At 63.4% G+C, this 115,343-nt stretch carries 97 protein-coding genes and 1 pseudogene (1 of these 98 running past the window's edge); 25 read left to right on the top strand and 73 right to left on the bottom strand.

Annotated elements, in window-relative coordinates; all coding sequences use genetic code 11:
- A protein-coding gene (locus AC26AR_RS05430; protein WP_191236746.1) for a DMT family transporter crosses the window boundary here: on the bottom strand, window positions 1–855 show its 5' portion. 108 nt of this gene lie to the left of the window's left edge; only the first 855 of its 963 coding nucleotides appear in the window; it begins with the start codon at window positions 853–855; its stop codon lies off the left edge, out of view.
- A gap of 160 nt (window positions 856–1,015) precedes the next feature.
- Here AC26AR_RS05430 and AC26AR_RS05425 point away from each other — a divergent pair, with 160 nt between their 5' ends.
- Complete coding sequence (locus tag AC26AR_RS05425; protein WP_488107686.1) at window positions 1,016–2,659, top strand: aminotransferase-like domain-containing protein; 1,644 nt, start codon at window positions 1,016–1,018, stop codon at window positions 2,657–2,659.
- On the opposite strand, the gene AC26AR_RS05420 is transcribed toward AC26AR_RS05425, so the two are convergent.
- On the bottom strand, window positions 2,656–3,543 hold the full coding sequence (locus tag AC26AR_RS05420) for a carboxylate/amino acid/amine transporter (protein WP_084209035.1): 888 nt from the start codon (window positions 3,541–3,543) through the stop codon (window positions 2,656–2,658). The two genes, AC26AR_RS05425 and AC26AR_RS05420, sit on opposite strands and share 4 nt — an antisense overlap.
- Before the next feature lie 28 nt (window positions 3,544–3,571).
- On the opposite strand from AC26AR_RS05420, the gene AC26AR_RS05415 reads away from it, so the two are divergent.
- Entirely contained in the window at window positions 3,572–4,096 is a 525-nt protein-coding gene (locus AC26AR_RS05415) for a DUF6314 family protein (RefSeq protein WP_488107685.1), read from the top strand.
- A 78-nt stretch (window positions 4,097–4,174) separates the two neighbouring features.
- On the opposite strand, the gene AC26AR_RS05410 is transcribed toward AC26AR_RS05415, so the two are convergent.
- The 4 genes from AC26AR_RS05410 to AC26AR_RS05395 all read right to left on the bottom strand — a co-directional run bounded on the left by AC26AR_RS05410 (window position 4,175) and on the right by AC26AR_RS05395 (window position 7,442).
- Window positions 4,175–4,858: an alpha/beta hydrolase gene (locus AC26AR_RS05410; protein WP_404624653.1), complete on the bottom strand. Its 684-nt coding sequence runs from the start codon at window positions 4,856–4,858 to the stop codon at window positions 4,175–4,177.
- Window positions 4,859–5,464: 606 nt separating this feature from the next.
- Window positions 5,465–6,226 (bottom strand): haloacid dehalogenase type II, encoded by a 762-nt coding sequence (locus AC26AR_RS05405; protein ID WP_279855012.1) that lies wholly within the window; start codon window positions 6,224–6,226, stop codon window positions 5,465–5,467.
- A gap of 425 nt (window positions 6,227–6,651) precedes the next feature.
- Window positions 6,652–6,984 carry a hypothetical protein gene (locus AC26AR_RS05400; protein WP_488107684.1) on the bottom strand — a complete coding sequence of 111 codons (333 nt, stop codon included), beginning with the start codon at window positions 6,982–6,984 and terminating at the stop codon, window positions 6,652–6,654.
- 116 nt (window positions 6,985–7,100) lie between these two features.
- Window positions 7,101–7,442 (bottom strand): hypothetical protein, encoded by a 342-nt coding sequence (locus AC26AR_RS05395; RefSeq protein ID WP_084209039.1) that lies wholly within the window; start codon window positions 7,440–7,442, stop codon window positions 7,101–7,103.
- A 927-nt stretch (window positions 7,443–8,369) separates the two neighbouring features.
- Between AC26AR_RS05395 and AC26AR_RS05390 the strand changes: the two genes are divergently transcribed.
- Together AC26AR_RS05390 and brnQ are read left to right on the top strand one after the other, a co-directional pair.
- Complete coding sequence (locus AC26AR_RS05390) at window positions 8,370–9,584, top strand: DUF1853 family protein (RefSeq protein ID WP_488107683.1); 1,215 nt, start codon at window positions 8,370–8,372, stop codon at window positions 9,582–9,584.
- A gap of 274 nt (window positions 9,585–9,858) precedes the next feature.
- Window positions 9,859–11,199 carry a branched-chain amino acid transport system II carrier protein gene (gene brnQ, locus AC26AR_RS05385; protein ID WP_219815740.1) on the top strand — a complete coding sequence of 447 codons (1,341 nt, stop codon included), beginning with the start codon at window positions 9,859–9,861 and terminating at the stop codon, window positions 11,197–11,199.
- Window positions 11,200–11,313: 114 nt separating this feature from the next.
- On the opposite strand, the gene AC26AR_RS05380 is transcribed toward brnQ, so the two are convergent.
- Window positions 11,314–11,814: a gamma-glutamylcyclotransferase family protein gene (locus AC26AR_RS05380; protein WP_077372558.1), complete on the bottom strand. Its 501-nt coding sequence runs from the start codon at window positions 11,812–11,814 to the stop codon at window positions 11,314–11,316.
- A gap of 28 nt (window positions 11,815–11,842) precedes the next feature.
- Window positions 11,843–12,208 carry a YqcC family protein gene (locus AC26AR_RS05375; RefSeq protein WP_084209041.1) on the bottom strand — a complete coding sequence of 122 codons (366 nt, stop codon included), beginning with the start codon at window positions 12,206–12,208 and terminating at the stop codon, window positions 11,843–11,845.
- A 76-nt stretch (window positions 12,209–12,284) separates the two neighbouring features.
- Between AC26AR_RS05375 and AC26AR_RS05370 the strand changes: the two genes are divergently transcribed.
- Entirely contained in the window at window positions 12,285–14,273 is a 1,989-nt protein-coding gene (locus AC26AR_RS05370) for a cation:proton antiporter domain-containing protein (RefSeq protein ID WP_084209042.1), read from the top strand.
- 86 nt (window positions 14,274–14,359) lie between these two features.
- Window positions 14,360–14,668, top strand: coding sequence for a late competence development ComFB family protein (locus AC26AR_RS05365; RefSeq protein ID WP_488107682.1), 309 nt, complete (start codon window positions 14,360–14,362; stop codon window positions 14,666–14,668).
- Between the two features lie 155 nt (window positions 14,669–14,823).
- On the opposite strand, the gene AC26AR_RS05360 is transcribed toward AC26AR_RS05365, so the two are convergent.
- The 3 genes from AC26AR_RS05360 to AC26AR_RS05350 all read right to left on the bottom strand — a co-directional run bounded on the left by AC26AR_RS05360 (window position 14,824) and on the right by AC26AR_RS05350 (window position 17,223).
- Complete coding sequence (locus AC26AR_RS05360) at window positions 14,824–15,588, bottom strand: amino acid ABC transporter ATP-binding protein (protein ID WP_077372546.1); 765 nt, start codon at window positions 15,586–15,588, stop codon at window positions 14,824–14,826.
- On the bottom strand, window positions 15,585–16,259 hold the full coding sequence (locus tag AC26AR_RS05355) for an amino acid ABC transporter permease (protein WP_077372544.1): 675 nt from the start codon (window positions 16,257–16,259) through the stop codon (window positions 15,585–15,587). Before AC26AR_RS05355 ends, AC26AR_RS05360 begins: the two co-directional genes overlap by 4 nt.
- A gap of 229 nt (window positions 16,260–16,488) precedes the next feature.
- A complete protein-coding gene (locus AC26AR_RS05350; RefSeq protein WP_103751385.1) occupies window positions 16,489–17,223 on the bottom strand; it encodes an amino acid ABC transporter substrate-binding protein in 735 nt (244 codons plus the stop codon).
- A gap of 764 nt (window positions 17,224–17,987) precedes the next feature.
- Here AC26AR_RS05350 and AC26AR_RS05345 point away from each other — a divergent pair.
- The 4 genes from AC26AR_RS05345 to AC26AR_RS05330 all read left to right on the top strand — a co-directional run bounded on the left by AC26AR_RS05345 (window position 17,988) and on the right by AC26AR_RS05330 (window position 21,870).
- Window positions 17,988–19,106 carry a DUF3549 family protein gene (locus AC26AR_RS05345; protein WP_289863089.1) on the top strand — a complete coding sequence of 373 codons (1,119 nt, stop codon included), beginning with the start codon at window positions 17,988–17,990 and terminating at the stop codon, window positions 19,104–19,106.
- A 524-nt stretch (window positions 19,107–19,630) separates the two neighbouring features.
- Window positions 19,631–20,140: an ATP-dependent zinc protease family protein gene (locus AC26AR_RS05340; protein WP_488107681.1), complete on the top strand. Its 510-nt coding sequence runs from the start codon at window positions 19,631–19,633 to the stop codon at window positions 20,138–20,140.
- A gap of 151 nt (window positions 20,141–20,291) precedes the next feature.
- Window positions 20,292–21,200: a 30S ribosomal protein S6--L-glutamate ligase gene (rimK, locus tag AC26AR_RS05335; RefSeq protein ID WP_077372532.1), complete on the top strand. Its 909-nt coding sequence runs from the start codon at window positions 20,292–20,294 to the stop codon at window positions 21,198–21,200.
- 211 nt (window positions 21,201–21,411) lie between these two features.
- Window positions 21,412–21,870 carry a hypothetical protein gene (locus AC26AR_RS05330; protein WP_488107680.1) on the top strand — a complete coding sequence of 153 codons (459 nt, stop codon included), beginning with the start codon at window positions 21,412–21,414 and terminating at the stop codon, window positions 21,868–21,870.
- 111 nt (window positions 21,871–21,981) lie between these two features.
- On the opposite strand, the gene AC26AR_RS05325 is transcribed toward AC26AR_RS05330, so the two are convergent.
- The 19 genes from AC26AR_RS05325 to AC26AR_RS05235 all read right to left on the bottom strand — a co-directional run bounded on the left by AC26AR_RS05325 (window position 21,982) and on the right by AC26AR_RS05235 (window position 44,768).
- A complete protein-coding gene (locus AC26AR_RS05325; protein WP_084209048.1) occupies window positions 21,982–22,668 on the bottom strand; it encodes a SanA/YdcF family protein in 687 nt (228 codons plus the stop codon).
- A 159-nt stretch (window positions 22,669–22,827) separates the two neighbouring features.
- A complete protein-coding gene (locus AC26AR_RS05320; RefSeq protein ID WP_136938173.1) occupies window positions 22,828–23,433 on the bottom strand; it encodes a YceI family protein in 606 nt (201 codons plus the stop codon).
- A 166-nt stretch (window positions 23,434–23,599) separates the two neighbouring features.
- The gene (sufT, locus tag AC26AR_RS05315) at window positions 23,600–24,175 is read right to left on the bottom strand and encodes a putative Fe-S cluster assembly protein SufT (protein ID WP_077372522.1); all 576 of its coding nucleotides are present in this window, start codon (window positions 24,173–24,175) and stop codon (window positions 23,600–23,602) included.
- A 165-nt stretch (window positions 24,176–24,340) separates the two neighbouring features.
- The gene (locus AC26AR_RS05310) at window positions 24,341–25,585 is read right to left on the bottom strand and encodes a cysteine desulfurase (protein WP_077372519.1); all 1,245 of its coding nucleotides are present in this window, start codon (window positions 25,583–25,585) and stop codon (window positions 24,341–24,343) included.
- Window positions 25,582–26,994: a Fe-S cluster assembly protein SufD gene (gene sufD, locus AC26AR_RS05305; RefSeq protein ID WP_488107679.1), complete on the bottom strand. Its 1,413-nt coding sequence runs from the start codon at window positions 26,992–26,994 to the stop codon at window positions 25,582–25,584. Before sufD ends, AC26AR_RS05310 begins: the two co-directional genes overlap by 4 nt.
- A complete protein-coding gene (gene sufC, locus AC26AR_RS05300) occupies window positions 26,994–27,743 on the bottom strand; it encodes a Fe-S cluster assembly ATPase SufC (RefSeq protein ID WP_077372513.1) in 750 nt (249 codons plus the stop codon). Before sufC ends, sufD begins: the two co-directional genes overlap by 1 nt.
- 75 nt (window positions 27,744–27,818) lie before the next feature.
- Entirely contained in the window at window positions 27,819–29,261 is a 1,443-nt protein-coding gene (sufB, locus tag AC26AR_RS05295; RefSeq protein WP_077372510.1) for a Fe-S cluster assembly protein SufB, read from the bottom strand.
- A gap of 125 nt (window positions 29,262–29,386) precedes the next feature.
- Window positions 29,387–29,917 carry an SUF system Fe-S cluster assembly regulator gene (locus AC26AR_RS05290; RefSeq protein WP_084209053.1) on the bottom strand — a complete coding sequence of 177 codons (531 nt, stop codon included), beginning with the start codon at window positions 29,915–29,917 and terminating at the stop codon, window positions 29,387–29,389.
- Window positions 29,918–30,242: 325 nt separating this feature from the next.
- Window positions 30,243–31,538: an adenylosuccinate synthase gene (locus AC26AR_RS05285; protein WP_077372504.1), complete on the bottom strand. Its 1,296-nt coding sequence runs from the start codon at window positions 31,536–31,538 to the stop codon at window positions 30,243–30,245.
- A 134-nt stretch (window positions 31,539–31,672) separates the two neighbouring features.
- The gene (locus AC26AR_RS05280; protein WP_488107678.1) at window positions 31,673–32,857 is read right to left on the bottom strand and encodes an ATP phosphoribosyltransferase regulatory subunit; all 1,185 of its coding nucleotides are present in this window, start codon (window positions 32,855–32,857) and stop codon (window positions 31,673–31,675) included.
- Window positions 32,858–33,257: 400 nt separating this feature from the next.
- Window positions 33,258–34,139: a protease modulator HflC gene (gene hflC / locus AC26AR_RS05275; protein ID WP_488107677.1), complete on the bottom strand. Its 882-nt coding sequence runs from the start codon at window positions 34,137–34,139 to the stop codon at window positions 33,258–33,260.
- Window positions 34,136–35,368 carry an FtsH protease activity modulator HflK gene (hflK, locus tag AC26AR_RS05270; protein WP_077372495.1) on the bottom strand — a complete coding sequence of 411 codons (1,233 nt, stop codon included), beginning with the start codon at window positions 35,366–35,368 and terminating at the stop codon, window positions 34,136–34,138. Before hflK ends, hflC begins: the two co-directional genes overlap by 4 nt.
- A 287-nt stretch (window positions 35,369–35,655) precedes the next feature.
- Window positions 35,656–37,026: a ribosome rescue GTPase HflX gene (hflX, locus tag AC26AR_RS05265; protein ID WP_065392482.1), complete on the bottom strand. Its 1,371-nt coding sequence runs from the start codon at window positions 37,024–37,026 to the stop codon at window positions 35,656–35,658.
- Window positions 37,027–37,041: 15 nt separating this feature from the next.
- Window positions 37,042–37,290, bottom strand: coding sequence for an RNA chaperone Hfq (hfq, locus tag AC26AR_RS05260; protein ID WP_065392483.1), 249 nt, complete (start codon window positions 37,288–37,290; stop codon window positions 37,042–37,044).
- 115 nt (window positions 37,291–37,405) lie between these two features.
- Window positions 37,406–38,389 carry a tRNA (adenosine(37)-N6)-dimethylallyltransferase MiaA gene (gene miaA / locus AC26AR_RS05255; protein WP_240704163.1) on the bottom strand — a complete coding sequence of 328 codons (984 nt, stop codon included), beginning with the start codon at window positions 38,387–38,389 and terminating at the stop codon, window positions 37,406–37,408.
- Window positions 38,390–38,449: 60 nt separating this feature from the next.
- The gene (gene mutL / locus AC26AR_RS05250; protein ID WP_271301967.1) at window positions 38,450–40,726 is read right to left on the bottom strand and encodes a DNA mismatch repair endonuclease MutL; all 2,277 of its coding nucleotides are present in this window, start codon (window positions 40,724–40,726) and stop codon (window positions 38,450–38,452) included.
- A 195-nt stretch (window positions 40,727–40,921) separates the two neighbouring features.
- On the bottom strand, window positions 40,922–42,406 hold the full coding sequence (locus tag AC26AR_RS05245) for an N-acetylmuramoyl-L-alanine amidase (RefSeq protein WP_371861104.1): 1,485 nt from the start codon (window positions 42,404–42,406) through the stop codon (window positions 40,922–40,924).
- Between the two features lie 93 nt (window positions 42,407–42,499).
- On the bottom strand, window positions 42,500–42,985 hold the full coding sequence (gene tsaE, locus AC26AR_RS05240) for a tRNA (adenosine(37)-N6)-threonylcarbamoyltransferase complex ATPase subunit type 1 TsaE (protein WP_136938177.1): 486 nt from the start codon (window positions 42,983–42,985) through the stop codon (window positions 42,500–42,502).
- Window positions 42,966–44,768, bottom strand: a complete 1,803-nt coding sequence (locus AC26AR_RS05235) for an NAD(P)H-hydrate dehydratase (protein WP_488107676.1) — start codon at window positions 44,766–44,768, stop codon at window positions 42,966–42,968. Before AC26AR_RS05235 ends, tsaE begins: the two co-directional genes overlap by 20 nt.
- A 318-nt stretch (window positions 44,769–45,086) precedes the next feature.
- On the opposite strand from AC26AR_RS05235, the gene queG reads away from it, so the two are divergent.
- Window positions 45,087–46,157 (top strand): tRNA epoxyqueuosine(34) reductase QueG, encoded by a 1,071-nt coding sequence (gene queG, locus AC26AR_RS05230; RefSeq protein WP_127736861.1) that lies wholly within the window; start codon window positions 45,087–45,089, stop codon window positions 46,155–46,157.
- A gap of 19 nt (window positions 46,158–46,176) precedes the next feature.
- Here the strand turns inward: queG and orn are convergent, their stop codons facing one another.
- Window positions 46,177–46,749 carry an oligoribonuclease gene (gene orn, locus AC26AR_RS05225; RefSeq protein ID WP_084209058.1) on the bottom strand — a complete coding sequence of 191 codons (573 nt, stop codon included), beginning with the start codon at window positions 46,747–46,749 and terminating at the stop codon, window positions 46,177–46,179.
- 183 nt (window positions 46,750–46,932) lie between these two features.
- Between orn and rsgA the strand changes: the two genes are divergently transcribed.
- Window positions 46,933–47,943 (top strand): small ribosomal subunit biogenesis GTPase RsgA, encoded by a 1,011-nt coding sequence (gene rsgA, locus AC26AR_RS05220; RefSeq protein ID WP_077372474.1) that lies wholly within the window; start codon window positions 46,933–46,935, stop codon window positions 47,941–47,943.
- Between the two features lie 128 nt (window positions 47,944–48,071).
- Here the strand turns inward: rsgA and pepN are convergent, their stop codons facing one another.
- From pepN to AC26AR_RS05190, 6 genes are all read right to left on the bottom strand, one after another.
- The gene (gene pepN, locus AC26AR_RS05215) at window positions 48,072–50,723 is read right to left on the bottom strand and encodes an aminopeptidase N (RefSeq protein ID WP_488107675.1); all 2,652 of its coding nucleotides are present in this window, start codon (window positions 50,721–50,723) and stop codon (window positions 48,072–48,074) included.
- A gap of 127 nt (window positions 50,724–50,850) precedes the next feature.
- Complete coding sequence (locus tag AC26AR_RS05210; protein ID WP_240704164.1) at window positions 50,851–51,321, bottom strand: YbaN family protein; 471 nt, start codon at window positions 51,319–51,321, stop codon at window positions 50,851–50,853.
- Window positions 51,322–51,494: 173 nt separating this feature from the next.
- On the bottom strand, window positions 51,495–52,646 hold the full coding sequence (locus tag AC26AR_RS05205; RefSeq protein WP_488107887.1) for a glycerate kinase: 1,152 nt from the start codon (window positions 52,644–52,646) through the stop codon (window positions 51,495–51,497).
- Window positions 52,647–52,961: 315 nt separating this feature from the next.
- Window positions 52,962–53,804, bottom strand: coding sequence for a CvfB family protein (locus AC26AR_RS05200; RefSeq protein WP_077372464.1), 843 nt, complete (start codon window positions 53,802–53,804; stop codon window positions 52,962–52,964).
- Window positions 53,805–54,054: 250 nt separating this feature from the next.
- Window positions 54,055–54,543: a YajQ family cyclic di-GMP-binding protein gene (locus tag AC26AR_RS05195; protein WP_077372461.1), complete on the bottom strand. Its 489-nt coding sequence runs from the start codon at window positions 54,541–54,543 to the stop codon at window positions 54,055–54,057.
- Between the two features lie 78 nt (window positions 54,544–54,621).
- Complete coding sequence (locus AC26AR_RS05190; RefSeq protein ID WP_488107674.1) at window positions 54,622–55,248, bottom strand: GNAT family N-acetyltransferase; 627 nt, start codon at window positions 55,246–55,248, stop codon at window positions 54,622–54,624.
- Window positions 55,249–55,468: 220 nt separating this feature from the next.
- Here AC26AR_RS05190 and AC26AR_RS05185 point away from each other — a divergent pair, with 220 nt between their 5' ends.
- Window positions 55,469–57,022 (top strand): RimK family ATP-grasp domain-containing protein, encoded by a 1,554-nt coding sequence (locus tag AC26AR_RS05185; protein ID WP_488107673.1) that lies wholly within the window; start codon window positions 55,469–55,471, stop codon window positions 57,020–57,022.
- Window positions 57,023–57,186: 164 nt separating this feature from the next.
- Here AC26AR_RS05185 and AC26AR_RS05180 read toward each other — a convergent pair whose 3' ends face one another.
- The 5 genes from AC26AR_RS05180 to AC26AR_RS05160 form a co-directional block, all read right to left on the bottom strand.
- Window positions 57,187–58,134 (bottom strand): DUF2797 domain-containing protein, encoded by a 948-nt coding sequence (locus tag AC26AR_RS05180; protein WP_255303038.1) that lies wholly within the window; start codon window positions 58,132–58,134, stop codon window positions 57,187–57,189.
- Window positions 58,122–58,400: a YeaC family protein gene (locus AC26AR_RS05175; protein WP_176493003.1), complete on the bottom strand. Its 279-nt coding sequence runs from the start codon at window positions 58,398–58,400 to the stop codon at window positions 58,122–58,124. The genes AC26AR_RS05180 and AC26AR_RS05175 overlap by 13 nt, the downstream gene beginning before the upstream one ends.
- Window positions 58,401–58,508: 108 nt before the next feature.
- Window positions 58,509–59,399 (bottom strand): rhomboid family intramembrane serine protease, encoded by an 891-nt coding sequence (locus AC26AR_RS05170; RefSeq protein WP_488107672.1) that lies wholly within the window; start codon window positions 59,397–59,399, stop codon window positions 58,509–58,511.
- Between the two features lie 316 nt (window positions 59,400–59,715).
- Window positions 59,716–60,783 (bottom strand): metallophosphoesterase, encoded by a 1,068-nt coding sequence (locus AC26AR_RS05165; RefSeq protein ID WP_303566781.1) that lies wholly within the window; start codon window positions 60,781–60,783, stop codon window positions 59,716–59,718.
- A gap of 16 nt (window positions 60,784–60,799) precedes the next feature.
- Entirely contained in the window at window positions 60,800–61,684 is an 885-nt protein-coding gene (locus AC26AR_RS05160; protein WP_077372443.1) for an NAD(+) kinase, read from the bottom strand.
- A 321-nt stretch (window positions 61,685–62,005) separates the two neighbouring features.
- On the opposite strand from AC26AR_RS05160, the gene AC26AR_RS05155 reads away from it, so the two are divergent.
- On the top strand, window positions 62,006–62,662 hold the full coding sequence (locus tag AC26AR_RS05155; RefSeq protein ID WP_205700458.1) for an RNA polymerase sigma factor: 657 nt from the start codon (window positions 62,006–62,008) through the stop codon (window positions 62,660–62,662).
- Window positions 62,659–63,462, top strand: coding sequence for an anti-sigma factor (locus AC26AR_RS05150; RefSeq protein ID WP_488107671.1), 804 nt, complete (start codon window positions 62,659–62,661; stop codon window positions 63,460–63,462). The genes AC26AR_RS05155 and AC26AR_RS05150 overlap by 4 nt, the downstream gene beginning before the upstream one ends.
- Before the next feature lie 268 nt (window positions 63,463–63,730).
- Here the strand turns inward: AC26AR_RS05150 and AC26AR_RS05145 are convergent, their stop codons facing one another.
- Window positions 63,731–64,117 carry a histone-like nucleoid-structuring protein, MvaT/MvaU family gene (locus tag AC26AR_RS05145; protein WP_077372437.1) on the bottom strand — a complete coding sequence of 129 codons (387 nt, stop codon included), beginning with the start codon at window positions 64,115–64,117 and terminating at the stop codon, window positions 63,731–63,733.
- Between the two features lie 684 nt (window positions 64,118–64,801).
- Here AC26AR_RS05145 and bioA point away from each other — a divergent pair.
- Complete coding sequence (gene bioA, locus AC26AR_RS05140; RefSeq protein WP_488107670.1) at window positions 64,802–66,106, top strand: adenosylmethionine--8-amino-7-oxononanoate transaminase; 1,305 nt, start codon at window positions 64,802–64,804, stop codon at window positions 66,104–66,106.
- 199 nt (window positions 66,107–66,305) lie between these two features.
- On the opposite strand, the gene AC26AR_RS05135 is transcribed toward bioA, so the two are convergent.
- Entirely contained in the window at window positions 66,306–66,926 is a 621-nt protein-coding gene (locus AC26AR_RS05135) for a YrbL family protein (RefSeq protein ID WP_488107669.1), read from the bottom strand.
- 299 nt (window positions 66,927–67,225) lie between these two features.
- Between AC26AR_RS05135 and AC26AR_RS05130 the strand changes: the two genes are divergently transcribed.
- Together AC26AR_RS05130 and dinB are read left to right on the top strand one after the other, a co-directional pair.
- Window positions 67,226–68,572, top strand: a complete 1,347-nt coding sequence (locus AC26AR_RS05130; protein WP_488107668.1) for a Na+/H+ antiporter family protein — start codon at window positions 67,226–67,228, stop codon at window positions 68,570–68,572.
- A gap of 154 nt (window positions 68,573–68,726) precedes the next feature.
- The gene (gene dinB / locus AC26AR_RS05125; RefSeq protein WP_084209067.1) at window positions 68,727–69,785 is read left to right on the top strand and encodes a DNA polymerase IV; all 1,059 of its coding nucleotides are present in this window, start codon (window positions 68,727–68,729) and stop codon (window positions 69,783–69,785) included.
- A 396-nt stretch (window positions 69,786–70,181) separates the two neighbouring features.
- On the opposite strand, the gene AC26AR_RS05120 is transcribed toward dinB, so the two are convergent.
- A complete protein-coding gene (locus tag AC26AR_RS05120) occupies window positions 70,182–71,972 on the bottom strand; it encodes a putative bifunctional diguanylate cyclase/phosphodiesterase (RefSeq protein ID WP_240499566.1) in 1,791 nt (596 codons plus the stop codon).
- 673 nt (window positions 71,973–72,645) lie between these two features.
- Here AC26AR_RS05120 and AC26AR_RS05115 point away from each other — a divergent pair.
- Together AC26AR_RS05115 and AC26AR_RS05110 are read left to right on the top strand one after the other, a co-directional pair.
- On the top strand, window positions 72,646–73,512 hold the full coding sequence (locus tag AC26AR_RS05115; RefSeq protein WP_077372427.1) for a 2OG-Fe dioxygenase family protein: 867 nt from the start codon (window positions 72,646–72,648) through the stop codon (window positions 73,510–73,512).
- A gap of 390 nt (window positions 73,513–73,902) precedes the next feature.
- Window positions 73,903–74,520: a LysE family translocator gene (locus tag AC26AR_RS05110; RefSeq protein WP_488107667.1), complete on the top strand. Its 618-nt coding sequence runs from the start codon at window positions 73,903–73,905 to the stop codon at window positions 74,518–74,520.
- A 120-nt stretch (window positions 74,521–74,640) separates the two neighbouring features.
- Here AC26AR_RS05110 and AC26AR_RS05105 read toward each other — a convergent pair whose 3' ends face one another.
- From AC26AR_RS05105 to leuC, 15 genes are all read right to left on the bottom strand, one after another.
- Window positions 74,641–75,258, bottom strand: coding sequence for a YceI family protein (locus AC26AR_RS05105; protein WP_077372421.1), 618 nt, complete (start codon window positions 75,256–75,258; stop codon window positions 74,641–74,643).
- Between the two features lie 59 nt (window positions 75,259–75,317).
- The gene (locus tag AC26AR_RS05100) at window positions 75,318–75,860 is read right to left on the bottom strand and encodes a cytochrome b (protein ID WP_077372418.1); all 543 of its coding nucleotides are present in this window, start codon (window positions 75,858–75,860) and stop codon (window positions 75,318–75,320) included.
- A gap of 290 nt (window positions 75,861–76,150) precedes the next feature.
- Window positions 76,151–77,368: an O-succinylhomoserine sulfhydrylase gene (locus AC26AR_RS05095; RefSeq protein WP_077372415.1), complete on the bottom strand. Its 1,218-nt coding sequence runs from the start codon at window positions 77,366–77,368 to the stop codon at window positions 76,151–76,153.
- Between the two features lie 232 nt (window positions 77,369–77,600).
- Window positions 77,601–79,115 carry an amidophosphoribosyltransferase gene (gene purF, locus AC26AR_RS05090; RefSeq protein WP_077372413.1) on the bottom strand — a complete coding sequence of 505 codons (1,515 nt, stop codon included), beginning with the start codon at window positions 79,113–79,115 and terminating at the stop codon, window positions 77,601–77,603.
- 245 nt (window positions 79,116–79,360) lie between these two features.
- Window positions 79,361–80,038, bottom strand: coding sequence for a CvpA family protein (locus AC26AR_RS05085; protein ID WP_084209069.1), 678 nt, complete (start codon window positions 80,036–80,038; stop codon window positions 79,361–79,363).
- Window positions 80,035–80,727 (bottom strand): SPOR domain-containing protein, encoded by a 693-nt coding sequence (locus AC26AR_RS05080; protein ID WP_136938197.1) that lies wholly within the window; start codon window positions 80,725–80,727, stop codon window positions 80,035–80,037. The genes AC26AR_RS05085 and AC26AR_RS05080 overlap by 4 nt, the downstream gene beginning before the upstream one ends.
- A gap of 51 nt (window positions 80,728–80,778) precedes the next feature.
- Entirely contained in the window at window positions 80,779–82,224 is a 1,446-nt protein-coding gene (locus tag AC26AR_RS05075; protein ID WP_488107666.1) for a bifunctional folylpolyglutamate synthase/dihydrofolate synthase, read from the bottom strand.
- Window positions 82,217–83,248 carry an acetyl-CoA carboxylase, carboxyltransferase subunit beta gene (gene accD, locus AC26AR_RS05070; protein WP_488107665.1) on the bottom strand — a complete coding sequence of 344 codons (1,032 nt, stop codon included), beginning with the start codon at window positions 83,246–83,248 and terminating at the stop codon, window positions 82,217–82,219. The genes AC26AR_RS05075 and accD overlap by 8 nt, the downstream gene beginning before the upstream one ends.
- Window positions 83,249–83,592: 344 nt before the next feature.
- A complete protein-coding gene (locus AC26AR_RS05065) occupies window positions 83,593–84,225 on the bottom strand; it encodes a phosphoribosylanthranilate isomerase (protein WP_488107886.1) in 633 nt (210 codons plus the stop codon).
- Between the two features lie 22 nt (window positions 84,226–84,247).
- The gene (truA, locus tag AC26AR_RS05060) at window positions 84,248–85,366 is read right to left on the bottom strand and encodes a tRNA pseudouridine(38-40) synthase TruA (RefSeq protein WP_488107664.1); all 1,119 of its coding nucleotides are present in this window, start codon (window positions 85,364–85,366) and stop codon (window positions 84,248–84,250) included.
- Window positions 85,366–88,131, bottom strand: coding sequence for a type IV pilus assembly protein FimV (locus AC26AR_RS05055; protein WP_488107663.1), 2,766 nt, complete (start codon window positions 88,129–88,131; stop codon window positions 85,366–85,368). The genes truA and AC26AR_RS05055 overlap by 1 nt, the downstream gene beginning before the upstream one ends.
- A gap of 591 nt (window positions 88,132–88,722) precedes the next feature.
- Window positions 88,723–89,844, bottom strand: coding sequence for an aspartate-semialdehyde dehydrogenase (gene asd / locus AC26AR_RS05050; RefSeq protein WP_084209075.1), 1,122 nt, complete (start codon window positions 89,842–89,844; stop codon window positions 88,723–88,725).
- Between the two features lie 220 nt (window positions 89,845–90,064).
- Complete coding sequence (gene leuB, locus AC26AR_RS05045) at window positions 90,065–91,147, bottom strand: 3-isopropylmalate dehydrogenase (RefSeq protein WP_084209076.1); 1,083 nt, start codon at window positions 91,145–91,147, stop codon at window positions 90,065–90,067.
- 142 nt (window positions 91,148–91,289) lie between these two features.
- Window positions 91,290–91,943 carry a 3-isopropylmalate dehydratase small subunit gene (gene leuD, locus AC26AR_RS05040; RefSeq protein WP_488107662.1) on the bottom strand — a complete coding sequence of 218 codons (654 nt, stop codon included), beginning with the start codon at window positions 91,941–91,943 and terminating at the stop codon, window positions 91,290–91,292.
- 11 nt (window positions 91,944–91,954) lie between these two features.
- A complete protein-coding gene (leuC, locus tag AC26AR_RS05035) occupies window positions 91,955–93,406 on the bottom strand; it encodes a 3-isopropylmalate dehydratase large subunit (RefSeq protein ID WP_488107661.1) in 1,452 nt (483 codons plus the stop codon).
- 319 nt (window positions 93,407–93,725) lie between these two features.
- Between leuC and AC26AR_RS05030 the strand changes: the two genes are divergently transcribed.
- Entirely contained in the window at window positions 93,726–94,616 is an 891-nt protein-coding gene (locus AC26AR_RS05030) for a LysR family transcriptional regulator (RefSeq protein WP_077372378.1), read from the top strand.
- Window positions 94,617–95,763: 1,147 nt separating this feature from the next.
- Here AC26AR_RS05030 and phaC read toward each other — a convergent pair.
- The 5 genes and pseudogenes from phaC to prmB form a co-directional block, all read right to left on the bottom strand.
- A pseudogene (gene phaC / locus AC26AR_RS05025) lies at window positions 95,764–97,494 on the bottom strand (class I poly(R)-hydroxyalkanoic acid synthase); the annotation flags it as partial.
- Between the two features lie 498 nt (window positions 97,495–97,992).
- Window positions 97,993–98,442 carry a phasin family protein gene (locus tag AC26AR_RS05020; protein WP_167593039.1) on the bottom strand — a complete coding sequence of 150 codons (450 nt, stop codon included), beginning with the start codon at window positions 98,440–98,442 and terminating at the stop codon, window positions 97,993–97,995.
- A gap of 170 nt (window positions 98,443–98,612) precedes the next feature.
- Window positions 98,613–99,122 carry a DUF6489 family protein gene (locus AC26AR_RS05015; RefSeq protein WP_191237983.1) on the bottom strand — a complete coding sequence of 170 codons (510 nt, stop codon included), beginning with the start codon at window positions 99,120–99,122 and terminating at the stop codon, window positions 98,613–98,615.
- A gap of 290 nt (window positions 99,123–99,412) precedes the next feature.
- A complete protein-coding gene (gene aroC, locus AC26AR_RS05010; protein ID WP_054554938.1) occupies window positions 99,413–100,504 on the bottom strand; it encodes a chorismate synthase in 1,092 nt (363 codons plus the stop codon).
- Between the two features lie 111 nt (window positions 100,505–100,615).
- On the bottom strand, window positions 100,616–101,578 hold the full coding sequence (gene prmB / locus AC26AR_RS05005; protein WP_054554939.1) for a 50S ribosomal protein L3 N(5)-glutamine methyltransferase: 963 nt from the start codon (window positions 101,576–101,578) through the stop codon (window positions 100,616–100,618).
- Between the two features lie 251 nt (window positions 101,579–101,829).
- Here prmB and AC26AR_RS05000 point away from each other — a divergent pair, with 251 nt between their 5' ends.
- Both AC26AR_RS05000 and AC26AR_RS04995 read left to right on the top strand, forming a co-directional pair.
- Window positions 101,830–102,435 (top strand): Smr/MutS family protein, encoded by a 606-nt coding sequence (locus AC26AR_RS05000; protein WP_136938208.1) that lies wholly within the window; start codon window positions 101,830–101,832, stop codon window positions 102,433–102,435.
- Between the two features lie 122 nt (window positions 102,436–102,557).
- Window positions 102,558–103,400 carry a transporter substrate-binding domain-containing protein gene (locus AC26AR_RS04995; RefSeq protein WP_488107660.1) on the top strand — a complete coding sequence of 281 codons (843 nt, stop codon included), beginning with the start codon at window positions 102,558–102,560 and terminating at the stop codon, window positions 103,398–103,400.
- A 96-nt stretch (window positions 103,401–103,496) separates the two neighbouring features.
- Here the strand turns inward: AC26AR_RS04995 and AC26AR_RS04990 are convergent, their stop codons facing one another.
- The 6 genes from AC26AR_RS04990 to AC26AR_RS04965 form a co-directional block, all read right to left on the bottom strand.
- Window positions 103,497–104,735 carry a patatin-like phospholipase family protein gene (locus AC26AR_RS04990; protein WP_289863019.1) on the bottom strand — a complete coding sequence of 413 codons (1,239 nt, stop codon included), beginning with the start codon at window positions 104,733–104,735 and terminating at the stop codon, window positions 103,497–103,499.
- Window positions 104,736–104,783: 48 nt separating this feature from the next.
- Entirely contained in the window at window positions 104,784–105,740 is a 957-nt protein-coding gene (locus AC26AR_RS04985) for an alpha/beta fold hydrolase (protein WP_488107659.1), read from the bottom strand.
- On the bottom strand, window positions 105,737–106,675 hold the full coding sequence (locus tag AC26AR_RS04980) for an alpha/beta fold hydrolase (protein ID WP_254696434.1): 939 nt from the start codon (window positions 106,673–106,675) through the stop codon (window positions 105,737–105,739). Before AC26AR_RS04980 ends, AC26AR_RS04985 begins: the two co-directional genes overlap by 4 nt.
- A 97-nt stretch (window positions 106,676–106,772) precedes the next feature.
- The gene (locus tag AC26AR_RS04975) at window positions 106,773–108,020 is read right to left on the bottom strand and encodes a DUF4340 domain-containing protein (protein WP_488107658.1); all 1,248 of its coding nucleotides are present in this window, start codon (window positions 108,018–108,020) and stop codon (window positions 106,773–106,775) included.
- Window positions 108,017–110,734 (bottom strand): Gldg family protein, encoded by a 2,718-nt coding sequence (locus AC26AR_RS04970; protein ID WP_488107657.1) that lies wholly within the window; start codon window positions 110,732–110,734, stop codon window positions 108,017–108,019. Before AC26AR_RS04970 ends, AC26AR_RS04975 begins: the two co-directional genes overlap by 4 nt.
- Complete coding sequence (locus AC26AR_RS04965) at window positions 110,731–111,915, bottom strand: ABC transporter ATP-binding protein (RefSeq protein WP_488107656.1); 1,185 nt, start codon at window positions 111,913–111,915, stop codon at window positions 110,731–110,733. Before AC26AR_RS04965 ends, AC26AR_RS04970 begins: the two co-directional genes overlap by 4 nt.
- A gap of 209 nt (window positions 111,916–112,124) precedes the next feature.
- Here AC26AR_RS04965 and AC26AR_RS04960 point away from each other — a divergent pair, with 209 nt between their 5' ends.
- Both AC26AR_RS04960 and AC26AR_RS04955 read left to right on the top strand, forming a co-directional pair.
- Window positions 112,125–112,313: a hypothetical protein gene (locus tag AC26AR_RS04960; protein ID WP_404624688.1), complete on the top strand. Its 189-nt coding sequence runs from the start codon at window positions 112,125–112,127 to the stop codon at window positions 112,311–112,313.
- A gap of 46 nt (window positions 112,314–112,359) precedes the next feature.
- Window positions 112,360–113,310, top strand: coding sequence for an AEC family transporter (locus AC26AR_RS04955; protein ID WP_077372342.1), 951 nt, complete (start codon window positions 112,360–112,362; stop codon window positions 113,308–113,310).
- Window positions 113,311–113,421: 111 nt separating this feature from the next.
- Here AC26AR_RS04955 and sixA read toward each other — a convergent pair whose 3' ends face one another.
- Window positions 113,422–113,931, bottom strand: coding sequence for a phosphohistidine phosphatase SixA (gene sixA / locus AC26AR_RS04950; RefSeq protein WP_077372339.1), 510 nt, complete (start codon window positions 113,929–113,931; stop codon window positions 113,422–113,424).
- Between the two features lie 141 nt (window positions 113,932–114,072).
- Window positions 114,073–115,200, bottom strand: a complete 1,128-nt coding sequence (locus AC26AR_RS04945) for an NAD(P)H-dependent glycerol-3-phosphate dehydrogenase (RefSeq protein WP_084209087.1) — start codon at window positions 115,198–115,200, stop codon at window positions 114,073–114,075.
- Window positions 115,201–115,343 lie beyond the last annotated feature (143 nt).

Here is a 115,343-nt window from a genome sequence, read left to right as displayed (position 1 = left end):
CACCAGCCCCAGCACGACCAGCGCCGCTCCCACCACCATCAAGGCGGTCCACTGCTCATCGAACAGCCACCAGGCCATCAGCGCGGCACACGGTGGCACCAGGAAGAAGGTACGTGCGACCTGGTGGGCCTCGCCACGTTCGAGCATCAGCATCAGCAACCAGATGGCACCCACCGAGATGGCGATCACCAGCCAGGCGAGGGTCAGCAGCAGACGAGGCGTCGGGTCGAAGGCGAAGCTACCTACGCTGCTGGCTGCGATGAGGAAGACACAGCCCGCTCCCAGATACTGGAATACCAGCCCCTCCACCAGCCCCATCCGACCACCGACACGCTTCTGCCACAGCGTCGAGCTGGACACGCCGATGAGCGCCACCAGACACCACAGCAGGCCGATCATCGGCCACTCGAGCGTAGCGCTTGCGGCGCCTGCCCCCTGAAGCATGCCCGCCCCCAGCACCAGACTGACGCCAATCGCGCCACACCCCAGCCCCAGCCACTGCCTGGCGCCCAGACGGATACCGAACAGCGGCAGTGACAGCGCCGCCGTCACCAGAGGGTGCAGGCTGACCAGCAAGGCCGTCAGCCCCGCAGGCAGCCCGGCCTTGACCGCCGCGAACACGCCACCCAGATAGGCGCCGTGCAACAGCATGCCGATGCCCATCTGAGCCAGCTTGTCATGGCGCTGCCCCCATTGGCGCGGCTTGCGGCGTATCCACAGGATCAGCCCCAGCACCGGCAGTACCAGCAGGCTACGCACCAGCAGCAGCGTGAAAGGCTCAGCATCCAGGGTGCCGAAACGTGCGGCGATGAACCCGGTGGCGAACAGGAAGACGAAGGTCAGCGGCATCCACATCAGATTGACTCCAGAGCACGAGAGACGGGACCTCACTGTCCCGAGGAGCGCTCACACCGAGCGCGTCAGGCATCGCCGGCGTGATGTGACATGAGCTTGCCGCGAAGGCATCAGGGGATACAAGATACAGAGAATGGCTTTTTCAGGGGATACAGTTCGCATGAGTGGCACTCAAGACCTCCCATCAGCGCCGCGCTACCAACAACTGGCGACGCGCTTGAAAGCCGAGATGGCGACGGGGCAACTCGTCCCCGGACAACGGCTGCCCTCATTGCGCCGCCAGGCGGCCCTGTCAGGGCTGGGGCTCAACAGCGTGATCCGCGCCTATGGCGAGCTGGAATCCGCCGGCTTCCTCGTGGCTGTCCCGCGCCGGGGATTTCAGGTCGCGGCCGCAGCGGCGCCTCCCTCTTCCGCCAGCCGCGATCACGACGCCGCCCCGTCACGCTGCACCCCTCTTGCCACTCCGTCACTGGCCATCGATGACCCGGCCTGGCAGGCCATGGCTCATGCCAGCGACCCGGCGCTGGCCCCGCTGGGCGCGGCGCATCCCGAGCTGGATGCGCCCGCCGTGCGGCGCCTCTATCGGCTGGTGCGCCAGAAGCTCAAGCATCACGCCGAATCCCCCAGCGCCTACGCGCTGCCCCCGGGCTCCCCCGCCCTGCGCGAGGCTATCGCCTCTCACCTCAGCCACCATGGCCATCACTGTCACGGTGACACCCTGTTGCTGTGTCAGGGGGCTCAGCAAGGCATGTCGCTGATTCTCCGACAATGGCGCGCAAGCCGGGGACGCTGCCGCATCGGCATCGAGGCCCCCGGCTATTTCGGTGTGCTTGCGGCGGTGGAAGCCAATGGTCACGAAGCCATTGCCCTGCCGACACATGCTGGAAGCGGACTGGATATCGAGGCATTGGCCAGACTGCTGGAGGAAGGAGAGGCAAGGCAGATGGACAGGCGGCAGACGTGTGCAGGCAAGACGCGGCCAGAGATGCCGCCCACGGCCGGGAACCGACACGGCAAGGCCGCCCTCCACGCGCTGATCGTCTCACCGGATTGCCACAACCCGCTGGGTGGCCAGCTGAGCCTGGCGGATCGAGATCGCCTGCTCAAGCTGGCCCAACGCCACGGGGTACAGATCATCGAGAATGCCACCTTCGCGGAACTGAGCTTCGACACCCGTCTGCCCTGGCTGATGGACCTCCATCAGCGCCAGGCACCGTCACCGGCGCAGACAACGCCACTGGGACAGACAATATCACCGGAACAGGCACCCGGCGTGATCACGGTGGGATCGCTGTCCAAGACGCTCGACCCGCGAGCACGCTGTGGCTGGGTGTGGCTCCCACGGCCCGAAAGCGTGACGCCTGACGCCGAGCTGGGCATGCAGGGGCTGATTCGCGCACGCTGGGCCGATGGCATGGGCGACATGCCATGGATGCACGCCGCCCTCGCGGAACTGATCGCCAGCGGCGATTACGGGCGCCATGTCCACCGCATGCGCCGCTGCTACGCGAAGCGCCTGCAACTGCTGCGCGAGACGCTAGCCTCTGCTCTCGGCGATGGGGTCTGGCTGCCCGGTGTCAGTGGTGGCTATCTGCAGTGGTGCGGCCTGCCGGGACTCGATGGCGCGGCCCTTTCCCGCCTGCACCGCGAGCTGCTCGAGGCTGGCATCGCCACTCTGCCCGGCTACCTGTTCAAGGCGGTCAGTCCCGGCCTGCGCCTCAATGCGGCCCAACTGCAGAACGATGAGACCCTCGCACGATTGACCACGACCCTGCGCAACGCGCTGCACGGAGCCGATGCCTAGCGAACGCTCTGCGCCTCACGCGCGCGCTGCTCACGCTGGCGCGCCCAGAACTGATTGATCAACAGCGCCAGCACGATGACCGCCCCGCCCAGCGCGAGACGCGGCAGGTCCGCGTCGCGATTCCAGATCAGCAGATTGACCAGCAGTCCCGCCGGTACCAGCGCATTGTTCATGATCGCCAGGGTACCGGCATCGACGCGCGTCGCTCCCTTGTTCCACAGGAAGTAGCCCATCCCGGACGCCACGATGCCCAACCAGCCCAGCACCACGAAGTGCACCGGCTGCGAAGGCAGCTTGTCGGTATTGCCGAACAGCAGGAACATCACGACCACCAGCGCCAGGGCGCCAAGATAGAACCAGCCGAACACATGACGGTGCGCGACACCTTCAGGCAGCTGGGGCGAGAGATGACGATAGGCGACCTGGCCGATGGCAAAGCACAGATTGGCCCCCTGAACGACGGCAAAGCCGAGCCAGAAGCCCTCGGTGACCCCGTCGTAGCGAATGATCGCCGCACCGATGACCGCCACCATCGCCGTGAGCAGGTAGAATGGCGACAGCCGACGTTTCATCATGTCATCCAGGAGGGTGATGTAGATGGGCGTGAAGATCGTGAACAGCAGCACTTCCGGGACGGGCAACAGCAGGAAGGAGCGGTAGAAGAAGATGTACATCAGCCCCAGCTGTACCGCGCCAATGGCCATCAGCTGCCAGCGGATGCGGCCACTGATCGCCCGTGGGCGCAGAAAGGGAGCAAAGATCAGGCTGGCCAGCACGATGCGTGTCAGCACGGCCAGATAGCTATCGACCTGACCGGACAGGTAGACGCCGATCAGGGAAAACGAGAAGGCCCACAGGGCCGTGACACCGATCAGGTAGGACATGACGAGTAAACCCGTTAGGCAGAGAAAGTTGACAGGCATTGTAACCCTCCACGCGCTGCTTGAGCAGATACGCCACCTGGAATTTTCGTCACGCTCGGGGCCTGCCTCACGCAACGCCTGGTCCGGCCATGGCAGCGGTGAAGTGCGCCTCGAGAAGGAGATGCCTGATGGGGCCGGCAGGACTGGGGCGGAAGACTCGTGGGACATCCTCTTCAATGAACAGGGGCAGTTCCGACTGGAGGGCCAGGCCAGCAGTGTCACGTTCAGCAATCGCTATCGCTGGCGACTGAGCCCCGATGGCACGGCCCTGTCACTGAGCCATGAGCGCCGCGGCCGCGATGCGGCGGTCTTCCTGTTCGACCTGATCGAGGCTTCCACAGGCGATGGTGACCACTTCATCAGCCGCGAGGCACACCTGTGCATCGATGACCTCTATTCCGCCACCCTCGTCATCGTGCGCGACGCGGATGACAAGCCCTGCGGCTTCGACCTTGACTGGCGCATCACCGGCCCGCGCAAGGATGAACATCTCGCCTATCGCTATCGCTGCTGAACTTGACCCGCGCTGCCGGCACATGAAAACGCCGCTGACGAATCACTCCGTCAGCGGCGTTGTGGGACTGGCGGCCGATCAGGCCAGCAGGCGTGCCGTGAACCATTCGCCGATCGCCTCGATCTCCTCGAGACACACGGCGTGCGCCATCGGCCAGGTCTGCCATTCAAGCGGATGCCCGAGGGCGCGAGCACTCTCGGCGCCAGCCTCCCCCAGTGCCAGCGGCACGATGTCATCCTGGGTGCCGTGATGGACACTGATGGCCAGCCCCTGATTGGCGGTTGACGGCGTGATGGTCGCGCTGGTGGCGAAATAGGTGGAGAGCGCCAGCAACCCACCCAACGGCCGCTCACAGCTCAACGCCGCCTCGTAGACCACGGCACCGCCCTGAGAAAAGCCTGCCAGCAGGATGCGCTCACTGGCGATCCCCTGCGCGACCTGCTCCTCGATCAAGGCATGCACGTAAGCCGCGGACTCGCGCAGCTGCACTTCATCGACACGCCGCCCAAGATTCATCTCGAGAATGTCGTACCAGGCCGGCATGCGCATGCCGCCATTGACGGTCACGGCCAGCTCACGCGCGTGCGGGAAGACGAAACGCACGCCGTGATCCGCCGGCAATCCCAGCGCCGGCACCACGGGCACGAAATCACTGCCGTCCGCCCCCAGCCCATGCAACCAGATGACACAGGCATCCGCCTGGCCCTGAGGCTCGATGATCTGCGGACTACGGTGGCCATGCTGGGGTGATGCGTCGTTCATCTCTGCGCTCCTGTCTGGAAAAGGGGAATGCCGCCCAGCCTACCATTGACATTGGTGTCTGCCACCTGCGCTCCCCTCGCTCAGACCCCGACCGCGCGATGCAGCACGCCTGCTCGGCCTGCGCTCCCCCTCTTCTGGCGCGCTCTCACCATGACACTGCCTCTGGACGCGAGACATAAAAAAACCCGCCAATCGGGCGGGCAATGAATGTCGGGACAGCGACACCCAGGACAGGAAAGCGCTTGAGAAACCGTGCCTGCGGGGGGCTTTCTCAAGCACTCTGGGTCTTTCTGAGAAGCATCCTTCTCGAGATCGCCTGAGGACTGTCACGCCACCTCTATGCGACCTGTCAGCGCGCCATTCCATCATCACGCACCATCGATCAACATCAACGAAATACAGCGCATGACAGCGAACCACCATCACGAAATCTCGACAATATCGCCAGAATACTTGCGGATTATTCACGATGAATCTGCCAGGCGATGGGACCGGCAGCCTCCCGATTGACAGGATATGATTTCTGTCAAAGGAGATTCGCCAGCCCCACCGATACCGCGGACTTCAGGGTGACAGGATCTCGATATCCCCCGCCAATCAAGGAAATTACTCCAGAATGTCGGCCAGTTCGTTCACATCCTTCACGACATGATCCGGCGCCTTTGAAAGCGGGAAGAGTGCCTTGCCCGGGCGGGCGATGAAGGTGGTCTGCAAGCCCGCTTCCTTGGCACCCGCGACATCCCAACCATGTGCAGCGACCATCATGGCTTCTTCAGGTTCGACATCGAGCTTGTCCAGCACCCACTCATAGGAACGCAGGTCCGGCTTGTAGATCTGGATATCTTCAATGCTGTAGCGAGCATCGAAATACGGCAGCAGTCCCGCGTTCTCGAACTGGGCCTTGACGCCCTTGTTGGACGAGTTGGTCAGACTGACGATCTTGTAGCCTTCGGCCTTGAGCCTGGCCAGACCTTCCTTGACATCAGGGTGAGGCGGGAGTGTCAGCAACGGTGTGATGATGGCCTCCTTCGCCTGCTCATCCGTCAGTTCGACACCGTTGTTCTGCGCGACCACCAGCAACGAGGCGACACCGATCTGCCCGAAGTCGTGATAGTCCCGGGTCACGGTAGACACCAGGGAGTAATGCAGCATGGTCGAGAACCACAGGGGCAGCAGGTCTTCTCTTCCCCCCAGTGCCTCACCGACCGAACTGCGCATCGAGGTCAGGTCCAACAGCGTTTCATTGACATCGAAGATGAGCACCTTGGGCTTATCGACGACATCATCCGCCATCGCATTCCCCGACATCAGGCCGATACCCAACAACACTGAACCTGCCACCTTCTTGAGTTTTCCGCGCACCATCATGGGTCTCCACTTGATCGATATCATGGCATCCGGCCTCGACATTTCCGGCATGCCGCTCGGCAATCAACAACGTTTAATCACCGTGACCCACCATGACACCCTCACCATGAACTGGCGATGAATCTTCACGAAAAATGCGGGAAACATCTGCAATGATCCAGATGAATCACCCTTCCTTACGAGGACTGACTGGCTTGTCATTCTCGAGCGCCTATCACGCCTTGCGCCCCAGAAATCGTCTCAAGTCTTCTCAATGACACATCGCAGATATCAACATCCAATCGACGTAATATGGGGCATATAATGCCTCACGAAGACTCAAGGAAATCCTCCAGTACCTTGTCGACATCCAGCACATATCATGCGCAGAGACGGCCCACCCGGTGGCGGCAGCCAAGACCATCCACCGCTGCGATCCTCTGACCTCAGACGCTTTCGCTCAGGGCATGCTGGACGCGGGTGGCGGAAACGCTCTTGCCGGCATCATTGACGTACTCGCGGGAATCACGAGTGATCTGCGCCTGCTGACCATTGACGCTCTGGCTGTTCAGCGCCTGCTCGACACGACTGGCCGCAACACTCTTGCCGGCGTCGTTGAGGTGCAGCGGCTGAGACGCTGCCTGCTGGGCCTGACCGTGGATCACGGATTCGCTGATGGTGGCGCGGACCTGCTGGTCGGCAACGCTATCAGCGTTGGCAACGCCTGCGGTGGTGACGGAGAGAACGGCGGCGGCGATGAGGGCATTGAAGGTCTTCATGATGTGACTCCTGGAAATGACACTGACGAAAGAGGTAGGGAAAGACAGAGTGCTTGAGAGCGACGCGCCGAGAGGCCGTGTCTTGCGACCCGTTGACGACTCAGCGTTGCGTCGGCTCAGGCGTTGTCGCTGATGCTCTGCTGGACTCGGCTGGCTGCGACACTCTTGCCCTGCTCGGAAACGGTGTCATTGGCCCGGGATACGGCAGCGGTCTGCTGGCCACGAATGTGCTCGGCATTGAGTGATTGCTCGACACGTCCGGCGGCAACGCTCATTCCAGTCTCCGCGAAGCTCTGCTGGCTGGTGGCTGCCGGCTGGGACTGGCCGATGATCTGCTGGCTGTTCAGCGCATTCTGGACGCGCAGAGCGGCAGGGCTGTCATCAGCGGCAAGGGCGGACGTGCTGGCAGTGGCGATGACGGCGGCGGCGATCAATGTCTTCAGTGTGGTGTTCTTCATGGTCTATCTCCTGGTCCTGGGTAGCGGATGATTCCGCGTGAAGTCGTTGTCAGCGAGTGAAGGATCTGGCGAGTAGCCCCTGTCCGGGCTCCGTCCTCCATTGGCTGTGGGTCGTGCTTCGCTTCGATAATTAACAGACTAATCTTTATTCCGCTTTCTAACTAGCCGTGCCATGGGAAGCTCACTGTTTCGCCTTGAGCAACAAACTCGCGGTGGGCTGTCGATTCCGGGGCCAGCCTCTTCCGCGCGCCCCTCGAGATCGAAAATTCTTGTCAGAGTCACGGACAACTCTTGTATAACCATAATGGCGCAGAAACTTCCTGATTCCGTGCCGAGTCAGCCATCTGACTGACGTCTTGCCCTGGCAGAATCCTTCGGTGTTCGAGAGAAATCCCTGTCTCGAGACTCCCCTCGGGAAAACATGTCGCCAGCGGTGAAGTGTGTCGTCATGTTCTGATGAGACATACGCCAAGGCCTTGAGACTGGATGCAGCAGAAAGAGAAATAATGCGTTTATTTTTCTGTTGGCCAGCGACAGGAAGCCGGATAACTCCCTTGCAGAGCAGAGGATTGTTCACCCCGGTCGCCCGAATTGTTTCTCACCCACCGGGCACGCCGAAGGTCGCTTCCACCATCGCCGGGGGCCCTGGCTCAAGCACGCTGCCTGGCCGCGATCGTCAGATGACGGCTCCGTCCTGGTCAGGTGACAAGGGGGCATTCAGACCTCAAGAGACACGCGCACATTGCCTGCATATTGTCTGCATGTTGCATCTACCCTTCGTTGAACACGCCGAGAGACGTGCAGCGCGTGGAGTACCGGCCTGACCATCACGGGTTGGTTCTCATGAGGAATCAATCCTCAAAGACGATGCCCTCGCCAACGCAGTCAGCAGAGGTCGGGGTCCCTCTGGCACGAATGGCCGCGTGGGTGAGTGAGCGTTACACTGGCGACATGTCCAACCCGCCACCGATTCCTGACAATGATGCGCCTTTTCAGGCCCCTCCCACCCGCTGGCCGAAGACTGCCGGGCAGACCCTGCGTGGCGAATGCGAGCGCTATACGCATCCGCGCGTCAGGGATATCGCCTGGTTGTTGAGTGCCCCGGACCTGCTGACACTGCGCCCTTATCAGCGCCCGGCTCTCGAGGCGTTGGGACTGGGCGACGACATCACTCGCCATCGCTGGCTGAGCGAGCTTGAGCAGGCCCCCGAGGCACTGGAATCCGCGGTGGATGAGCGTCGCCACCATCGGCTCGGTCTCTATCACGAGCTGCTGTGGCGGTTCGTGCTGGCCCACGCCCCGGGCAGCCGACTGTTGGCCCACAATCTCAGGATCATGGAAGGCAAGATCACGCTGGGCGAGCTGGACATGCTGTATCTGGCGGCAGGCGACACGACCCCCACCCACCTGGAAGTCGCGATCAAGTTCTATCTGGGATTGCCACAAGGTCCGGGTCCGGCGGATGGCCTGGAGCGCTGGATCGGCCCGGGTGGTGCCGACAGTCTCGCCATCAAGACGCGACGCAGTCTTGCGCACCAGCTGCCACTGGCGCTCAGCGAGCGGGGGCAACAGACGATTCGTCAGGCGCTTGGTCTACCCGTGAGCGACGCCGCCGAGGCGACGGGAGACTCGGCCCCCAGGTGGCTCGCGGGCCAATGCCTGGCCATGCCCGGCGGTCTGTTTCGCCCCTGGCAGCCGGAGACACCTGCCGATGAGCAGCTGCCGCCACCGCGTCACTGCCATCCTTCAAGCGCGGCGCAGGCTGGCTGGTGGGTCCCCGTGAGCCAGTTTTCCGCCTTCTGCCAGCGCCTCGACAGCACCGCGATGGGTACCGCGCCGCTGCTGGGCTGTCTCAGGGAAAAGCCCGCCTGGCTGGCCCCTCCCCCTGTGCAATCACTGTCCGGGTGGCGCGAGCTGCAACTCTGGCTCGAGGACTATTTCGCGCCCTCTGACGGGGAAGCGAACCCGCCAACGGGCACTCCCCGGCAGGCGCCGCCTCAGCATCCGCGTCAGCTATGGCTGGAGCGCGCGCCGCACCGGCCCTTGGACTCGCGACACGACACCCCCTCTCAATGGCGGGTATTCGTGGTGCCGGATGGATGGCCTCACTTCATCCCGCTGCCCCCGGCTTCCCCCACCTGACGACTCACGTCGCGATCAGACCGGCAAGCGGACTGCTCGGGAGGGAGTACTCACTTTGTCTTGATGCGTGAAATCAACGATAATGCGCCGCGTCAGATTCAGGCGACTCACAGGTTGGCCTGTTTCTCGCCATGAGACGCGGGCTTCGCACTACCCCGCGAGCCCGAGTCTGCTGGTGACCTCACCCCTGTCGCTGGCCAACGGCTTCCCGGCAGCGTGTCGACTCCGACATCCTGCTGCCGCAACGCATCCGCTGAATCCGTAGGACGTCATCTTGAAAACACGACTTTCCAGCCTCGATATCGTGGCGCTGGGCTTCATGACATTTGCGCTCTTCCTTGGCGCTGGCAACATCATCTTCCCGCCTCAGGTAGGTCAGGGCGCAGGGGCCGAGTTCTGGCCAGCCGCACTCGGCTTTCTGACCACCGGTGTCGGCATGCCGCTGGCCGGAATCGTCGCGGTCGCCGTGATCGGCGGCGGGCTCGACAAGATCACCTCCCCGCTGCCCAAGTGGGCGGCAGCGGCCTTCGGCGTCGCCATCTACCTGTCCATCGGGCCGATGTTCGCCATCCCGCGTACCGGTACCGTCGCCTTCGAGATGGGCATGCGTCCGTTCATCGACATGACGCCCGAGTCAGGCCTGGCATTGCACTCGGTGGTGTTCTTCGGCATTGCCACCCTGATCGCCCTGAGCCCCGGCAAGCTGATGGACGTGGTCGGCAAGTGGCTGACCCCGCTGTTGATCGCGCTGCTGGCACTGATCGCGCTGTTCACCATCATCGACCCGCAGGGGCCGCTGGGCCCGGTGAGCCCCGAGTGGGCCGAAGCGCCCTTCATGACCGGCTTCCAGCAGGGCTACCTGACCATGGATGCGCTGGCCTCGATGGTGTTCGGCATCCTGATCGTCTCGGCGATCAAGGCGCGTGGCATCACCGCCACCGCTGACGTGACGCGCTACACCCTGTGGGCCGGCGCGATCGCCGCGATCTGTCTGGCCGCCGTCTATCTGCCGCTGACCTACATGGGCGCCACCAGCCATGCTCTGGTGACGGAAGCCGCCAAGGGCGAACTGATTCCGGTCTACGTCGAGGCCTTGTTCGGCGATGCCGGCAAGCTGATTCTGGCGCTGGTCATCACTCTGGCGTGTCTGACCACCGCGGTGGGCCTGCTGACCTCCTGCGGCGAGTTCTTCCATCGCCTGCTGCCGAGCGTGCCCTACCGTCTGCTGGTGATCGTGATGGCCGTGGCCTCGGCGTTGATCGCCAACCTGGGCCTCTCGACCCTGATCAGCGTCTCGATTCCGGTGCTGGTCACGCTCTACCCACTGGTGCTGGTGCTGACGCTGCTCTCCTACCTGCGCCCGCGCCTGCATGATGCACCGCGCGTGTTCGCCTGGAGCCTGGGCCTGACCCTGCTGGTCAGCCTGCTCGATGGCTTCGAAGCCAGTGGCATCGATTCCCTGATGGCCATCTCGCACCGCATCGAGCCGCTGCTGCCGCTGGCCTCCATGAATCTGGGCTGGCTGGCACCTGCACTGGCGGGCCTGATCATCGGCATGCTGACCAGCCGTCGTGACCAGACGAATCTGGACCCGGTACTGACCGAGCAACGCTGAGCGCCCCTCGGCCCTCCCCTGGTGGCATGATGTTGCCAGGGCGTTGCCATGAAAAAGCCCGCCCCTCGTGATGAGGGGCGGGCTTTTTTCGTCACGGCTGTCGTCTCTGGCGTCTCAGCGCGGCGTGCTGCGTGACAGCCCCAGCCGTGCGAGCGTGTCATCATCCAGCGAGTGCACCGCTTCCACGTCTGCCAATGCCGTGAAATAGTCCGGGGTCAGGAAGTCACGCCCACCCAGCAGGTGCTCGAGATACTCACGGGCCGGCTTGAGTCCCTGACCGGTGCGCTCCGGCAAGGCGATGTACACCCAGGCCTCGATGACACCGTCACGTGTCACGATGGCATGACGAAAGCGCTCATATTCATGTGGGCGCCCCTCGTAGGGGTCCATCAGGGTGATCTGCTCAGGGTCGCGCAGCTCGTAGAGCACCCCTTCGACACGCTCACCCCGCGCCGGTTGCACATTGGCATGTGCGATCCCCGGAACACGCGACGCCTTGTCGAAACTCAGCCGATGCTCCTCCAGCCAGCCATGCAGGGCACGACGCGTGTCACCGATGCGTGCCGCGACACGCGCCGGATTCATGTTGCTTCCGTAGGCGAAGTAGTACGGCATACCCGTCTCCCGTGTGAACCGCGACGACTCAGTTGTCGGTGATCAGCGTATCGATCTCGCGCACGACTTCCGTCATCGCCACGCGGCGCTCCGGACGCGCATCCTTCAACCAGGCCTCGATGGCAGGCGCCACGTCACACTTCACCGGGAAGCTGCCACGTGCGTCACACAGTGCCTCGAGACGCGCGATGAACACAAAACGCAGCCACTGCCCCATGTCCATGCGGTCCACGCAGAAGGGCTCCACGCTCATGAAGGCCTCTGGGGTCGGTGTCTCCATGCGCCACAGATCCGCCGCCTTCATCGTCGCTTCCAGGCGTGCCAGCAGGTCACGCAATTCGTCATGCGCGTTGCCGGCGAGTTCGCCGTCCTGGGGTATTTCGGTCGGGTTCATGACACCTCCGTCAATTCATGCATGATGCGTTCACGGTATTATCCCGTTCATACGCTTGGAAGGCCAGGAGGGCCAGATGGCAGATAGCCTGTTCAATGACGTGATGATCCTGCTGGGGGCCTCGGTGGTCGCGGCGGCGCTGTTCCGACGCCTGCACCTGCCACCGGTACTGGCCTATCTGGCGGTGGGCTTTCTGGTCGGCCCGCATCTGGCAGGCTGGATAGGCCGTCCGGAAGAGCTGGCCTTTCTGTCGGAGTTCGGCCTGGTCTTTCTGTTGTTCTCGCTGGGATTGGAATTCTCGATGCCCCGCATGCGAGCCCTCAAGACCACCGTCTTCGGACTGGGAGCCTCCCAGGTGGTGGTCTGCAGCGGACTCTTCTGGGCGCTGGGCTGCGCACTGGGGCTGACCCCTGCCGCGGCGCTGGTCGCGGCCGGCGCACTGGGACTTTCTTCCACGGCCATCGTGACGCGGGAGCTGGCGCGCTGGAACGAGCTGGACAGCCCCCACGGCCATGCCGCGGTGGGAGTGTTGCTGTTTCAGGACCTTGCCGCCCTGCTGTTCCTGATCCTGATTCCGGCCATGGCGGGAGATGGCAGCCAGCTGCTCAGCGATCTGGGCGTGATGCTGGCCAAGGGTATCGGCCTGGTGGTGGTGATGATGGCCATCGGCAAATGGGTGCTGCCACTGGTCTTTCAGGAAGTCGCGCGCTCACGCTCGGAAGAGCTGTTCGTGCTCACCGTATTGCTGGTGGCCCTGTTCTCGGCCTGGCTGACCCACAGCCTGCACCTTTCGATGGCGCTCGGCGCCTTCCTGGCGGGCATGATGCTCGGTGAAAGCCATTACCGGCATCAGATTGAGGCGGACATTCGCCCGTTCCGGGACATCCTGCTGGGCCTGTTCTTCGTCTCGGTCGGCATGCTGCTCGACCCGCATGTTCTGCTGGCACAGTGGTACTGGGTGGTGATCGGCGTGATCTGCCTGCTGACCACCAAGGCACTGTTGATCACGGGGCTTGCCAGACTCTCCGGACGACCACTGGATTCGGCCATGCGCACCGGCCTGGTGCTGTCACAGGGCGGAGAGTTCGGGTTTGCCCTGCTGGCACTGGCCAGTCAACAGCAGCTGATGGACACCGATACCGTGGGACTGGTGGTGGCGATCATCATCGGCTCGCTGGTCGTCACGCCCTCGCTCATTCGTCACAACCAGCATCTGTCGCAACGTGCCTGCCGCTCACATACCCCCACCCAGGAAAATCCGCACACCACGGCGCAGTTGAGCGAGGCCACGGCCCCGCTGCACGACCACGTCATCGTGTGCGGCTTCGGGCGTGTCGGTCAGACCGTCGGGCGCTTCCTGACCCAGGAGAAGCTCCAGTGGATCGCCATCGATGCCGACCCCATCCGCGTGCATGAAGCCGCCAGCGCGGGTGAACCGGTGGTCTTCGGTGATGCCCAGCGTCAGGACATTCTGCGCGCACTGGGCATCGAGCGCGCCCGCCAGGTGGTGATCACCGTCAACCAGCTGCCGCATGCACTGGCCATCCTGCATGCCATCCAGCCGCTGCAGCTCCCCGAGCTCAAGGTGCTGGTGCGCACCCAGGATGATGCCGACCTGGACACCTACAAGGCCGCCGGCGCGACCGAGGTGATCCCGGAGGTACTGGAAGGCTCATTGATGCTGGTCTCGCATGTGCTGGTCAATCTCGAGGTGCCATTTCGCCGTGTGGCGCGCTCGATCCAGAAGGCCCGCGAGGCCCGCTACAGTCTGCTGCATGGCTACTTCCACGGCCAGCAGTCCCAGCTGACCGACAAGCGTGGCAACCCGCTGCTGAGACGCCATCCCGTGACCCTGACCGAGAGCACCTGGGCCTGTGAGCGCCGACTGGACGAGATCTCCCTGCCGGAGCGCAGCGGTATCCTGATCTCCCGCATCGTGCGCGCCAACGGGGACTGCATCGAGGAGCCCACGGGTGATCTTCGTCTCGCGTGTGGCGATACGCTGGTATTGTCCGGGCTGGCTGATCATATTGAAGAGGCAGAAGCGCGTCTGTTGTCGGGCTGAGGCTCTGTCCGCCGGACGGGCACAGGAGACCGGCCTTTCGACAGCAGGCAATGACCGCCTTCGTCACGTCACAAGGGAGACTCATCATGCACGGACAGCACGCAACGTCTTGCTCGACCCAGGGGAGCCCACAGTCGATGGGCGTCCACAATTACATGGAGCAGCTGGTGTTCGATGGCATACGCCTGCATGCCACGGCCAGCGGCATGGATGGCGACAGCCGCGAGGATGTCGCCTGCATCGCGCTCAATCAGCTGGCACCGCGCTACATCCGCCATGATGTGGACATGGCCTTCTACATGACCCCTGCCGAACAGGAGCTGCTGGAAGAGCGTGTGGCGCTGGCTCTCGATGATGCGGTGGCCAGGGTGCACAGCATGCCGCGACGCAGCTAGTCGCCGCCCTCTTCTGCCCCGGGCGCATCCCCGCGATGCGCCCGGGCAATCACGATGCTCGCCATCAATCACGACGGGCCTCACCAACCACGACGGCCCACCTGCGCAGGCAGGTGGGCCGTCGTGATGAGGGTTGCCCTTGAGATGGCAGCCGCTCAGATACCTGCCGCTCCCTGCGGCGGGACTTCATCGAGCACCTTGCGCAGGAAGGCGCGGGTGCGGTCATCCTTCGGCGCGCTGAACAGCTGACTCGGTGGCCCCTGCTCGACGATACGCCCGCCTTCCATGAAGATGACGCGGTCAGCGACTTCCCGCGCAAACTGCATCTCGTGAGTGACCACGATCATGGTCTGACGCTCCACCGCCAGCTGCTTCATCAGCTCCAGCACTTCGTCGACCCATTCCGGGTCGAGCGCCGAGGTCGGCTCATCGAACAGGATGACCTCGGCCTGGGCCGCCATGGCACGCCCGATGCCGATGCGCTGCTGCTGTCCACCGGAAAGCGCCGCCGGGAAGGCATCCGCCTTCTCACTCATGCCGATGCGCTCGAGAATCTCGCGGGCGCGTTGATGCGCCTTGGCCTTGGGCCAGCCATTGACGACGATCAGGCCCTCGGCAATGTTCTCAAGCGCCGTCTTGTTGGCGAACAGCGCATAGTTCTGGAACACGAAGGCGCTGTTGCGACGCAGGGCAAGAATGTCATGGCGACTGGCCCGTGTGGCCGCGACCTTGTGCTCGCCGATCTGGATTTCCCCGTCATCGGGTTGTTCCAGGAAGTTGATGCAACGCAGCAAGGTGGACTTGCCGGTACCCGACGGGCCGATGACGACGATGATCTCGCCCTGCTTCACTTCCAGCGTGATGCCATCGAGTACGGCCTGCCCGCCGAATTTCTTGATCAGATTTCTGACTGCAATCATCGCTGATAGGCCTTGTTGAGACGTTTCTCCATCCAGCGCTGCACGAAGGACAGCCCTTCCACCATCACCCAGTAGACGATGGCCACCATGATGAAGGATTCAAAGTACAGGAAGCTGCTGGCCGCTTCCTTCTGGGTCGCGCCCATCAGTTCGGTCACCCCCAGCGTGAAGGCCAGCGACGTGGACTTGATCATGTCCACGAAGTAGTTCATCAGCGTGGGAGCCGCCACACGGGCTGCCTGTGGCAGCACGATGCGACGCATCAACTGGACATTGGTCATGCCGATGGACAGCGCCGCCTCGGTCTGGCTGCGATCGACGCCGACGATGGCCGCACGGATCGACTCGGCCATGTAGGCAGAGAAGTGCAGCGTCAGGCCCAGAATCGTCGCGGTCACGCCATCGATCTGGGTGAGGAACGACATCACCTGCGGCAGGCCGTAGTAGAACAGGAACAGCTGCACCAGCAGCGGCGTACCGCGGAAGAAGGAGATGAACACCACGGTCAGCGCATTGAGCACCGGCACCTTCAGCACCCGCACTACCGCCAACAGCGAGGCCAGTACCAGCGCGGCCACCATGCCGATACAGGCCATCTTGAGTGTCAGTGGCAGGTATTTGAGCATGACCGGCAGCAGGCCAAGCATGTAATCGATATTGAGAGTATCCATTCGTTATCCGGACAGGCTGAGGGCTTGGCTGAGAGTCTCACGGAAGACGCCCATCGACGTGATGACGGCAATATCCCGGCGACACGTGGAGCATCATCACGGCAACGGGGTGACGGTTGTGCCGTCACCCCGTTTGCTCACGACATCGATTGACGCGCCTGCACATGACACCGTCATGCGTCAGGCTCGTCCACGGGTGCCCCCTGTATCAGGGCGCGCCCGTCAATGTTCAAGGCGTGGTGATGTCATTGCCGAACCACTTGTTGGAAATCTCGGCCAGACGACCATTTTCCTTGAGCTCGGTCAGCGCGGCATCCACCGCGTCACGCTTGGCTTCGCCTTCGGCATCCTTGCGGAACGGCAGCGCGTTCTCGAGACGTGAGAACGGCGTGCCTGCCAGCTCCAGCGGCAACGGTGTCTTCTGGATCACCTGGCTTGCGCTGACGCGGTCCATCACGAAGGCATCGACACGGCCCAGGGCGGTGTCCTGCTCGATGTTGGATTCATAGGTCTTGATATCGATCTGGTCGGCGTACGGCAGCTCCTTCATCAGCGCTTCGTAGTTGGACCCCAGATTGACCGCCACGCTGTGCCCCTTGAGGGACTCGACGCCGGTGATCTCGTCATTGCCACGACGCTTGACCACTTGCGCCCCGTCATAGACGTACGGCTGGGTGAAGGCAAACTTGGCCTTGCGCGCATCGGTGATGGTGATCTGGTTGGCCACGGTATCGATACGACCCGCTTCCAGTGCACCGATCAGACCGGAGAAGCTCATGGTGACGAATTCGACATCGTCGCCGGTGATCTCGCCCACGGCATTCAGGACATCCACCTCAAAGCCCTGCAGCTTGTCCTGCTTGACGAAGGTGAACGGGAAGTAGCCTCCGGACATGCCGACCTTCAGGGTGTCGGCGTGAGCGGCCAGGCTGCCCATGGCAGCAGCCCCCAATGCCGCCGCCATCACGGTGCCCTTGAGAGCAGTGGCAGAGAAGACGGCAGCAAGTGAACGTGAATGGCGCATCGGAAATCCTCGATGGTGGCAGACTTATGCGGGCAAGGCATGTGTCGAAGTGCAGACGTCATCCACCGTCCCACACGCAGCGAGCACATGACAGCAACGAATCAGGCATAAGCGACAGCATTTATATGTGATTTAGTTTTATAGAATAACGAGCCTGTCGCGCATTCCCAAACATTTCCTCCACTTTGGTAAGAACGAAAAGGAATAACGCTACATGCGCGAGCAATGGTGAGATTCTAGCATGCCTGCCCCTGCTGACCAGCCATGCGCCGAGGCGTCCCGGCGGGCGCAACGACCGCTGACACTCGGATTGAGTGTGCCCTCTCAAGAGCACGTCACCGGGTAGCGGCTAACGATGACAGGCTGAGGTCATCAGGATGACAGTTATTCACGTCTTCCGTGGACGATACTGTGGATAACCTTGTGCTTCCTCGCTGCAAGCCGCGCCAGACCTGGGCAGGAGAAAATTGATCAAATTTTCATCAGCGAGTCACCAGGACGTCTCCCAAAAGCCCCATAGCCGGCAATCCTTCTGCAATCAAGGTGTTGCGACAATGCGCGATAGCCTTCGCGGGTGGCATGCAAAGAGGCGAATCGCTAAAGTCTCAGCCATTCTTGGCGTATCCTTGCCGATATCACGCCCAATCTCAGGTCGTCCCGGACGCGTACTGCGTCCGGGGAGCCCAACCGCAGCGGTGAGCCTCATGACTCCACTCTCCTCCCTGAGCAACTTCTTCCAGCGCACCGGTGCTGACGTGCACCTTTATCATCTGGGGCGCATCCTGTCCCCCTTGAGCCTTGAAGAGCTGGAAGCCTTCGAGACCCAGCAACAGCCGTGGTCGCAACCTTTCAAGGGACAGGCCCGACTGGCGTGCGTCTTCCGACCCGCTGGCATCGACGATCCGCTGGTATGGTTTCTGGCCCTGCCGCTGGATGAAGAAGGCCGGCTTTCTCCGCCACAACGAGATGCATTCCTCGAACGCCTGCTGACCACACTCGGCCAGACGGCACTGAGCGTCGGTCGTTCTGACCTGTTGCAGGCCGAGGCAGGCAAGATCGACAACCTCATGCAGGACAATCCCCTGGCCTTCACTCCAGATGATAGCCTGCGCGCCATGCTGCATGCCCGCGCCAGCATCGACTGTGATCGCCCTGCCAGTCAGTACTACGAACAGGCGGAACGCTATCTCGCCGCGCAACTGCCCCTTGATGACTGGCCCAGCGTTGGCCTGCAGGGCATCGCCGATGGACTGACGCGTCGCGGTGAGTTCACCAATGAACTTGCCGAGGCGATGATCGAACGGATCGGCTATCTTCCCGACACGCCGCTGCGCGCGCTCGCCCTGTGCCTGGAGCAGGCTCCCCCGGCCCATCCGCAGCTGGCCAGTCCGCTGACGGACAGTCTGGAGGCGGAGCTGCTCGACAGTCTGATTCGCCGCGGTCAGACGGCACGGGAGCTGGGAGACCTGGAAACCCTGTGCGCCTGCCTGCGTGCAGCGGCTGCCAGCCCCCTGCCAGCGGCCGCCGAATGGCTGGATACGCTATTGGCGGACGAGAGCGCCGCCAGCGTGGATGTGCTGGTCGCGATCGCCGCACGCGGTTATGCCCATCTGGAAGATGCCGAGCGCCTGCCGACCTTCCTCGTGCGACTGGCCAACTGCCCGCAGGCCAGCTTCCAGGCTCTCGCCCGTGATCTGGCGCTGATTCCGCGTCTGCGTCTGCCGGTACTGATGACGCTGCGCAACGCCGAACCCGACAGCGCCCTGGGGCTCGCCCTGGCGTCGCTCACCGGCCGGACGGTGGCGCCGACGCAACGCCACTGAAGCCTCTGAGCCTCTGAATTACTGAGCCACTGAGCCAGCCCTGCCATCAGGACCCGCCGCCCTCGCCGGTCCTGATGGCCAATCCCCTGCCGGCCCGTCCTGGCCAATCTCTCCTCTCGGCTCGTGCCCGGCACTGCGCCACGTACCTCGTTCGGCCCCAGGCCCAGCCCAATGCCTAGCTCTAGGCCCAGCACCTTGCCCGGTGGTCGCCAGCGCAAGCGACAGGTGAGCATCACAGTCCTTGAGATCATGCGCATAACCCACGACACTTGGGAGAGGCCTGATCATCGTGCGCGAGAACTGCCCGGTGAAAGCGCTCTGCAAGGCGCCAGGCACGGGAGCGGCGCTGCTCGCAGCCAAAGATATGCCAACAAGGATTGCTGCTGATACGGTAAGTGACTATGCTGCGCGCCCGTCTGGTCGCAATCCCGCTGTCTGCCACGCGCCATTGCGATCACCACGGTGCCTTTCATGCCGTGACCCGACCTCCAGGCCAGGTCATGCCCTCTGATTCAGGATGAAACATGCCGCATTCCAAGTCCCCTGCTCGTCATCATGCTCACAAGGCACCGCCTCTGGATCTCAGATCCCTGAACCACGATCTGCTCGGCTTTCGGCCGCGAGCCGTCGTCGGACGGCGTGAACTGATCGAGCTGCCGGAGCTGCATCTGCACCTCAACGCCAAGATCGACACTGGCGCGCACTCGAGCGCACTGCACGCAGAGAACATCGAGGTCTTCGAGAAGGATGAAGACCTGTGGGTACGCTTCATCACGCGCAGTGGCGGCAGTGATTCTCCGCCCCATGATGTCGAGACACGGGTCCACGACCGGCGTCGGGTCAGGTCTTCCAACGGTCAGGCACAGTGGCGCTACGTGATTCGCTCCCGCATGCAGCTCGCCGGGCTCGACTACGACATCGACATGACACTGGTCGATCGCTCCCAGATGCGCCACCCCATCCTGCTGGGGCGCCGTGCACTGCGTCGCCTGCTGGTGGCACCGGGTGCCGCCTATCTGCATGGCGAGCCCTGACGACCTTCATATTGCGCAAGACTCGCCCCCGGCATGACTCGAACGGGCACGCCGCCTTCGCGGCGCTCGCGCAAGACGCCTCCTGACGCACCTCTTTCATCCTTTCGCCACCTTCTCATTCCTGACGGCCCTTTCGGCTCTGGAGGATTTCATGCATATCGGTATCCTGTCGCGCAATTCCCGCCTCTACTCCACTCGCCGCCTGATCGAGGCAGCCGAAGCCCGCGGGCATACCGCACGCGTTGTGGACACTCTGCGCTGCTACATGAACATCGCCTCGCACCGCCCCTCCATCCATTACAAGGGCGCCGAGATCGAGCATTTCGACGCCGTGGTGCCGCGCATCGGCGCCTCCGTCACCTTCTATGGCTGTGCGGTACTGCGCCAGTTCGAGATGATGGGTACCTACGTGGTCAACGACTCCGTGGCCATCGCGCGCTCGCGTGACAAGCTGCGCTCGCTGCAGCTGCTGTCGCGCAAGGGACTGGGCCTGCCGGTCACCGGCTTCGCTCACTCCCCCGATGACATCCCCGACCTGATCACCATGGTCAAGGGCGCGCCGCTGGTCATCAAGCTGCTGGAAGGCACCCAGGGCATCGGCGTGGTGCTCGCCGAGACCAATCAGGCCGCCGAGAGCGTGATCCAGGCCTTCATGGGCATGAAAGCCAACATCATGGTGCAGGAATACATCAAGGAAGCGCGCGGCGCCGACATCCGCTGCCTGGTGGTGGGTGACAAGGTGGTGGCGTCCATGAAACGTCAGGCGGCTGATGGCGAGTTCCGCTCCAACCTGCATCGTGGCGGCACCGCGAGCGAGATTCGCATCACGCCGGAAGAGCGCTCCACCGCCATCCGCGCCGCCAAGGCCATGGGCCTGGCCGTCGCCGGTGTCGACCTGCTGCGCGCCAACCATGGTCCGGTGATCATGGAAGTGAACTCCTCACCGGGTCTGCAGGGCATTGAAACAGCAACCGGCAAGGACATCGCGGGGATGATCATCGACCACATCGCCAAGTCCGCCGCACCCGCCAGAAAGATCCCGCCCAAGCCCAAGGGGTGAAATGCCGCCGGCTTGCCAGAGCATTCTGGGAGACATGACGCTGATCACGGACAGCCGTGACACTGTCGGACGTCACGATAACGTCATCGAACTGTCGTAAAATGAGTGGATTGACGCTACGGGAAGAAATATCAGGACTTTCTGCACATCAGGGGTAGAAAAACACTGTTTTCACCCGCACAATCTCTCCTGACGGAGGAGGTGACCGCCCATGTTTCTCGACAATCGCCAGGTGGCGATGGATAGCGTCCAGGAAGCCCTGGCAGACAGTCTTGATTATTTCGAGGACAACGCCGAACGGCTGCGTCCCGGGCTGCTGAAGGCCTTTGAACCCTTCTATGCCCGGCGCGTGGAGCTCAAGCAGGCGCTGGAAGTCGAGACGCGCAAGCATCTGAGCCTGATGCCGCGAGACGCTGATGTCGAGCGTGATGACTACATGTGGCTGTGGAGTCGCCTGAAGAGCATCCTCAGCAACGACAATCAGGTTCTGATCAACGAACTGCTCGAACAGGAGCGCGTGCTGATGCAGGCCTGCTCGACGGCCTTCACGCATCCTCTCCCGGACAGCATGGAGAAGGTGCTGGAAGCGTGCTTCCACAACTGCCGCCAATTGATTCGCGAGCTCTATCGTCACCAGACCGGCATCGCGGCACGCCGCCGCGCCGGCTGACCTCGGGCCCGCTCAGCGGAAAAAGCCTCGAGCAGACACGAAAAGCCCCCGCTTCCTATCGGAAGACGGGGGCTTTTCGTGTTGGCCGGCCGGTACGCTGAGCCGCTGTCGTCAACTGCCTGACACGGCCGGTACGGCGGGCAATACCGGTGTCGGCAGTCGCTCCGCCGGCCCCAGGAAACGCGGCTTGCGGCCCCACAGGTAAAGATCCCCCACCGTAGCGGCACGCGCCAGCCATTCGCGCAGCATCAGCCGCAGCCCCGCAGGCCGACGCTCGGAAACCGCCGGACAGCCGACGGCATCCAACCCCAGCACGTCAGCGATGAACAGTGCCCGTGGCAGATGCCAGGGCTGAGTGACCAGCACCGCCTGATCGACACCGAAGACCTTGTGCGCACGCACCAGCGTATCGAAGGTCGAGAATCCGGCGTAATCCAGCGTCATGAACTGCTGTGGCACATTGCGATCACGCAAGTCACGCCACATGGTCATCGGCTCATTGTAATAACGCGTACGATTGTCCCCTGACAGCAGCAGGTTGCTCACTCGATGCAGCCGGTAGAGCTGGGCTGCGGTGTCGAGACGAGCCTGATAGTGCGGGTTGCGTCCTCCGCCCACCAGGCCATGGGAGGTCCCGAAGACGATTCCCACTTCACGGCTTTCGCAGGTCAGCGGGGAAGACGCGATGCGATCACGGGTCGACATCACGACCCAGAGATTGAGCCCGACCACTATCATCAGGCTCACGACCAACAGGCCAATCATGGCCATCACGGCCCGCTTGATCACTCGTCGCATCTGCTCCCCGCACCCATCCTTGCCTGTCACTACCGAATATCGCCATTCACTGCATCATGCAAGCATGAGCGCCCAGCCTACCCAAGCCATGCACACGACACCAGCGAGATGACGCCTGCAGGCTCGAAGGCCACGGGGTCAGGGCAGACGCCTGTCGGCTCACTCTTCCTGCGTCATGATCGCCTTGACGCTGACCGGCACCTGGGTCGCGATGTTGCCCAGTCCCGCCAGGTCACGCAGGGTACGGATGCCATCCACCAGCGAGAACTGGCTGGCATCGACCATCACCGGCGCGTCCGTCTGCACCAGCCAGCGCTCCCCCTGCAGACGTGTCACCTGCAGGCTCACCGGCAGGGTCTGGGTGCTGTCATGCAGCGTCAGCTGCCCTTCCAGGCTGACATGCTGGGTATCGCCCGGCTCCATGACCTTGAGCGTCGGCATGTCCAGTGACGCGGTCAGCACGGCCAAGGGATAGTCACCGGCCTCAAAGAGTTTCTCGCTGACACGCTGATCACGGATCTCGATACCGGTATCCGCGGAGTCCAGGTCGATCTCGACCGACAACTGGCCCGCATCATTGACGCGAGCACGCCAGGAATCGAAGGCGTGCTGCTCGACGGTGCTGGCACCGTCCTTGCTCATCTTGGTGGACTGGAAATTCAGTTGCGAGGCATCGCTGTCCAGTGTCCATGACGCCTGTGCACTGACGGCAGTACTCATGATCAGGCTGGCGGTCAGGACACGTAAGGCTGTCGGGTAGCGCATTGGGATATTCCTTGCTGGCAGAGAATCACGATCTTCGACGCCACATGACGCAACGACGGCGCCATGGTGCAGTCCTTGGCACGGCTTGGAAAGCGATTGGCGCGAGAGGTTCCGTCAAGACGGCCGTGCCGCCCGTTGCGCGATTGCGCCCGAGCGACACGCAGCGTCAGAACATGCCAAGTTCAAGGCGCGCCTCTTCACTCATCATCTCCCGCGACCAGGGGGGCGAGAACACGATCTCGACGTGAACCTTGGAGACATCCTCCGCGCCCAGGATCTTGCGCTTGGCATCCTCGGCGATCACGTTGCCCATGCCGCAGCCCGGTGCCGTCAACGTCATCTTCAGATTGACCATCTTCTCGCCGCTGATCAGGGTGTCGATACGACAGCCATAGACCAGCCCGAGCTCGACGATGTCCACCGGGATCTCGGGGTCGAAACAGGTGCGCAGCTGCGCCCAGACGAAGGCCTCTATCTCGGCGTCGCTCTGCCCGGCCGGCAGATGCGGGCGCGGCACGGCGTCCAGCCCCAGTGCATCGAGGCTGAAGCTCTCGATCAGGTACATGCGGCCCTCGTACGCCACGCTGACGGTGCCGCCCTTGGCCTGCATGACTTCGACCACCGAGTCCTCATGCAGGGTCACCGACTTGCCGAAGGGTACCGAGATACCTTCCACGTCACGCTGCAACGGCATCTTCTGGCCCTTGCCGAGGCTGGCCAGCTGGTCTTCAGTGTGGCTCATGCCCTCTCCTTGCCGAACCGCATGACAGGCATGCGGATCAAGAATACTGTGGGTTCACTCAGGATGTGCGGGTCACAACATCCCCTGGCAAGCGCCGATAGCAATGAGGCTCGCCATGCGCGAGCCTCATTGATCAGCGCCCGTCAGGGCCACCGCAGGGGATGCTCAGCGCACCATGGTCAGCACGCGCTGCAGAGCCTCGACGAACAGGTCGATCTCCTCCGGCGTGTTGTAGGCCGCGAAGGAGGCGCGACAGGTGGCATCGACACCGAAACGTCGCAGCACCGGCTGAGCGCAGTGATGACCGGTCCGGATGGCGACCCCCAGCTGATCGATCAGCAGACCGATGTCCTGGGCGTGGGCACCGTCGACCACAAAGGAGATCGCGCCGGCCTTGTCGGGCGAGTTGCCGATGATGCGCAGCCCGTCCACTTCGCGCATGCGCTCGGTGGCATGGCGCATCAGCTGCTGCTCCCAGCGCGTGATCAGCGCCATGTGGGTGCAGTCCAACCAGTCGATGGCCTTGCCCAGCCCGATGACCTCGGCGATGGGCGGCGTGCCAGCCTCGAACTTGTGCGGCAGATCCGCGAACAGGGTGCCGTTCTCGAACGAGACCGTGCGAATCATCTCGCCGCCGCCCTGCCACGGTGGCATGGCATCGAGCAGCGCTTCCTTGCCGTAGAGCACGCCGATGCCGGTCGGGCCATACATCTTGTGGCCCGAGAAGACATAGAAGTCGGCGTCGATCTCGCGTACATCGACCTGCTGATGCGGCACCGCCTGGGCGCCATCGACCAGAATCAGCGCGTCGTGAGCATGCGCCAACCTGGCCATCTCGGCCACCGGGTTGATGCTGCCCAGGGCGTTGGAGACCTGATTGACGCAGACCAGGCGCGTCTTCTCGCCCAGCAGGTCACGGTAGGCCGCCATGTCGAGCACGCCATCGTCGTCACACGGAATCACCTTGATGACGATATCCAGGCGTTCCGCCAGCATCTGCCAGGGCACGATGTTGGCGTGATGCTCCATTACCGAGATCAGCACTTCATCACCGGCATTCAGCCAGTTGGCCCCCCAGCTGTTGGCGACCAGGTTGATCGCCTCGGTGGTGCCGCGCGTGAAGATGACTTCACGCGTCAGGCGCGCATTGATGAAGGCACGTACCTTCTCGCGCGTCCCTTCGTAAGCGGCCGTCGCCTCGTCCGCCAGGCTGTGCAGGCCACGGTGGATATTGGCATTGGTGTTGCGGTAATAATCGCTCATCGCGTCGATGACGGCAGTCGGCGTCTGGCTGGTGGCGGCGCTGTCGAGATAGATCAGCGGCACGTCACCATGCACGCGACGCTCGAGGATCGGGAAATCCTCGCGGACCCGCACGACATCGAGCATCAGATTGTCGAGTGCGCTCATGCGAAGTCCTCATCACGCGCCACTGCCACGGCCCCGCCGCCCAGCTCGACACTCAGATCCACCAGCTCATCGAGGTGGAAGCGTGACGGCAGGCGACCCGCGACGCTGCGCTCGATACGCTCGGCGATGGCGTCGATGCCCAGACCGGACATGACCTCATTGGCGAAGGCCAGGGTCAGCAGGCCGCGTGCCGTCTGCTCATCGATGCCACGCGCACGCAGTGCGAAGACAGCCGTCTCGTCGAGCTGGCCGGTCGTGGTGCCGTGGGAGCACTTGACATCGTCGGCATAGATCTCGAGTTCCGGCTTGGTATTGATCTCGGCGCGGTCCGACAGCAGCAAGTTGGCGTTGTTCTGATGCGCCTCGATCTTCTGACTGTCACGCTTGACCAGCACGCGGCCATTGAAGACGCCACGTGCGCGGTCGGCCAGGATGCCCTTGTAGTTCTCATCCGAGAAGGTCAGAGCCTCGTTGTGATTGACCAGCGAGTGGGTATCCACGTGCTGACGATCACGACCGAAGAACAGGCCATCGAGGCGTGCATGGGCGTTGTTGCCGTTCAGGTCGCAGACGATATCGTTGCGCACCAGACCACCACCGGTGTTCAGGTTGATGGAGCGATACTGGCTGTCACGCGGCTGCTCGACCTGCAGCGAGGCGATATGCGTCTCGCCGGTGGCGGCCTCACCCAGCTTGTAGTGATTGAGCACGGCGCCGCGCTCCAGCATCACTTCGCTGACCATGTTGGTGAAGTTGGTCGCGCCGGTCTCGCCGATGTGATGCTCGATCACGCTGGCTTCGGCACGGCTGCCCAGCTGCACCAACAGGCGCGGATGGCTCATGGTCACGGGCTCGCCTTCGACGGCGGCGCGCGACAGGAACAGCGCATAGACCGGCTTGTCGAGCACCGTCCGAGGGCCGACCTGAATCACCGCACCCTCTTCGGTGAAGGCAGAGTTCAGCGCCACAAAGGGCGTGAAGTCGATACCGGTCAGGCGATTCAGCGAGCCGCCGATCACTTCCGGCTGATCGATGATGGCCTGAGACAGCGGCACGACACGCACGGTGTCCGGCAGGCCCGCGACATCGGAGAGCTCGGCGTTGTAAAGACCATCGACGAACACCAGGCGGTAAGCATCGACGGCGAGCGCCAGCTCGTCCTTCACCGCCGCCGAGAGATGGGCATCGTCGGCGAGACGGTATTGCTGGCGACCCAGCGCCTGGGTGTCGGTGTACTTCCAGGCCTCGACCTTGCGAGTCGGCAGACCCAGCGCTTCAAAGCGGGCGATGCCGGCCTGACGGCGCGCCGCCATCCAGCTCGGGTCAGCCGCGAAGCGAGCCTTGCGCGCGGCGAATTCGCTGGCGAAGGCTTCGCTGCCGGGGACGGACGCGGTAGCAAGTGCTGTCATTACGCGGTTTCCTCCTGCAGCCAGTCATAGCCCTGGGCTTCGAGTTCGAGGGCCAGCGACTTGTCACCGGACTTGACGATGCGGCCATCCATCAGCACGTGGATGTGGTCCGGCACGATGTGCTCGAGCAGACGCTGGTAGTGCGTGACCATCAGTACGGCGCGGTTCTCGTTGCGCAGGGAATTGACGCCCTTGGCGACGATCTTCAACGCATCGATGTCGAGACCGGAGTCGATCTCGTCGAGCATGGCGAGCTTCGGTTCCAGCACCAGCATCTGCAGGATCTCGTTGCGCTTCTTCTCGCCACCGGAGAAGCCCTCGTTCACCGCACGCTGCAGGAAGCTGGCATCCATCTGCATGAAGGCAAGCTTCTCGCGGATCAGCTTCATGAATTCCGGGGCCGGAATCTCGCCCAGGCCTTCGGCTTCACGCTTGGCGTTCAGCGCCGCCTTGAGCAGGTAGACATTCTTGACCCCCGGGATCTCCACCGGGTACTGGAAGCCCAGCAGCAGGCCGGCACGCGCGCGCTCCTCGACTTCCATCTCCAGCACGTCCTCGCCTTCATAGGTGATGGTGCCCGAGGTCACTTCATAACCGTCCTTGCCGGCGATCACGGAGGACAGCGTGGACTTGCCCGCACCGTTCGGCCCCATGATGGCGTGGACTTCACCCTTGTTGATGGTCAGGTCGAGCCCCTTGAGGATTTCCTTGCCTTCCACCGAGACGTGCAGATCTTTGACTACGAGCATGATGATACCTTTGGCTGACAGGCCGCCCGCAAGCGGCCCTCAAGAATGGGGATGAATGCGAAACAGGCTGTGGCGTTAGCCGACGGCGCCTTCGAGGGTGACGTTGAGCAGCGCCTCGGCCTCGACGGCGAACTCCATCGGCAGCTCCTGGAAGACGTCCTTGCAGAAACCGTTGACGATCATGTTGACCGCATCTTCCTCGCTGATGCCGCGCTGACGGCAGTAGAACAGCTGATCCTCGCCGATCTTGGACGTCGTCGCCTCGTGCTCGACGGTAGCGGTGGCGTTGCCGATCTCCTGATACGGGAAGGTGTGCGCACCACAGCGATCGCCGATCAACAGCGAGTCACACTGGGTGAAATTGCGCGCGCCCTTGGCCCGTGGACCGATCTTGACCAGGCCACGATAGGACTGCTCGGAGTTGCCGGCCGAGATGCCCTTGGAGACGATGGTGGACTTGGTGCCCTCACCGATGTGGATCATCTTGGTACCGGTGTCCGCCTGCTGGCGACCATTGGTGACGGCGACGGAGTAGAACTCCCCGACACTGTCCTTGCCACGCAGGATGCATGACGGGTACTTCCAGGTGATCGCGGAGCCGGTCTCGACCTGGGTCCAGGACACCTTGGAACGATCACCGCGGCAATCGGCGCGCTTGGTGACGAAATTGTAGATGCCACCCTTGCCGTCTTCATCGCCCGGATACCAGTTCTGGACGGTGGAGTACTTGATGTAGGCATCTTCCAGCGCGACCAGCTCGACCACGGCGGCGTGCAGCTGGTTCTCATCACGCTGCGGTGCGGTGCAGCCTTCCAGATACGAGACCTGAGCCTGCTTCTCGCAGATGATCAGGGTGCGCTCGAACTGGCCGGTGTTGGCGGCGTTGATGCGGAAGTAGGTGGAAAGCTCCATCGGGCAGGTCACGCCTTCCGGCACGAACACGAAGGAGCCATCGGTGAAGACGGCCGCGTTCAGCGCGGTGAAGTAGTTGTCTGCCTTGGGCACGACGGTCCCCAGATACTGCTTGATCAGCTCCGGGTAGTCCTGGATGGCTTCCGAGATGGAGCAGAAGATCACGCCCGCCTCGGACAGTTCCTTCTTGAAGGTAGTGGTCACCGATACGGAGTCGAATACCGCATCCACCGCCACGCCAGCCAGCGCGGCACGCTCGTGCAGCGGGATGCCCAGCTTCTCGTAGGTCTCCAGCAGCTTGGGGTCCACCTCATCCAGACTCTGCGGACGATCTTCCGGCTTCTTCGGGGCGCTAAAATAGGAAATCGCCTGGTAGTCGATCTCGGGGTAATCCAGGTGTGCCCAGGACGGCGCCTTCATCTTCAGCCACTGATGATAGGCATCCAGACGCCACTCCAGCATCCACTCCGGCTCACCCTTCTTGGCCGAGATGAAGCGAATCACGCTCTCATCCAGTCCCGGCGGAATGGTGTCGCTCTCGATGTCGGTCACGAAGCCCTGCTTGTACTCTCGCTGTACAAGCTGCTCCATCTCCTGGCTCGCCATGCTGGTCTCCTCTCCCGGAGAAGCTCCGGGTCTGTTCAGATTCCTGATCACCCCGCCTCAACTGCGGCGAAGCTCGAATATTCGAATGTTTCTGAAGCCTGGCCCGCTACCGTGGGGCTGAGCATTCAGCGCCCGGACATGCCGTTGACGACGCTTCCTGCACTGCTGTCCTTGTCAGGGGCTCCCCCGTCAGCCTCTTCATCGCTGTAGAGACTGACGGCCTGAATGGGCAACTGGATCGGCATCCGCAGCGGTGCGGTGGATGCCAGATGTGCCAGCGTCACGCTGCCCAGCAGTTCACCGATGGCGCGTGAGACTCTCTGCCAGTTGTCGGCCACGCCACAGGTGTTGACCAACTCGCAATCGCCATCGGCGTGGCTGCATTCCGTGACGGCCACTGGACCTTCGATGGCGCTGATGATGTCACTGGCCGTGATGTCACTGGCGGGTCGCGCCAGACGGTAGCCCCCCTGCGCCCCACGACGTGACTCCAGCAATCCGGCGCGTACCAGCGCCTTCAGGGTCTTGCTGACGGTGGGGTGCGGCAACTGAACGCTTTCCGCGAGATCGATCGCTGCATGGGCCGACTCCGGCTCGCGAGCGATGCGCGCCATCACCACGGCGGCATAATCGGTCATTCTGGAAAGCTTCAGCATCTTGCCTCCACTGCGGGGTTATCAATTGGGGACCATTTTAGTCCTGTATCAGAACGATGTGAAGCCAAGCACCCAGCGAAAACGCCAAATTGCGGCCTGGGCAACCAGTTTGCCGACAAGATAGCCGCCGATCACAACAAAAATAACAATCATTCCCATTTAAATTTCCTACTGACCACCCCACCCTGCCACTCTCAAGACTGTACAAGCCCTTCTGCTGCCAGCCTTGGAACGCAAGACACCCCGCCGGGAAATCCCGACGGGGTGTCTTGGTCTTGCATCATCTCGACATCACGCGCCGCTCAGGAGAGCGACGTGGTCATGATCAGTCGTGGAACGGATTGCGCAGCACGATGGTCTCGTTGCGATCCGGGCCGGTGGAGATGATGTCGATCGGCACGCCGACCTGCTCTTCCAGGAAGCTGATGTAGGCACGGGCATTGGCCGGCAGCTTCTCGACTTCACGCACGCCGATGGTGGAGTCGCTCCAGCCCGGCAGGTCCTGGTAGAGCGGCTCGATGGCTTCATAGCCTTCGGAATCCACCGGGTTGTCCAGCACGTCGCCATCCTTGCTGCGATAGCCGATGCAGACCCGGATGTTCTCGAGACCATCCAGCACGTCCAGCTTGGTCAGGCAGATGCCGCTGACCGAGTTGATCTGCACGGCGTGACGCAGGGCGACGGCATCGAACCAGCCACAACGACGCGCACGACCGGTGGTGGCACCGAATTCGTGGCCACGCTCGGCCAGGTGACGGCCGAACTCATCGAACAGCTCGGTCGGGAACGGGCCGGAACCGACACGGGTGGTGTAGGCCTTGGTGATGCCCAGCACGTAGTCGAGATACAGCGGGCCGACACCGGAACCGGTGGCGGTGCCGCCGGCAGTGGTGTTGGAGCTGGTGACGTACGGGTAGGTACCGTGGTCGATGTCGAGCAGTGAGCCCTGAGCACCCTCGAAGAGGATGTTCTCGTTGGCCTTGCGCACGGAGTGGACCAGATCCACGGTGTCGCAGACCATCGGACGCAGCTCTTCGGCCATTTCCATGGCTTCGTCCAGCACCTGCTGGAAGTCGACCGGCGCTTCGCCGTGATAGTGCTGCAGCACGAAGTTGTGGTAATCCAGCACTTCGCCCAGCTTGGAGGCGAAACGCTCACGGTGGAGCATGTCACCCAGACGCAGACCACGACGCGCGACCTTGTCTTCGTAGGCCGGCCCGATGCCACGACCCGTGGTGCCGATCTTGGCGACACCACGCGCCTTCTCGCGCGCCTGATCCAGGCGCACGTGATAGGACAGGATCAGCGGGCAAGCCGGCGACAGACGCAGACGGTCACGTACCGGCACGTCGTTGGCTTCCAGCTCGCGGATCTCCTTGATCAGCGCTTCCGGAGACAGCACGACGCCGTTGCCGATGACGCAGGTCTTGCCCGGGTGCAGGATACCGGACGGGATCAGGTGAAGAACGGTCTTCTTGCCATCCAGCACCAGTGTATGGCCGGCGTTGTGGCCACCCTGGAAGCGCACGACGGCGCTGGCGGATTCGGTCAGCAGGTCAACGACCTTGCCCTTGCCTTCATCACCCCATTGGGTGCCGAGCACGACTACATTCTTGCCCATGATTCCTAGTCTCTTTCGGTGAATAACCGTCGGTGAAAACCCACTCACAAGTGCAGCCACCTCAAGGGCAGCTGCACCTCGGGACCTGGTGGCCCCTGCTGTTCTGCTGGCTGGCACACATGGCCGTCAGCGGATCACGACTGCAGCGTCACGACCTGCCAGGTGCCATCGATCTGGACAAGCTCGCGGTTGCAACGGTGCGCATCGGCTCCGGTGGTCTGGCCCGGTAGCGCGGCGATGACACGCTCGCCGTCGGCGCGCAGTTGATCGACACACTCGCGCAGCGCGCTGTCATTGAGCGCCGGTGCCCAGATGCCATCGCAGGCCGGAGGCTGCACGGCGAGCGACGCCAGCTGCTTCAGGTCCATCGAGAAGCCGGTGGCCGGACGCGCACGTCCGAAGGCACGCCCAGTATCGTCGTAGCGCCCGCCCTTGGCCAGCGCCTGACCATAGCCCGGCACATAGGCCGCGAACACCATGCCGGTGTGATATTCATAGCCGCGCAGTTCGGCGAGATCGAAGTACAACGTGACCTGCGGATGACGCTCACGCACGACCTGACTGAGGGCGGCAAGCTGATCCAGTGCGCCGGCGACGGCAGCGGGCGCGCCGGCAAAGGCGGTCCGGGCCTGGGCAAGAATCTCTTCATCCCCGTGCAGGTGCGGCAGGGTCTTGAGCATGCCCGCCACCACCTTGTCACCCACCACCCGATCGATCAATGCATCGAGAGCGGAATACTGCTTGCGCTCGATGGCGGCGAACAGCTCGCGCTCATGCTCGTGGCTCATGCCGGCTTCGGCGATCAAGGCACGATAGATGCCGATGTGCCCCAGCGCCAGGTGCAGCTCGCCAGCACCGGCCTGCTCGAGGCTGGTCAGTGCCAGGTGCAGGATCTCGTGGTCGGCCTCAAGGCCAGCATGACCGAACAGCTCGGCACCGACCTGCACCGGGCTGCGTCCGCCCTGATGCTTGTCCGCCTTGGTACGCAGCACGTTGGCGCAGTAGCACAGACGCACCGGCCCTTCACGATGCAGGGAGTGGGCATCCATGCGTGCCACCTGCGGGGTGACATCGGCACTGGCTCCCATCATGCGCCCGGTCATCTGATCCGTCAGCTTGAAGGTCTGAAGGTCAAGCTCGGTACCGGTGCCGGTCAGCAGGGAATCAAGGAATTCGACGGGAGGCGGCAGCACCAGGTCATAGCCGAAGCGATGATAGAGGTCGAGCAGCGCGCGGCGCAGCGCCTCCATACGGGTTGCCTGAGGCGGCAGTACCTCATCCATGCCATCCGGGAGGAGCCAGCGATCTGCGATGGTCATTGCGCTATCCTGCGAGAAATTTTTGACAAGGAGTGGCGCGTATCGCGCGTGCCGTCAGTGCAGAGACATGCCGCTGCAACTCAGTGACGAAACACCCGCGCAACACGCTGGACACTCGACGGCAACGCCCTTGAAACACGGCGTGAGATAGGCTCGAGCCGCGCCTTGAGGCGGCTTCGCGAGCAAGGACTGCCACGCTGACAGCGCCTGTCCGGGGCCCATCGGGACTTCGTGGGAACGTCGTCGATAGAGGAAAAACGGCCACAAAAAAACCGGGCGGTGCCCGGTTGCAGGAGTCTAGCATGAATCCTTTCGGGATGAACCCCACACGAGACTTCGTGCGGGGTTCATCCGCGGCATCGTCATCTGTTCGCCTGATGACGATGCGGACGGTCAGCCGTTACTGAGAGCCGCCCTGCGAATCCTTGAAGAAGCGGAAGAATTCGCTATCCGGCTGGATGACCATCATGTTGCCATCACCCTTGAAGCTGTCGCGATAGGCCTGCAGCGAGCGATAGAAGCGGAAGAACTCCAGATCCGCCCCGTAGGCCGAAGCGTAGATGGCGGCCGCTGATGCGTCCCCCTCACCACGCAGGGTCTGCGCCTGCTCTTCAGCCTGTGCAAGCAATACCGAACGACGGCGGTCCGCATTGGCCTGGATCTTCTCGGCCTGCTCCTGACCCTGGGCACGATATTCACGTGCCTCACGCTGACGCTCGGTCTTCATGCGCTCATAGACCGCCTGAGAGACTTCGTCCGGCAGGTCGATGCGCTTGACGCGGATATCGAGAATCGACACCCCCAGTTCCTTGCGCATCACCGTGTCGAGCTCTTCGGTGGGCTTCTTCATCAGCGCATCACGCTGTTCGGAGATGATCTGCACCAGCTCGAGCTTGCCGAACTCGTTACGCAGACTCTCGTCGACACGCGGCGCGATCAGACGCTCTGCCATCTGCTCATCACCGGACGTCGCCTCGTAGTAGCGCTTCGGGTCGATGATCTTCCACTTGACGAAGGAGTCGACGATGACCGCCTTCTTCTCGCGGGTCAGATAACGGCTCGCCTGGGCATCCAGTGTCAACACGCGCGTATCGAAGGTACGAATCGTGTTGTAGACCGGCAACTTGAAATGCAGGCCCGGCTGGATGTTGTCTTCCACCACCTCACCAAACTTGAGCTTGATGGCGCGCTGGGTCTCATCGATCGTGTAGAGGCTGTTGCTGGCGAACCAGGCAACGACGGCCAGACCCGCCACGGCCATCAGTGAGCGATTGTTGATCATTGACGACCCTCCCGACGAATGCTGTTGCTGCTGTCATTGCTGCTCTGGCTGCTGCGGCCGAGAGCGTCGCTCGCCTGTCGGGACACGCGATCCAACTCACTGCGACTCATGCCACTGGCATCCTCGGACGTGGCATTGGACTTGCCAGCCAGCTTGTCCAACGGCAGGTACATGAGGGAGTTGCCGTTCTCGACATCCACCAGCACCTTGTTGGTCTTGCCGAGCACTTCCCCCATGGTCTCGAGGTACATGCGCTCGCGGATGATCTCCGGTGCCTTCTGGTACTCGGTCAGCAGGGAAGTGAAGCGATTGGCCTCACCCTGGGACTTGGCCACCACCGACTCCTTGTACCCTTCGGCTTCCTCGATGATGCGCTGCGCCTGACCTTGAGCCGCCGGGAGAATCGAGTTCTCGTAGGCCAATGCCTGGTTGATCGTGCGCTGACGATCCTCACGAGCCTTGATGACGTCATCGAAGGAATCCTGGACCGCTGCCGGCGCCGACGTGGACTCGACGTTGATGGTCTGCAATGTCAGACCCACGCCATAGTTGTCCAGGTAGGACTGCAGACGCGACTTGACGTTGCTGGCCAGCAGCTCACGCCCGGAGGTCAGGATGTCGTTCATGTCGGCGCTGCCGACTTCATGACGCAATGCAGAGTCCATGGCGTTCTCGAGGCTGACCTCGGGAGCACGCACATTGAGCAGGAAGTCACGCGGGTTGGATACCTGATACTGGACGGACATCTGCACTTCGACGATGTTCTCGTCCTGCGTCAGCATCGACTTGGTCTGGGAGAGCGAGCGCACCTTGGTGACGTTGATCTCGCGAACGTCATCGATGATCGGCGGATTCCAGTGCAGACCCGGGCCGACGATGTCGTTGTACTTGCCGAAGCGAAGCACCACGCCACGTTCGGACTGATCGACCAGATAGAAACCGGAAGCCGCCCAGATGGCGACCAGCACCACCCCGATGATGCCCGGCAGGGCAAAGGCATTGGTGCTGCCACCACTGCCGCCGTTGCCGCCCCCGCTGCCGCCACGACGCTTGCGGCCGTTGCCCAGCATGCCGTTGAGCTTGTCCTGGAACTTCTTCAGCGCTTCGTCGAGGTCGGGCGGTCCACCGTTGCCACCGCCGTTGCCTCCACCCCCTTTCTTGTCCCCGTTGCGGCCACCGCCACTCCAGGGGTCATGCTGGTTGCCGCCACCCGGCTCATTCCAAGCCATACGTCGTCTCCACTCAGTCGATGTTCCGCTCGTCATTATGATGACGCCGCCCATGCCGGCTTTCGTTGCCGGGAATCGTCCCCGGCAATTGATGACCGGTTCTTTGCTATGACACGGCGGCGCGCCCCTTGCGGGAGAAGGCCATGGCCCTGCCTGACAACCATCCTCTGCCAGGCGGCATCCGACAATCCCTTCACGTCGAATGCCTGTTGCTCGCTGCACGTCACTATCCGTGCAAGGGCATCTGCAGGTACCTGATGCAGATGCCAGATGACGCAATCACTGCGTCAGGACTTGTGCGTCACCGAGAGGCGATGCTTCTCGGCGCGCTCGGCAGACAGCTCACGCTGCCAGGCCTCACGATCGTCATGCTCGCCCCCGAGGTAGGCCTCGGGAGATTCCCCAAGATGCGACAACAGCTGGAGAAAGTCGCGCTTCTCGAGACGAATGTCCATCAACGCATTGCCCTGCTCGTCATACGCTTCACTCTTGACGGCATCCAGCTCATGCAGACCGGCACGCAGGCGTGACTTCTCCGGCCCCAGCGTCAGACGGGTCGAGATGACATTGTCTGACAGCAGCTCGGAGAAGGCCTGCATCAGCAGATCCAGCCCCTTGCCGTCACGCGCCGACAACCATACGACCAGCGGACGCCCGAAGCCGTCGCGCTCGATGCGCGGCGCCATGTCGAGGCGATCGACCTTGTTCATGACCAGCAGGCGTGGCACGTCACCGGCCTCAATCTCGTTGAGCACCTCGTTGACCTGCTCGGTATTGCGATCATTTTCCGGGTCAGCCGCATCGATGACGTGCACCAACAGGTCCGCCTCGGCGGCTTCCTGCAGGGTGGCCTGGAACGCTTCCACCAGCTTGTGCGGCAGGTGCCGAATGAAGCCGACGGTATCCGCAAGCACCGCAGGGCCCACGTCTTCCAGCTCCAGACGGCGCAGCGTCGGGTCGAGCGTGGCGAACAGCTGATCCGCCGCATAGACCTCAGAGGTGGTCAGCGCATTGAACAGCGTCGACTTGCCGGCGTTGGTATAGCCGACCAGTGACAGGCTGGGGATCTCGGCACGTGCCCGAGCACGGCGGTTCTGATCGCGCTGCTTGTGCACCTTCTCGAGCCGCTTGTGGATCGACTTGATCCGGGCACGCAGCAGACGACGGTCGGTCTCGAGCTGGGTTTCCCCCGGGCCACGCAGACCGATACCGCCCTTCTGACGCTCAAGGTGGGTCCAGCCACGCACCAGGCGGGTGGACATGTACTCGAGCTGAGCGAGCTCCACCTGCAGCTTGCCCTCGTGGGTACGCGCGCGCTGGGCAAAGATGTCGAGGATCAGACCGGTGCGGTCGATCACGCGACACTGGAGCGAACCTTCAAGGTTGCGCTGCTGGGAAGGGCTCAATGAATGGTTGAAGATCACAAGCTCGGCTTGGTGCTCGGCCAGGGCCTCACGCACTTCCTCAAGCTTGCCTTCTCCGATGAACGTACGGGAGTCAGGGCGGGGCCGGCTACCCTCGATGAGGGTGGCCGGCACGGCGCCTGCCGAACGTACGAGTTCGAGGAGCTCACCGGCATCCTCGCGTTCTTTTTCGTCCCGGAAATTGACATGGACCAGGACGGCCGTTTCACCGGCTTCGGGTCGTTCGAAGAACAATCAGCGCCTCGGATTTCAGCTTTCTGTGGAGGGCACGGTCGCATCCTGGGCCGGCAGGCGCACATTGCGCGAGGGCACCACGGTTGAGATAGCGTGCTTGTAAACCATCTGGGAGACGGTATTGCGCAGCAGGATGACGAATTGATCGAAGGATTCGATCTGGCCCTGCAGCTTGATGCCGTTGACCAGGAAGATCGAGACCGGAATACGTTCCTTGCGCAGGATGTTCAGGTACGGGTCCTGGAGTGATTGACCTTTGGACATGTGACTCTCCGTAAAAAATGTCTCGTTCGAGGCAAGTATGGTTATGTTCGCCAGCGCTCCGGGTTGCCCTCTTTGGGGGGCTTCACGGGCGCGGGTCGTGACAGCTCATGTTACGCTAAGTGCTGGTCTGGCGCACGATTTTCAAGGTTTCACTGTAAGGATTTACACCCATGGAATCCACGTGGTGAATCCCCTTCCAGCTACGCAGCCAGGTCAATTGACGCTTGGCGAGCTGGCGGGTGGCAATGATGCCACGCTCACGCATCTCGTCACGCGTCAGATGCCCCTCCAGATAATCCCACACCTGACGATAGCCGACACAGCGTATCGAGGGCAGCCCGGGGTGCAGCTCCGGGCGAGCCTTCAGCGCTTCGACCTCGCCAATCAGACCCTGTTCCAGCATCTGGTCAAAACGCGTCTCGATACGTTCATGTAACACGGCTCTGTCATGGGGCGCCAGTGCGATCGGGATCGGCCGGAACGGAAGCTCGGCTTCCGGCTGCTCCGCGAGCAGCTCCGTCATCGATCGCCCGCTCAACAGACAGACTTCCAGCGCACGTGTCAGACGCTGCGGGTCCGAGGGCCGGATCCTCTCGGCGCTCGCCGGATCCAGCCTGGCAAGCTGCGCATGCAGCGCCGGCAGCCCTTCGTCTCTGGCGCGTGCTTCCAGCTGTTCACGCAGCGCGGGATCCGCCGCCGGCAGCTCCGCCACACCTTCCAGCAGCCGCTTGAAGTACATCATGGTGCCACCGACCAGCAGCGGCATCTTGCCGCGGGACTGGATCTCGGCGATATGCGCCAGTGCATCGCGACGAAACTCCGCTGCCGAATAGCTCTCCAGCGGGTCCAGGAAGTCGATCAACCGGTGCGGCGCCCGCGCCAGCTCTTCGGCGCTGGGCTTGGCGGTCCCGATGTCCATGCCACGATAGATCAGCGCGGAATCGACGCTCACCAGCTCCGCCCCCTGCTCCTCGTGCCAACGGATGGCCAGGTCCGTCTTGCCGGAGGCTGTCGGCCCCATCAACAGCATGACGGGCGGTTTGTCAGCCAGCTCATGCGCGGCACGGGGGGAAATGTCGGGGGATTGCGTCTGGGTCATGGCCTATTGTCTGGGCTAGGAGGTGAATCAAGGGTGAACCACTGTCGATGCCGGGCAGGCTTACTGCCCACGCAGGAACAGCTTGTCGAGTTCATTCATGGAAAGTTCGGTCCAGGTAGGACGGCCATGATTGCACTGACCGGAGCGCTCGGTGCGCTCCATGTCTCGCAGCAGGGCATTCATCTCGGGAACCGTCAGGCGACGATTGGCCCGCACGCTGCCCCGACAGGCCATGTCCGCGAGCAGCTCATTCATGTGAGCTTCCATGCGATCGCTGCGGCCGTAACGCTCGAGATCCTCCAGCATGCCGCGCACCAGTGGCTCGACATCGGCATTGCCGAGCACCACCGGCACCTGTCGCACCAGCAGGGTTTCCGGTCCGGCGGCGTCCAGCTCGACACCCAGGCGCGTGAATGCCTCGGATTCGCGCTCGAAGGTACCCATCTCGCGCGAACTGACGGCAAGTGACACCGGCACCAGCAGCGGCTGGGCCTCCAGATGACCGCCGCCATGCACATGGCGCTTCATGCGCTCGTAGGTGATGCGCTCGTGGGCGGCGTGCATGTCGACCATCACCAGTCCACGCGAGGTCTGCGACAGGATGTAGACCCCGTGCAGCTGCGCGATGGCGTAGCCCAGCGGTGGCGTATCATCCTCGGCGCTCTGGGCTGGCAGGCCACGCATCACGATGTCAGAGGCGACAGGCGTGGGTCCGTCAGCGGACACATTCTCTGCCGGGACTCCCGACGATGGCTCCGCTGACGGTGCCGAGACCTGCCAACCGGCGGCAGATTCGCTGATACCGGCCGGCGCACCATCCTCACCATGGCGCATCCCTTCGCCCAGGGTGACACGCGGGGCGCGCCGCGCCTCGCGCTCGGCACTGGCGATGGCGGCAGGGTCGCGAGCAGCGCCATGCTCAGGCGTCGTGCCCGCTGGCCCGCCACCCGGCGTCAGCAGATGGTCTTCGCTGGGATGCAACGCACGATAGCCGGCCATGAACTGACGCACCCGCTCAGCACTCAGGCGCTCGCTGGAGCGGCCATCTCCGGCCGGCGGCAGCTGTGACGATGGCTTCCAGGGCGCGGCAGCGCCTGACGGCTCACCTGCAGCGGCTGACTGATCCTTCCCGGCCGACGCACCACCACCAGGGGATGACTGCGCTGACGCACCATGCTCCTGCGCATCCTGCTCCTGACGCCCGAGACGCATGCCCTGCTGCTGCCAGCCGGGATCCTCCTCCTTCTCCTGGCCCTCGATACCGGTGGGCGCGGCGCTGTTGTCACCGGGGCGCACCTCGGCCAGTGCCTTGTGCAGGCTGGAGAACAGGAAGTCGTGCACCAGGCGTCCGTCGCGGAAGCGCACTTCGTGCTTGGTGGGGTGAACGTTGACATCCACCACCGTGGGGTCCAGCTCCAGATAGAGCACGAACACCGGATGCCGGCCGTGGAATAGCACGTCGCGATAGGCCTGACGCACGGCATGCGCGACCAGACGGTCACGCACCACGCGGCCATTGACGAAGAAATACTGCTGGTCCGCCTGGGCACGCGAATGTGTCGGCAAGCCGACCCAGCCGGAGAGACGCAAGCCGGAGGCCTCGATATCCAGATGCAGCGCATGCTCGAGGAAGTTGCGGCCCAGCAGTGCGCCGATCCGGCGCTCCACCGTCAGCGTGTCCTCGCCGGCACGCAGCTGATGTACCACCTTCTGGTTGTGGCGCAACGTCCAGCCGATGTCGTGACGCGACAGCGCGAGACGCCGGAAGCTTTCCTCAACATGGCCGAATTCGGTCTTCTCGGTACGCATGAACTTGCGACGCGCCGGCGTATTGAAGAACAGGTCACGCACGGCCACGCTGGTGCCACGCGGATGGGGCGCCGGCGAGACGCGCGGCGACATCTCACGGCCTTCCGCCACCACCCGCCAGCCATTGGCGGGCTCATCCGAGACGTTCGAGAACAGCTCCAGACGCGAGACCGAGCTGATCGAGGCCAATGCCTCCCCCCGAAAGCCGAGACTCGCCACACCTTCCAGGTCATCAAGGCTCTCGATCTTGCTGGTCGCGTGACGTGACAGGGCCAGCGGCAGATCCTCCTCGGTGATGCCGCAGCCGTTGTCACGCACGCGAATCAGCCGCGCACCGCCGCCTTCCAGTTCCAGCTCGATGCGCGTACTGCCGGCATCGATGGCGTTCTCGACCAGCTCCTTGACCACAGAGGCCGGTCGCTCCACCACCTCGCCCGCCGCGATCTGGTTGGCAAGACGCGGATTGAGGATGCGGATACGCCGCTCACGTGTTTCAGCGACATCCGTATCAGATGGCTCGACGGACATGGAAGAACTCCTGATTATGCATGCGTAGAGGGCGTCTCTCTGAAAACGACACTGCCCGCCGACCCGGCTTCTCCGTGCGGCGAGCACGCAAGAGCCGAGTCAGCGGACAGTCGACGGGCTTCATGCCCGATGGATAGCGTGCTCGGGCCGCCACGCCCGCCTGCCGCCACGTCGAAGGAGCAGGCAGCCTGACACTCAGCCGCGTGGAATCTTGAGCACCTGACCGACGCGGACCGTGTCCCCGCTCATGCCATTGGCCTGCTTCAGCGCGGCCATGCTCACGTTGTGACGCTGTGCGACTTCTGACAGCGTATCGCCACTCTTGACGCGATACTCGCCACCGTTGCCGCCTCGTGCCTGGCTGCGTCGCCATGCCAGCAGACTGGCAGGCGGCGGATTGCGCTCGAAGTGACTCTGGATACCCGAGAAGATCGAGCGCGCCAGCTTTTCCTGATAGGCGCCACTGTTGAGGTTGCGCTCTTCCTGGGGATTGGAGATGAAGCCCGTTTCCACCAGCAGAGACGGGATGTCCGGCGACTTGAGCACCACGAACCCGGCCTGCTCCACCTGACGCTTGTGCAGCGAGTTGATGCGGCCCAGATTGGCCAGCACGCCGCTGCCTGCCGCCAGTGAATCATTGAGCGTGGCGGTCATGGTCAGATCCAGCAGCACGCCGCGCAGCATCTCATCCTTGTCATTCAGGCTGAGGTTGCCATCCACGCCGCCGATCAGGTCAGCACGGTTCTCGGTGGCCGCCAGCCAGCGGGCGGTCTCTGAGGTGGCGCCACGGCTGGACAGCGCAAAGACCGAGCTGCCATGCGGCCGCGGACTGTTGAAGGCGTCGGCGTGCACCGAGACGAAGAAGTCTGCCTTCTGCTCACGCGCGATCTCGGTACGCTTGCGCAGCGGGATGTAGTAATCGCTGTTGCGGGTCAGGATGGCCTTGAAGCCGGGCTGCTCGTCGAACATGCGCTTGAGACGCTTGCCGATCTTGAGCACCACATCCTTCTCCTTGGTGCCGCTCGGGCCGCTGGCGCCCGGGTCCTCACCGCCATGCCCGGGGTCAATGGCGATGATGATATCGCGCTTGGGATGCGTCGCCGCCTTGCTGCTCGGCAGCGGCGCGGCAGGCTCGCCCTTCAGCTTGCGCTTGGCTGCCGCCTGCTCCTGCTCGCGGATACGGGCTTCGATCGGGTCAATGGGATTCTCGACCGCGGACTCGCCCGGGAACTCGAGATCCACCACCAGACGGTTGCCGTACTTGTCGTTCGGCGCCAGCGTGAAGTCCTTGGGATTGACCTGGCGCGTCAGATCCAGCACGACCCGCAGGGCATCGTCCTGTCGTCCGGTACGGATCGCCTTGATGGCACTGCCTTCCAGATCCAGCGCATCGAGCTTGCGCTTCACCGCGTTGCTGGCCACCTCGCTTGCCGCGAGGTCGATCACCAGACGCCGAGGATTGTCGAGGCTGAAGATGTTGGCACTGGCTGCGCTATCGAGATCGAACACCAGCCGCGTGTGGTCCGGCGCGGTCCACAGCCGCAGATTCTCGACCTTGGCGGCCAGCGCCTGGGGAGCGAGCGCGAGACTTGCCAGCGAGCACATCACCCCCCCCGCCAGGCAGCGACGTAGACCGCGCATCATGCGCAGGCGAGAGGATTGGGGCGCAGTTTCAGGCATCGGAAAGGGTGACTCGAACAGAAGGAACATGGATGAATATAGCGAAGGATGACCAGACGCAGCCACGAAGATGATACGGCACGTCAGGCGCCATCATGCCTGAGAGGCGCGTCGCTCGGCCAGTGCCTCAAGCCAACCCTCTCCTCGCGGTGTGAGGGCATGCAACTCGGCCTCGCGGCCCTGCTCGGCGACGGACAACGTCACGCGCAGGTCCGGCACCGGCAGGAAGCCCTGACCACAGCTTGGCCACTCGATCAGCGCCAGGCTGTCATCGGCAAGCAGGTCTCGCCCGCCGATGAACTCAAGCTCCTCCGGGTCAGCCAGCCGGTAGAGATCAAAATGATTGATGTGCCATTCGCCGCCCTCGGGACGTGGCAGCACATAGGGCTCCACCAGGGTATAGGTCGGACTCTTCACCGCCCCCTCATGCCCGTAGGCACGCAGCACGCCACGCGTGAGAGTCGTCTTGCCGGCCCCCAGCTCACCTTCCAGGAACACCAGCCCGCGGCCGGCAAGGACGTCGCCCAGCTGGCTGCCAAAGGCAACCTGGGCATTTTCATCAGACAGGAGTATGCGCATTTCGGGCCCGTGGATTGAGCAATAAATGCATATAGGATGCCAGATCACCCGCGAGCAGGCCACGCTCGCCGCGCTCCTGCACCGCACGGTCGGCGGCCAGGGCGTGCACCAGCACGCCGACCCGTGCCGCCTGCGCCATGCAACGCGTGACATGCGCCGCCTGTGCCGTGCCCTGCTCATGGGTGCGTGACTGGCGTGCATCGAAGCCACCATTGAGCGCCTGGGCCGCCAGCCCCGCGATGATGCCGCCCAGCACGTCCCCCATGCCGCCACTGGCCATGCCGGGATTGCCATAGGGACACAGCGCCACGTCTGGCCCTTCCAGTACGCCGGCGGGACTGGCAATCAGACTGCCGGCCCCCTTGAGCACTACACTGCCGCCATATCTTTGCTGCAGGGCGCGCACGGCGCCGGGCCGGTCCTGCTCGACCTGTGCCACCGAGCAGCCCAGCAGGCGCGCCGCCTCTCCGGGATGCGGCGTCAACACCCAATCGTCGCGTCGGATCACCTCACCTTCACCGGCTCGCCAGGCCAGCAGGCTCAGGGCGTCGGCATCCACCACCAGCGGCTGGTCGGCCGCGAGCACGCGAGACAGTCCTCCCCAGCCCCACAACAGGCTCTCCAGCGGCTCCGTCCCCATGCCGGGGCCGACCAGTGTCACGCTGGCCTGTGCCATCTGGGCTTCCAGTACGGCAAACCCGTCATGACTGCTGCCCTCCGGCCCGCTCTTGAGACCACGCACCATGACTTCCGGGCAGCGTGTCAGGCTGGCGCTGACATGCGCCGGCGCGGTAAGCAGCGCCACCTTGCCGGCACCGGCACGCGCGGCGGCTTCACTGGCCAGCAGAACGGAGCCGCCAAGCCCCGGCCCGCCGCCAAAGACCAGCACGCTGCCGGCATCCCCCTTGTGCGCCAGCGGAGAGCGCGGCACCAGCTCGGTCTCCAGCCAGCGTGGCGTGAGGCGCTGCACGGACTCGCACGCCAGCAGCGCTGCCGTTCGGGTCTGCTTGACCACCTCCGGCAGCACCCGAGCCGCACCAAGCCGCGCCAGACTGACGTGTCCGGCATGCAGCTCGGCGCGCCCGGTGTGCAGACCCGGCTTGTCGACCAGAAATGTCAGCGTGACATCCGCCTCCACGGCGACACCGGCCACCGCCCCCGTGGCGGCATCAAGCCCCGAGGGCACATCCAGCGCCATGACATGCGCGCCCTCCCGGTGACGTTGGTTGATCAGCTCGATGGCGTGGGCGACCGCGCCGCGGGGCGCCTCGCGCAGACCGATACCGGTCAGGGCGTCCAGCAGCAATGGCCAGCCCTTCACCAATGATTCTGCCGTGGCGGTATCTTGTGACCAGGGGTGACGCTCGACCCCGGCTTCCCGCGCGGCAATCGCGGCCAGTTGGGCATCGCCTGTCAATTGCGCCTCATCCCTCAAAGCGATGATGCGCACCTCGAACCCCGCCAGCTGGGCAAGACGCGCCACCAGATAGCCGTCGCCCGCATTGTTGCCGCCACCACACAGGACACACAATCTGCGCGTCTCGGGCCATCGCTGCCGCAGCAGGTCGAAGGCTGACTGCGCCGCCCGCCCCATCAGACGCTTGTCCACCGATGCTTCAGGCAAGCCGTTGGTCATCGAGACGGTCTCTTCCGCCAGCAGCCAATGCTCGAGGTCACGCAGCGCCGCGATGGGCCACAGGCAATTGACCGAACGCCACAAGGCTTGAGTGGCGGATGAGACCGGCGTCACATCGCAGGGGTTAGAGGACTCGCTCACGGCCATGCCCACACTCCATGTCTGATAAACTGAGTCGTGCCCGCGCCCTGGAAAAGCGGCGCCGCACGCCCTGAAATACTGGGTAGCGCAAACCTCACATGCCGCTTGGGCTGATCGGCAAGTTACGCTAAGGTGGCGCCCTTTCGCACGCACCGCCGACTCCTCGCCGTGAGACGCCAGCGTGCACCATGCTCCTGAACATCCTGTCCAGCTGGAATGCCCATGCCTGCTTCATCCGCCACCATGCCCCTGCCCGCCGACGCAGCCGGAAGCTCTCCCGACGAGTCATCCGGTGCTGACTCGCGCGTCGCCGACCCTCAGGTCATGGCGGAACTGGCAGCCCGCATCAAGACATGGGGGCGCGAACTGGGGTTTCAGCAGGTCGGGATCACCGATGTCGACCTCTCGGAACACGAGGCCTACCTGGAACGTTGGCTGGCCAATGGTCATCACGGCGAGATGAACTTCATGGCCAAGCACGGCACCAGGCGCACGCGCCCGGAGGAGCTGGTGCCCGGCACGCTGCGCGTCATCAGCGTGCGCCTCGACTACCTGCCGCCCGAGGTCGAGACCACCCAGGTACTCAGTCAGCCCGAGCGTGCCTACGTCTCACGCTACGCGCTGGGACGCGATTACCACAAGCTGATGCGCAAGCGGCTGGCCAACCTGGCCAAGCAGATAGAGAAGGAAGTCGGCACGTTCGGCTACCGCGCCTTCGTCGACTCCGCCCCGGTCATGGAGCGCGCGCTGGCCCAGAAGGCCGGTATCGGCTGGTTCGGCAAGAACGCCATGCTGATGAACCAGCAGGCCGGCTGCCTGTTCTTCCTGGGCGAACTCTACACCGACCTGCCTCTGCCGGTGGATGCCCCCTTCGAGAAGGAACACTGTGGCAGCTGCAACGCCTGCAAGGTCGCCTGCCCGACGGATGCCATCGTCGAGGACAAGGTCATCGATGCACGCCGCTGCATCTCCTACCTGACCATCGAGCTGGATGGCGCCATCCCCGAAGAATTCCGCCGTGCCATGGGCAACCGCATCTATGGCTGCGACGACTGCCAGCTGTTCTGTCCCTTCACGCGCTTTGCCAAGGCGACCCAGGAGGCGGATTTCTCGCCACGCCATGATCTGGATCGCATCGAGCTGATCCGGCTGTTCTGCTGGGGGGAACAGGAGTTCCTCGACAAGACGCAAGGCAGCCCCATCCGGCGTATCGGCTATGAGAAGTGGCTCTCCAACATCGCCATCGGGCTGGGCAATGCGCCCTGGTCGGAGCAGGTCGAGCATGTCCTGCGTGCCCGCCTGCCCTATCCCAGCGAGCCACTGCGCGAGCACGTGCGCTGGGCACTGAAGGAGCAAGCCATCAAGCGCGGCGCCCGTCTGGCCACCGCGCTCTGAGACTCTCACGCTGCGTCGTTCAGACGATGCCCTGCTGGGTCAGCTTGAGGAAGGTCTTGCGGTAATGCGCAAGCTCCGCCAGTGACTCGCGGATATCATCCATCGCCTGGTGAGTCGCCCGCTTCTTGAAACCGTCCAGCGCGGCCGGATTCCAGCGCTTGGCGAGTTCCTTGAGGGTCGAGACATCGATGTTGCGGTAGTGGAAGAACGCTTCCAGCAACGGCATCTCATGCTGCAGGAAACGGCGATCCTGATGCACGCTGTTGCCGCACATCGGCGAGGCGCCTGCCGCCACGTGGCGGGCCAGGAACTCGAGAGTCTGACGTTCGGCTTCGGCGGTATCGATCTGACTTTCCTTGACGCGCGTCACCAGTCCGGATTCGCCGTGGGTGCGCGTGTTCCATTCATCCATCGCCTCCAGCAGGCTGTCCGGCTGATGCACGGCCAGCACCGGCCCTTCGGCAATCAGGTTGAGATCTCCGTCGGTGACCAGCGTGGCCACCTCGATGATGCGCTCACGCGCGGGGTCCAGACCGGTCATTTCCAGGTCGATCCAAATGAGTCGATCGGCCTGCGCGGTGGGATTTGCCATGGGTCACTCCTTGCTGAACGGGGAATGGGAAGACGCTGAGGATCCGCCTGTGACGGCAGTATCACACGCCATCCCGGGGTGTCGCACGACACCCGAGGGCGCAAAGGGTACAATCGCGCCGCAGAGGGGGGAAGACGCTCCCATCCCTGGCGAACGAACGGCGACCGGAGTCACCAGCCAAGCATGAGCAAACGCAAGCTAAGCCGCCAGCAACAATGGCGCATCGAGAAGGTCCAGGCCGAGCGTACCAAGCGCGCCGAAAAGCGCGAGACGCAGGACCGCGACAAGCTCGACGCCGGCGAATACGGCCCGGAACAGCACGGCCGTGTCATTGCCCACTACGGGCGCAGCCTGGAAGTCGAAAGTGAATCCGGCAGCCTGCATCGCTGCCACCTGCGCGCCAACCTGGAAACGCTGGTCACCGGTGACCGCGTGATCTGGCGTGAAGCCAGCGACGCCACGGGTGTGGTGGTGGCACGCGGTGCCCGCACTACCGAGCTTGAACGCCCGGACATGCGGGGGGTGCTCAAGCCGGTGGCCGCCAACATCGACCAGATCATGATCGTGTTCGCCGCCGAACCCGCGCCACAACCCAATCTGATCGACCGCTACCTGATCGCCGCGGAAGCCACCGGCATCACGCCGGTGCTGGTGCTCAACAAGGTTGACCTCCTGCCCGAGAGCGGTGGTGTGCTGCGTGACCTGCTGGCACGCTATGAGGCACTCGGCTACGACGTCGTCGCCTGTACCACGCGCGGCGAGGCAGGCCTGGACGCCCTGAAGGCACAGCTGAGCGATCGCACCTCGGTGTTCGTCGGTCAGAGTGGCGTCGGCAAGTCGTCACTGGTCGGCATGTTGCTGCCCCGAGAAGAGATACGTGTCGGCCCGCTCTCCACCGAATCACGCCAGGGCATGCACACCACCACCACGGCCTGGCTCTATCACATGCCGGACGGCGGTGATCTGATCGACTCACCCGGTATCCGTGAATTCGGCCTGGTGCACCTGACGCCGGAGCAGGTCACCGATGGTTTCCGTGAATTCCACGACTACCTGGGGCTGTGCCGCTTCCGTGACTGCAAGCACGAGAAGGAGCCGGGCTGCGCCCTGCTCCAGGCGGTCGACAGCGGCGAGATAGGCCGCGTGCGCTTTGACAGCTACAAGAAGATCCTGCTGTCACTGACCGAGAGCTGAACGTGCGCGACTGACGCCTCTCTTCAAGATCTGGTTCGCAAGCACCATGAAAAACCCCCACCCGTCACAGACGGGTGGGGGTTTTTCATGTCAGTCGAACTGACGGGGCGAGTACGTGATCCGGCGGATCAGGCCAGCGCCTTCTCCACGACCTCGTAGAGATTGCGCGACAGCTTCTCGCCACGGATACGCTCGAGCTCAGCCTTCATCAGCGCCTGACGCTTGGCATCGAAACGCTTGTAGCGCGTCAGCGGCGTGATGATGCGAGCCGCGATTTCCGGATTCAGGCGATTGAGTTCGATGACCACATCCGCCAGCAGGCGATAGCCTTCGCCATCGAGGCGATGGAAGTTGACACGGTTCTGGCCGGCGAAGGCACCGATCAAGGCGCGCACCTTGTTGGGGTTGGTCAGCGAGAACGCCGGGTGCTCCATCAAGAAGCGCACGCGATCCAGCACGTCAGCCTGCGGGCGCGTGACCTGGATCGAGAACCACTGATCCATCACCAGCGGATCATGCGACCAGCGCTCGGCGAAGGCCTTGAGGGCCGGATCGCCCAACTCGGTGCGCGAGGAGTGCACCAGCAACGTCAATGCCGCGCGTACGTCGGTCATGTTGTGCGCCGCGGCCAGCTGAACCTGGGCCAGACGCACGCCCTCCTCGTCCTCGATGCTCATCAGATAGCTGAGCGCGGCATTCTTGAGGCTGCGGCGCGCCATCTGCTCGAAGGTCGGCGCGTAGTCGCCCTGCTGCTCATTGGCGTGATAGAGCGCGACGAAATCATCGCGCAGTGCCGTGGCCAGTTGCGCCTTGGCGGTCTTGCGCGCCCAGTGGATGGCATCGACATCGACGACAGTCTGCTGCTCGGCGATATAGGCCTCCGACGGCAGGGTCAGCATCTCGGCCAGCACGGCACGATCGGACGGCTCGCTCTGGAGCAGGAAGCGATAGGCGGCCAGCAGACGCGCATCGAGTGATGCCTGGGTGTCGCCCTGCTGCCAGGCAGCCATCAGATCCTCGAGCGCTGCCAGCGCCAGACGCTGACCGGCATCCCAGCGGTTGAAGCCATCGCTGTCATGCTGCATCAGGAAGGCCAGCTGCTCACGGCTGTAGGCGAAGGACAGCTTGACCGGCGCCGAGAAGCCGCGCAGCAGCGACGGCACGGGGTCGGCACCGGCCTCGAGGCCAGTGAAGACGAAGGTCTGCTCGGCCTCGGTCAGCTCCAGCACCGTTTCCGTGCCCAGCGCCTCGCCGTCGAGCGTGAGCGCCAGATCACTGCCATCCGCACCCACCAGGCCCATGCGTACCGGGATCACCAGCGGCAGCTTCTCAGCCTGCCCCGGTGTCGCCGGCGTGGACTGATGCAGCGTCAGGGAATAGCGGCCCGTCTCGGCATCGAAGTTGCCACGGGCACTGATTTCCGGCGTCCCCGCCTGAGAGTACCAGCGCATGAACTGGGTGAAGTCACGCCCGGAGGCTTCGCTCATCGCACTGATGAAATCCTCGATGGTGGCGGCGCTGCCATCGTTGCGCGCGAAGTAGAGGTCACTGCCGCGGCGGAAAGCCTCTTCGCCCAGCAGGTTGGCGACCATGCGCACCACTTCGGACCCCTTCTCGTAGATGGTCAGGGTGTAGAAGTTGGAAATCTCGATATAGGACGCCGGGCGCACCGGATGCGCGGTGGGACCGGCATCTTCCGCGAACTGCGCGGTGCGCAGCATGGCGACGTCTTCGATGCGCTTGACCGGCGCCGAATTCATGTCGGCGGAGAAGGTCTGGTCACGATAGACGGTGAAGCCTTCCTTCAGGGACAGCTGGAACCAGTCACGGCAGGTGACGCGATTGCCGGACCAGTTGTGGAAGTACTCGTGTGCCACCACCCCTTCGACACGCTGGAAGGCAGCGTCGGTGGTGGTGTCGGGATTGGCCAGCACACAGGCGCTGTTGAAGATGTTGAGACCCTTGTTCTCCATCGCGCCCATGTTGAAGTCATTGACCGCGACGATCATGAAGATATCGAGGTCATACTCGCGCCCATAGACCTCCTCATCCCACTTCATGGAGGCCTTGAGAGAGTTCATGGCGTGCTGGGTCTTGTCGAGATTCTCCGGCTCGACCCAGATCTCCAGGGCAACATCACGCCCGCTCATGGTGGTGAAGCTGTCGGCATGCTTGACCAGATCCCCCGCCACCAGCGCGAACAGGTAGCACGGCTTGAGGTGCGGGTCCTGCCAGGTGACGAAATGACGGCCGCCGTCCAGCTCGCCACGCTCGACGGGATTGCCGTTGGAGAGCAGGATCGGGTAGTTCGCCTTGTCCGCGATGACGGTCGTCGTGAATACCGACATCACGTCCGGACGATCCGGGTAATAGGTGATACGGCGGAAGCCCTCGGCCTCGCACTGGGTGCAGAACATGCCGGAGGACACATAGAGCCCTTCCAGTGCCGTGTTGGCCGCCGGGTCGATCAGCACGACCGTCTCGAGCTCACAGCTGGCCGGCAGCGCCGCGAGGGTGAGATGCGTCTCGTCGACCTTGTATTCATCACTGGCGAGCGCTCGCCCATCGACACGCACGGATTCCAGCGTCAGGTGCTCGCCATTGAGCACCAGCGGCGGCGTCGCGTCACTGCCCACGGCGGCATCGGGATTGGCCTCGAGGGTCAGCACGGCCGTCACGCGGGTCGCGGACGGCGCCAGATCGAACGTCAACCGAGTGCTGAGAATGCGCCAGGCCGGCGCTTGATAATCATCAAGATGAATGGCGGCAGGTTGTGACATGAAGGACTCCACGATCAACGCCGCGCGGACGATGCCACACGGCAGGAAAACATCGGGCAGCGATGGCAGCCTGCCACCGCGCCCGCGATGAATGGCCCCTCACGGGAGGGGCAGGACACGCGAATGACTAGTCGTTCTGCAGGCGTTCGCCGCTGACGGGTCGGGAGGGCTCATCGAAGGGCTCGGCCGGGGAAGGCGCAGGCGCGAGTTCCTCGTATCCCCCGCGCGGCTCGGGGCGCGTGCCCAGCCAGATGGCCAACAGGGAAAGGAAGATCAGCAACGAGACCTTGACCGCCATCACGGAAACGGTGAAGAGAATGATCAGCATCGAGACCACCAGCATGCCGACCGCCAGGATGCGTGCACGCAGCGGGATGGCACGCTCGCGCTCCCAGGAGATCAGGGGAGGCCCGATCTGGGGGTGTTCGCGAATGTAGCGCGCGAAGCGAGGGGAGCCGCGACTGGCGCAAGCCAGCGCCAGCAGCATGAAGACGGTCGTCGGCAACAGGGGCAGGAACATGCCGGCAAACCCGATCGCGAAGAACAGCCAGGCCAGCCCCAGCCAGCAGATCCGCTTCATGCGCCGAAAAATCATCATCTCAAGGTCCCCTCAACCATCGGGCGCACACCGCGTGCCACCTGCTACCAGTCAAGCGCCAGATGCCTCCCGAGGGAAGTGCATTCTGGCTATCTTTCCCATAGCTGCTGCGTGCATGGTAACGGGCTTGCCCGTGACACGAAAGGCGAACGGGGTTGCGGTGCAGGCGACATTCAGTCGCTGTGCGCCACCTGCCAGAGGCGCATGATGGCTTCACAGCGGTCCGCCAGCAGTTCAGCGGTGCGCGTCAGGGCCTGCTCCAGCGGCATGGCAGCGTCACACAGGGTGAAGACGGCGCTGACGCCTTCGTCATGCGCAGCCTGCCAGCCATCCGCGAGACGCCCTGCCAGCACGATGGCCGGCACTCCGGCCGCTCGGGCGGCACGCGCCGCGCCGATGGGCGTCTTGCCTCCCAGACTCTGCCCATCCAGCCCGCCCTCGCCGGTGATCAGCAGGTCACACCCTTCCAGGCGCTGGGCCACGTTCAGTCGTTCCATCACAAGCTCGATGCCCGGGCGCAGCTCCCCCGTGAGCCAGGCCGCCACTGCGTAGCCCATGCCACCTGCGGCACCAGTGCCCGGCAGCTGCTGGTGGTCCTCCCCCAGCACCTCGGCACTCATCCGCGCGAAACGTCCCAGCGCGGCGTCCAACTCCTCGACCACCGCCTCATCCGCGCCCTTCTGCGGCCCGAACACGGCCGTCGCGCCACGCGGGCCACACAGCGGGTTGTCGACGTCCACCGCCGCGGACACCTTGAGAGTCGCCAGTCGCGGGTCCAGACCACTGGCATCCAGCCGCGCCAGTCGTGCCAGTGCCGCCCCTCCGTCCGGCAGTTCGTCACCCGCCTCATCCAGCAGGCGCAGACCAAGTGCACGCAACATGCCGCTGCCGCCATCGTTGGTCGCGCTGCCGCCCAGCGTGACGATCAAGCGCTCGGCACCGGCCTCCAGCGCGGCAAGCACCAGCTGTCCGACGCCGTAGGTACTGGCGATGCGCGCATCACGCTCATCGGGGCTGAGCAGGTGCAGACCACTGGCCTCGGCGAGCTCGACGATGGCCGTGCGGCTACCCGCTTGCCAGCCCCATTGCGCAGTGACCTCACGCCCCAGCGGATCACGTACCTGAGCGCTGCGCGCCTCGATGGGATCTGCCTCGCTTGCAGCGGCCAACAGTGCCGCCAGGGTGCCCTCTCCGCCATCTCCCAACGGGCACAGGTCGAGCTCGGCCTCGGGCATTACGCGCCGGATGCCGCTCGCCATTGCCTCGGCAGCCTCCAGCGCAGGCAGCGCTTCCTTGTAGCTGTCAGGGGCCAGCAGGATACGCAACGCCGAACGAGAGGAGGAAGTGGAAACGGGAGACATGGGCTGACGATCCTTGTTGTCAATGGTGGGGCTGATCTCAGGTGCTCCTGCGTGATCAGGCATGCGCTGGATGACGCCACGGCACGCACGGCGCGTCATGGACACGCAGGGCGACTCATGGTCCGCAGGGTCCTGACGCTCATTGGTGCCATGCGCTGCCCACAAACGCAACTGCCACCCGCCGGAGAACCGACGAGTGGCAGCGAAATTGCGACGGAAAGCTTGTGATGCTGGCGCGGCAGAAGCCGCTCGGGCGATGCGCGACGCATCACCGGCGCCTCACTTGACCAGGCGCGTCTCGGTGGGGGCCAGTGTCACCTTGCCCTCGCGCTTCAGGTGGCCGATGGCACGCTTGAAGTTGGCCTTGCTGGCGCCGAAGGCGTCGCTGATGGCCTGGGGGTCGCTCTTGTCACCCAGCGGCAGCACCCCGGCGTTGGCTTCCAGACGTGCAAGGATGCGGTCCGCCAGCTGTTGATGGCCAGCGGGGCCCGGGGCCTGCGGGGTCAGGTCGATGTTGCCGTTGCCATCATTCTTGAGCACCCACAGACGCAGACGATTGCCGATATGCAGGCGGGTGAAGATGCGATCATGGTGCACCAGCCCCCAATGGGCATTGTCGATGATGATCTTCATGCCCAATTCGGTCTTCGCCGCCACCAGGCCGGAGATTTCCTGACCGACGGTGTACTCGGCCGGAGTCTTGTCCAGCCAGCGATCCAGGCGCATCGACGCGACCATGCGATCGCTGTGCTTGTCGAGCCCCACGTGCACCATGGCGAATTGGCCCGCCTTGAGCTCACGCTTGCGCTCGCCGTAGGGCAGCAGCAGGTCCTTGCCAAGGCCATTGTCGAGGAAGGTGCCGATGTCGTTGACCTCGACCACCTTGAGGGCGGCGAACTCACCGACCATGGCGCGCGGATAGCGCGTGGTGGCCAGCAGGCGGTCTTCATCATCAAGACTCACGAAGACTTCCACCGCGTCACCGATATCGGCACCGGCAGGAATGAAGGGAGTCGGCAGCAGGATTTCACCGCGGTCACCGCCGTCGAGGAAGACGCCGAAGCCGACCCGCTTGGTGATGGTCAGGGTATTGCGCTGGCCGATAGCGAGCGGAGCAGACATGTAACCTCTCTTTGCGCAGCCCGACCCACCCGGGGCGAGCGTCACGCGAATATGACGAACGAAGATGGTGAAACGCTTTGAGAGCGCAGCGCCTGAAACGGGTACGTGACGCTTTCAAAGCGATTCAAACGAACACAGCACCGCTCGCCGAGAGCGAACGGTGCTGAGAGTGGCGCCCCTGACACTTGTCGACGACATTTGCCGCTGACAGCGGTCAGCCGTGACATGAGCGCCAGGCGCGCGAGGAAGATCAGTCGCGGAAGTTGTTGAACTGCAGCGGCAGCTCGATGCTCTCGTCACCTTTCAGCAAGGCCATGGCCCCCTGGAGATCATCACGCTTCTTGCCGGTGACGCGCACCTTCTCACCCTGGATCTGGGCCTGGACCTTGAGCTTGGCATCCTTGAGCGCCTTGACGATCTTCTTGGCGGTCGGCTGGTCCAGCCCCTGACGCAGCACCAGCTGCTGGCGGGCACGCACACCGCCGGTGTCGGCGTCCTTCTCTTCTAGGCAACGCACGTCGATGCCACGCGCGATCAGGCGACCCTTGAGCAGCTCGATCATCTGACGCAGCTGGAAATCGGCGTCGGCTTCCAGATTGACGGTCTCTTCCTTCTCGAGTTCGAAGCCGGCAGTCACGCCCTTGAAATCAAAGCGTGTCGCAAGTTCGCGATTGGCCTGATCGACGGCGTTCTGAACTTCGTGCTTGTCGAGTTCGGAGACAATATCGAATGACGGCATGGGAGCGATTCCTTTGAAGCCATGAAGAATAAACAGCGCATCCTAGCCCATGGGGGCGACGCGCGCCATGCCCGGCCGTCAGGCAGCGCCCGCATCTCCCCACGTCGAGATCCCCTCAGCCCTGATGTCGCTGCTGCTGGCGGGCGGGTTTGATGAGGGAATCACCAGTGACTTGCGCATCTTCCAGGCCGCCGCGCCGTCGGCGTAGTAATCGCGCAGGCGACCATTCCTGGCAAAGCCGTGGCGCTCATAGAGGGTGATCGCTGCACCGTTGCCGGTATGCACTTCCAGATCGAACTGCTCACAGCCCTGCTCGACGGCCAGCTGCTCGAGCGCGATGAGCAGACGCTGGGCGAGACCGCGTCCGCGCGCCTCGGGATGCAGACAGAAGGAATAGAGTCGTGCCCGGCGTGAATTGCGTCGGAACAGCACGGTGCCATAGCCCAGCACGCTGCGCAGCGGGGTGGCGTCATCCTGCGCCACGCTGCCCACCGGCCACAGTGCGGCCATCGCATTGCCTGCCGCCGGCAGGGCGTCCGAGCCATCGCCTTCTGGCTGGATGATGACGAGAGTACGTGCATTGGCACGCAGAATCAGATGGGACAGCTGACGACGACTGAACCAGTCGCTATCGAAACTGACTTCCTCGAGCTCTACCAGAGCATCGAGATCGGCCCGGATCGCCGGACGCAGAATGGGGGTCATGATGCAGGCTCTCCCGCCTGTCAGCGCCCTGAGGCAGCCCTGAAATCAAGGTGTCGTGGGGCGGTAGCAATCCGCTGCATTCTGGGCATGCAGGCACGTCTTGTCTCGACCTATTTGCATGAAATTATTTCATCTTGTTGCCTATTGCGATGACGGAGATTGTTTTTCATGATGCGCTGCATTCGGCACCGCTTCGGTGTCCGCCCTTCGAGGCTACTCAATGTCCCGCCTGCGTATCGTGGTTGACCGTGTCAGTGACTGGCGCGCCTTCTATCCCAGTGATGATGTCATCAGCGCCCACGACTTTCTGTCCGAGCTCTCCCACGACAGCTCCGTGCCCACGGCCCGGGCAGACCAGGACGCTCCGCAGCCCGCGACCCACGTCATCAATCTCTGCGGCGGGCTCGATTACCTCGGGATCGGCTATTACGTCTCGCTGCTGGCACAGGCGCGCGGACAGAAAGCCCTGCCGTCGGTGGAAACGCTCAACCAGCTGTCGCGCAAGTCACTGATCGACATGGAACTGGGCAGCATCCGTGTGCTGCTTGAGGAGCTGACGCGCAAGAGCGCCCTGCCCGCCCCGCAGACAGTCCCCCACGAGACCGGCAAGCATGCGCATCTCGACCTGCTGCTGACCTTCGGTGAGAGCGATGACCCCGCACTGGCACGTCTCGGTCGCAAGCTGTTCGAGCGACTGCCCTGCCCGTTGCTCGAGGTACGACTCGAGGCGCGTGGCGAGCGCTGGACCCTCAGGCGAGTGCGCCCGCAATCCTTGAGCCATCTGGCGGAAACGGACGAGGATCGCTTTGCCCAGGCGCTCAACCGCCATTCCCGCAAGGTCTGGCGCACCCCGAAGGCTCGCCGCCACTACCGTTTTGACCTGGCGATGCTGGTGGACCCGAATGAGGCACTGCCACCGTCCAATCGTACGGCGCTCAAGCACTTCATCCGCGAGGGACGCCGCCTGGGCATCGATGTCAGTCTGATCACCAAGCGTGACGAGGGACGTCTGGCCGAATTCGATGGGCTGTTCATCCGCGAGACCACAAGCCTGGACCACCATACCTACCGCATGGCCAAGCGAGCCGAACACGAAGGGCTGGTGGTGATCGACGACAGTCAGTCGATTCTGCGCTGTACCAACAAGGTCTTCCTGCATGAGCTCCTGAAGGCTCGCGGCCTCAGCGCCCCACAGGGACGCCTGATTCATCGCGGCGAACTGCGCCAGCTGGCCGAACGCGGACAGCACATGCGCTATCCGCTGGTGATGAAGGTGCCGGATGGTGCCTTCTCGCGCGGCATCGTCAAGATTGACGGGCCGGAGACACTGGTGCGTGAAGCCGAGCGACTGTTCCATGACTCCGCTCTGCTGCTGCTGCAGGAATGGCTGCCAACCGAGTTCGACTGGCGTATCGGCGTGCTCGACGGCAAGGTGCTGTTCGCCAGCCGTTACTACATGGCGCGTGGCCATTGGCAGATCTATGACCACAGCGGCGCCCGCACCCGCTCCGGCGGCTTTGCCACCGTTGACCCGAGTGATGTGCCCCCCGCCGTGATCAAGGCGGCTCTCAAGGCGACACGTCTGATCGGTGATGGGCTCTATGGAGTTGACCTCAAGCAGCTCGAGGATCGCGTGGTGGTCATCGAGGTCAATGACAACCCCAATCTGGATGCGGGGGTCGAGGATGTCGTGCTGGGACGCGAGCTCTACCACCGAGTGATGCAGGTCTTCCTGGAGCGCATGCAGGCGCGCCGCCAGCCCGTGCTCGGCTGAATCCCCCGGCTGAATCCGCTGGCTGAATCCGCTGGCTGAACCAGTCGGGCCGGCATCTTTCTTCGATATCCCCAGGCCATACGACAACGCCCGCACTCCTGGAAGGGAGCGCGGGCGTTGTCATCCTCATTAGCCTTGAGCTTATTTCGCAACACGGGACGACGTCATTCGCCGAGCTGGACCTCGACCTCATACCCCGTGAACTTGCGCAGATTGATCACCCCGCTGTCGAGGATCAGATACTGACCCTTGAGCCCTTCGAGAACGCCTTCCACCACGGGTGTCTTGTCGAAGTTGAACGAGGTGACCTTGGTCGGCGCAGTACGCACCGGAAACTCGAAGGCCAATGCCGTGGTATCCAGTACCCGGATGGCGTCTTCACCGCAATGCGCCTGCAGCGCCGCCAGACCCTCGGCCATCTGCTCGAGCAGTGCATCACGCTCGGCTTCCAGATCCAGCTCGGCCACATCGCCCTTGAGCATCGCGCGCCAGTTGGTGCGGTCATTGAGTGCCTGCTTGAACAGCACCTCGACCAGCCCTGACTGCAGACGATTGGAGACCTCGACGATGGGCAAGGCCTGGATGGCACCCTGATCGAACCAGCGCGTCGGCATCTGGGTCTTGCGGGTGATACCGACCTTGAGGCCGGAGGAGTTGGCCAGGTAGACGATATGCGGCTGGAAGCAATGCTCCTCACCCCACTGAGGATCACGACAGGTTCCTTCCGCGAAGTGGCAGGTCTCCGGCTTCATGATGCAGCCATCACACTGTGGCAGCTTGCGAAAGCAGGGATAGCAATGCCCCTGCGCGAAGCTCTTCTTGGTCTTGCGCCCGCAATGGCTGCAGTGGATCTGACCGGTGAAGTCCAGGCGTACCTTGTGGCCAATATAGGCGTTCAGCGGCTGGGTGATCTCGCCCAGTCGCAGGCCATAGCTGGCCGCCAGCGGCTCACGCGAGCCTGACTGCGCATCTGCCGAGGTATCGATCGCAAGCGCCTCACCGGCAGGCACGATGGACATCTTGCGGATGTCCCCTCTCAGGGTCACCGACTCCACGGCTGGCTGAGGTGCGCCATCGACGTCCAGTGCATCATCCAGTGTCAGTTGACCCACTTGATCTGCTCCGGCTCATCGCGTGAAGCAGTGTCGTCACCGTCACGTGGACCGCAGGTACCGTTGTCGATGAAGCCGACACGTGACTCGGCAGGCACGTTGTTGTGGACCTCGTACTTGATGACGGCCTCCATGCACAGCTCGACCTGCTCCGAGGTCAGCACCCGGCCGTCCGGCCATTTGCGCAGCTGCATGGACTGCTTGAGGCTCTCGTAGATGGCCGGGGTCATCTGTTCGACCATCCCGTCGAAAGTCATGTCACTCATGGGGGTTCTCCTGATGCTGGAGCACGGCGCGGGGGCAGCGCCACGCGGGCAACGTGACGCCACGCCGTGCAAAATGCGTCCATTCTATCATTGTCATCCGCCTGGCTGTCATGACGTGGTGCCCGGTGCGCGGCGCGGCAGCACGAATCCCAGCACCAGTCCTGCCAGCAGTCCACCGAGATGCGCCTCATTGGCGATGGCCCCAAGGCCGATGGCACTCGATAGCGGTGTCATGCACAGCACCAGATAGATCAACATGAAGATCATCAGCGAGCGCTGCATCTGATAGCCCAGCATCGGCCGTCGACGAGCCGCGATGAAGACATAGCCGATCACGGCGAAATCGATTCCCGAGAGCCCACCGAACAGCACACTGCCGGTGGCGTACTGCGCCAGGTTGGCAGCCACCCCGCTCACCAGCACCACCAGCGCGAAGCGCCAGGCGCCATCGATGGCCTCGATCTGGCGCCCGAACACCCAAAGCCACAGCAGATTGAAGACCAGATGCAGAATGCCGAAATGCATCAAGGAAGGCGACCACAGCCGCCACCACTCCCCCGCCAGTGTCGTGGACAACGGCGCCGGTGCAATGTGCTGACTGCCCACCAGCTCAAAGGGCACGATGGCCAGCCATTCGAACACCGCCGCCTGACCCAGCGCGTACTGACACAGTACCGTGAGGCAACAGGCGAGCCCGACCAGCCATGTCAGCGGAGTCTGTCTGACGAGCTGCCAGAGACCGCCCGATGCGCCGCTTGAGAAACCCGACGCCTCCGCAGCCTCATCGCGCAGCGGCTCTCCGCGTGAGTGGCGCTCCAGCATCGCGATCACGCGGGGGAGCTGCTCGGGGTCCGCCAGCCACAACATCTGACGCACCGCCTCCCCGTCAGGGGTCGAGACGCGCTCGGAGGTGATCTGGTGGCCGATCTTCTCCGCCCACAGCGCCTGACGCAGTGCGAGCGTATCGAAGGAGTCGTCTAGAGTCAGAACCTGGAACATGCAGTGTCCTTGCAGTGACAAGTCAGCGTGATGGCATCTCTCGACAGTAGCCCGACGTCGAGAGCGCCGATGGGCGGTCGGTGGCAGATCCAGCTGATGCCACTCTGGATAGGGACTTGTCTGGAGAGCCGCGATGGCGGCGATGACAAACTGACAGGCATAAAAAAAGTCCGGTGGGGGGCACCGGACTGAGCAAGGGATCATTCAAGGGAACACTTACTCTGAGTCCGGGATGGCGCTTTGGTTCACTGGCTGCTTATTGAAAAAAACAATGGCGATGAGAAAAGTCCGGCAGGTATGACTATGGCCCAGCACGCTATCCACTCATCTCACCGCGCCCCGACAACTCCTCGGCCGGCAACTCTTCCGGCAGTGGACGACTCGAGGGTTCGCGCGGCACCGGCACCCAGACGAAATTGGCGGCATCCAGCGTCGCTTCGCCACTGAAGCGATAGGCGACCAGGCGACCGCATTTGACGGCGCTGTAATCGAGACAGGCGATATTGGTCGCCGGGAGCGCAGGCACGCCTTCACACCAGTAATGCCCCAGGAACAATGGCAATTGCTCTGGTCCGTAATACGGCAATTTCTCGAGCTCGCCCTCGCTCAACCAGCGCGACTCCAGCTCTCCCGGCAGATTGTCGGGCTGGAACACCACATCGCCATAGGTGCGAGGCTCGCGCGCCCAGAAATGCGCCCGGAAACTGCGGCGCGTGAAGCCATCCCCCGAGTGGATCTCGACGCCCTCCGGCAAGCGCAGACTGGTCCCCCGAGTCAGGCGATCCAGCACCCGATAGGCAAAGCTCGAGGGGTCGACGGAGTCCTGCAGGAAGGCTTCATCGATGCAGCCATCCGGAAAGCGCGCCAGAAACGGACGCACCAGCGCTTCATCCCAACAGGCGTGGACCACGCGCAGACCACTCTTGCCCTCTCCCAGCGACGGCAGTTCAAGACACAGCGGCATGCGCATGAACCAGCTCAATGCGTCATCCCACTCATCGGGATGATGCTGATACTGATCGAGCGTCTCGCGAATGATGCGATTGTGCCGCGAGGTATGCGGGCGCAGAAAATCACGGTGATCGCCACTCTCCCGCAGGCGTGCACGCCGACAATAGGCCAGCGCGTTGTATTCATGGTTGCCCATCACGATCAACGCCTCACCGGCTTCCACCATCCGGCTGGCCAACTGGACGGCCAGTCGGATACGAGGCCCACGATCGATGATGTCACCAAGAAAGATCACCTTGCGCGTGGCATGACGATACACGCCATCCTTCAGGTGATAGCCGAGCTTCTCCAGCAGCGCCGCCAGCGTGGCGCCACAGCCGTGCACATCACCGATCAGATCATAGCCATCCCGTGGCGCCACGAATGCGTTCATGCTGCTTGCCTTGATGTCATTCGCCGAGGCGGTTGCTCCAGCCGAGCTTGGTGCGACAGATCTCGAAATAGTTGTGCTCCAGCGGATGGATCAGCGTCAGACGTTCGCGCTTGCGACGAATCTTGAGCACATCGCCGGGCTTGGCCACGACCTGAGTCTGGCCATCGCAGCTGATGTGGGGATAGGTCGTGTTGCTGGCGCTGATGTGCAGGAGTATCTCGCTGGCCGCGTCGATCACGATCGGACGACTGGACAGCGTATGCGGGAACATCGGCACCAGCGTGATGGCCTCCAGGCGCGGGTGGACGATCGGCCCGCCGCCGGAGAGCGCATAGGCAGTCGAGCCGGTCGGAGTGGCCACGATCAAGCCATCGGAGCGCTGGGAATAGACGAACTGGCCATCGATGAACAGCTCGAACTCGATCATCCGCGCCGCCTTGCCAGGGTGTAGCACGACATCGTTGAGGCCGTCCGCCGCGCCTATCTTCTCGCCGTCCCGAAAGACTTCCGCCTCCAGCAGGAACCGCTGCTCACTGAGGTAGTCACCCTCGAGCACCTCGGCGACCTTTTCCTCCAGCTCATCTGGACGGATGTCGGTGAGAAAGCCCAGACGGCCGCGATTGACGCCCAGTACCGGCGTGCCACTGCGACACAATGCACGCGCCGCGCCCAGCAGACTTCCATCACCGCCCACCACGATCACCAGATCACAGCGCTCGCCCATCTGACGACGGCTCGCCACCTCAAGGCCATGGTCAAGCAACAGCGTCGCCGTGCGCTCCTCGATGATCATCGCCAGCTGGCGAGCCTCAAGAAAGCGAATCAAGCGCTTGAGCGTGTCCACTACCTGAGCACTGCCCAGTCGACCAATCACGCCGATCGTATTGAATTGCTGCTTCATCACGCCTCCCGGGCTGTCATGCAGAACATTATGCGGACTCCCTTGACCAGCGGCAATGCACCTGCATTTTCCGTTGCTGCATCAAGCCACTACCCACCCTTGGCGATATCAGCACATCCAATTGCCTGAATGGCGCGTTAGTTCAGGCATATCGCAAGACATTGTCCCGGTCCACGCCCGCGTGTGACAGACAGCGACTCAACGGGACCGGACCAGCACGCCATGCTCTGCATGTCTCGCCATCAAATCACCTTCATGCCTCCTCGACGTGCACCATCAATGTCACAGCCGAGGGGTTCACACGACTCTGGAGCTCTCTCCATGTCACTTGCCAACCTCTCATGGGGCGACTACCGTCAGCTGAACGATGGATTCCCAGCCAATGGAGTCGGGCCCCCGATGCCAGCACACACGACACCCGTCAGTTCGCAAGACCCGGACGACTTTGACCACGCCAGTGCCATAGAGGCCTGTGCGCTCGGTGATGAAACCGCCTTTCGTCGCCTCTATGACCTTGAGTCCGGCCGCATGCTGGCACTTGCCATGCGCCTGCTCGGCAGCCGGGATCAGGCCGAGGACGCCGTCCACGATGCCTTCATCAAGCTGTGGTCCAATGCCGGCCAATATCGCCGTGAACTCGGCAATGGCCGCGCCTGGCTGTTCACCATCCTGCGCTATCGTGCATTGGATCAGCTGCGGGCCCAGGGACGGACGCCCCGCGGTGACAGCGAGGCGCTCGACAGCCTCGCCGACTTGCTCGCCAACCCGGAAGCGGCAGCACACGACAGTCAGACAGCCCATCAGCTGAGCGATTGTCTGGGTGAGCTGGAAGCCCCACGACGCGAACCCATTCTGCTGGCATTCTTCAAGGGCCTGACCCACGAGCAGATCGCCGAAAAACTCAGCGCCCCGCTCGGCACCATCAAGGGTCGCATCCGTGCCGGACTCAAGCGACTGCAGGAGTGCCTGTCACGATGAACCATTCCCCGATCCCCGAATCTCCACAAGAGCAGAATCTGTTGCTGGGTGAACACACCCTGGGCCTGCTGGACCCCGAACGTGAAGCCGAGGTGCGCGCCTGGATAGAACGTGACGATGAGGCCGCCCGCATGGCACTTCGCTGGCAGCAGCACTGGCTGAGCGTCAGTGATCGCCTGCCGCCGGAACCGGCCTCCGATTCGCTGTGGAAACGCATCGATGCCAGTCTGACGCGCCTCAAGCAGACTCCGACGCCAGCCAATGACACGGGTGGCGCTCCTGCTCCGCAAGCCCCCTGGCTGTGGCGCTGGCTGGGAGGCGGGCTGGGTCTGGGGCTGGGCGCCGGACTCGCCCTTGCTCTGGCGATGCAGGTGGGGCCCTTCGCGCCGCAATCACCACAAGAGGGCACCCCACCGGTGGCGACCGAAGTGCCCGAGTCATCCGCGCAGCGCATGGTCGCGGTGCTGCAGACTCTCGAGGACCCTGCCACGCCGACCTGGGTCGCCAGTGTCACGGCCGGTGGCGGACTTCAGCTGACACCCAAGGTCACTATCGAGCGTCCGACGGATCGCGCCATCGAACTCTGGACCCTGACCGATCCAGCGGAGGGCCCGCGTTCGCTGGGTCTGGTGGACCCGGTGGCAGGTATCGAGTTGAGCGCCGAACGGATCGGCCGCATGAGTCCGGGCCAGTTGCTCGAGATGACACTGGAGCCCAGCGGTGGTTCGCCGACCGGAAAACCGACCGGCAAGGTGCTGGCCATCGGCCGCCTGGTCAACCTGGGACAGATCGACAGCTGACGGGAGCACTCTCTGCCCAGGCTCGCCCGCCCTGCCACGGCATGCCTTCTCATCAGAGGCTCGCCGTGCAGGGCGGGAGGCGCCATGCTCTCGGAGGCCCCCAGGCCATAGGGAGCAAGGTCAGCGCAATGGCAACATCAGCGCCAGACACGAACGCCAGACACGAACGCCAGACACGAACGCCAGACACGAAGAAGCCCCGCCATGGCGGGGCTTCTTCGTGTCTGGTCAACCGTCTCTTCAGCAGATGCTCAAGGAAAGTGTCAACTCAGCTCTCGGTACGCTCGAGCCAGGATTCGACGGTTTCGGCACCGTGCTCTTCCTTCCACTCTTTCAGCTGCTTGTGATTGCCACCACGGGTCTCGATCACTTCACCGGTATTCGGGTTCTTGTAGACCTTCAGCTTGCGCTTGCGACGAACGCCGCCAGCCTTGGTTTCCGCGCTCGCGGCAGCTGCCGGCGTCTGGCTGGCTTTCGGATCCAGCAGGCCAATCACGTCGCGAGTGGACTTGCCGTATTCACTCATCAGGGAATCAAGCTTGTCCTTGAATTCCAGCTCATTCTTCAGGCGATCATCGTTGCGCAGGCTTTCCAGTTGCTCTTGAAGTTTCTTGAGCTCTTGTTCTTTCTGCATGAAATCGGTCAACAGGGACATGGGGTTCTCCAAGGGTATCGGGACAGTCAGGAATTCACTTCCGGAAACAGGTGCTGCGAAAGAATTCGCCGATCAACAAATAACAGCTGCTTCCTGGATTTGGCTCACGCAGGGACTTGGGACAGTAAGACCCTACAGAAGCTGAAGGGATTATAGACCAAGCATGTCCACGCCGTGAAGCACTAATCAACTAACGACAAGTTAATCAAGCGCTCTCTGGAATGCAATAGCTGGCACTCGAAAAGATATGTGAATTCAAAATAGTCTCTGCCTGCAAATATCGTTAATTAGAATCGACATGAGCCTAGAGTCCCTATATGGCGGGCGTCAGCGGCCGTCAGGCGGTATTGTAGAATCACATCGACATCACAGGCAGGTAAATTCTCTCGCTGGCAAGCCTCAGCTTTCATGAAGTATTCATATTGTGACTTTTTCAGTAGCTCTTTCATCACACATCATCACTCCGAGTCCCTCTTGTTCTTGAGCGTATCCTCAAAAGCATGCAGACACAGAGGAAAGTAAACCTTCGCTTCTGCTCCACCAATCCCCAGCACTATTTCCGCCGGCAATATTAGAGACATCACCCCCCTCCAGAAAGTGACACTTCACAAATCATGTCAACCTGATAAAGTGGTCAAGGTTAACAAAGAGGCTCAATTGCCGTCAGCGTCGATGGAGAACATCATGTCCTACCCCCAGACCGCCTCACATGCCGATCAGCCACAAGCGCTTTGGCATCCGTATACGCAGATGCACGCGATGCCTGCCCCGCTTGAGGTCGTGGGCGGAGTCGGGCCGCGCATGACACTGAGTGACGGCGAGACCCTGCTGGACGCAACCTGCTCCTGGTGGTGCATGATCCATGGCTACGGCCATCCTCGACTCGTCTCCGCGATTCAGCAGCAAGCGGCTCAATTGTGTCATGTGATGCTCGGGGGCATTCGGCACCAACCGGCAGTGGCGCTGGCCGAGGCACTGGTGCGCATCACCCCGGAGGGGCTGAACCACGTGTTCTTCTCGGACAGTGGCTCCGTCGGCATGGAAGTCGCCATGAAGATGGCAGTGCAATACCAGCAACAGCGTCAGGATCGTGATGACACTCGCGGGCGGACGCGAATGCTGTCGTTGATGAAGGCCTACCACGGGGACACGGCAGGCTGCATGGCGGTCTGCGACCCGGAAGAGGGCATGCACTCACTGTTTGCCGACTTCCTGCCCAGACATCATTTCGCGCCGGCACCGACGGCGGGATTCACGGCGCCATATGAAGAGGTCCTCGGTGACATCGCAGCGCTGCGCAGAGAGCTCGAGACGCATGATGACATCGCCGCCCTGCTGATGGAGCCGCTGCTCCAGGCAGCCGGCGGCCTCAACATGTACTCGCCTCACTACCTGAAAGCGGCACGTGATTTATGTGACGAGTTCGGTGTGGTGTTGATCTTCGATGAGGTCGCGACAGGATTCGGACGTACCGGAAAATTGTTTGCCAGTGAGCATGCAGATGTGACGCCCGATATCATGGTGCTGTCAAAAGGACTGACGGGAGGGTATCTGGGACATGCTGCCACCCTCGCCCAGAGCCATATCTTTCATGCCTTCGATGGCAAGGATGCCAATACTGCCTTCATGCATGGCCCGACGTTCATGGGCAACCCATTGGCTTGCCGAGTGGCACTGGAAAGCCTCAAGGTTTTCGAGGAAGACGATTATCTCGGCAAGATCGCCAGCCTCAATCAGGTACTACGAGAGGAACTCGCGGATTTCTCACATCCCGCCATTGGCGACATACGCGTATTGGGAGCCACTGCCGTGATAGAAGTTCACGATGCAGCAAGTCTTGAAGGGGCTCAGGCTCACGCTCGTCAGCAAGGGGTCTGGTTGCGACCGTTCGGCCGCTGGCTCTATACCATGCCGGCATATATCACCTCACACGACGACTTGCGCAAGATCACGCATGCCATGAAGAGCCACTTTACCGACAATCTCTGAGGCAAGACGTCAGGACAGGGATCTGCTCGGCTGCCTGTCGGCTGACGGGGAGTGACTGAGAGTGACGATCACCCTCATCACTCCCCTCTTCTTCCTTCACTCTTCTCTCAACTCCTATCTTCTCTCTTCTCTCTTCTCTCTTCTCTCAACGCCGAGATTCGAGGCCCATCTCCCGGCAGGGGAATGCGGTCGGAAGCGCTCAATCTCCCCATAGACGCCGCTCGAGGCGCGCATGTGCATCTGCCGTCAGCATCCCGCCCTTCATCAGTTTCTTGAGAAAATGACGATAGCGGCGGGCGATCTTGCGGCGCGCCAACCAGGCGATACCGGTGGCGAGGGGGATGAAGTCCGGATTGGAGATACCATCGATCAACCACAGGCGCGGGGATTGATGCTCGCGAAACTGGACCACGATGTTGCGATCATTGAGGTCGGACGGTATCAGCCAACGCTTGTCGAGATAGCGATAGAGGTTGGCCAGCTCATCCATCAATGCCTCCTCCCCCACCCGCTCGGGAGTTTCATGACAGACCTCTCGCAGACGGCGCGAGGTCGTGCCGTCTGCGTCGAGTATCAGATCGAAGACCAGCCCGAGGCCCTCTCGGGTCGCCACGCTGCCATGATAGGCAGGCACGTAGGACCAGTCGTGCACACCTCGCCTCACGAGCCCTTCGAAGTAGCGCTGCTCGCGCTGATTCTGGCGGCTTCCTTTGTCGGGATAGCGCGGTACCTTGATGCAGCGCCGAGGATCACGGGGGTCCTGATAGACACGGCGATCATTGCCCATGCCGATGACACGGGCATTTTCAAGCTCCAGCATGCGCTCTCCTGTTGAATAACGCCTGCGACTGCAGCCGCCGGGCAGCGTGGCATTCTACAAAAAGCCCTTCCCTTGCGCCAACCGTGCCGCCGGCGGCCGCGTTCCATGAGGTCATTCATCGGTCATTCAGCTTGGGACCTCGCTCTGGTATGATAACGCGCCGTTTTCTGGCAGTTTCAGGACGAAACCGCCTGACGTAAGCGATCAGCACGACTTGCGAGGTATTGCCCGGGATCGGGTGGCCGCGCACACCTGCAACCCCCGCTCCATTGGCACATCTCCCTTAATGAGGTACTCGCATGAATGCGGTAATACTGGCCGTTCTGGTCATGGTCGGCCTGTCACTGGCCCGAGTCTCGGTCGTCTTCGCTCTGGTGGCCGGCGCCTTGGTCGGCGGCCTGTTCAGTGGCCTGTCTCTGACTGACACTCTCGGCGCCTTCAACGACGGCGTCGGCGGTGGTGCCAAGGTCGCCCTGGCCTATGCCACGCTCGGTGCCTTTGCCGTGGCCCTGTCTCGCTCCGGCCTGCCGGATCTTCTTGCCGCACGCCTGATCGGCATGCTCAATGGGGAGAGCACCCCTCTCCGTCAGACCGCCATCAAGTACGGCTTGCTGGGCAGCGTGACATTGGTGGCGATCTCGTCCCAGAACCTGATCCCTGTCCACATCGCCTTCATTCCGATCCTGATTCCGCCACTGCTGGTGGCCATGAACCGCCTGCGCCTGGATCGCCGCGCTGTCGCCTGTGCCCTGACCTTTGGTCTGACGGCTCCCTACATGCTGCTGCCGGTGGGCTTCGGTTCCATCTTCCTCAATGACATCCTGCTGGCCAACATCAATGAAGCGGGCCAGGCAATGGGGCTGGAAGTCACCCGCGGCATGGTGCCGATGGCGATGGCCATTCCGGTAGGCGGCATGTTCCTGGGACTGCTGACTGCGGTCTTCGTCTCCTATCGCAAGCCGCGTGACTACGCCAATCGCGAGATCAAGTCGACCAATGTCCCGCACCATACTCCAGTGCACGCACCATCCCGCAGCGGCCTGATCATGGCTGGGGTCGCCATCATCGCCGCCCTGGGCATCCAGCTCTATTCCGGCTCGATGATCCTGGGCGGCCTGGTCGGCTTCGCCATTCTTTCCCTGGGTGGCCTGTTCAAGTGGAACGAAGCCGACGACCTGTTCACCTCCGGCATGCGCATGATGGCACTGATCGGCTTCATCATGATCTCGGCAGCCGGCTTCGCCTCCGTCATGAAAGCTACGGGTGATATCCAGACCCTGGTGGATGCCTCCTTCCACATCATCGGAGACAACAAGCCGTTGGCCGCGCTCGTCATGCTGATGGTCGGACTCTTCATCACGCTGGGCATCGGCTCCAGCTTTTCCACCATCCCGATCATCGCGGCGATCTATGTCCCGCTGGCCCTGCAGTTCGGCTTTTCCCCCCTAGCGACCGTCGCCCTGATCGGCACCGCGGCCGCACTGGGCGATGCTGGCTCCCCCGCCTCTGACTCTACGCTCGGCCCGACGGCAGGCCTGAATGTCGATCAACAGCATGATCATATCTGGGACAGCGTGGTGCCGACCTTCATCCACTACAACATCCCGCTGATCGTCTTCGGCTGGGTGGCGGCGATGACGCTGTAATCCGCCGGCCAGGGTAGCCTGGCAACGGCAACAGGAAATACGACAACGCCCGGCAGGCATCACGTCTGCCGGGCGTTGTCGTCTCTGGGCGAAGAATGAGGCGACACGCCGCCTGATACTGGACAGCCATCCAGTCTTTTAGGATGATGCGCGAATGCGCAAGATCCTTCATGCTGACTGCGATTGTTTCTACGCCGCCGTCGAGATGCTTCGTCACCCAGAGTGGCGCGAGGTGCCCATCGCCATCGGTGGCCGCACCGAGCAACGTGGCGTGATCGCCACCTGCAATTATCCGGCTCGCGCCTTCGGCGTCCGCTCTGCGATGTCCACAGCGCGCGCCCTGCGCCTGTGTCCGCAACTGATACTCGTCCCCCCCGACTTCGAGCGCTACCGTGCCGTCTCGCAGGAGATCCAGGCACTGTTTCACGAACTGACACCACTGGTGGAACCTCTATCGCTGGACGAAGCCTACCTGGACGTCAGCGACATCGAGGAATTTCAGGGAAGCGCGACCTGGATGGCGCGCTGGCTGAAGGAAGAAGCCCTGAAGCGCACCGGGATCACGCTGTCGATCGGCGTGGCCGCCAACAAGTTCCTGGCCAAGATCGCGAGTGATTGGGAGAAACCCGATGGCCTGACGGTGATCACGCCAGAGTCCAGCGACGCCTTCATTCGTAAGCTGCCCGTCGGCAAGCTGCATGGCGTCGGCCCGGCCACGCTGGCCCGCCTCAATCGGCTGGAGATTACCACCTGCGATGACATCCGCACGACACCACTGACCACACTGGTCGAACACTTCGGCAAATTCGGACATCGCCTGCATGAACTCTCTCATGGCATTGATGACCGCCCCGTCAAGGTCGAGAGAGAGCGAAAGTCCATCAGTGTCGAACGCACTTTCGATCAGGATCTTCCGGATCTCTCCGCCTGCCTCGCCAAGCTTCCCATGCTGATGGAGCGCCTCGGGGAGCGTCACGCACGCCAGGAACAGCCGGTGCTGGCCAAGCAGTTCGTCAAGGTACGCTTCAACGACTTCACCAGCACCACGCTGGAAAGCCTCCTCCCCGCCTCCACCCTCTCATTGCCGGACGCCAGGAGTTTCGCACTGCTGATGGAGCAAGCCTGGCAACGTGGCCATCGACCGGTGCGCCTGCTGGGAGTCGGTGTTCGACTCAAGGCCCACGAAGAGACGCAACAGCTGGGGCTGTTCTGAGAGGGTGCCGCGCCTGACTGGCAAACTTGACGGACGGATGACAGGCATAAAAAAAGCCAGTCACAAGGACTGGCTTGTCCGGTCATCGATACCCCAAGGGTATCGCCGGAAGGGTCGTGAAACCCGCTCAAGGAACCATCGCAACCTGCAATGCAGGCAGGAAGCGAGAGTGGGCGAACAGCTCTGCGCATTGAACGACGCAGCCACTCTCGGCAAACGCCTGCGGGGAGCATGAGATGCTCGACCCGCAGGTGTCAGGAAGGAATGCCCAGATTCATCGATGATGATGACAGCCCATCCGCTTCAACTGTCAGCATCATATCTTTTAGCCCGCAAACTAAAAAGCCGATCCACAGCAACAGTCCCATGCCACAACGGCACCGGATCAACGCTGACTCAATGGCAACCGTTGGATGCACTGGTTGGATCACTGGACGGGCGATGGGCGCCAGGATGAGGCGGGTTGTTGCCCCCGGACAGCAGCCGCTGGATGTCCGCCGCCGCCATGGGCTTGTAGAAGTAGTATCCCTGAATGAGATCACAGCGCATTTCACGCAACAGCTCGAGTTGCTGGATATTCTCCACCCCCTCGGCCACCACCTCCAGCCCCAGTCGATGCCCGAGGAAGACCGTCGCTTCCATGATGGCGCGATCCTTGGGTTCCTGAGCACATTCGATCACGAAGGAGCGATCGATCTTGAGCGCCGTCACCGGCAGCATCTTGAGGTAGCTCATCGAGGAGTAGCCGGTCCCGAAATCATCGATCGCGATCTTGTAGCCTCTGTCGTGCAGGGCACGCAGGCTATCGCGCACCTTGACGTCAGCATCGATCAACACGTTCTCGGTCAGCTCGATGCCGATGTCCCGTGGCGTCAGGCCATATTCCGCCACGCATGCCTCAAGACGCTGGAAGACGTCGCTGTTGATCGCCTGACGCCCGGAGATATTGATATCGATCCGATAGCCCTTGATCCCCATGGCATGCCACTCAGCCTGCTGGCGACATGCCTGGCGAATCACCCAGTCACCCAGGCGCTCGATCAGATTGGTGCGCTCTGCCACCTTGATGAAGTCAGTCGGGGGAATGGGCCCTTCGGGCGCATGCCAGCGCATCAGCGCCTCAACCGACTCGATACGCTCACTGCGCGCCGCGACCTGAGGCTGGAAGTGGAGGAACAGCTCGCCACCCCCATCCTCGCTCAGCAGCGTCTGAAGGCGCCCCGCCAGATGATGCTGATGCAGCATGGCATCGCGCACTTCCTGGTTGAAGAATTGATATCCATCACGCCCGGCCTGCTTCGCTCGGTGCTTGGCGACGTCCGCATTGCGCACCAGTTCCGGCGCATCATTGCCATTCTCGGGATAGAGGCTGACGCCGATGCTCAGACGCAGCAACAACTCACGCCCTTCTATCTGGAAGGGGCGCTGGAAATCTTCGCGGATCCGCTCCACGACCGACAAGGCATCACTTTCATAATCCAGGCGCGGCATCGCCATGACGAATTCATCGCCGCCGAAGCGTGACAGTAGATCCTGACTCCGCTGGAACCCCTGCAAGCGCGACGCGACGCTGCGAATCACGAGGTCCCCCATCTCATAGCCCTGGGTATCGTTGATCTCGGTGAAGTGGTCGATATCCAGGAACAGCACCATCAAGGTATCGCCGTGACGCTGACACTCCCCGAGCATGTTCTCGAGCTCAGTCTCGAACGTCTGCCGATTGGGCAGTTCGGTCAACGGATCGAATCGCGTCATGTAGTCCAGCTCACGCTGAACCTTGCGCTCGCCCGCCAGATCGATGTCGATGCAGAACATCAATGGATTGTCCGACCGCTCACCCAACATGACGTGGTGAGAGAACACCGGCACCGGTGCGCCTGACTTGTGCTTCAGCTCAAGCTCGCTCGCCGGGATCTGGGTGCCGTGATTGACCCACGCGTGGTGGGCATCCACCACGATGTCCGCCATTTCATCCGGTATCAGCAAGGCTTCAAGACAACGCCCTCGAGCTTCCTGCTCGCTGAAACCATACAGTCGCTCGCTGGCCTCATTCCAATAGATCACTCGGCGCTGGCTGTCGTACCCCTGCACTGCCACACGTGGCAGGCTTTCCAGCAATTCGCGAAAGCGCTGGTCACTGGCGGGGAGTCCCATGCTGGCCGAGGGGCCAACAACACTAGTCTGCATGACCGCCTCCTGCGTGTGCTGTTGATATGCCATCTGACGATGACGAATCAGCATGATGCCCGCAGTTGCGCCAATAATCACCATCAGCAGCGCTGAAGGCCAGCGGCCGATGATGTCCTGCACTGCCACGACCCCCACCAGCAGGCCGATCGCGATGGCAGCGACCACTGTTCCAAAGAGCGCAATTCCAGTCGCTCTTCCGGTCTGACGAGACCCATCTGCCATGATCCAGGATACCTCCCCTACCATCTTGTCTACCGACCGGTGCTCGGCGGGGACACGCACGTTGCCTGAATCCGCTGAGTTATCGCGATATACATCACTGGAGCCAATAGCAGTCTAAGTGTCTGCCTCGCATAAACACAGTGCCAAACCCGCCGTGACACACGCCTCCTCTCAACGCTACCAGCACCTGCGTCACGCATTGCCCATGCCGTTTTTCGCCGAAAGGCGACAAAGAATACCGCTCATGACTGACATGATGCCAGGAGATCAGACCTCTAATACCCCTCCATCGCCCAGACGCCCATATTGATGATACTTACGCAAGATTAACGCTCTAAGCCGCGCGCTTGGTTTGACTCTCTCTCATGCATCTTCCCATTCTCCTCGACGTTGCGAACGCAACACCTTCCAACAGGCGCTAAATGCCGAAACATCGAGGAATTCTTGCATGAACATCGTAAACCGTGGTGTACGTCAGCTGGCCGATGCTTCCCGTAAACTCACTCTGGACCAGAGCGCTCTCAACGATCGCTACCCGGCAACGTCATCAGAGGATAGCGCTCTCTCGCTGCCCAGGATCTCTGAGTACTGGCCGACAAGCGTGCATGAGGAGCTGGCTCGTCAGCACTGGAGCAAGGCAACGATCACTCCACACATTGACTTGAACGCCTGGCAGGGTTTCCTGGACAACCTTCCCCGTGACCCTTACGTCAACACACGCTGGAAGCGCATGTCCTGGCTGCACCTGAATGACCAGATGGAAGTCGAAACCCTTGGCGAGTGCCCGATGGCACAGGGTGGACGCTTCAATGACGCTGCCAGCATGGCGGACCGCCTGAGATACTACGATCCGCTGGAAGCGGCGTTCACCGAGCGCGACGACGTGCGCGCCTTCGTCAAGGCCTGGGCCGACATGTGGGGCATCGGGCCGCGTGAGCCGATCCTGATGCAGATCACGGGTGTCCGCGGCGACGGCACCATCGACCCTCTCCAGGGACAAGGCATTCACGCCGATGGCTGCAAGTACTTGAGCATTCTGGTACTCAATCGCGAGAACGTCAGTGGTGCCATCAATACCCTCTACCGCGACAAGGCCGGCAGCGAGTTGCTGGCGACCACCGAGCTGGCACCGGGAGAGGTTCTGCACATCCATGATGACCAGCTGTTCCACAGCGTCAGCTCCATCACTCAGGATAACGCGGGCCAGCACTTCGAGCGCTTCATCATCATCATCAACTGCTCATTCATCGATGAGTTCCAGAACCGCATGCTGCGTCGTCACTTCCCGGGGGCAGTCCTGAACGACTGCGAGTGAAGCCATTCGACTCCACTGAGCAGACTGGCAACCCGGTGTCCGAGCATCGCCCGCACAACTGCCTCGACGACAGCTTTCCTCATCTCATCCTGGGGGATCGGTAGCTTCCGAGGCCTCCCCACCTGACCTGCACTCAAGCGTCGCAGCACGCTACCTGAGCACGACACGAGGAACCAGCCGGGCAACCGGCTGGCCTGGCGTGCCACTCCTGACTGGCCCGAAGGCCTCAGCCTGATCGCGACCGACCCCCTCCTGCAACAGCCCCGCCAACGGCTTCCGCCTGCATGCCAAGCGCATCGGTTTCATTGTCCGCGCGCCATGTATAGGCGATATACTCGACTCATGACAGAGGCGTTGCCCACGATGCGCCTTCCACGACAGGAAATCCTCATGACGCTTGAATCGGGACTGACCTTCTTCCTTGCCATCTTCCTCTTCGGGATCACTCCCGGCCCCGGAATCCTCGCCCTGATGGCGCGTGGCATGAGCCAGGGAGGCAATGCCTGTGTCCCGATGGCCGTCGGCATGAGCCTCAGTGACGTCTGCTACATGCTGGCGGCCGTCTTCGGTCTCTCGGCACTGGCGACCCATTGGAGCGAGCTCTTTCTGGTCATCCGCCTGCTGGGGGCCGCCTATCTGATCTACCTGGGGTACAAGCTCTGGACCTGCCGGCCCAGCCTGGAAGACACGGAAATTCCCGACATGCGCGGAAGCTGGTGGCGTGGCTTCCTGCAAGGCTTCCTGATCTCGGCCTCCAACCCCAAGGTCATCCTGTTCTACATCGCCTTTCTGCCGACCTTCATGGACATCACCCGCCTGAGTGGTGGCGATATCGTGATCGCGGCCGCTCTCAATCTCAGTGCCTTGCTGATCGGGGTCGTCCCTGTCGGTTACGCCGCAGGCCGCATTCGTCGCCATCTGCGCTCGACGCGAGCCGTCAGACACCTCAACCGCAGTGCTGCCAGCCTGATGATCGGTGCCGGCAGCTACCTCGCACTGCGTGGTTGAGCACCGGCCTCCTGCGCCAATCTGGCCGCCGATACGAGAACGCCCCTGTCAATCACATGACAGGGGCGTTCTCTTCGATCACTGAGGCAATTCGCTCAGGTCATGCAACGGATGGCACCGTTACTGACGGATACCTTCCACCACCAGGTACATGTCGACTGTCGCGGCCGCTGGCCCAAGCTTGGAGGTGTCGATGCCATAGTCGGCGAGCTTGAGCGTGGTGGTGCCCTCGAAGCCCTGACGATAGCCGCCCCAGGGGTCTTCGCCACCGCCGATGTGATCGACATCGATGGTGATCGGCTGCGTCTCGCCATGCAGTGTCAGATCCCCCGTCAGCTTGCCGGCACCATCACCGGAAGAGGTGAACCCGGTGGAGACGAAAGACGCCGTCGGGTACTCGGAAGCATCCAGGAAATCAGCGGACTTGATGTGCTTGTCTCGCTCGGCGTGGGCGCTGTCCAGGCTGTCGACATCGACTTCGACCTTGACGCTTGACGCCTCGGGCTGACCCTCGTCATAGCGGAAGGTCCCCGTGAAGTCCTTGAACTCACCCAGGACGTAGGAGTAGCCGAGATGGCTGATCTTGAACTGGATGAAGGCGTGCTGGCCCTTGGTGTCAATGACATAGTCCGAGGCCTGAGCCTGGCCCGCCATCAAGGGGAGTGCCGCTGCCAGAAGGCCGCCAGCGAACGTCTTGCCCAGCGAGAAGGCCTTGGGTGTCAGGGATGTGTCGTTCATGTCCTAGCTCCTTGAGGATTCGTCATGCATGGTGCCGCCGTGGTGGCCGGCAATTCCTTTCAGCGCAGCGGCCAGAGCATACGTCGCAACGTGTCCTGGCCCTCCATCAGATGATGCTTGAAGGCGGCAGCGGCGTGACCAAGCGACAGGATGACAAGCGCCCAGGCCGCGTACCAGTGAACGTCTCCTGCCAACGTCGCCTGATCCTTCATCCCGCTGAGCAAGGCAGGCACGTCAAACAGCCCGAATACGCTGATGGCTCGTCCATCCGCCGTCGAGATCAGATACCCCGAGATCATCACCAGCAACAGCAATGCATACAGCAAGGCATGCCCGATGCGCGCCGCCCGCTGCTCGATGCGGGAGCCATGCGCCTGTGGCGTCGGCTGCATGGCTCGCCAGACAAGGCGCAGCAACGTGATCACGAACAGCACCACGCCCACGGAGCGATGCCACCAGGGACCCAGCTGATACCAGCGATCATAATAGCCCAGTGATGTCATCCACCACCCGAGGGCGAAGAGGCCGATGATGGCCAGCGCCGACAGCCAGTGCATCACGATGACGGGCCAGCCCCACCCCCGACGACTATTGCGCCACATGCTTGTCTCCCTGTCCTGTCATCCAACGCGCCGAGCGTGAGCCCACCTGCCGTGATCGACGCTCTGAACCGCGATACGACACCGTATCATGATGATGCCTTCCCATGGCTGCCAGCTTACCCACTGGCCTGCCACGCGCCAAGCGATAGTCCCACCCCTTTCTCATTATGCCGCGCCAGCCATGCCGGCGCTGAGCGCTCTCTTCCCGAGACACCGGCCACCGTCACGGCCGAGCAGATGCAGAAACGCCCGGCATGGCCGGGCGTTCCCTCACGACAGTGCTGGTCGACTCATGCAGACGCCAGGCGATCCAACCCAAGCGCCAGGTCACGCTTGATGTCATCGAGATCTTCCAGGCCCACTGCGATGCGCACCATGCCGTCCACGATACCGGCGGCCGCTTTCTGCTCATCGCTCAAGCGGCCATGCGTGGTGGTGGCAGGATGCGTGATGGTGGTCTTCACATCACCGAGGTTGCCGGTGATCGAAAGGATGCGCGTGGCATCGATGACCGACCAGGCCCCTTCACGACCTCCCTTGATGACCACCCCCAGCACGGCACCGAAGGCCTTCTGCTGAGCCTTGGCGAGCGCATGCTGCGGATGACTCTCGAGGCCTGAATAGTGGACGCGCTCGACCGCAGGATGCGCTTCCAGCCAGTGCGCCAGCTCCAGCGCACGTGCACAGTGGGCCTCCATGCGAATGTTGAGCGTCTCCAGTCCCTTGAGGAAGACCCAGGCATTGAAGGGACTCAGGCAGGGCCCGCACGTCCGCACCACGCCGAAGACCTCTTCCATCAACGCGCTGCTGCCGACCACTGCCCCGCCCAGAGTCCGCCCCTGCCCATCCAGATACTTGGTGGCGGAGTGGATGACGATATCCGCACCCAGGGTCAGCGGACGCTGCAATGCCGGGGTGCAGAAGCAGTTGTCGATGGCAAGCCATGCATCATGTTCATGTGCCAGCGCTGCCAGCGCCTTGATGTCACCGATCTCGGACAACGGGTTGGACGGCGTCTCGGCGAACAGCAGCTTGGTGGACGGTGTGATGGCCGCGCGCCAGGCCTCGAGATCCCCCAGTTCGACGAAGCGCGTGGTGATGCCCAGCTTGCCGAAGTACTTGGTGAACAGGCTCACACTGGAGCCGAAGATGGAACGCGAGGCGACGATCTCATCCCCGGCTTCCAGCAGGGCCAGCACGGTGGACATGATCGCGGCCATGCCGGAGCTGGTGGCCACGCAGCGCTCACCGCCCTCCATTGCCGCCAGTCGCTCCTCGAAGAAGCGCACCGTCGGGTTGGTGAAGCGCGAGTAGATGTTGCCAGCTTCGTCACCTCCGAACTTGGCTGCCGCCTCGGCCGCACTGCCATAGACGAAGCTGGACGTGGTGTAGATGGGCTCGCCGTGCTCCTGCTCACCGCCACGCAAGTGACCGGCGCGGATGGCGAGCGTCTCCAGTCCCAGCTCATCGCGGGAAAGGTCGGCGCGGGAAAGATTGTCGTCGTGCATGGTGTCCAGTACCTCTACTGATGGAATCCGCTGATCTCTGTCCCGGATGACATGGCTCACGGGATTGTCAGGTTACGCGCCGCGGGCGCTTCTTTCATGAGCCGGGAAACAGAGCAGAAAGCTGTCGGTCAATGTTACCGGTTTTGAACGCGCAACGGGCCCCGGATTTCTCCGGAGCCCGTTGCGAATCACTCACCCTGCCATGACCTGTCACGCGAGACAGGTCATGGGGTCAGTCGATGTCTTCGGAATCGTTGTGCAGATCCACGACCGCGTGGGTCTCGCCTGCGTTCTTGGCTCCATCGTTGCGTGAAGCCTGCAGGTCGTTGAGGTAGGCCTCATCGATATCGCCGGTCACGTAGATGCCATCGAACACGGAGCAATCGAACTCGTCGAGGGCAGGATTGACCTCGCGACAGGCGTCCTTCAGGTCATCGAGATCCTGATAGAACAGACGATCCGCGCCGATCAGATCCGCGATTTCCCTCTCGGTACGACCATGGGCGATCAGCTCTTCCGCGGCCGGCATGTCGATACCGTACACATTGGGATAGCGAACCGCTGGCGCCGCCGAGGCGAAGTAGACATTCTTCGCGCCCGCCTCACGGGCCATCTGGATGATCTCGTTGCAGGTGGTGCCACGCACGATGGAATCATCCACCAGCAGCACGTTCTTGCCGGCAAACTCGATATCGATGGCGTTGAGCTTCTGACGCACGGACTTCTTGCGCAGCGTCTGCCCCGGCATGATGAAGGTACGGCCGATGTAACGGTTCTTCATGAAGCCTTCGCGGTAAGTCACTCCCAGATGCTGAGCCAGCTCGAGAGCGGACGTGCGCGAGGTATCCGGAATCGGGATGACGACATCGATGTCCTGCTCCGGCCATTCCCGCACGATCTTGTCGGCCAGCTTCTCCCCCATGCGCATGCGGGTGCCGTAGACATAGGCACCGTCCAGCAGGGAGTCCGGACGCGCCAGATAGACGTGCTCGAAGATGCAGGGCTTGAGTACCGGGTCATCAGCGCACTGCAGGGTATGAAGCTGACGCTCCATGTCGATGAAGACGGCTTCCCCCGGTGCCAGGTCACGGATCAGCTCGAAACCGGCGACGTCCAGCGCCACGGATTCGGAAGCGATCATGTACTCGGTACCTTCAGCAGCCTCGCGCTTGCCGAAGCAGGCCGGACGAATCCCGTGCGGATCACGGAAGGCGACCAGGCCGGTGCCGTTGATGATCGATACGGCGGCATAGCCACCCTTGCAGCGACGGTGCACACGACGTACCGCATCAAAGACATCACCCGCGCCCAGACGCATGCCCTGCTTGCCCAGCTCGTGAGCAAAGACATTGAGCAGCACTTCGGAATCGGAGCTGGTGTTGATGTGACGCAGGTCGGAGGAGAAAAGCTCCTGCTTGAGCTGCTCGGAGTTGGTCAGGTTGCCGTTGTGCGCCAGGGTGATGCCGTAGGGCGAATTGACGTAGAACGGCTGCGATTCCGCCTCGCTGGAAGAGCCAGCGGTCGGATAGCGAACATGGCCGATGCCCATGTTGCCCTTGAGTCGCTGCATGTGACGAGTGCGGAAGACATCACGCACCAGGCCATTGCTCTTGCGCAGCAGGAAACGACCCTCGTGCCAGGTCATCATCCCCGCGGCATCCTGCCCACGATGCTGCAATACGGTCAGCGCGTCATACAGCGCCTGGTTTACCGAGGCGTTGGCCATCAAACCTACAATCCCGCACATCCCGTCATTACCTCACTGATACACACTAGGAGAGGGAGGCGCCAGCCATCATCAGCGCGCCTCCACATGGCAATATGAGTGCTCACATGCCGCAATTGTCAGGCCTGCCCACACCACAGGCAACACCTGACCGATGGGTCAATCGATACCACGATGCTTGCTGCACCTCGACACGCTGACCTGCTCGGAGGGTCGAGCAGACAAAACAAAAGCGCCGAGCAAGAATGCCCGGCGCTTTTGTCGTCTCAAGGTGCTGCGGTGTCACCATCACGCTGCTGATGCTGCTGACGCATGAACTGCTCGGCGACCTGCTGACTGACGCCTTCACTCAGCGTGCGGCCTTCGTGGCGGGCACGCTCGAGCAGGCCACTCGCCTGCTGCTGGAAGCCGGCAGTCTGTGAGGATGGAGCCGTCCCGTCCTGCGGCAACTGCCAATCCCCTCCCGTGTCCCACTCACGGTAGCGTGCCAGCGACCAGTCGCGCAGCTGCTCCAGCGTCGGGCGCAGCTGCGCCGCCTGCCAGTCCGCACTGTCACGCAGAGGTGTCAGGCCGACGACAGCCGTCACCAGTACCAGGATCACCGCCGCCCGAAGCGCGCCGAAGACACCCCCCAGCAGGCGATTGAAGCCCCCCATGCCGACCGCCTGGACCAGGCGTTCGAGCAGACGCAGCATCAATCCCCAGACCAGCACCGTGCCCAGTACCACCAGCACGAAGCCGACCGCGGTGCGAATGCCCGGAGACAGGATCACCTCGTCGAGCAGGGCCCCGGCTTCCGCCCCGAACTGGCGTGCCGCCACCAGGGCCACCAGCCAGCCTGCCAGTCCCAGCGCCTCGCTGAGCAGACCACGCATCAACCCCAGCAACACGGAGATGATCAGCAGCCCCAGACACAACCAATCGATCCAGACCAGCGCGTTCACTCACCCTCCTTCCGGCGTACCAGAAGGCCCTTGATATTGACCTGCTCCTGAAGGCGAGAGCGCGCGGACTCACCAATCTCGGAAGATTTGTAGGGACCGACGAATACCACGGTCAGATTGCCATCCCGCGCGACGCGATAGGCCGCGAATCCCTTGCTCTGCAGGTCCTTCTGGAGTCGCTCGGCGTTGGCCGGCTTGCCGAAGCTGCCGACCTGCACCGCCCAGCCACCGGCGGAAGAAGATGGCGCGCTGGCGACAACGGCAGGCTTCGGCTCAGGCGCCGGTTTGGGCTCTGGCTTGGGCGTCGGGGCCGGCTTGGGCTGCGGTGTCGGCGCAGCCTTCGGCTCGCTGCTGGACACGGATCTGGTCGGCGACAGCTGCTGCGCCTCCGCCACGCGAGCTCGCGACTCGGAGGCGTTTTCGATACCGGGTCCGGGATCACTGTCACGCACCTTGCCATTGCCATCCACGAAGGTGATGGGGACATCGGTACCAATCTTCAGCTCGCTGGGGGGCTGCGGTGCATCCACCGTCGAACGGTCGATATCCACCGGCTTGCCCAATGTCATCACCGGACTGGGACGCTCATCACGGGCCGGCGGCTCATCAAACAACATCGGGATGAAGATCACGCCCAGGGCCAACAGGATGACTGCGCCGCTGATCCGTTCTCGCTTGCCATATTTCATCGTGCCATCTCCCTTGCACCCGGATTCCAATGACCGCGGTCCTGCTTCACCTCAGGCATCCTCGTCGTCAAGCCATGCCAGCGCTTCGCCGACCGTGAAGAAGGAGCCGCAGACCAGCACCTCCCCCGCGGTGGCATGCTCCACCAGCCAATTCGCCGCCTCAGCGACCGAATCACATTCCGCCAGCACGGTCCCCTGGCAGGCACGCACCACGGCAGCCAGCTCACTGGCCTGGCGAGCACGCTCGCCGCCCAGTGTCGCCACGACGAAGCCATCCACCACGGGCGACAGCGCCTCGATCACGCCTCGTGCGTCCTTGTCTCCCAGCATGGCCAGCAGCACCAGACGCGGTCGAGCGGAACACTCACGCGCCGCCAGACGACTGGCCAGATAACCTGCCGCATGCGGGTTGTGCCCCACATCCAGACACCAGTCACGCCCATGACGCTGGACCCATTGCATGCGCCCCTTGAGCTGGACATTGGCCATGGCATGGCGCACGCATGACACCTCAAGCGCCACACCGGCCGCGACGAGCGCATTCAGCGCACTGGCCGCGTTGTCGCGTGGCAGACCGGGGTCCGGAAGTGCCTCGAGGGTCATGACGGGGTCGCTCAGTCGCTGCCAGCGCCAGAGCCCATCCGCTGACGACCCTGCCGGGGAGGCGAGGTCCTGCTCGCAGGCGTCCTGCCAGACAAAGTCCTGCCACAGCACCTGAGGCGTCACACCCAGCGAGCGGGCGTGCTCGGCGCAGCTGCTCGGCAAGTGATCGGAGCCGAAGATGGCCGGGCGCCCTGCACGCAGGATACCCGCCTTCTCGAAGCCGATGTTCTCGAGGTCCGTGCCCAGGAAGGCAGCATGATCCTGTGCCACGGTGGTGATCATCGCCACATCGCAGTCGATGATGTTGACGGCATCCAGACGCCCGCCGAGACCGACCTCCAGAATCGCCAACCGTGGCTGTCGCTGAGCGATCAACCACAGGCCAGCGAGCGTGCCGGCCTCGAAGTAGGTCAGGCTGATCACGCCCTGCCCATCTCCCGCATCCGAATGACGCGCCGAATCCACCTGCTCGAAGGCAGTGATCAGCTCGGCATCACTGGCGTGCTGCCCATCGAGGGTCACACGCTCGTTGTAATGCAGCAGGTGCGGAGAGGTGTAAGTCGCGGTCGTCAGACCATGCGCACGCCCGAGCACCTCGAGCATGGCGACCGTGGAGCCCTTGCCGTTGGTACCGGCCACGGTGATGACCCGCTCGCCAATGCGACGAGCCCCGGGGCCGACAAGCCCCAGACGCTCAGCCACGCATTGCACGCGGGCGAGCCCCATGTCGATGCTGACGGGATGCTGGCGCTCCAGACGCGAAAGCCAGTCTTGCAGTGACAGCTCGCGTGGCACGGCCTCATGCAGGGCAGCAACGCTCAGCGGAGGCCGCTCACGGGACTGCAGCACCTCTCGGGTGCTGCAGTGGCCCGGCGCATTGGCCTGCTCAGCCATCGCGACGATCGCCTTGCGGCTTGTCGGCGGAGAATGTCTCGTCAAGCACGCTGTCAACCGCGGAGCGCGGCTCTGCAGGCTGCGGCTCGCTCGGTGCGGCCTCGATAGCCTCACCTTCGACAACGACTTCCGTGGCATCTACCCCCGGTGCCTGCACGTCAGCCTTGACCGGCAGACCCTGCAGCTTGAGCAGGATGCTGGACAGACGCTCACGCATGTCGCGACGGTGGATGATCATGTCGACCGCGCCATGCTCGAGCAGGAACTCTGAACGCTGGAAGCCTTCCGGCAGTTTCTCGCGCACGGTCTGCTCGATGACACGCGGGCCAGCGAAGCCGATCAGGGCATTCGGCTCGGCAACGTTCAGATCGCCCAGCATGGCAAGCGATGCCGATACGCCACCGAAGACCGGATCCGTCAGCACGCTGATGTACGGTACGCCTGCCTGCTTGAGCTTCTCGAGCGCAGCGGAGGTCTTGGCCATCTGCATCAGGGAGAACAGTGCTTCCTGCATGCGCGCGCCACCGGAGGCCGCGAAGCATACCAGCGGCACTTCTTCCGCCAGCGCGAGTTCGGCGGCACGCACGAACTTCTCACCGACGATGGCACCCATGGAGCCGCCCATGAAGCTGAATTCGAAGGCAACGGCCACGACAGGCTGTCCGGAAAGCGTGCCGCGCATGGCGACCAGCGCATCCTTTTCGGACGTCTGCTTCTGGGCGGCGCTCAGGCGATCCTTGTACTTCTTGGAATCGCGGAACTTGAGGCGATCGACCGGCTCCAGATCTGCCGCGATCTCCTCGCGACCCTCGCTGTCGAGGAACCAGGACAGACGGGCACGCGCAGTGAGACGCAGATGGTGGTCACACTTCGGGCAGACGTTGTCGTGCTTGGTCAGCTCCGGAAGGTACAGGACTGCTTCGCACTTGGGGCATTTACGCCACAGGCCATCAGGAATGGAGGTGCGCCGATCCTTGCGTTGGATACGGCTCATTGACGGCACAATCTTGTCAAGCCAGCTCATGGTGGGGAGGCTTCCGTTTTGCTGCTGTTCTGGGCACCGCTCGACGACTGTCGGCGGCCATGCGAGTTGGCACACGCCCACCTCTCCAGGAGGCAAGGACGTGGCGGGCAACGACTGACACCCTCTTCGCCCCCTTGTCTCGGGACGCTGGAGGAAGTCAGTGGCGCCAAAGGAAAAGACCGTGCAACCCATTGGTCGTACGGCCCCTTTTCCAGATTCTGGCAAACATTGTAGCGGCTTCGCCCCCCTTGCGGGTAGTGCGAGATGCCAATTGCCTTGTGGAGTCCAGTGTTGCGCCTGTCCCGCGCAGGCCTTGCGGCATGCCGCGCAGGGCATCAGTGGAGTCAGTCGGCGGCTCGTACTGCCTGACAGAACGCCTGGAGGCGCTCCCGTGACTTCTCGCCAGGGGCAGACTCTACCCCTCCCGAGACATCGACCGCGTGGGGCGCTACCTGCCTGACCGCCTCCGTCACGTTGCCGGCCTCGAGCCCGCCCGCCAGGATCACTGGCAGGGGCAATCCTCGAGGGATGCGCGACCAGTCAAAGGTCTCGCCCGTGCCACCGGGGACACCGGGACGATAGGCATCCAGCAGCAGCCCGCGTGCGTCATGGAAGCGTTCTGCCTCTGCCGCCAGGTCGATCCCGTCACGCATGCGCAACGCCTTGATATAGGGGCGGCCAGCGGCGCGGCATTGCTCGGGCGTTTCGTTGCCATGGAATTGCAGCAGATCGAGATGCGGGGCAGCGGCGGCCACTTCGGCCTCACTGGCATCGACGAACAATCCGACACGCGTCACGAATGCCGGCACCAGGCACGAAAGCTCCGCCAGACGAGCAACGTCCACCGCCCGCTTGCTGCCCGCCCACAGCACGAACCCCAGCGCATCGGCACCTGCCGCCACGGCGTCGCGGATATCCTGCTCACGCGTCAAGCCACAGATCTTGATTCGGGTACGCTGGCTCGCTCGAGCGCTCATCTCGGTCATGGGATCACTCCGTTCAACGTGAGGATTCATTCTGTGCGACAGGCGATCCTGCGGCAGGCGATCCTGCGGCAGGCGATCCTGCGGCGGGCGCCCCCGCGACAGGCGATCCTGCCGCAGGAATCGCTTGTTCATGTTCCCGACTGAGACGCTCGGCCTCACGGGCAACGCTTGCCAGCCGAATGGCTTCCTTTTCACTGAGCTTGCCTGCCGCCCGAGCCTCTTCGGCACCCTCGGCTTCGGCACGGGCCAGGCGTGAGCGTACCATCGGGCAATCCGGCAAGGGGCGCTCTCCCGTCCACTCCCCGAGATGGGCCACCAGACCAGGCCCGAGCGGCTCCCTGGGCAGCTCATAGCGCGGCGGGTAGATGACGTCGACGAAGTGAAGTCCCGTGGCTGCTGCCGTGGCACTCGAACGCGTGCGATCTCCCCCGCGCATCAGCTCGACGATCCACTCGACAGGCTTCTCGCCACGCCCGATGGCCATCAAGGTACCGGCGATATTGCGCACCATGTGGTGCAGGAAGGCATTCGCCTGGATGTCGATCATGACCAGCTGGCCGTGACGACTCACCTCGATGAAATGCACGTGGCGTCGTGGCGAGCGCGACTGACAACCTGCCGCACGGAAGGCCGAGAAGTCCAGCTCCCCTACCAGATGGGCGGCCGCCGCCTGCATGTCGGCGACATTCAGGGGTTCACGACACCAGGTGGCGTTGTGACGCTCCATCACCGGCCGAAAAGGCTGATTGATGATCATGTAGCGATAACGACGCGCGATGGCGCTGAATCGGGCATGGAAGTCATCGGGAACGGGGACCGCCCAATGGATACCGATATCCGGGGGAAGATTGACGTTGCCGCCCATGCGCCATGCCTTGCGGCTGCGGCCCACGGGGGTATCGAAGTGCACGACCTGACGCACGGCGTGCACACCTGAATCGGTGCGCCCGCTGCAGTGGACGGTGATGGGAGTGGAAGCCACCTTGGAAAGCGCCTTTTCAAGCGTTTCCTGCACGGAAGGTGCGTGGCTGAGGCGCTGCCAACCGCAATAGCGGCTGCCATCATACTCGACGCCCAGAGCGATGCGCCCCGGGCGTCTTTCATTATCATCAAGCGGTGTAAAAAAGGGCATCAGGTCAGACCAAAGCGCTCCATCAACGCCAGCGCCTCTTCACGGATCATCCCGTCACTGGCGGAGGCGAGCGGCTCAAGCAGCGCTGCCGCTTGATCATCCTCACCATCCACCAGCAACTGGCGGGCTTCCTCGAGCTGCTGGAAGGCCACGCTATCCTGGGCGCCAGCCCCTGCCCCTGCCATGCCGACAGAGGGATAGGCATTATCCTGATCCCCGGACTCGAACGCCACTTCCTCCACCTCGAATTGCGAGATATCACGACGAGGGACATCCACCTCTTCCAGCGTCATGCTATCCAGCGACGGCAACTCGTCGGCTGCTGAAAAGGCGCTTGCAGGCGCCACCTCGTCGCCTGAAGGTGCACTGGATTTCGCAGATTCACCTTCCTCATCGATGGAGGCGGAGGTAAATTCGACCGCCTCACCCTTGAGCGCCTCGTCCGCCTTCTCAACACTTGCCACTGCCGCAGGCTCCACACCGTCGTCAAGCGTCAGTTCCGGCGCCTGGTAATCGATCACGTTGTCACTGAAGAAACTGGTATCGGGTGCCGCCTTTCCGTGCTCGGGACTCTTGCCCTTGAGGCCGGGCTCGAATGCGACTCCCACGTCTGCCGGAGTGTCATTCGTGACGGCGGCATCAGCGTGCAAGTCATCCTCGAACGAGCCACTGTCCTGCCCTTCGCCTGAAGAGTCAGACACGTCACCTTCCGGCTCGCGCTCATCGTCCTGCAGGTTCGCGCCACCTGCCGCCAGCCTTTCAGAGGCTGCGCTGGCCGAGGATGGCACACGTAGGGACTGGGCATATTGACTGACGACACCGGAGAGATGCGTCACGTTGCTTGCGGCCACCGCGCCACCCATGGCGGCACGCATGGGGCTACCCATTCCGGCATAACGGTTGAGCAGCGCCTGAGCCTCTTCACGCTCTTCTGCATTGCCCGCCGCCAATACCTTCTCGCTTTCGTGATTCAGCGCCTCGAGATTGCCAAGCTCTCCATGCACACCCATCAGCTTGAGACGCAGGTCCTGACGACTCTCATCGTCTGCAAGACCGGCTTCCAGCAGGGCTTGCGCCTGATCGAAGCGTCCATAGGCGATGAAGATATCCGCCTCGCTGATGGCAGCGGCCTCAGGCTGGGCCAGAGGCTCAAGAGTGTGAGAGCCACGACTTGCCACTGCAGACGCCTCTTCCGGGACCTGTCTGTCAGCGGTACCCGCTGCAGCACCAAAGGCACCCCGTGACGGGTCCTGCAGGCCCTGGTCGTTGTGACGCACGGCATCCGCGAAGCTCATGCTGGAGTCATCCTTCGGCCCCGAGCGACGACGCAGCAACAGCAACAGCAGCAACAGCAATGCTCCCGCCGCGCCGCCCACCATCATCAGATTGTCCTGTACCCACTTCCACGTCGCCTGCGGCCAGGGCTGGCTGGGCAACACGAGATTGCCTTCACCATCACGCGGCTGGCCCAGATCCACCCCGGCAGCGACCAGACTCTCGGGTAGCGTCAAGGGAGTGATGCCGCTGTTGACCAGCAGACGGTTCTGCTTGGCCAGCAATACCTTGGCCGTTTCCAGCTGCTCGGTACGCTCGGCCAGGGAAGCACGCAGTTCACCGACTTCACTGCGCAATGAAGCGACTTCACTGCGCAGGTCGTCACGCTCCTGCTCCAGTTGATCCAGACGCTGCTGGTTGGTCAGCAACTGGTCTTCCAGCGATTCGAGGCGATCCGACAGCTCATCGATGGCCTGCTGGCTACCCGCGGAAATCTGCGTACTGGCGGCCGCCTTGCTCGCCGGCGTGGCCTCTTCATCGATCAGCGTCAGGCGCGGCTTGCCGTCAGCACCCGCACTGGCGGGGCCGCTGGGAGCGGGCGCTGCAGCGGGCGTCTCACTGGCCGTGGCGGTATCCTTCGGAGACGCGGGCGTCGTCTTCTTGCTGGCCGGGGCAGGAATGGTCTTGCCTTGCGCCCCCGCGACCCACTGCTGATATTGCTCACGCACTTCGCGATCGGCCGCCGTGCGCGAGCGGCCCAGCATGGTGGCGCGATCGGGAACGCTCAGGACTACCCCCGCCCTCAGCTTGTTGATGTTGCCGCCCGGGAAGGCACTGGGATTGGCTTCCTGAATCGCCAGCATGGCCTGACGGATGCTGACCCCGGCATCCGGCCGCACGCGTCGTGCGATGGTCCACAGGGAATCGCCACTGCGTACCTTGATGCTTGACGGCGTTTCGCCCGCCGCGGGCGCAGCGCTTGCCGAGGACGACTGACCACTGTCACGGAAGACCACGGAACGCGAGGGTGTCGACCCCGTGTCGGCCAACGGACGTGAGCGCGCACCAGAAGGCGTCACCAGTGCCGGTTGACTGGAATAGCCCGCCGGATCGAACAGCAGCGTGACCTGACGCTGCAGCTTCCCATTGGGCCACTCGACGTCCAGCAGAAGATCCACATAGGGCTCACGTACCGCCCCGTTGGTGGTCAGCTGAAGATAATAGCGGCTGCCCTGCTGCTTGATGGCCACCTTGACGTCATCACTGACATAGCTGCGGTCCACACCGGCACGCGCAAAGGCGGCGGCATCGGAGACGTTCGCCTTGATCAGGCTGCTATCAAGCCCGGAGGTATCTGTCAGGCCGATGCGGGCATCCAGCGGTTGATTCAGATTCGAGCGCAATCGCGGCGATTCCATGCCGACCGCCAAGGCCTGAGCACTATAGATGGCGAAGGAGATCGCCAGTGCGAGAGGAAGCTTGCGTCCCATTGAGTGTCCCTTCGTATGCGACCGATTCAGTGTCCGGCCGGCGCATTATGTTACGTATTCTTACATATAAGATACCAGAGAGTCCGCCTCATGATTCAGGCAAGGCGCGACTCAGCCAGAAAAATTTCAACGCTAGCGGGCGTCGTCCCCTCTGATAGCCCACCTGCTCCCCGGATGACAGGAGTGACCAGCTCCACCTCATCCGGCTGACACGATACTCAAATATGCATACGAGATGCCATCATGCATCAACATCGCCAGCCAAATTCGCAAAAAATGCGCAAGCCGGAATGAAGCCGGTCAGTCATTGGAATGACATGCCGGTCATCTGATGCCCATGGCACTGCCGATCATCGGCACGACCGACCATCGCAATCACCCTTCATTGGGCATTCGGGGAATGACCGGGAACCCGGACATGGTCCGCCAGGACATTCGCCAGGGACGTTCGAGTGCATGGATATTCGATTGCAGGATTTTCGATTGCAGAATTTTCGAGCGCAAAAAAGTCGCCCCCGGCTCCGAGGAGTCGGGGGCGACGTCTTGCATCACGCCATGGCACTCAACCGCGAGGGCCAGCCATCGTGATGATCAGGCGGCGCGATGTTCCCGCAGAATGGTCAGCATGCGCTTGAGCGGCTCCGCGGCCCCCCACAGCAGCTGGTCACCCACACTGAAGGCAGACAGGTATTCACCACCCATCGCCAGCTTGCGCAGACGGCCGACCGGAACGGTCAGGGTGCCGGTAGCAGCAGCCGGTGTCAGGTGCTTGAGGCTGTCTTCCTTGGTGTTGGCAACGACCTTGACCCAGTCGTTGTGCTTGGCCAAGCGGTCTTCGATCTCGTCCAGCGGCACGTCCTGCTTGAGCTTGACGGTGAAGGCCTGGGAGTGGGAGCGCATCGCACCGATCCGCACGCACAGCCCATCGATCATGATCGGGTTGCCCTGGCTGTCGAGAATCTTGTTGGCCTCGACACCGGCCTTCCACTCCTCGCGGGTCTGACCGGATTCCATCGGGGAATCGATCCACGGCAGCAGCGAGCCGGCCAGCGGCGCACCGAACTGCTGGGTCGCGAAATCATCGCCGCGCATGGTGGCGGTCACCTTGCGGTCGATATCCAGAATCGCGCTGGCCGGGTCTGCAAGCTCCGAGGCCACGCTGCCATTGAGCTGGCCCATCTGGGTCAGCAGCTCACGCATGTGGCGCGCACCGCTGCCGGACGCCGCCTGGTAGCTCATGGAAGTCATCCACTCGACCATGCCGGCCTCGAACAGGCCACCCAGACCCATCAGCATCAGGCTGACGGTGCAGTTGCCGCCGACGAAGGTGTTGGCACCGGCACCGATCTTCTCATCAATCACGTGACGATTGACCGGGTCCAGCACCAGCACGGCATCCTTCTCCATGCGCAGGGTGGAGGCCGCATCGATCCAGTCGCCCTTCCAGCCGGCTTCACGCAGCGGGCCGAACACCTGCTTGGTGTAGTCGCCACCCTGACAGGTAACGATGACGTCCAGCGCCTTCAGCTCATTGATGTCATTGGCATCCTTGAGCGCCGGCACCGGCGTGCCCACGTCCGGGCCGGCCTGACCGACCTGGGAGGTGGAGAAGAATACCGGCTCGATACCGGCGAAATCGTTGTCATCACGCATGCGTTGCATCAGCACGGAACCGACCATGCCACGCCAACCGACAAATCCGACTTTCAACATGCTTGTTCTCCTTGTTCATGCACGGCCGGGAGCATGGAAGACACCGAAGCTCCCGGCACAGGAATGACCCGCAGCGAGCACAGGCAACTCACACGAGGCGAGCCTTGCCCAACGCTCCAGCCGCAGGTCCTGACACGAAAGCCCAGCGACGCACGCCGAGCTTCCTCATGATCATCTCGCGTGAACGCCACTCACGAGCGGCGTTCACGCGGGTCTTGCCTTACGCCTGGGCCTTGAAGGCGGCCAGCACGGCATCGCCCATCTCGGAGGTAGAGACCTTGCGAGTGCCGGCGTAGGCGATATCGGCGGTACGCAGCCCTTCATCCAGCACCACACCGACGGCCTTCTCGATACGCTCGGCCCACGCCGCTTCATTCAGCGAGTAGCGCAGCATCATCGCCACCGACAGGATGGTGGCCAGCGGGTTGGCGATGCCCTGACCCGCGATGTCCGGCGCGCTGCCGTGGCACGGCTCATACATGCCCTGGCCGCTGGCATTCAGCGAGGCGGACGGCAGCATGCCGATGGAACCGGTCAACATCGCGGCTTCATCCGAGAGGATGTCGCCAAACATGTTGCCGGTGACCACCACGTCGAACTGCTTCGGTGCGCGCACCAGCTGCATGGCGGCGTTGTCGACGTACATGTGCGACAGCTCGACATCCGGGTAGTCGGCGGAGATGCGCTCCATCACGTCACGCCACAGCATGGTGACTTCCAGCACGTTGGCCTTGTCGACGCTGCACAGCTTCTTGTTGCGCTTCTGGGCCATCTCGAAGGCGGTACGGCCGATACGCTCGATCTCGGACTCGGAATAGACGTAGGTGTTGTAGCCGACCTGCTGTCCGTCGCGCGTCTCGATGCCACGCGGCTGGCCGAAGTAGATGCCACCGGTCAGCTCACGCACGATCATGATGTCCAGACCGGACACCACTTCCGGCTTGAGGCTGGAGGCCTCGGCCAGCTGCGGGTAGAGAATTGCCGGGCGCAGGTTGGCGAAGAGTTCAAGCTCCTTGCGCAGCCCCAGCAGGCCGCGTTCCGGACGCAGGGAGATATCTTCCAGCTTGTCCCACTGCGGGCCACCGACCGCGCCGAGCAGGATGGCGTCCGCCGCCTTGGCGGCGTCCAGCGTGTCCTTCGGCAGCGGATGGCCCGCCGCGTCATACCCTGCACCACCGACCTTGCCTTCGCTCAGCGTGATGTCCAGCCCTTCGCTGCGTGCGGCTTCAAGGATCTTCACGGCTTCGGCCGTGATTTCCGGACCAATGCCATCACCGGGCAGAATCAGGATATTGCGGCTCATCTGGGACTCCTTGGGCCGGAGAGCATCCGGCAAGACCGACGGTTCACCGCCGGTGCTGAGACTGGGCTCGCTGCCACTCTGGACGGCGAGCCATGACGAATGTGTTGCGACTTCGGCGCTGACTGGCGTGACGCTGGACAGATCAGGCCGTCTTGCCATCGCGGAACAGCCACGGACGCTCGGCGCGATGACGCGTCTCGAAGCTGTCGATGGCGTCCTGATCCTTGAGAGTCAGACCGATGTCATCCAAGCCTTCCATGAGGCAATGCTTGCGGAAGCTGTCCACCTCGAAGGCGATCGACTCACCGGACGGCGTGATGACGGCCTGTGCCTCGAGATCGATATCCAGACGATACCCTTCCACCGCCTCGGTTTCCTTGAACAGGCGATCCACCGTGTCCTCGTCGAGGGTGATCAACAACAGGCCGTTCTTGAACGAGTTGTTGTAGAAGATATCGGCGAAGCTCGGCGCGATGACGACACGGAAGCCGAAGTCGGTCAGAGCCCAGGGCGCGTGTTCGCGCGAGGAACCACAGCCGAAGTTGCGACGTGCCAGCAGCACGCTTGCGCCTGAATAACGCGGCTGGTTGAGCACGAAGTCCGGATTCAGCGGACGCTTGCTGATGTCCTGTCCGATATAGCCCTCATCGAGATAACGCAGCTCATCGAAGAGGTTCGGGCCGAAGCCGGTACGCTTGATCGATTTCAGAAACTGCTTCGGGATGATCAGGTCGGTATCGACGTTGGCGCGATCGAGCGGTGCCACGAGGCCCTGCTGGCGAATGAACTTTTCCATGTCGGGCCTCCTCAGGCTGCGTGGGTATCGGAAGTAGGAATGGGGGCAAAGTCACGAACATCAACGAAGTGACCCGCAATCGCGGCAGCGGCGGCCATGGCCGGGCTGACGAGGTGCGTACGCCCACCGAAGCCCTGACGGCCTTCGAAGTTGCGGTTGGAGGTGGAAGCACAATGCTCGCCGGCGCCCAACTTGTCGGCGTTCATCGCCAGACACATGGAGCAGCCCGGCTCGCGCCATTCAAAGCCCGCGGCGAGGAAGATCTCGTGCAGTCCTTCGGCTTCCGCCTGTGCCTTCACCAGGCCAGAGCCCGGCACGACCATCGCCTGCTTGAGGCTCTTGGCGACCGTACGGCCTTCGGCCACGCGCGCCGCTTCACGCAAGTCCTCGATACGCGAGTTGGTGCAGGAGCCGATGAACACGCGGTCCAGCTTGATGTCGGTGATCTTCTGCTGAGCGCTGAGGCCCATGTACTCGAGCGCACGGGTGATGCCACGCGCTTCGGTGTCATCGTTGGCGGCTGCCGGGTCCGGCACCACGCCATTGACGCTGGTGACCTGCTCCGGGCTGGTGCCCCAGGTGACCTGCGGGGCGATGTCCTCGGCCTTGAGCACGACGACCTTGTCGAATTCGGCGTCTGCATCGGAGACCAGATTGCGCCAGTCGGCGACGGCCGCTTCCCACTGCTGGGCGTTCGGCGCATAGGGACGGTCGCGCAGGTAATCGATGGTGATGTCATCGACCCCGACCAGACCGACCCGTGCCCCGGCTTCGATGGCCATGTTGCAGATGGTCATGCGGCCTTCCATGGAGATGTCCTGGATGGCGGAGCCGCCGAATTCGATGGCATAGCCGGTACCGCCGGCGGTGCCGATCTCACCGATGATGGCGAGCACGACATCCTTGGCGGTGAGGCCAGTGCCGAGACGACCATCGACGCGCACCAGCATGTTCTTCATCTTGCGCTGGATCAGACACTGGGTGGCGAGCACGTGCTCGACCTCGGAGGTGCCGATACCGTGAGCGAGTGCCGCGAAGGCACCGTGGGTCGCGGTGTGGGAATCGCCACACACCACGGTCATGCCCGGCAGGGTCGCGCCCTGCTCCGGCCCGACCACGTGCACGATGCCCTGACGCGCATCATTGATGGTGAACTGCTCGATGTTGAAGCTGTTGCAGTTGTCGTCGAGGGTCTGCACCTGGATGCGAGAGGTTTCATCCTCGATCCCCGCGATGCCGGCAGCGCGCTCCTTGAGAGAGGTCGGCACATTGTGGTCCGGCGTTGCCAGGTTGGCATCCAGACGCCACGGCTTGCGACCGGCCAGACGCAGCCCTTCGAAGGCCTGCGGCGACGTCACTTCGTGCAGCAGGTGACGGTCGATGTAGATGAGTGCAGTACCGTCTTCACGTTGCTTGACCAGATGCTGGTCCCACAACTTGTCATAAAGGGTCTGGCTGGCCATGTCGTGTCTCCTCGTGGCGCCCTACGGTAAGAGCGCTTGCTGCCTCGGGGCTCGTGGCGGCCCCTTGATGAGGTGTGTCGTCCAGTGTTGATGGCGGGGCGGTCGTGCGAGCCATGTCGCAAGTGGCTTGCCACCAGAGGCTCGAGCATCGCCGCCGCGTCCTGTGCATCAAGAGTACTCGGCGGCGATGAATAAAAGCAATTCATGTTTTTCATGCTTTGGATTCCCAAAAGGAATACCATTGCCTCAGCCGACATCCCCCCTGATCGCACGGAAGATCATTCTTCTGAACGCCCTCATGACAGGATAGCTGCCTCACATGGACACTCCCTCTCTTCAGGCCTTCGTTGCCGTCGCGGAAACCGCTTCCTTCTCGCTGGCGGCCGAACAGCTGCACCTGACACAACCCGCTGTCTCCAAACGCATCGCGCAGCTGGAACAGCTCCACGGCGCGCGGCTGTTTGATCGCATCGGGCGGCGCGTCACCCTGACGGAGGCCGGCAACATCCTGCTGCCGCGGGCCCGTGCCATTCTGGTGATGCACGATGACACGCGGCGCGCGCTGCGCAATCTGTCCGGCGAGGTAAAAGGCAGCCTGACGATGGCGACCAGCCACCATGTGGGCCTGCACCGTCTGCCGCCACTGCTCAAGGCCTTTACCATGTCCCATCCCGAGGTACGCATGGACATGCGCTTCCTGGATTCAGAACAGGCCTATCAGGGCGTACTGGATGGGGAGCTGGAACTGGCCGTCGTCACTCTGGCACCGCATCGCGATCCCAATCTGACGGTGGTGCCGGTGTGGCTGGACGAGATGCGCTTCGTGTGCGGACGAGACCACCCGCTGGCGGGACACAAGGCGTTGCCGCTAGCCGCCCTCTCACAGCACGACGCCGTGCTGCCGGGCCACCTGACCTTCACGCGCGGCATCGTCATCGACACCTTCGCGCGTGACGGCCTCTCGGTGGAAGTCTCGATGTCCACCAACTACCTCGAGACCCTCAAGATGATGGTCGCCATCGGCCTGGGCTGGAGCGTGCTGCCGGAAAGCATGATCGACGACGAGATCGAGATCCTGCCCATCGACCACCGCCCCATCGAGCGCCAGCTCGGCTACCTCTATCACAACAACCGCACCCTCTCGAACGCCGCCAGCGCCATGATCGAGCTGCTGGAAGGGGCAAGGGATGCGGCCTCGAGACACCGCTGACGAATTTCGAAAGCACAACGCCAGCCCTGAGGGCTGGCGTTGCTGTAGAACGTCCTGCTGGTGGTGCCGCTGATCAGCGCTTGCCAGTGTCCTTGTCATTGCCCGATGAGCCATCCGTCTTGCTGGCCGCAGGCTTGGCATCGTCCTTCTTGGCCTCTTCCGCTGCCTTGGCGGCGGCGGCCTTGCTGGCGTTGGAGGGACGGCCACGGCGCGGCTTGGGCGCTTCGCTGGTGGTGTCGCTCTTGGCATCTGCACCCGCCGCACTGCCAGTGTCACTCTTGGCGGCAGATCCAGCAGCCTTGGCAGTGCTTCCAGCACCTGTGCTGCTGGCGGTCTTGGCAGTGCTTCCGGTGCTCGCACTCCCCGTCGAGCTGGAGGCTGGCTTGCTGGCCGCGGCGCTCTTGGGAGCACTGGCCGCCGCCTTGCTCTGTGTCGCAGGCTGCTTGGCAGCGGGCGATGTCGCCGTGCTGCTAGAGCCCGAGGCAGTGGAAGCAGCGCCGCCGGTTGAGGTGCCGGCCGCAGACGGCTTGCTGTCAGAGGCTGGCTTGCTTGCCGTCGTCTTGGCCGCAGTTGTCTTGCTCGCGGTCGTCTTGTTCGCGGTCGTCTTGTTGGCAGCTGTCTTGCGCGGCGTGGAGGTCTTTCTCGCCGTGGTGGTCTTCGCCGTTGAGCTACCTGTACTGCTGGCAGCCGTGCTCGCAGTGCTCGGTTTTGCCGTGCTCTGTTTTGCAGTGCTGTCGCTGGCCGTGCTGCTGGTGGGCGTTGCGCTCTTGGAAGCAGTGCTCTTGGCAGCAGTGCTCTTGGAAGCAGTGCTCTTGGAAGCCGTGCTCTTGGGTGCAGCACGTTTGCGCGGGGCGGGCTTGCTTGCCGGCGCTGCTGACTCAGTAGCCGCTGATGCCGCCTTGGAAGCGGCAGGCCCGGTGCTGGCGCCTTGCGCCCTGGAGGCATCGGACGAGCTGCTGCTCTTCGCGTCGCTGGCATCATTGCTCGCCTTGCCCGCCGCGCTCCCTGTCATTGCCGACACCATCTCTTCCAGTGGCAGCGTGACCTGCTTGAGCGCGTCATTCATGCGCTTCTCGACCGTCTCCTGTACATCACGCACGGTCTTGAGCTGCGCCTGTGCGGCTGAGGTGATCTCTTCCGGCACAGTCTGGCCGAGTACTTCGGGGATGGTCTGGCGCGCATAACGCCCCGGCGCCGCTTCGATCACGTCGAGCTTGCCCTCACCCGGCGTGCGCGCAGAGACTTCCGGTTCCGGCTCGACGAAACCATTGCCGGACATCCATGCCTGCCAGTCATTCCACCAGGAGCCTTCATGCGCCTCGGTGCCTTCAAGCCAGGCATCCGGTGTCGCCGGCAGCTCGTCATTGGTGACGTAGCCGTACTTGTTCTTGTGCGGCGGATTGACGATACCCGCGATATGGCCTGAGCCACCCAGCACGAAGCGCTTGATGGAAGCCTTGGGCAGCTGGGTGCCGTTGTAGGTGGTCTGCCACTTGGCGATGTGATCCTCGCGGGCGGAGACCCAATAGCTGGGAATCTCGATCTGCGAGAGGTCGATCGGGACACCGTCCAGCTCGATACCGCCGGGCTGCACAAGGCGGTTCTCCAGATACATGTGACGCAGATACCAGGCATGGGTACCGGCCGGCAGGTTGGTGCCGTCGGTATTCCAGTACAGCAGGTCGAACGCGGTCGGCGCTTCGCCCTTGAGATAGTTGGAGACGTAGAACGACCAGAAGAGGTCATTCTCGCGCAGCAGGTTGAAGGAGAACGCCATCACGCGGCCATCCAGGTAGCCGTCCTGCGCCATCTGCTTCTCAAGGCCCTGCAGTACCGGCTCGTTGAGGAAGACACCGATCTCGCCGGGATCGGAGAAGTCCTGCAACGTCGCCATGTAACTGACCGAGCGCACGCGATCCGCCTGTTTCCTGGCCGTGAGATAGGCCATGGTGCTGGCCGTCAGCGTGCCGCCGATGCAGTAGGACAGGATATTGACCTGCTTCTCGCCGGTGGCCTGCTCGATGGCATCCATCGCGGCAAGCGGCCCCATCTGCATGTAATCGGCCCAGGTGAGATCGCTCTGCTCCGGCCCGGGATTGCGCCAGGAGATCAGGAACACGGTGTGCCCCTGCTCCACCAGCCAGCGCATCATCGAATTGTCCTGACGCAGATCGAGAATGTAGTACTTGTTGATCCACGGCGGCACGACCAGCAACGGCGTACTGAAGGCCTTTTCCGTCGCCGGGCGATACTGGATCAGCTGGATCAGCTCATTCTCGAACACCACATCCCCCGGCGTGACGGCGATGTTGTCGCCGAGACGGAAGGCTTCGGTGTCGGTCATCGCGACATTGATGCCTTCGGCGGAATTGGCAAGGTCTTCCCGCAGACGCTTCAAGCCGTCGAGCAGATTCTGGCCGCCGGTTTCGCGGGTCACCCGCTGCACTTCCGGGTTGGTGGAGGCGAAGTTGGAGGGCGAGAAGGCACTGACGTACTGGCGCGCGTAGAACTCGAGATTGCGCTTCTGGCTCTCCGGCAATCCCTTGATGCCCGCCAGCATCTCATCCACGGCGCGCGAGAACAGCAGATATTGCTGCACGAGGAAGTGATAATACGGTTCGCTCTGCCAGGCCTCATCGCGGAAGCGACGATCAGAGCGTGCGGGGCTGATCACGGGCTCGACACTCTCACCGCTCATCTCGCGCAGCGTGCCCTGCATCAGGGCCATCTGGTCCTGGAAGAGGCGGGTCTGCGTGGAAATCAGCAATTGGGGGTCACGTGCCAGCGCCTCCGCGCCTGCCTGGAAGCAACGTCCCATCTCGTCGTAGATGGTGGAGGCAGCAGCACTTGGCCACAGGCGCTCCAGCATGTCACTCATCAGAGCCTGATACTGGGTGCTGGCTTCCTGTACCACGCCGGCCCATTCACCGCCGTCGACGCCATCGGGAAACAGATGGGAAAAGGCCTGAGAGAATGCCTGAGAAAGTGCCTGCTGCTGGGCTGAAACCATATCGCCCGTCCTCCTTGTCATTGGCTATCGAAGCATGGCTGTCGAACGAACGCCGACATGCACGATTTCATCGAACCGAATCCTTCCGTACCTCTGCAGTGCAATGCCCTCGAAAGGCGTTCGCGGCGCCGTCACTGGCACCTTGCACCGACTCTCTTCACTCTGGCAGGCCAGAGCCTTGCAGTCCGCTTTCCGTCGCATTCATGCCAGAGGCGCGAATACGACGGAAAGCCGGCTGAGACCTCTCATCTGTCGTCTTGCCGCCTCGGGGGGCGACTCTCAGCATGCACCCGGGCCGTGATGGGGGCAATGCCTGACCTCGCCAAAAAAAAGGCTGGCGCATGCGCCAGCCCTCTCGATGATTCTTCAGCTCTGCTTGGCGCGGCTGGTGGCACTTGCCGGCTTGCTGGTGCTGTCTTTCGCGGCATCCGCCGTGGCGGAAGACGCCTTGCTGGCAGCGGAAGATGCCTTGTCCGTGGCTTCCTTGCCCGCATCGGAATAGGCCTGTTCCATCTGGCTGCGCATCTCGTTGCCCATTTCCGCCAGTTTCAGGGAATCGTCCATCATCTGCTGAGACAGCTCGGTGGCCACTTCCAGCTGACGATTGCCGAATTCGCTGAGCTGCTCGACACTCTTCACTTCCGTCGCGGCGCGGGCACGCTCGAAACCGGTATCGGCATAGCGCTTGGCGGCATCCATCTGGAACTCGGCCACCTTGCTCATGTGGTCGAGCACCAGGCTGTTGAGCTTGCGCATCGGCTGATAGAAGCTGCGAGCCTGCTCGGCAAAGGCGTTGAACATCTGATCCTGTTGCATGACGGTTCCTCCCATGGATTCCGTACCGGAAGAGCGCGCAGAAGACTCTGCGCCATCTTTGGAGCGCAGCATTATGCTGCACTGCACAAAGACTAGTCTGCTCCCGAAGCGGTTGCAATCCCATGACGATAATCCTGCACCGCAATGCCTTCAGCTTCCCTCGTCATCCATCAATCACGCTGACTGCGTGAGCGCGCGCTGGCGGCCTTGGGTCTGTCCTCGGCGGTCGCCTTCTGCGCAGCTCCCGCATGCGGGTCATTCCCAGCGGGCTCACTGTCGCCACCACTGGCCCCACCACTGGCGTTGCCCGTGCCCTGCTGACCGAACTGCTGCAAGGTATCCAGCATCATCTTCTGGTACTGCTGGAAAGCCGCCATGCCCTTGGCCATGCTGTCGCCCATCTCGTTGGATGAGGCCCCCGGGGAATCGGCCGCTGACGCGCCGCCCATCCCCGCCATGCCTTCCGCCATCCCCGGCGGCATGAACCTGGCAAACGGCGTGCCCGCCCCCGGTGTCATCAGCGGCTTGAGCAGGCTCATCGGATCATAGCCCTCGACGCCCGCTTCCATCTGACGACGAAAGCGCTCCATCAATTCCTGTTGAAAGGCTTCCACATCCGGCAGGCCCATCGCCTGGCGAAACTCCTGAGGCGTCAGGTCGAATTCGACATTGATCTTCATGGCAGTGTCCTTGTGTTGTCTGCCCGCGCACGGCGTGGTGCACGAGTCCGCTGGCATGCTTGCCATTCGAGTCTAGCAGCGAGAATGACACGGGGGCAGCCTGCTACTTACGCCTTTTCTTATTTACTTTGTGCAAGCCAACCCACCACGCAAGACGCCCCAGCCACGAAGGATGCAGGGCATCACTCCACGGATGGGGCGTCTCTTTCTTACTAAAAGTTCAGCAGCTTGGCAGCGTTACAAGTTCAACAGCTGGGCAGCGCCAGCAGTTCAGCCGCGCCGCAAGCGGCTTACACCTCGCGCAGCACCGGTGTGTCGACCTTGACGTCGGCATTCTGGCCACGATGGCGCAGCAGGTGGTCCATCAACGTCAGCGCGACCATCGCCTCGGCGATCGGCGTGGCACGGATGCCGACACACGGATCATGACGGCCGGTGGTGATCACCTCGACCGCCTCGCCGTTGACGTCGATGCTGCGACCCGGCAGACGCAGGCTGGAGGTCGGCTTGAGCGCGATGCTGGCACGCAGGGTCTGGCCGCTGGTGATGCCGCCCAGGATGCCGCCGGCATGATTGGAGAGGAAACCTTCCGGCGTCATCTCGTCACGGTGCTCGGTACCCTTCTGGCTGACCACGGCGAACCCGTCCCCGATCTCGACGCCCTTGACAGCGTTGATGCTCATCAGGCCATGGGCCAGCTCGGCATCGATGCGATCGAAGATCGGCTCACCGAGACCCACCGGCACGCCAGTCGCCTCGACGGTGACCTTGGCGCCCACGGAATCGCCTTCCTTGCGCAGGGCGTCCATGTACTGCTCCAGCTCCTCGAGGCGGTCCGCATCGCCACAGAAGAACGGATTGGTGTCGACCAGCGACCAGTCCTTGACCTCAAGCTCGATGGGACCGAGCTGGGACAGATAGCCGCGCACCTGCACGCCGTGGCTCGCCAGATACTTCTTGGCGATGGCACCGGCGGCGACGCGCATGGCAGTCTCGCGCGCGGAGCTGCGGCCACCGCCACGGTAGTCACGCTCACCATACTTGTGGTGATAGGTGTAGTCGGCGTGGGCCGGACGGAACTGGTCCTTGATCTTGCCGTAGTCCTTGGAGCGCTGATCGGTATTCTCGATCATCAGGCCGATGGCCGTGCCGGTGGTGCGGCCCTCGAACACACCCGAGAGAATGCGCACCTGGTCCGGCTCGCGACGCTGGGTGGTGTGGCGCGAGGTGCCGGGACGGCGGCGGTCCAGATCGATCTGCAGATCCGCTTCGCTGATCTCGATGCCCGGCGGGCAACCATCGATGATGGCGCCCAGCGCCGGGCCATGGCTTTCGCCGAAGGTGGTGACAGTGAACAGCTTGCCGAAGGTATTTCCGGACATTCAGGGGGTCCTCAGGCGATGCCGCCGGTCATGGCCGACGGCGTTCTGATAATAGTTGTCGTGAGCTTTTCAGGTCTGGCGCTGAAGCGAAGGCACCAGACGAGCCTGTCTTCAGGCGAATTCGGGGGCGCAGACGTCCAGTGTCTGGGCATCGATGGCGAAGACGCCGTTGCCGCCGCGCTCGAACTCCAGCCACATGAAGGGCACGTCCGGGAACGCGTCCATCAGGTGGCGCTCGGAGTTGCCGACCTCGACGATCAAGACGCCGTCGTCGGTCAGGTAGTCACGAGCCTCGCGCAGGATACGGCGCACGATATCCAGGCCATCATCACCGGCGCCCAGCGCCAGCGCCGGCTCGTGGCCGAATTCCTGCGGCATGTGGGAGAGATCGAAACTGTCCACGTAGGGCGGATTGGAGACGATCAGGTCATAGCGCTTGCCGGCCACGCCCGCGAACAGGTCCGACTGCACGGCGATGACCCGCCCTGCCACGTCGTGGCGCTCGATGTTGCGACGCGCGACTTCCAGCGCCTCGCTGCTGATATCGACCAGATCCACCTCGGCGGTCGGCATCACCAGCGCCGTGGCGATCCCGATGCAGCCGGAACCGGTGCACATGTCCAGCACCCGGGTCGGCGGCAGTTCCGGGAACCAGGCCGAGAAGCCGCTCTCGATCAGTTCAGCGATCGGCGAGCGCGGAATCAGCACGCGCTCATCGACATCGAAGGGCACGCCGGTGAAGAAGGCTTCACCGAGCAGATACGGCAGCGGCTTGCGGGTGGTGATGCGTTCACGCACCAGCGCCACGATGCGCGCACGCTCCATGGTCAGCAGACGGGCGTCGATCACGGCGGGGTCCGTGTCCCACGGCAGATGCAGCGCACCCAGCACCAGCGCCACCGCCTCGTCCCAGGCAGAGTCGGTGCCGTGGGCGAAGTGCAGACGGTGCGCGTGGAACTCGCTGGTCGCCCAGCGAATCAGGTCGCGCAGAGTCACCAGCTCCTCGACGAGACGGGAATCCGGCTCACTGAGGCTGGAAGGATGGCGCAGGTCGGACGCGGAAGTAGTGGACACGGTGATTCCTGTAAGCGGACAGATGGACAACGAGCGCCGCCAGTCATGAAGCGTCGGTGGCGTCTCGCGCAGGCATTGTAGCGTTCACGAGGCGTGGCGGCGACCCTTGCACGCGCCATGGTCACCGCGCGTGACGTGCGCGACATCATGGGACGCCACTGACCTTGCACGGCACGGCGCGGTGCTTCACAGCACCGACAGCCACGCTATACTGCGCCCCTTGCCATTCACCGCTTGCGGAGCCCCCAGCCATGCCCCCCCGACACGACGACAGCTCGGATGACGGCGACGATTTCAACGCCTTCCGCGCCGCCCTCAAACAGGCCGGCGTGCGCAAGATCACCAGCAACCGGGCAGACCCCGGCCGCAAGCCGCTCAGCCGTGACGAGCAGGCCCGACTGGCCGCGCGTCGCGCTGCCGCCAGCGAAGCCTCGACCGACTCTCTCGGCACGCCATCGCGCACCACGGACGGCCAGGTCGAACCGGTCACGCCCAGCCAGCTGCTCGACTTCGCGGTACCGGACCTCCCCTACCGCCAGCGCCAGCGCCTCAAGCGCGGCGAGATCGCCTGGGAAGCCGGTCTCGATCTGCACGGCTACACACTGGAGCAGGCGCGCAGCGAGCTGGAATCCTTCATCGATGACGCCATCGCGCGGCGCTCACGCTGTGTGCTGGTCGTGCATGGCAAGGCGTGGACCGGCATGGCGGATCACCCGATCATCAAGAGCCACGTCAACGCCTGGCTGCGCCAGTGGCCGGACGTGCTGGCCTTCACCTCGGCGCTGGAGCTGGACGGCGGCAGCGGCGCAGTTTATGTATTGTTGCGCAGCAAGGGCCGTGATCCGCTGATGGACTGAGCGAGCCCCTCCATCGCCACGCCACGGAGTAGCGACACAGGACATCTGAACACCTGAGCAACTGAACATCTGAAGCAGGCCTCACGCCGAGCCTGCCACCATAACGACAAGGGAACACCCCGATGACACCCAACGCTGAACACACCACACGCCAGCCCTCACGCCGCGCGCGCTCCACCGCCATCTTCAGCGGCGTGACCGCAGCCACCCTGTCACTGACGCTTGCCACGCCCGCTGCCGCCAGCGATTCCCTGGCCGACAGCACGCTTTCCCGCGTGAAGGACACTCAGGTGCTGAAGGTCTGCACCACCGGTGACTATGCCCCCTTCAGCCATCGTGAAGACGACGGCGAGTTCGAGGGCATCGACCTCGACATGGCCGCCTCGCTGGCCGCAAGCCTGGGCGCAAGCGTCGAGACGGTTCCGACCAGCTGGCCGACGCTGATGGAAGACTTCACCTCCGGCAAGTGCGACATCGCCATGTCCGGTATCTCGATCAAGCTGGATCGTCAGGCACAGGCCTACTTCAGCCTGCCCTACCAGACCGGCGGCAAGACGCCCATCGTGCGCTGTGAAGATGTCGACAAGTACCAGACCGTCGCCCAGATCAATCAGCCGAGCGTGCGCATCACCGTCAATCCGGGCGGCACCAACGAGCGCTTCGCCAATGAATTCCTGAGCGATGCCACGCGCGTCGCGCATAACGACAACCGCACCATCTTCAACAACATCATCGAAGACCGCGCCGACGTGATGGTGACGGATGCCATCGAGACCCAGCTGCAGGCCAGCCGTCACCCGGCGCTGTGCAGCGTGCATCCTGATGCGCCATTCACCTTTTCCCAGAAGGGCTATCTGCTGCCGCTGGGTGACAACATCTGGAAAGCCTATGTGGATCAGTGGCTGACCCAGATGCAGGGCACCGGCGAGCAGGCCGCCATCTTCGAGAAATGGATCAAGGGCTGAACCAGCGCGTCAGCGTCAGCCTGAGCCACATGCCAAAAGCCCCCGCCAATCTCGTTTGGCGGGGGCTTGCGTCATTGCCTCGTGCTCATCGACCTCCTAGCCATCCAGCCCCTTCTCGTAACGATCCAGCGCCTCGGCGGCCAGGTGACGGCCCAGCTTGATCAGGCCTTCGGCCCGATGGAACTCGTAGGCGCCACACACCGTCTTGGGGATCTCGACCAGAATGTCCGGCGGATACCCGGCGATCTTGTACTTGGCCAGTGTCGCCTGGGTGATATCGAAGGAGCGCATCATCATGTCGAGCTTGCCCCAGGCCTGCTCCGGCGAATTGTCGTCGTCGACTCCCTCCTCGATCTCCGCGAGCCGCCGCGACTCCCGATTCTCGCTCTGACGCCCCTGCGCCTCGCGCGGGTCAGCATCTTCCCGGCCCTCCTTCACGGCCTGATTCAGCACATCGTTCAGGGTCGCGCCCGTGCTGGTGGCGGGCTCCGTCTCCGGCGCCTCCGACAAGGCCGTGAAGGGCGGGGCGAGACTGCCTCCCGGCGGCAGCGGCACGCCGCCCAGGGGGCTCACCGCCGAGGTGGAGGATGGCGGTGGCTCGGCGAGTTCAGGAGGCTGTGTCGCCTCACGCTCGGCCGAGAACATGCGCTCGGCACTGCGGCGCACGCCACGCAGCCAGTCACCGAATCCGCCCTCCTGCGCCTGCAGCGCGGCCTCGCGTGCTTCCTCTTCGGCCGCCTCCGCCGGGGGCAGCATCTGCTCCAGCGTCTGGTTGCGCGGCGAGTGCGCGGTGGCATTCACCGCCAGCACCAGATCCACATGCGCGGCCACCAGCGGCGTGATGGGCAACGGATTCATCAATCCACCATCCACCAGCATCTTGCGATCGCGCTGCACCGGCGTGATCACCCCCGGCACGGCGATGGAGGCCCGGATCGCCTCGAGCAGATTGCCGCTCTGGAACCAGACCTCCTTCTGGGCGATCAGGTCCGTGGCGACGGTGGTGAGCGGTATCGGCAGGTCCTCGATGCGCGTATCCCCGATCAGGGCCTCCAGCTCTTCCATGATGCGACGGGCGCGAATGGCGCCCATCGGGCTCCAGGTCACGTCCACCAGTCGCAGCACATCGAAATAATCCAGCTTGCACACCCAGTCCCGATAGGCGTCGAGCTGACCGGCGGCATAGATGCCGCCCACCAGCGCGCCCATGGAACAGCCGGAGATGGCGCGAATGTCATAGCCCCGCGCCAGCACTTCCTCGATGACACCGATATGGGCATAACCGCGTGCCCCGCCACTCCCCAGTGCCAGGGCGATGGTCTTGCGCTTGGCCATGGCATGTCTCCCGATGACGATGATGAAGGATGACCTTGGCGCGACGGACTACTCGCCCGCGACGGTCCAGTCGATGATCCGTGCCGCGACCGCCGCGACATGTCCCGGCTCCAGATGCAGGTGATGGCCGCCGGGCAGGACGCAACGCTCCAGCCCGCGCACGGCCGCTCGCGCCAGCTGCGCTTCGGGCCGCTCCCTCAGGATACCCTGCTCCCCCTCGATCAGCAGCACCGGCTGATTGACGGCGGCCAGCAGCGCCAGTACCTGCTCCGGGATATAGCGCATCACCGAGGGTCTGAGCAGACGACGGTCACTGCACAGCCGCCAGCCCTCTTCGAGGGGTTCGAGGTTGCGCTCGACCACCGGGCGTATCGTCTCGGCATCCACGGGCGTGACGCCACCGGCCACACGCGCCGCCACCGCCTCCTCGATGCCACGATAGTGCGCACGACGCGACGGCTGGCTCCCTGAGGCCTCTCGCGAGAGCGGACGCGCATGACGCGCCAGCAGGCCACGGCGCAACTGCCCCACCACCTCGTCAGCCGGTGTCGCCAGCGCCCCGATACCGTCGATCAGCACCAGTCGTGCGACATGCTCCGGCAGGGCCGCTGCAACTTGTCCGGCGACGGCAGCGCCAAGCGAGTGCGCCAGCAAGGTGACCGGTGCCTCCGGCATGCCCTCGCCTCGCAACCCTTCCAGCGCTTCGATGACATCGTGACAATAATCCCACACCGCATAGTCGCCATCCGGCCCCTGGGGACTCGAGCGACCATGCCCGACCAGGTCGATGGCCACGATCCGGATGCCCAGTCGCTCACACAGCAGAGGTGCCAGGCGCGTGAAGCTGGCGGCATTGTCAAGCCAGCCGTGCAGCGCCAGCCATACCGGGGCGTCAGCGCTGACCTGCTCGGAGCGCCACTCCAGCGCCGCTATCTCGCCGCCGCAGCGCCGCGTGAACGTCAAGGGACGAGGGGATGGGCGTGATGTGCCCGTCGTGCAATTCATGCCATCAACTCCGGTGCCAATTGCGAGAGGGTCGCCAACAGCGCCTCACGCGTCAGATCAGGATGCTCAAAGGGGTACATGTGTCCGCCCGGCACCGTGGCGACCTCAAGCCCGGCCCGTTGGAGCCTGGCGATGCGCGGTGGCGTCAAGAGGTCCGACTGCTCACCTGCCAGTATCTTCACCGGTACCTTGAGCCTGGCCACGGAGCCCGTGAGGTGATCACTCAGATGGCGGAAGATCTCCACCTCGTGACGCGTATCGAAGCTCAGCGACAGGCTGCCATCGCCGTGGCGATGCGTGGCATGCTCGATGTAGTCCGCAAGTGCCCGGGGCGTGAAGTTGGCGAACAGCGAGCGGCGACGCAGGTAATCATGCATCGCCTGAGGCGAATCCCAGCGGGCGCGCCGCCCACGCGTGCGCCCTGCCGGCGTGACACGGTCGATGAAGCCGAAGCGCTTGGCGATCTTGAGGCCGATGGCATCACGTCCCAGCATCAAGGGCGGGTCAAGCAGGATGACGCAGTGGAAACGCGCCGGCTGCTTGAGCGCGGCCATGTAGTTGACCACGCCTCCCAGCGAATGCCCCACCCCGATGACCTTGCGACTGTCCGGCGTGCCCACCGGCCCCAGCGCCGTGTCCAGACAGGCCAGCCATTCGTCCCGCAACGCGATCAGATTGCGCCCCACCGGATAGGCGGGATCATGCGCCAGCCTGTCCACCGGCAGCAGATCGAACGACTCGGCCAACGGGGCCAGCAGGCTGTTGTAACAGGCGCCGGTGAAGCCATTGGCATGGGCAAACGCCAGCAGCGGACGTGACTCTCGCGGCTCGGACACCTCCCGAGGCTCCGCTTGCGGCGTGACCTCTACGGCCCCCGCCACGGCGGCTTGCCCAGCGGATGCTGATGAGGCATTGCGGGATGGCACTGTCATCATGAAGTCTCCTCACCTTGCTTGGCGGTGTCGCCGGATGCCGCAGAGCAAACGGTCGTTTGACCCAGTCTCCCAGCATGCCAGCCCCACCGCCACCACGCTACTCGCCTAATGTCTCACCTTGCGCGGCAGGCCTGTCATCCACCGTCGAAGCCACCTCTTCGTTCGCGTGGGTAGCCGCCTGCAGAGCGGCCTGAATCGCCGTTGGCGACAGTCTGCCCGCCTCGAGGCCACCGCCCGCCTCTGCCGAGCCAGCGGACACGCCAGGATGAGACCCGGTATGGGTCTCGATGACCTTGCCCAGACCGATCAAGCGCTCGCGCAGCGCACCGTTGACCTGGATCTCCACCGCCGCGAGACGCCGTACCAGAGCCGCCGGCCAGCGCGTGCCCTCCAGGGTCAGACGCGCCCAGGGCTTGCTGCCGGATGCGATGGACAGCGTCAGCTGCAGGTGATCATCCCGCGATGGCGGCTGGCGATACTGCCGCGCGGCGTGGGACCAGTTCAGGGTCAGCGTGACCGCCGGCTGCCAGTCCGCCTGCGCGACACGCAGGCGCAGATCGTTCTGGTTCAGGGGCGAGAGCGCCGCCATGAGGGCCTCGGCCGCTGCGCTGTCGGGGGCAAGCCCCCGCGTGTGCGGGGTATGGGATGCCTGCGGATGAGGCGCCAGACGCACCTCCACACGACTCAGCGCGGGCGGCCCCTGCCTCTCGTGCAGCAATGCGGACAGATCCAGCACCTCGCTTGCCGCCAGGCCGCCCCGCCAGTCCGGCAAGCCGATGTCACGAGACAGTTCCAGCACCGGCGAGTCCGGCAGCGAAAGCCAGCGCACGTAACGCCCCGGCAAGGCATCAGCACCACTGCGGGCAGCCGACGGCGGGCCGCCCAGTTGCAGACTCACCTCGCCATCACTGCCGGTGACATTCACTACCGGAGTCTGCCCCGCCAGCCCCAGCGCCTGAAGCGCCTGGTCAGTCGCGGGCTTGCGCGTGCGCAGGCGTGCCTCGCTCAGCTGGTGCAGCAGCCCGGTCACCTTGTCCTGACGCGCCGGCCAGTTGCCCAGTGATGCCAGCTGCCAATCCCCCTTCGGGTCTCGCGTCAGACTCAGCCAGTCCTGCGCCTCATCGGGATGGCGACGAATGCCGATTCTCTGCGCCGTCGCGGCGACATGCGACAACGCCGGCAGCGGTGTCAGGATGGCGCTTGAGGCCTCGCCCTCCTGAAGCGGAGCGCCTGGCCCGGCATCCGGAAACGAGCCCGACTCACGCGGGCCGAGCGTCAGAGCCCCGATCGCCAGCAACGAGGCCAGTGCTGTCAGCGCCCATCCGGCGCGATTGAAGCGACTCATGCGTCATCTCCCCTGCGGCGCTCGCCGCGATGATCCTCAGCGGCTCGGTCAGACGTGCTGGATGAGGCCGGCCTGTCGGATGCCGACGCCGTCTCGGCGCTGGTGGACGCGGACAGTCCCCCGCCACCGAGGCGATGACGACCGGGCTGACGATGGCCGGACAGTCGCCCGGCAGGGCGATAGCCCGCTCGACGGCTCGCGTGATAGCGCCGCCAGCAGATCAGCTCACCCAACAGGCCCAGCAACACCGGCAGCGCCAGCAAGGTCCAGAGACGAAGCCTGCGACGCAGGTCATCACGCTCGGCATTCGCCTCGCGCTGCTGGCGCGCGAGTGCGCTCTCGAACGCCTGTTGCATGTCATCCAGTGCCGTTCGCTGGCGTGTCGCCTCCGCCTTGTCGGCCACCGGGGCAGCCCCCAGTGCACTCAGGCGCGACTGCCAGTCATTGCGCAGACGGGTTTCCTCTGCCGTCTGGCGATCCGCCAGCTGATGCAGTCGCGTCAGCTCGCGCACCTGATGGGCACCGGCACGCAGCGCCACCAGTTCCGGGCTGCCCGCCAGCACATCCACCGCGTTCTCCAGCCAACGGGCATTGGCATTCAGCTCGCGCTCACTGCCGTCCGCCGCGCTGCGCCGCCACAGGCGATCACTGGCCATGTCGACATCGCTGACCACCAGCAGCTGGCCCTCACGCCCGTCTTCATGCCCGTCGTCACGCGCCCCCTGATCCACTGGCGCCGGCCAGTGGGTCAGCACCGCCAGCCCACCCTCCTCGACGTCATGTCCAGACAGGCCGGACAACGGCCGCGGGTCCATGCGGTTGGCGTACACCTTGTCGGCCGGCAGCAGGCGCGTGGTGTCGGCCCCTCGGATCAGCCACTGCCGCGAGGTCGCTGACGGTGTCTCCGCCGTCTCCTCACGCGGGGCCAGCCAACCGGCGCTGGACATCACCAGCTGATCGACATTCTGGTTCAGCAAGACATCCGACAGACGGTCCGGGCCGATGCCAAGCAGCGTCGGACTGAGGGCGCGCGTGCCGTCCAGCAGACCGATCGGCAAGGCAAGTCGGGTGTCCGCCACCACCTCGCCGGCACGTGACTCAAGTCCTGCATGGGCCAGCAAGGCGCTCAGAGCCTCGGAGGCCGGGGCTGGCTGATCCAGCATCTCGGGGAGCGGGTCCAGCATCATCAGCACTCGCCCACCACGATCCAGATAGTCGCGGATCGCCGTCAGCGTCGCCGTCGGCAACAGGCGCGGGGCGATCACCAGCAGCGCATCCTGATCGGCGATCGGGCGCGCCGGGTCATCCCCGCCGGACAGCCAGTCGATGCGCTGGCGGGCATTGAGACGTTCCATCAGCCCCCAGCTGCCCAGTGCCCGGCCCTGCTCCATGCTCGGCTGACCCATCACCGGCAGGCTGGAGATCACGCCCAGACGGGGTGGCTGGGTGCGCGAGACTTCCTGGATCTGACGCGCGACCTGCGCTTCCAGTCCGCCGAGATCGGAGGCCTTGAGCATCGGGATCGCACGGCGCTCGGAATAGGGGCCATCGATGATCAGACCGAACAGCATTCTTTCACCGCCAGGCAGCGAAAGCGCCGTGAGTCCCTGGGCCTCGAGGTCCGTGAAATCGGCACTGTCCGGCTGCGGGTCCACCCGCTTCAGGCGCACCTGAGGCTCACGCGCGAAGGCGCCCAGGCGCGTCTCGATACGTGTCGCCAGCTCCCGCAGCTGCGGGAGGTCCGCGGCAAAGCGCTCGCTGTAGGCGAAGGTCAGCGTCACGGGGGATGTCAGCCGCGACAGCAGCTCCCGGCTGGCAGGACTCAGGCTGTGCTGGCGGGTATCGGTGAGGTCATGCGCCGTGATCAGCGGATTGGACGCGTTCGGGGATACCATGGCGGGCAGACGCTGGGCGGCCAGCAGCACGGCCGTGACACTTGATGCCACGGCCAGGGCGACCAGCCACTGGGGCGCCTGCCGACGCGTGTTGCGCTCCTGCTTGAGGCCACGCACCTGCAGCACCAGACCGGCCAGGGTCAACGACAGGAAGTAGCCGACATCCAGCAGCGCGGGACGCCCTTCGCTGAAGGGCGTGAGATGGGCCGGCAGACTGATCAGGTCCAGCAGCTGCACCCAGTGTGGCGCCAGATGACGCGCCAGCTGAGCAGTCACCGCCGGCGTGCCCGGCAGCATCAACGCCAGCCCCAGCACCAGTGCCCCCAGCCAGGCCGAGAGCGCCGAGGGCGCACGGACCGCCAGCGCCTGACCGAGACTTGCCAGTGCCATCACCAACAGCGCCATGCCAAGATACCCGCTGAGCACAAGGCCGAGATCGGGATCGCCCAGCCAGTGGATCAGCACCAGCAATGGTGCCGTCATCGCCAGGCCCAGCCAGCCCAGCACACAGGCGCTTGCCAGGCGGGCGCCCGCCAGCCGCCATGGACCAAGCCCGAGCCCTGACAGCCATTCAAGCAGGCCATTGGCGCGCTCTTCCGGCCAGCCACGCAGGGCCAGCAACGGTGTCCATAGCACCAGCAGCCATGGCAATACCTGCCACAGCGCTCCCAGGTCCGCACGATCACGTGCCAGAAGATCACCGACCTCGAAGGCCCCCAGCGGGGCCAGCACCGCCATCACCACCAGCAGAGACCAGCTGGCCCCCTGGGTCATTGCCTGATGCAGGTCACGCCGCACCAGCGCCATCATCGCCCTCATGACGATACCTCCTGATCCGCATCCAGGGGGCGCTTCACGCGCGGCAATGGCGCGGGCTGCTCGGCCATGCGCGCCACCAGCTGACGGAATGCCACCTCGATGTCCCCCCGCTCATGCACGCACTCGTCGAGCCGTATCTGCATGTAGCTGCACCACCGCGCCAGCGCGGAGCGCGGGTCCTGCCCGGGCCTGCCCACCAGTCGATAGGCCGGGTCCGCCATCAGGCGTCGCCCTGAGCGGGACACTCGCTCGGCACCCTCGGGCGACACGGCGGTGATGGCCGCGACACCGGGCAGCCGCGAGACGCTGGCCAGTTCCAGCTCGCTGAGTTCACGGCTCAGGATCACCCGCCACACCGGCAAGGGCGACGTGCTGCCATGAGCGGCACCGAGTCGCTCACGATAGGCACTGGGCACCGCCTCGCTGACGGACAGGGCCGCCAGCGCCGCCGGCGTGTCATCAAAGCCCAGCTGGCCGTTGGCCATGACCAGCACGCGATCACAGATGCGCGGCACCTCTTCCAGCAGATGAGTGGAGACGATGATCAGGCGCTCGCGCCCCAGCTCGCGAATGAAGGCGCGCACGCTGTCCTTCTGCAGCGGGTCCAACCCATCGGTGGGCTCATCCAGCAGCAGGATGTCCGGGTCATGGGTCAGCGCCATCGCCAGTGCCACGCGCCGACGATAGCCTTTGGATAACACGGCGCACAATTGATTGGCGAAGGGCATTATGTCGAGGCGATCCATCAAGGCAGGCAGGCGCTCCTTGCGAGTCCTGCGCGACAGACCATGCAGGCCCGCGACGCACTCGAGCGTCTCGCGCACGGTAAGCTGCGGCCACAGTGGTGCCCCTTCCGGCAGATAGCCGATCCGTCGCTTCAGGCGATTGAGCTGACGCTGACCGGCTCGCCCATCGAAGGCCTCTCCCTCGAGCGACAGTTCACCATCGGTTGCCGCCAGGGTGCCTGCCAGCATGCGCAGACTGGTGGTCTTGCCGGCGCCATTGGGCCCCAGCAGGCCGATCACTTCGCCGCGAAAGGCCTTGAAGGAAAGTCCGGACACGGCCTGGTGAAGGCCGAATTGACGCCCCAGCCCCCGGCTTGCCAGCAGTGGCACAGGCGCAGGCTGATGGGGCAAGGGCACGGAAGACGATGCGGCAGAGGTCGCGTATGGGTCCTGCAAGTTACCCGCTCCTTGTGATGATGTGGGGCCTGCGCCCGAAAGATTGCAGCACAGGGTAAGCGGACAGCCTGCGCTCGCCAAGCCGGGCGCGCGCCTTCCAGTCTGCTGCGCTGCAAAATCCTGATATGCTGGCGCTATTCTGCCGCAAGGCGAGGCGCCGGACATCCGTGAGGCGCCGGGACCACGCGCTCACCCTTCCAGGAGTTCCCATGCCCGATCCGCACGTCAACTCGCCCTCTTGCGGCTCACGTTCGAACGCCTCACCGACACCCGAGGACCCGGGGTCTTCCACGGACGAGCGCTCGACCAGGCGCCCGCAGCGTGACACACGCCTGCGCAATCGCCTGTTCTGGGCACTGCTGGCGGCAGCATTGATCACCGGCTTCTGGCTGATCTGAGGGCGGACTGACATGAGCGAGAGACTGACATGAGCGAGAGACTGGAATGAACGACATGCTGGCGCTGTTCGTCGCGACACTCAACATCACCGTGCCGGTCTTCGCGATGGTATTTCTGGGACTGGGTCTCAAGCGTCTCGGCTGGATCGATGACACCTTCATCGGCACCGCCTCTTCCCTGGTCTTCAAGGGCACCATGCCCGCACTGGTGTTTCTGTCCATCGTGCGAGCGGACCTCGATCACGCCCTGCGCCCCGGCATGCTGCTCTACTTCGCCTGCGCCACACTTGGGACCTTCCTGCTGCTGTGGGGCTGGGCCATCTGGCGCATTCCGCTGAAGGAGCGCGGCGAGATCGTCCAGGGGGCGTTTCGTGGCAACTGTGCCATCGTCGGGCTGGCACTGGCAGCCAACCTCTATGGCGATCTCGGCCTGTCGATGGGCGGCATCCTGATGGGCGTCGTCATCCTGTCCTACAACATGCTGTCAGTGGTGGTGCTATCGAGTTATCTGGGCGATGGCCGCACCAGCTGGAGTGCCATCGCGCGCGGCATCATCACCAACCCGCTGATTCTCGGTGTCCTGGCGGCGCTGCCCTTCGCGGCGTTCAGCTGGCAGCTGCCCCAGTGGCTGGAAACCTCCGGCGACTACTTCGCGCGCATGACGTTGCCGCTGGCGCTGATCTGCATCGGCGGCACCCTCTCGATGCGCTCACTGCGCGAAGGCCGCCAGCTGGCGCTGAGTGCCAGCCTGATGAAGATGATCAGCGTGCCACTGGTGGCCACGGCCTTCGCCGTGCTGCTGGGCTTTCGCGGCACGGAACTCGGTGTGCTGTTCCTGTTCTTCGCCTCACCGACGGCGGCGGCAAGCTTCGTGATGGTGCGGGCCATGGGCGGCAATGATCGCCTCGCCGCCAACATCATCGCCATCAGTACCCTGATGGCCGCGCTCACCATCACCCTGGGCATCTTCCTCCTCAAGCTGAGCGGATTGGTCTAGCACCTTTCGGATGACGCAACGCAAGCGCCCCCGACAGCGAATGGCTGACGGGGGCGCTTGCGTCTGAAGCTCATGTCCCGGTCCCGGTCCCGGGCACGCGCCTGCGCGTGTTCAGTCAAGCTCCGCCGGGCTGACGAAGTGGTGCAGGTCCGCCAGACCTGCCGCCCAGATATCGGCATCCAGCCACGCCAGACTCGCGGTGGCAAAGGCCAGCTGAGTGCTGCCGGGGCCATCCACCAGCGCACTGGCCAGGCTCGACACCAGCGGGTTGTGGCTGATGATCAGCCAGTCACGCGGCTCACGCGCCTCGCTGCAGGGCGGGACGTGGGTCTGCAGCCAATCCAGCACCGGCGTGAGCGGGTCATCCGGGGTGATGATTTCCAGAGTCGTCTGTTGCTCACCGGCAAGCTTGAGCGCCGAGGAGACTTCCTGCGCCGTCTGCTGGGCACGGGTGAAGGGGCTGACGACGAGGGTCAGACGGGCACGGCGTTCCGCGGGCAACTGATGCGCCAGCCATTGCCCCATGCGGCGGGCTTCTTCACGCCCTCGGGCGCTCAATTCCCTGCTGGCGTCCGGCGAGCCGGAGCTTGCCTCCCCGTGACGCATGATCAATACACTCATGGCTTTCTCCTGAAGGGTGACTACCGCGCGGGACGAAGATCCGCCCTCGGCGGTCGATGACAGTGCTCGCACGGCCGGAGCGCCGAGCGAGGAACGGGATGGCACCACTCAGCCGATGCCACCCCATGGAATTGAGAGTCTTCAGGAGCCATCAGGTTCCAATTGACGCGCCTGCTTGACGGACTCGCGCGACAGCACGAATTCCACATCCGTGGATTGCTCACCGCCCATCAGGGCGCGGGCCATGTGGTGAGGATCGACATCCTCGAAGAGCACCTTGGCCATGCCATTCACCAGCGGCATGTAGATCTCCAGACGCTCTGACTCATCCTGCACCAGTCGCACCGTATTGACACCTTCCGCGACCTGCCCCAGCACCTCCACGGCCTGATCCAGAGTACGCCCCTCCCCGAGGGCGTAGCCGACCCGGTAGTTGCGCGACAATGGCGACGAGCAGGTGACGATGAGATCCCCCACGCCAGCCAGGCCGAGGAAGGTCATCGGATTGGCGCCCTTAGCCACGGCGAAACGGCTCATCTCGGCCAGCGCCCGTGTCATCAGCATGGCGCGGGTGTTCTCCCCCATGCCCAGGGCCGCCGCCATGCCCGCGGCGATGGCGTAGATGTTCTTCAGCGCCCCGCCCAGCTCCACCCCGTAACGATCATTGCTGGCATAGACCCGGAAGTAATCACAGCCGAAGGCCGTCTGTACGCGTGCGCGGGTGTAGGGGTCATCCGAGGCGATCACCGTCGCGGTCAGCTGACGCTGAGCGATCTCACTGGCCAGATTGGGGCCGGAGAGCACGCCGATGTGGGAGAAGCCGGTTTCCTCTTCCAGCACCTCGCTCATCAGGGTGAAGCCTTCGCTCTCGATCCCCTTGGTGGTCGCGACCAGAATCTGCTCCTCGCGCAGATGCGGGCGCGCTTGACGCACCACACTGCGAAACGCCTTGGAGGGAATCGCCACGCACACCAGTTCCGCCTCCTTGAGGGCCTCTGCCATGTCGGTGGTGGCCCGCACGGCCGAGTTGATGACGAAATCCGGCAGATAGCCCGAATTGCGGTGCTCGGTGTTGACCTCTTCGGCCTGGCTTGCATCACGCATCCACTGGGTGACATTGGCACCATTGTCGGCGGCGATCGAGGCGATCGCGGTGCCGAAGCTGCCGCCGCCCAGCACACAGACATTCAAGCCGGCTGCCTGCGGTGCACTTTCCGAAAGCTCGCGATCACGGATGGCGCGACGAGGAGCGGGTGAAGAGGCAGACATGAAGACTCCTGGTAGTGGCGTAAGAAGGAGAAAGAAACGCGGATTCGGCAACTGTCGCGCATTGTACCTCTAGTCAGTGCCTGTCGTCGGCACCTGTCGGGCTGCCCTCGCAAGCCAAAGCCTGCGTGGGCGATGACATCCTG

It is taken from the genome of Cobetia sp. PS-4MA (assembly GCF_057670765.1).
The sequence above is the reverse complement of the archived record's forward strand: the minus strand, read 5'-3'. Positions and strand labels throughout refer to the sequence as shown.

Coding starts and splice junctions, on each gene's coding strand:
- sufD (WP_488107679.1), bottom strand. CDS start 26,994: ATGACAGCACTTGCTACCGCGTCCGTCCCCGGCAGCGAAGCCTTCGCC.
- AC26AR_RS05030 (WP_077372378.1), top strand. CDS start 93,726: ATGGACACTCCCTCTCTTCAGGCCTTCGTTGCCGTCGCGGAAACCGCT.
- AC26AR_RS05150 (WP_488107671.1), top strand. CDS start 62,659: ATGAACCATTCCCCGATCCCCGAATCTCCACAAGAGCAGAATCTGTTG.
- AC26AR_RS05105 (WP_077372421.1), bottom strand. CDS start 75,258: ATGAACGACACATCCCTGACACCCAAGGCCTTCTCGCTGGGCAAGACG.
- AC26AR_RS05345 (WP_289863089.1), top strand. CDS start 17,988: ATGACTCCACTCTCCTCCCTGAGCAACTTCTTCCAGCGCACCGGTGCT.
- AC26AR_RS04955 (WP_077372342.1), top strand. CDS start 112,360: ATGAACGACATGCTGGCGCTGTTCGTCGCGACACTCAACATCACCGTG.
- tsaE (WP_136938177.1), bottom strand. CDS start 42,985: ATGCGCATACTCCTGTCTGATGAAAATGCCCAGGTTGCCTTTGGCAGC.
- AC26AR_RS05365 (WP_488107682.1), top strand. CDS start 14,360: ATGCACGGACAGCACGCAACGTCTTGCTCGACCCAGGGGAGCCCACAG.
- accD (WP_488107665.1), bottom strand. CDS start 83,248: ATGAGCTGGCTTGACAAGATTGTGCCGTCAATGAGCCGTATCCAACGC.
- AC26AR_RS05325 (WP_084209048.1), bottom strand. CDS start 22,668: ATGCGACGAGTGATCAAGCGGGCCGTGATGGCCATGATTGGCCTGTTG.
- rsgA (WP_077372474.1), top strand. CDS start 46,933: ATGAGCAAACGCAAGCTAAGCCGCCAGCAACAATGGCGCATCGAGAAG.
- AC26AR_RS05115 (WP_077372427.1), top strand. CDS start 72,646: ATGAACATCGTAAACCGTGGTGTACGTCAGCTGGCCGATGCTTCCCGT.
- hflK (WP_077372495.1), bottom strand. CDS start 35,368: ATGGCTTGGAATGAGCCGGGTGGCGGCAACCAGCATGACCCCTGGAGT.
- AC26AR_RS05310 (WP_077372519.1), bottom strand. CDS start 25,585: ATGAGCGCACTCGACAATCTGATGCTCGATGTCGTGCGGGTCCGCGAG.
- AC26AR_RS05210 (WP_240704164.1), bottom strand. CDS start 51,321: ATGATGATTTTTCGGCGCATGAAGCGGATCTGCTGGCTGGGGCTGGCC.
- AC26AR_RS04980 (WP_254696434.1), bottom strand. CDS start 106,675: ATGATGACAGTGCCATCCCGCAATGCCTCATCAGCATCCGCTGGGCAA.
- AC26AR_RS05245 (WP_371861104.1), bottom strand. CDS start 42,406: ATGCCTGAAACTGCGCCCCAATCCTCTCGCCTGCGCATGATGCGCGGT.
- AC26AR_RS05095 (WP_077372415.1), bottom strand. CDS start 77,368: ATGCACGACGACAATCTTTCCCGCGCCGACCTTTCCCGCGATGAGCTG.
- AC26AR_RS05155 (WP_205700458.1), top strand. CDS start 62,006: ATGTCACTTGCCAACCTCTCATGGGGCGACTACCGTCAGCTGAACGAT.
- dinB (WP_084209067.1), top strand. CDS start 68,727: ATGCGCAAGATCCTTCATGCTGACTGCGATTGTTTCTACGCCGCCGTC.
- hflC (WP_488107677.1), bottom strand. CDS start 34,139: ATGATCAACAATCGCTCACTGATGGCCGTGGCGGGTCTGGCCGTCGTT.
- sixA (WP_077372339.1), bottom strand. CDS start 113,931: ATGAGTGTATTGATCATGCGTCACGGGGAGGCAAGCTCCGGCTCGCCG.
- AC26AR_RS05000 (WP_136938208.1), top strand. CDS start 101,830: ATGCCCCCCCGACACGACGACAGCTCGGATGACGGCGACGATTTCAAC.
- queG (WP_127736861.1), top strand. CDS start 45,087: ATGGCGGAACTGGCAGCCCGCATCAAGACATGGGGGCGCGAACTGGGG.
- hfq (WP_065392483.1), bottom strand. CDS start 37,290: ATGTCCAAAGGTCAATCACTCCAGGACCCGTACCTGAACATCCTGCGC.
- sufB (WP_077372510.1), bottom strand. CDS start 29,261: ATGGCGAGCCAGGAGATGGAGCAGCTTGTACAGCGAGAGTACAAGCAG.
- AC26AR_RS05200 (WP_077372464.1), bottom strand. CDS start 53,804: ATGTCTGCTCCGCTCGCTATCGGCCAGCGCAATACCCTGACCATCACC.
- AC26AR_RS05195 (WP_077372461.1), bottom strand. CDS start 54,543: ATGCCGTCATTCGATATTGTCTCCGAACTCGACAAGCACGAAGTTCAG.
- AC26AR_RS05355 (WP_077372544.1), bottom strand. CDS start 16,259: ATGGATACTCTCAATATCGATTACATGCTTGGCCTGCTGCCGGTCATG.
- AC26AR_RS05280 (WP_488107678.1), bottom strand. CDS start 32,857: ATGACCATCGCAGATCGCTGGCTCCTCCCGGATGGCATGGATGAGGTA.
- pepN (WP_488107675.1), bottom strand. CDS start 50,723: ATGTCACAACCTGCCGCCATTCATCTTGATGATTATCAAGCGCCGGCC.
- AC26AR_RS05340 (WP_488107681.1), top strand. CDS start 19,631: ATGCCGCATTCCAAGTCCCCTGCTCGTCATCATGCTCACAAGGCACCG.
- AC26AR_RS05375 (WP_084209041.1), bottom strand. CDS start 12,208: ATGAACCCGACCGAAATACCCCAGGACGGCGAACTCGCCGGCAACGCG.
- AC26AR_RS05110 (WP_488107667.1), top strand. CDS start 73,903: ATGACGCTTGAATCGGGACTGACCTTCTTCCTTGCCATCTTCCTCTTC.
- AC26AR_RS05235 (WP_488107676.1), bottom strand. CDS start 44,768: ATGGCCGTGAGCGAGTCCTCTAACCCCTGCGATGTGACGCCGGTCTCA.
- AC26AR_RS04975 (WP_488107658.1), bottom strand. CDS start 108,020: ATGAGTCGCTTCAATCGCGCCGGATGGGCGCTGACAGCACTGGCCTCG.
- leuD (WP_488107662.1), bottom strand. CDS start 91,943: ATGGAAAAGTTCATTCGCCAGCAGGGCCTCGTGGCACCGCTCGATCGC.
- AC26AR_RS04960 (WP_404624688.1), top strand. CDS start 112,125: ATGCCCGATCCGCACGTCAACTCGCCCTCTTGCGGCTCACGTTCGAAC.
- AC26AR_RS05400 (WP_488107684.1), bottom strand. CDS start 6,984: ATGAAGACCTTCAATGCCCTCATCGCCGCCGCCGTTCTCTCCGTCACC.
- AC26AR_RS04970 (WP_488107657.1), bottom strand. CDS start 110,734: ATGAGGGCGATGATGGCGCTGGTGCGGCGTGACCTGCATCAGGCAATG.
- truA (WP_488107664.1), bottom strand. CDS start 85,366: ATGCCCTTTTTTACACCGCTTGATGATAATGAAAGACGCCCGGGGCGC.
- AC26AR_RS05290 (WP_084209053.1), bottom strand. CDS start 29,917: ATGCTGAAGCTTTCCAGAATGACCGATTATGCCGCCGTGGTGATGGCG.
- AC26AR_RS05170 (WP_488107672.1), bottom strand. CDS start 59,399: ATGTTCCAGGTTCTGACTCTAGACGACTCCTTCGATACGCTCGCACTG.
- AC26AR_RS05185 (WP_488107673.1), top strand. CDS start 55,469: ATGTCCCGCCTGCGTATCGTGGTTGACCGTGTCAGTGACTGGCGCGCC.
- AC26AR_RS05320 (WP_136938173.1), bottom strand. CDS start 23,433: ATGCGCTACCCGACAGCCTTACGTGTCCTGACCGCCAGCCTGATCATG.
- AC26AR_RS04985 (WP_488107659.1), bottom strand. CDS start 105,740: ATGAATTGCACGACGGGCACATCACGCCCATCCCCTCGTCCCTTGACG.
- AC26AR_RS05420 (WP_084209035.1), bottom strand. CDS start 3,543: ATGTCCTACCTGATCGGTGTCACGGCCCTGTGGGCCTTCTCGTTTTCC.
- AC26AR_RS05015 (WP_191237983.1), bottom strand. CDS start 99,122: ATGAAGATCAATGTCGAATTCGACCTGACGCCTCAGGAGTTTCGCCAG.
- sufT (WP_077372522.1), bottom strand. CDS start 24,175: ATGAGCCACACTGAAGACCAGCTGGCCAGCCTCGGCAAGGGCCAGAAG.
- AC26AR_RS05130 (WP_488107668.1), top strand. CDS start 67,226: ATGAATGCGGTAATACTGGCCGTTCTGGTCATGGTCGGCCTGTCACTG.
- AC26AR_RS05145 (WP_077372437.1), bottom strand. CDS start 64,117: ATGTCCCTGTTGACCGATTTCATGCAGAAAGAACAAGAGCTCAAGAAA.
- mutL (WP_271301967.1), bottom strand. CDS start 40,726: ATGTCCGTCGAGCCATCTGATACGGATGTCGCTGAAACACGTGAGCGG.
- AC26AR_RS05055 (WP_488107663.1), bottom strand. CDS start 88,131: ATGGGACGCAAGCTTCCTCTCGCACTGGCGATCTCCTTCGCCATCTAT.
- AC26AR_RS05165 (WP_303566781.1), bottom strand. CDS start 60,783: ATGAACGCATTCGTGGCGCCACGGGATGGCTATGATCTGATCGGTGAT.
- AC26AR_RS05135 (WP_488107669.1), bottom strand. CDS start 66,926: ATGCTGGAGCTTGAAAATGCCCGTGTCATCGGCATGGGCAATGATCGC.
- AC26AR_RS05120 (WP_240499566.1), bottom strand. CDS start 71,972: ATGCAGACTAGTGTTGTTGGCCCCTCGGCCAGCATGGGACTCCCCGCC.
- AC26AR_RS05190 (WP_488107674.1), bottom strand. CDS start 55,248: ATGACCCCCATTCTGCGTCCGGCGATCCGGGCCGATCTCGATGCTCTG.
- AC26AR_RS05380 (WP_077372558.1), bottom strand. CDS start 11,814: ATGCCGTACTACTTCGCCTACGGAAGCAACATGAATCCGGCGCGTGTC.
- AC26AR_RS05425 (WP_488107686.1), top strand. CDS start 1,016: ATGAGTGGCACTCAAGACCTCCCATCAGCGCCGCGCTACCAACAACTG.
- aroC (WP_054554938.1), bottom strand. CDS start 100,504: ATGTCCGGAAATACCTTCGGCAAGCTGTTCACTGTCACCACCTTCGGC.
- AC26AR_RS04945 (WP_084209087.1), bottom strand. CDS start 115,200: ATGTCTGCCTCTTCACCCGCTCCTCGTCGCGCCATCCGTGATCGCGAG.
- AC26AR_RS05285 (WP_077372504.1), bottom strand. CDS start 31,538: ATGGGCAAGAATGTAGTCGTGCTCGGCACCCAATGGGGTGATGAAGGC.
- leuB (WP_084209076.1), bottom strand. CDS start 91,147: ATGAGCCGCAATATCCTGATTCTGCCCGGTGATGGCATTGGTCCGGAA.
- AC26AR_RS05175 (WP_176493003.1), bottom strand. CDS start 58,400: ATGAGTGACATGACTTTCGACGGGATGGTCGAACAGATGACCCCGGCC.
- AC26AR_RS05330 (WP_488107680.1), top strand. CDS start 21,412: ATGTTTCTCGACAATCGCCAGGTGGCGATGGATAGCGTCCAGGAAGCC.
- AC26AR_RS05410 (WP_404624653.1), bottom strand. CDS start 4,858: ATGAACGACGCATCACCCCAGCATGGCCACCGTAGTCCGCAGATCATC.
- AC26AR_RS05160 (WP_077372443.1), bottom strand. CDS start 61,684: ATGAAGCAGCAATTCAATACGATCGGCGTGATTGGTCGACTGGGCAGT.
- AC26AR_RS05370 (WP_084209042.1), top strand. CDS start 12,285: ATGGCAGATAGCCTGTTCAATGACGTGATGATCCTGCTGGGGGCCTCG.
- AC26AR_RS05350 (WP_103751385.1), bottom strand. CDS start 17,223: ATGGCGGCGGCATTGGGGGCTGCTGCCATGGGCAGCCTGGCCGCTCAC.
- AC26AR_RS04995 (WP_488107660.1), top strand. CDS start 102,558: ATGACACCCAACGCTGAACACACCACACGCCAGCCCTCACGCCGCGCG.
- AC26AR_RS05080 (WP_136938197.1), bottom strand. CDS start 80,727: ATGAAATATGGCAAGCGAGAACGGATCAGCGGCGCAGTCATCCTGTTG.
- AC26AR_RS05360 (WP_077372546.1), bottom strand. CDS start 15,588: ATGATTGCAGTCAGAAATCTGATCAAGAAATTCGGCGGGCAGGCCGTA.
- bioA (WP_488107670.1), top strand. CDS start 64,802: ATGTCCTACCCCCAGACCGCCTCACATGCCGATCAGCCACAAGCGCTT.
- AC26AR_RS05405 (WP_279855012.1), bottom strand. CDS start 6,226: ATGATGGTGCGCGGAAAACTCAAGAAGGTGGCAGGTTCAGTGTTGTTG.
- AC26AR_RS05065 (WP_488107886.1), bottom strand. CDS start 84,225: ATGAGCGCTCGAGCGAGCCAGCGTACCCGAATCAAGATCTGTGGCTTG.
- AC26AR_RS05100 (WP_077372418.1), bottom strand. CDS start 75,860: ATGTGGCGCAATAGTCGTCGGGGGTGGGGCTGGCCCGTCATCGTGATG.
- sufC (WP_077372513.1), bottom strand. CDS start 27,743: ATGCTCGTAGTCAAAGATCTGCACGTCTCGGTGGAAGGCAAGGAAATC.
- AC26AR_RS05395 (WP_084209039.1), bottom strand. CDS start 7,442: ATGAAGAACACCACACTGAAGACATTGATCGCCGCCGCCGTCATCGCC.
- AC26AR_RS04990 (WP_289863019.1), bottom strand. CDS start 104,735: ATGGCCAAGCGCAAGACCATCGCCCTGGCACTGGGGAGTGGCGGGGCA.
- orn (WP_084209058.1), bottom strand. CDS start 46,749: ATGGCAAATCCCACCGCGCAGGCCGATCGACTCATTTGGATCGACCTG.
- miaA (WP_240704163.1), bottom strand. CDS start 38,389: ATGACCCAGACGCAATCCCCCGACATTTCCCCCCGTGCCGCGCATGAG.
- AC26AR_RS05075 (WP_488107666.1), bottom strand. CDS start 82,224: ATGGCTGAGCAGGCCAATGCGCCGGGCCACTGCAGCACCCGAGAGGTG.
- asd (WP_084209075.1), bottom strand. CDS start 89,844: ATGTTGAAAGTCGGATTTGTCGGTTGGCGTGGCATGGTCGGTTCCGTG.
- purF (WP_077372413.1), bottom strand. CDS start 79,115: ATGTGCGGGATTGTAGGTTTGATGGCCAACGCCTCGGTAAACCAGGCG.
- rimK (WP_077372532.1), top strand. CDS start 20,292: ATGCATATCGGTATCCTGTCGCGCAATTCCCGCCTCTACTCCACTCGC.
- leuC (WP_488107661.1), bottom strand. CDS start 93,406: ATGGCCAGCCAGACCCTTTATGACAAGTTGTGGGACCAGCATCTGGTC.
- AC26AR_RS05020 (WP_167593039.1), bottom strand. CDS start 98,442: ATGCAACAGGATCAGATGTTCAACGCCTTTGCCGAGCAGGCTCGCAGC.